Source organism: Kitasatospora sp. NPDC049285, from assembly GCF_040678815.1.
In the GTDB taxonomy this organism is placed as follows: domain Bacteria; phylum Actinomycetota; class Actinomycetes; order Streptomycetales; family Streptomycetaceae; genus Kitasatospora.
Genome location: NZ_JBFAQR010000018.1, coordinates 1 through 114,196 on the forward strand (window position 1 = coordinate 1; position 114,196 = coordinate 114,196).

The 114,196-nt window shown below is 72.9% G+C and carries 95 protein-coding genes and 3 pseudogenes (1 of these 98 cut by a window edge); 55 read left to right on the forward strand and 43 right to left on the reverse strand.

Annotation, left to right across the window (positions count from 1 at the left end):
- Nucleotides 1-126 precede the first annotated feature (126 nt).
- A complete protein-coding gene (locus tag AB0K51_RS14410) occupies nt 127-522 on the forward strand; it encodes an ASCH domain-containing protein (protein WP_363454426.1) in 396 nt (131 codons plus the stop codon).
- A 111-nt stretch (nt 523-633) separates the two neighbouring features.
- On the forward strand, nt 634-1,179 hold the full coding sequence (locus AB0K51_RS14415) for a DUF4383 domain-containing protein (protein ID WP_363454230.1): 546 nt from the start codon (nt 634-636) through the stop codon (nt 1,177-1,179).
- A 70-nt stretch (nt 1,180-1,249) separates the two neighbouring features.
- Here the strand turns inward: AB0K51_RS14415 and AB0K51_RS14420 are convergent, their stop codons facing one another.
- A complete protein-coding gene (locus tag AB0K51_RS14420) occupies nt 1,250-2,494 on the reverse strand; it encodes an FAD-dependent oxidoreductase (RefSeq protein ID WP_363454232.1) in 1,245 nt (414 codons plus the stop codon).
- A gap of 114 nt (nt 2,495-2,608) precedes the next feature.
- A complete protein-coding gene (locus AB0K51_RS14425; RefSeq protein WP_363454234.1) occupies nt 2,609-3,739 on the reverse strand; it encodes a helix-turn-helix transcriptional regulator in 1,131 nt (376 codons plus the stop codon).
- Between the two features lie 249 nt (nt 3,740-3,988).
- On the opposite strand from AB0K51_RS14425, the gene AB0K51_RS14430 reads away from it, so the two are divergent.
- The 8 genes from AB0K51_RS14430 (at nt 3,989) to AB0K51_RS14465 (ending at nt 14,471) form a co-directional block, all read left to right on the forward strand.
- Nucleotides 3,989-4,282, forward strand: coding sequence for a DUF3040 domain-containing protein (locus AB0K51_RS14430; RefSeq protein WP_363454236.1), 294 nt, complete (start codon nt 3,989-3,991; stop codon nt 4,280-4,282).
- Between the two features lie 161 nt (nt 4,283-4,443).
- Entirely contained in the window at nt 4,444-5,385 is a 942-nt protein-coding gene (locus tag AB0K51_RS14435) for a MerR family transcriptional regulator (RefSeq protein WP_363454238.1), read from the forward strand.
- A gap of 83 nt (nt 5,386-5,468) precedes the next feature.
- Entirely contained in the window at nt 5,469-5,912 is a 444-nt protein-coding gene (locus AB0K51_RS14440) for an SRPBCC family protein (protein ID WP_363454240.1), read from the forward strand.
- A 33-nt stretch (nt 5,913-5,945) separates the two neighbouring features.
- Complete coding sequence (locus tag AB0K51_RS14445) at nt 5,946-6,128, forward strand: hypothetical protein (RefSeq protein WP_363454242.1); 183 nt, start codon at nt 5,946-5,948, stop codon at nt 6,126-6,128.
- A gap of 343 nt (nt 6,129-6,471) precedes the next feature.
- Nucleotides 6,472-7,791, forward strand: coding sequence for an alpha/beta hydrolase-fold protein (locus AB0K51_RS14450; protein WP_363454244.1), 1,320 nt, complete (start codon nt 6,472-6,474; stop codon nt 7,789-7,791).
- The gene (locus AB0K51_RS14455) at nt 7,788-10,328 is read left to right on the forward strand and encodes a DUF2156 domain-containing protein (RefSeq protein ID WP_363454246.1); all 2,541 of its coding nucleotides are present in this window, start codon (nt 7,788-7,790) and stop codon (nt 10,326-10,328) included. The genes AB0K51_RS14450 and AB0K51_RS14455 overlap by 4 nt, the downstream gene beginning before the upstream one ends.
- Before the next feature lie 202 nt (nt 10,329-10,530).
- The gene (locus AB0K51_RS14460) at nt 10,531-11,658 is read left to right on the forward strand and encodes a DUF3103 family protein (protein ID WP_363454248.1); all 1,128 of its coding nucleotides are present in this window, start codon (nt 10,531-10,533) and stop codon (nt 11,656-11,658) included.
- A 215-nt stretch (nt 11,659-11,873) separates the two neighbouring features.
- On the forward strand, nt 11,874-14,471 hold the full coding sequence (locus AB0K51_RS14465; RefSeq protein ID WP_363454250.1) for an alpha-N-acetylglucosaminidase TIM-barrel domain-containing protein: 2,598 nt from the start codon (nt 11,874-11,876) through the stop codon (nt 14,469-14,471).
- Nucleotides 14,472-14,512: 41 nt separating this feature from the next.
- On the opposite strand, the gene AB0K51_RS14470 is transcribed toward AB0K51_RS14465, so the two are convergent.
- Together AB0K51_RS14470 and AB0K51_RS14475 are read right to left on the reverse strand one after the other, a co-directional pair.
- A complete protein-coding gene (locus AB0K51_RS14470) occupies nt 14,513-14,839 on the reverse strand; it encodes a hypothetical protein (protein ID WP_363454252.1) in 327 nt (108 codons plus the stop codon).
- Nucleotides 14,840-14,998: 159 nt separating this feature from the next.
- The gene (locus tag AB0K51_RS14475; RefSeq protein ID WP_363454254.1) at nt 14,999-15,847 is read right to left on the reverse strand and encodes an NAD(P)H-binding protein; all 849 of its coding nucleotides are present in this window, start codon (nt 15,845-15,847) and stop codon (nt 14,999-15,001) included.
- 87 nt (nt 15,848-15,934) lie between these two features.
- On the opposite strand from AB0K51_RS14475, the gene AB0K51_RS14480 reads away from it, so the two are divergent.
- Together AB0K51_RS14480 and AB0K51_RS14485 are read left to right on the forward strand one after the other, a co-directional pair.
- Nucleotides 15,935-16,648 carry a TetR/AcrR family transcriptional regulator gene (locus tag AB0K51_RS14480; protein ID WP_363454256.1) on the forward strand — a complete coding sequence of 238 codons (714 nt, stop codon included), beginning with the start codon at nt 15,935-15,937 and terminating at the stop codon, nt 16,646-16,648.
- 134 nt (nt 16,649-16,782) lie between these two features.
- A complete protein-coding gene (locus tag AB0K51_RS14485; protein ID WP_363454258.1) occupies nt 16,783-17,193 on the forward strand; it encodes a hypothetical protein in 411 nt (136 codons plus the stop codon).
- Between the two features lie 21 nt (nt 17,194-17,214).
- On the opposite strand, the gene AB0K51_RS14490 is transcribed toward AB0K51_RS14485, so the two are convergent.
- From AB0K51_RS14490 to AB0K51_RS14510, 5 genes and pseudogenes are all read right to left on the reverse strand, one after another.
- On the reverse strand, nt 17,215-19,050 hold the full coding sequence (locus AB0K51_RS14490) for a glycoside hydrolase family 15 protein (RefSeq protein ID WP_363454260.1): 1,836 nt from the start codon (nt 19,048-19,050) through the stop codon (nt 17,215-17,217).
- A 110-nt stretch (nt 19,051-19,160) separates the two neighbouring features.
- Nucleotides 19,161-19,439, reverse strand: a complete 279-nt coding sequence (locus AB0K51_RS14495; RefSeq protein ID WP_363454262.1) for a zinc-binding dehydrogenase — start codon at nt 19,437-19,439, stop codon at nt 19,161-19,163.
- Nucleotides 19,440-19,515: 76 nt separating this feature from the next.
- A pseudogene (locus AB0K51_RS14500) lies at nt 19,516-19,821 on the reverse strand (alcohol dehydrogenase catalytic domain-containing protein); the annotation flags it as partial.
- A 42-nt stretch (nt 19,822-19,863) separates the two neighbouring features.
- Nucleotides 19,864-20,292 (reverse strand): nitroreductase family deazaflavin-dependent oxidoreductase, encoded by a 429-nt coding sequence (locus AB0K51_RS14505; RefSeq protein WP_363454264.1) that lies wholly within the window; start codon nt 20,290-20,292, stop codon nt 19,864-19,866.
- Nucleotides 20,293-20,330: 38 nt separating this feature from the next.
- Nucleotides 20,331-20,906, reverse strand: a complete 576-nt coding sequence (locus AB0K51_RS14510; protein ID WP_363454266.1) for an NAD(P)H-dependent oxidoreductase — start codon at nt 20,904-20,906, stop codon at nt 20,331-20,333.
- 112 nt (nt 20,907-21,018) lie between these two features.
- Between AB0K51_RS14510 and AB0K51_RS14515 the strand changes: the two genes are divergently transcribed.
- The 7 genes from AB0K51_RS14515 to AB0K51_RS14545 all read left to right on the forward strand — a co-directional run bounded on the left by AB0K51_RS14515 (nt 21,019) and on the right by AB0K51_RS14545 (nt 29,088).
- Nucleotides 21,019-21,561 (forward strand): MarR family transcriptional regulator, encoded by a 543-nt coding sequence (locus tag AB0K51_RS14515; protein WP_363454268.1) that lies wholly within the window; start codon nt 21,019-21,021, stop codon nt 21,559-21,561.
- A 121-nt stretch (nt 21,562-21,682) separates the two neighbouring features.
- Complete coding sequence (locus AB0K51_RS14520; protein WP_363454270.1) at nt 21,683-22,093, forward strand: SseB family protein; 411 nt, start codon at nt 21,683-21,685, stop codon at nt 22,091-22,093.
- Nucleotides 22,083-22,715 (forward strand): hypothetical protein, encoded by a 633-nt coding sequence (locus tag AB0K51_RS14525; RefSeq protein WP_363454272.1) that lies wholly within the window; start codon nt 22,083-22,085, stop codon nt 22,713-22,715. Before AB0K51_RS14520 ends, AB0K51_RS14525 begins: the two co-directional genes overlap by 11 nt.
- Before the next feature lies 1 nt (nt 22,716).
- A complete protein-coding gene (locus AB0K51_RS14530; protein WP_363454274.1) occupies nt 22,717-27,522 on the forward strand; it encodes a putative T7SS-secreted protein in 4,806 nt (1,601 codons plus the stop codon).
- Complete coding sequence (locus tag AB0K51_RS14535) at nt 27,503-28,006, forward strand: Imm50 family immunity protein (RefSeq protein ID WP_363454276.1); 504 nt, start codon at nt 27,503-27,505, stop codon at nt 28,004-28,006. Before AB0K51_RS14530 ends, AB0K51_RS14535 begins: the two co-directional genes overlap by 20 nt.
- The gene (locus tag AB0K51_RS14540) at nt 27,993-28,397 is read left to right on the forward strand and encodes an Imm50 family immunity protein (RefSeq protein WP_363454278.1); all 405 of its coding nucleotides are present in this window, start codon (nt 27,993-27,995) and stop codon (nt 28,395-28,397) included. The genes AB0K51_RS14535 and AB0K51_RS14540 overlap by 14 nt, the downstream gene beginning before the upstream one ends.
- Before the next feature lie 64 nt (nt 28,398-28,461).
- Complete coding sequence (locus AB0K51_RS14545) at nt 28,462-29,088, forward strand: class I SAM-dependent methyltransferase (RefSeq protein ID WP_363454280.1); 627 nt, start codon at nt 28,462-28,464, stop codon at nt 29,086-29,088.
- Between the two features lie 54 nt (nt 29,089-29,142).
- Here AB0K51_RS14545 and AB0K51_RS14550 read toward each other — a convergent pair whose 3' ends face one another.
- The gene (locus AB0K51_RS14550; protein ID WP_363454282.1) at nt 29,143-31,449 is read right to left on the reverse strand and encodes an FUSC family protein; all 2,307 of its coding nucleotides are present in this window, start codon (nt 31,447-31,449) and stop codon (nt 29,143-29,145) included.
- A gap of 238 nt (nt 31,450-31,687) precedes the next feature.
- Between AB0K51_RS14550 and AB0K51_RS14555 the strand changes: the two are divergent.
- Both AB0K51_RS14555 and AB0K51_RS14560 read left to right on the forward strand, forming a co-directional pair.
- Nucleotides 31,688-32,149, forward strand: a pseudogene (locus AB0K51_RS14555) (discoidin domain-containing protein); the annotation flags it as partial.
- A gap of 123 nt (nt 32,150-32,272) precedes the next feature.
- Nucleotides 32,273-32,968 (forward strand): annotated as a pseudogene (locus AB0K51_RS14560) (chitosanase); the annotation flags it as partial.
- 66 nt (nt 32,969-33,034) lie between these two features.
- Here AB0K51_RS14560 and AB0K51_RS14565 read toward each other — a convergent pair.
- Both AB0K51_RS14565 and AB0K51_RS14570 read right to left on the reverse strand, forming a co-directional pair.
- Complete coding sequence (locus AB0K51_RS14565) at nt 33,035-33,712, reverse strand: Type 1 glutamine amidotransferase-like domain-containing protein (protein ID WP_363454284.1); 678 nt, start codon at nt 33,710-33,712, stop codon at nt 33,035-33,037.
- A 98-nt stretch (nt 33,713-33,810) separates the two neighbouring features.
- Nucleotides 33,811-34,377 (reverse strand): helix-turn-helix domain-containing protein, encoded by a 567-nt coding sequence (locus AB0K51_RS14570; RefSeq protein WP_363454286.1) that lies wholly within the window; start codon nt 34,375-34,377, stop codon nt 33,811-33,813.
- 153 nt (nt 34,378-34,530) lie between these two features.
- On the opposite strand from AB0K51_RS14570, the gene AB0K51_RS14575 reads away from it, so the two are divergent.
- Nucleotides 34,531-35,862, forward strand: a complete 1,332-nt coding sequence (locus AB0K51_RS14575; RefSeq protein WP_363454288.1) for an MFS transporter — start codon at nt 34,531-34,533, stop codon at nt 35,860-35,862.
- Nucleotides 35,863-35,901: 39 nt separating this feature from the next.
- On the opposite strand, the gene AB0K51_RS14580 is transcribed toward AB0K51_RS14575, so the two are convergent.
- Nucleotides 35,902-36,606: a TetR/AcrR family transcriptional regulator gene (locus AB0K51_RS14580; RefSeq protein WP_363454290.1), complete on the reverse strand. Its 705-nt coding sequence runs from the start codon at nt 36,604-36,606 to the stop codon at nt 35,902-35,904.
- 149 nt (nt 36,607-36,755) lie between these two features.
- Here AB0K51_RS14580 and AB0K51_RS14585 point away from each other — a divergent pair, with 149 nt between their 5' ends.
- Nucleotides 36,756-37,301: an NADPH-dependent FMN reductase gene (locus AB0K51_RS14585; protein ID WP_363454292.1), complete on the forward strand. Its 546-nt coding sequence runs from the start codon at nt 36,756-36,758 to the stop codon at nt 37,299-37,301.
- 327 nt (nt 37,302-37,628) lie between these two features.
- Here the strand turns inward: AB0K51_RS14585 and AB0K51_RS14590 are convergent, their stop codons facing one another.
- The 3 genes from AB0K51_RS14590 to AB0K51_RS14600 form a co-directional block, all read right to left on the reverse strand.
- On the reverse strand, nt 37,629-38,237 hold the full coding sequence (locus AB0K51_RS14590; RefSeq protein WP_363454294.1) for a hypothetical protein: 609 nt from the start codon (nt 38,235-38,237) through the stop codon (nt 37,629-37,631).
- Between the two features lie 305 nt (nt 38,238-38,542).
- Nucleotides 38,543-39,571, reverse strand: a complete 1,029-nt coding sequence (locus AB0K51_RS14595; protein WP_363454296.1) for a hypothetical protein — start codon at nt 39,569-39,571, stop codon at nt 38,543-38,545.
- A 77-nt stretch (nt 39,572-39,648) separates the two neighbouring features.
- Entirely contained in the window at nt 39,649-41,082 is a 1,434-nt protein-coding gene (locus AB0K51_RS14600) for a glycoside hydrolase family 43 protein (protein ID WP_363454298.1), read from the reverse strand.
- 892 nt (nt 41,083-41,974) lie between these two features.
- Between AB0K51_RS14600 and AB0K51_RS14605 the strand changes: the two genes are divergently transcribed.
- From AB0K51_RS14605 to AB0K51_RS14625, 5 genes are all read left to right on the forward strand, one after another.
- Nucleotides 41,975-42,580, forward strand: coding sequence for a DUF1326 domain-containing protein (locus AB0K51_RS14605; RefSeq protein WP_363454300.1), 606 nt, complete (start codon nt 41,975-41,977; stop codon nt 42,578-42,580).
- Between the two features lie 748 nt (nt 42,581-43,328).
- Nucleotides 43,329-44,678 carry an NAD(P)-binding domain-containing protein gene (locus AB0K51_RS14610; RefSeq protein WP_363454302.1) on the forward strand — a complete coding sequence of 450 codons (1,350 nt, stop codon included), beginning with the start codon at nt 43,329-43,331 and terminating at the stop codon, nt 44,676-44,678.
- Nucleotides 44,675-45,550, forward strand: coding sequence for an SDR family oxidoreductase (locus AB0K51_RS14615; RefSeq protein ID WP_363454304.1), 876 nt, complete (start codon nt 44,675-44,677; stop codon nt 45,548-45,550). The genes AB0K51_RS14610 and AB0K51_RS14615 overlap by 4 nt, the downstream gene beginning before the upstream one ends.
- Nucleotides 45,547-46,974 (forward strand): aldehyde dehydrogenase family protein, encoded by a 1,428-nt coding sequence (locus AB0K51_RS14620; protein ID WP_363454306.1) that lies wholly within the window; start codon nt 45,547-45,549, stop codon nt 46,972-46,974. Before AB0K51_RS14615 ends, AB0K51_RS14620 begins: the two co-directional genes overlap by 4 nt.
- Nucleotides 46,975-46,983: 9 nt before the next feature.
- Nucleotides 46,984-47,658, forward strand: a complete 675-nt coding sequence (locus AB0K51_RS14625; protein ID WP_363454308.1) for a hemolysin III family protein — start codon at nt 46,984-46,986, stop codon at nt 47,656-47,658.
- Here AB0K51_RS14625 and AB0K51_RS14630 read toward each other — a convergent pair.
- Nucleotides 47,645-48,733, reverse strand: coding sequence for an AraC family transcriptional regulator (locus tag AB0K51_RS14630; RefSeq protein ID WP_363454310.1), 1,089 nt, complete (start codon nt 48,731-48,733; stop codon nt 47,645-47,647). The genes AB0K51_RS14625 and AB0K51_RS14630 overlap by 14 nt on opposite strands.
- A gap of 96 nt (nt 48,734-48,829) precedes the next feature.
- Between AB0K51_RS14630 and AB0K51_RS14635 the strand changes: the two genes are divergently transcribed.
- From AB0K51_RS14635 to AB0K51_RS14650, 4 genes are all read left to right on the forward strand, one after another.
- On the forward strand, nt 48,830-50,059 hold the full coding sequence (locus AB0K51_RS14635) for an MFS transporter (RefSeq protein ID WP_363454312.1): 1,230 nt from the start codon (nt 48,830-48,832) through the stop codon (nt 50,057-50,059).
- Between the two features lie 129 nt (nt 50,060-50,188).
- Nucleotides 50,189-50,980 carry a heavy metal-responsive transcriptional regulator gene (locus AB0K51_RS14640; RefSeq protein ID WP_363454314.1) on the forward strand — a complete coding sequence of 264 codons (792 nt, stop codon included), beginning with the start codon at nt 50,189-50,191 and terminating at the stop codon, nt 50,978-50,980.
- Nucleotides 50,977-51,300, forward strand: coding sequence for a hypothetical protein (locus AB0K51_RS14645; protein WP_363454316.1), 324 nt, complete (start codon nt 50,977-50,979; stop codon nt 51,298-51,300). The genes AB0K51_RS14640 and AB0K51_RS14645 overlap by 4 nt, the downstream gene beginning before the upstream one ends.
- Nucleotides 51,301-51,439: 139 nt before the next feature.
- A complete protein-coding gene (locus tag AB0K51_RS14650; protein WP_363454318.1) occupies nt 51,440-51,772 on the forward strand; it encodes a hypothetical protein in 333 nt (110 codons plus the stop codon).
- 643 nt (nt 51,773-52,415) lie between these two features.
- Here AB0K51_RS14650 and AB0K51_RS14655 read toward each other — a convergent pair.
- Both AB0K51_RS14655 and AB0K51_RS14660 read right to left on the reverse strand, forming a co-directional pair.
- The gene (locus AB0K51_RS14655; RefSeq protein ID WP_363454320.1) at nt 52,416-52,982 is read right to left on the reverse strand and encodes a hypothetical protein; all 567 of its coding nucleotides are present in this window, start codon (nt 52,980-52,982) and stop codon (nt 52,416-52,418) included.
- A gap of 19 nt (nt 52,983-53,001) precedes the next feature.
- A complete protein-coding gene (locus AB0K51_RS14660; RefSeq protein ID WP_363454322.1) occupies nt 53,002-53,445 on the reverse strand; it encodes a hypothetical protein in 444 nt (147 codons plus the stop codon).
- Nucleotides 53,446-53,702: 257 nt separating this feature from the next.
- On the opposite strand from AB0K51_RS14660, the gene AB0K51_RS14665 reads away from it, so the two are divergent.
- On the forward strand, nt 53,703-56,018 hold the full coding sequence (locus tag AB0K51_RS14665; protein ID WP_363454324.1) for a tetratricopeptide repeat protein: 2,316 nt from the start codon (nt 53,703-53,705) through the stop codon (nt 56,016-56,018).
- 114 nt (nt 56,019-56,132) lie between these two features.
- Here the strand turns inward: AB0K51_RS14665 and AB0K51_RS14670 are convergent, their stop codons facing one another.
- The gene (locus tag AB0K51_RS14670; RefSeq protein WP_363454326.1) at nt 56,133-56,837 is read right to left on the reverse strand and encodes a TetR/AcrR family transcriptional regulator C-terminal domain-containing protein; all 705 of its coding nucleotides are present in this window, start codon (nt 56,835-56,837) and stop codon (nt 56,133-56,135) included.
- Nucleotides 56,838-56,891: 54 nt separating this feature from the next.
- On the opposite strand from AB0K51_RS14670, the gene AB0K51_RS14675 reads away from it, so the two are divergent.
- Entirely contained in the window at nt 56,892-58,478 is a 1,587-nt protein-coding gene (locus tag AB0K51_RS14675; protein WP_363454328.1) for an FAD-dependent monooxygenase, read from the forward strand.
- Between the two features lie 62 nt (nt 58,479-58,540).
- Here AB0K51_RS14675 and AB0K51_RS14680 read toward each other — a convergent pair whose 3' ends face one another.
- Both AB0K51_RS14680 and AB0K51_RS14685 read right to left on the reverse strand, forming a co-directional pair.
- On the reverse strand, nt 58,541-59,185 hold the full coding sequence (locus AB0K51_RS14680) for a response regulator transcription factor (RefSeq protein ID WP_363454330.1): 645 nt from the start codon (nt 59,183-59,185) through the stop codon (nt 58,541-58,543).
- Nucleotides 59,173-60,327 carry a histidine kinase gene (locus tag AB0K51_RS14685; protein ID WP_363454332.1) on the reverse strand — a complete coding sequence of 385 codons (1,155 nt, stop codon included), beginning with the start codon at nt 60,325-60,327 and terminating at the stop codon, nt 59,173-59,175. The genes AB0K51_RS14680 and AB0K51_RS14685 overlap by 13 nt, the downstream gene beginning before the upstream one ends.
- Before the next feature lie 113 nt (nt 60,328-60,440).
- Here AB0K51_RS14685 and AB0K51_RS14690 point away from each other — a divergent pair, with 113 nt between their 5' ends.
- The gene (locus tag AB0K51_RS14690; protein ID WP_363454334.1) at nt 60,441-61,673 is read left to right on the forward strand and encodes a serine hydrolase domain-containing protein; all 1,233 of its coding nucleotides are present in this window, start codon (nt 60,441-60,443) and stop codon (nt 61,671-61,673) included.
- 389 nt (nt 61,674-62,062) lie between these two features.
- Nucleotides 62,063-62,389, forward strand: coding sequence for a carboxymuconolactone decarboxylase family protein (locus AB0K51_RS14695; RefSeq protein ID WP_363454336.1), 327 nt, complete (start codon nt 62,063-62,065; stop codon nt 62,387-62,389).
- A 117-nt stretch (nt 62,390-62,506) separates the two neighbouring features.
- Here AB0K51_RS14695 and AB0K51_RS14700 read toward each other — a convergent pair whose 3' ends face one another.
- Both AB0K51_RS14700 and AB0K51_RS14705 read right to left on the reverse strand, forming a co-directional pair.
- A complete protein-coding gene (locus AB0K51_RS14700) occupies nt 62,507-64,477 on the reverse strand; it encodes an NPCBM/NEW2 domain-containing protein (RefSeq protein ID WP_363454428.1) in 1,971 nt (656 codons plus the stop codon).
- A gap of 274 nt (nt 64,478-64,751) precedes the next feature.
- Nucleotides 64,752-66,839, reverse strand: a complete 2,088-nt coding sequence (locus tag AB0K51_RS14705) for an alpha-galactosidase (protein ID WP_363454338.1) — start codon at nt 66,837-66,839, stop codon at nt 64,752-64,754.
- Nucleotides 66,840-67,403: 564 nt separating this feature from the next.
- Between AB0K51_RS14705 and AB0K51_RS14710 the strand changes: the two genes are divergently transcribed.
- From AB0K51_RS14710 to AB0K51_RS14730, 5 genes are all read left to right on the forward strand, one after another.
- A complete protein-coding gene (locus AB0K51_RS14710; protein WP_363454340.1) occupies nt 67,404-68,444 on the forward strand; it encodes a substrate-binding domain-containing protein in 1,041 nt (346 codons plus the stop codon).
- A gap of 77 nt (nt 68,445-68,521) precedes the next feature.
- Nucleotides 68,522-70,096: a sugar ABC transporter ATP-binding protein gene (locus AB0K51_RS14715; protein ID WP_363454342.1), complete on the forward strand. Its 1,575-nt coding sequence runs from the start codon at nt 68,522-68,524 to the stop codon at nt 70,094-70,096.
- On the forward strand, nt 70,093-71,127 hold the full coding sequence (locus AB0K51_RS14720) for an ABC transporter permease (RefSeq protein ID WP_363454344.1): 1,035 nt from the start codon (nt 70,093-70,095) through the stop codon (nt 71,125-71,127). Before AB0K51_RS14715 ends, AB0K51_RS14720 begins: the two co-directional genes overlap by 4 nt.
- 232 nt (nt 71,128-71,359) lie before the next feature.
- Nucleotides 71,360-72,094 (forward strand): DUF6333 family protein, encoded by a 735-nt coding sequence (locus AB0K51_RS14725; protein ID WP_363454346.1) that lies wholly within the window; start codon nt 71,360-71,362, stop codon nt 72,092-72,094.
- A 69-nt stretch (nt 72,095-72,163) separates the two neighbouring features.
- Nucleotides 72,164-72,571, forward strand: coding sequence for an NUDIX domain-containing protein (locus tag AB0K51_RS14730; protein ID WP_363454348.1), 408 nt, complete (start codon nt 72,164-72,166; stop codon nt 72,569-72,571).
- A gap of 10 nt (nt 72,572-72,581) precedes the next feature.
- On the opposite strand, the gene AB0K51_RS14735 is transcribed toward AB0K51_RS14730, so the two are convergent.
- From AB0K51_RS14735 to AB0K51_RS14755, 5 genes are read right to left on the reverse strand one after another with little or no spacing between them, the layout of a single operon-like run.
- Nucleotides 72,582-73,616, reverse strand: coding sequence for an ABC transporter ATP-binding protein (locus AB0K51_RS14735; protein WP_363454350.1), 1,035 nt, complete (start codon nt 73,614-73,616; stop codon nt 72,582-72,584).
- Nucleotides 73,613-74,887, reverse strand: coding sequence for a cytochrome d ubiquinol oxidase subunit II (locus AB0K51_RS14740; RefSeq protein WP_363454352.1), 1,275 nt, complete (start codon nt 74,885-74,887; stop codon nt 73,613-73,615). Before AB0K51_RS14740 ends, AB0K51_RS14735 begins: the two co-directional genes overlap by 4 nt.
- Entirely contained in the window at nt 74,880-76,250 is a 1,371-nt protein-coding gene (locus tag AB0K51_RS14745; protein WP_363454354.1) for a cytochrome ubiquinol oxidase subunit I, read from the reverse strand. The genes AB0K51_RS14740 and AB0K51_RS14745 overlap by 8 nt, the downstream gene beginning before the upstream one ends.
- 54 nt (nt 76,251-76,304) lie before the next feature.
- Nucleotides 76,305-77,015, reverse strand: a complete 711-nt coding sequence (locus AB0K51_RS14750; protein WP_363454356.1) for a YoaK family protein — start codon at nt 77,013-77,015, stop codon at nt 76,305-76,307.
- A gap of 28 nt (nt 77,016-77,043) precedes the next feature.
- Nucleotides 77,044-78,918, reverse strand: coding sequence for an amidohydrolase (locus AB0K51_RS14755; RefSeq protein ID WP_363454430.1), 1,875 nt, complete (start codon nt 78,916-78,918; stop codon nt 77,044-77,046).
- Nucleotides 78,919-79,348: 430 nt separating this feature from the next.
- On the opposite strand from AB0K51_RS14755, the gene AB0K51_RS14760 reads away from it, so the two are divergent.
- Nucleotides 79,349-80,011 carry a hydrolase gene (locus tag AB0K51_RS14760; protein ID WP_363454358.1) on the forward strand — a complete coding sequence of 221 codons (663 nt, stop codon included), beginning with the start codon at nt 79,349-79,351 and terminating at the stop codon, nt 80,009-80,011.
- Between the two features lie 29 nt (nt 80,012-80,040).
- On the forward strand, nt 80,041-80,523 hold the full coding sequence (locus AB0K51_RS14765; protein ID WP_363454360.1) for a DoxX family membrane protein: 483 nt from the start codon (nt 80,041-80,043) through the stop codon (nt 80,521-80,523).
- Between the two features lie 56 nt (nt 80,524-80,579).
- Here the strand turns inward: AB0K51_RS14765 and AB0K51_RS14770 are convergent, their stop codons facing one another.
- From AB0K51_RS14770 to AB0K51_RS14795, 6 genes are all read right to left on the reverse strand, one after another.
- Nucleotides 80,580-80,885 carry a GNAT family N-acetyltransferase gene (locus tag AB0K51_RS14770; protein WP_363454362.1) on the reverse strand — a complete coding sequence of 102 codons (306 nt, stop codon included), beginning with the start codon at nt 80,883-80,885 and terminating at the stop codon, nt 80,580-80,582.
- A gap of 114 nt (nt 80,886-80,999) precedes the next feature.
- A complete protein-coding gene (locus AB0K51_RS14775; protein WP_363454364.1) occupies nt 81,000-81,449 on the reverse strand; it encodes an SsgA family sporulation/cell division regulator in 450 nt (149 codons plus the stop codon).
- Nucleotides 81,450-81,483: 34 nt separating this feature from the next.
- Nucleotides 81,484-82,371: an alpha/beta hydrolase gene (locus AB0K51_RS14780; RefSeq protein ID WP_363454366.1), complete on the reverse strand. Its 888-nt coding sequence runs from the start codon at nt 82,369-82,371 to the stop codon at nt 81,484-81,486.
- A 76-nt stretch (nt 82,372-82,447) separates the two neighbouring features.
- A complete protein-coding gene (locus AB0K51_RS14785) occupies nt 82,448-83,002 on the reverse strand; it encodes a DNA starvation/stationary phase protection protein (protein WP_363454368.1) in 555 nt (184 codons plus the stop codon).
- Nucleotides 83,003-83,014: 12 nt separating this feature from the next.
- Nucleotides 83,015-83,734 (reverse strand): alpha/beta hydrolase, encoded by a 720-nt coding sequence (locus tag AB0K51_RS14790; RefSeq protein WP_363454370.1) that lies wholly within the window; start codon nt 83,732-83,734, stop codon nt 83,015-83,017.
- Nucleotides 83,731-84,732 carry an alpha/beta hydrolase gene (locus AB0K51_RS14795; protein WP_363454372.1) on the reverse strand — a complete coding sequence of 334 codons (1,002 nt, stop codon included), beginning with the start codon at nt 84,730-84,732 and terminating at the stop codon, nt 83,731-83,733. Before AB0K51_RS14795 ends, AB0K51_RS14790 begins: the two co-directional genes overlap by 4 nt.
- A 180-nt stretch (nt 84,733-84,912) precedes the next feature.
- Here AB0K51_RS14795 and AB0K51_RS14800 point away from each other — a divergent pair, with 180 nt between their 5' ends.
- A complete protein-coding gene (locus AB0K51_RS14800; protein WP_363454374.1) occupies nt 84,913-87,231 on the forward strand; it encodes a helix-turn-helix domain-containing protein in 2,319 nt (772 codons plus the stop codon).
- 92 nt (nt 87,232-87,323) lie between these two features.
- Here AB0K51_RS14800 and AB0K51_RS14805 read toward each other — a convergent pair whose 3' ends face one another.
- The 4 genes from AB0K51_RS14805 to AB0K51_RS14820 form a co-directional block, all read right to left on the reverse strand.
- Nucleotides 87,324-88,289 carry a helix-turn-helix domain-containing protein gene (locus AB0K51_RS14805; RefSeq protein ID WP_363454376.1) on the reverse strand — a complete coding sequence of 322 codons (966 nt, stop codon included), beginning with the start codon at nt 88,287-88,289 and terminating at the stop codon, nt 87,324-87,326.
- Nucleotides 88,290-88,401: 112 nt separating this feature from the next.
- Nucleotides 88,402-89,361, reverse strand: coding sequence for a helix-turn-helix domain-containing protein (locus AB0K51_RS14810; RefSeq protein ID WP_363454378.1), 960 nt, complete (start codon nt 89,359-89,361; stop codon nt 88,402-88,404).
- A 139-nt stretch (nt 89,362-89,500) separates the two neighbouring features.
- The gene (locus tag AB0K51_RS14815; RefSeq protein ID WP_363454380.1) at nt 89,501-92,284 is read right to left on the reverse strand and encodes a BREX system ATP-binding domain-containing protein; all 2,784 of its coding nucleotides are present in this window, start codon (nt 92,282-92,284) and stop codon (nt 89,501-89,503) included.
- Between the two features lie 147 nt (nt 92,285-92,431).
- Nucleotides 92,432-93,283: a LysR family transcriptional regulator gene (locus tag AB0K51_RS14820; protein WP_363454382.1), complete on the reverse strand. Its 852-nt coding sequence runs from the start codon at nt 93,281-93,283 to the stop codon at nt 92,432-92,434.
- Between the two features lie 95 nt (nt 93,284-93,378).
- Between AB0K51_RS14820 and AB0K51_RS14825 the strand changes: the two genes are divergently transcribed.
- Entirely contained in the window at nt 93,379-94,110 is a 732-nt protein-coding gene (locus AB0K51_RS14825; protein WP_363454384.1) for an SDR family oxidoreductase, read from the forward strand.
- A 235-nt stretch (nt 94,111-94,345) separates the two neighbouring features.
- Here the strand turns inward: AB0K51_RS14825 and AB0K51_RS14830 are convergent, their stop codons facing one another.
- Complete coding sequence (locus tag AB0K51_RS14830; RefSeq protein ID WP_363454386.1) at nt 94,346-94,933, reverse strand: TetR family transcriptional regulator; 588 nt, start codon at nt 94,931-94,933, stop codon at nt 94,346-94,348.
- Nucleotides 94,934-95,095: 162 nt separating this feature from the next.
- Here AB0K51_RS14830 and AB0K51_RS14835 point away from each other — a divergent pair, with 162 nt between their 5' ends.
- The 3 genes from AB0K51_RS14835 to AB0K51_RS14845 all read left to right on the forward strand — a co-directional run bounded on the left by AB0K51_RS14835 (nt 95,096) and on the right by AB0K51_RS14845 (nt 99,055).
- Complete coding sequence (locus AB0K51_RS14835) at nt 95,096-96,238, forward strand: NAD(P)/FAD-dependent oxidoreductase (RefSeq protein WP_363454388.1); 1,143 nt, start codon at nt 95,096-95,098, stop codon at nt 96,236-96,238.
- Between the two features lie 556 nt (nt 96,239-96,794).
- Nucleotides 96,795-97,820 carry an SGNH/GDSL hydrolase family protein gene (locus AB0K51_RS14840; RefSeq protein WP_363454390.1) on the forward strand — a complete coding sequence of 342 codons (1,026 nt, stop codon included), beginning with the start codon at nt 96,795-96,797 and terminating at the stop codon, nt 97,818-97,820.
- 320 nt (nt 97,821-98,140) lie between these two features.
- Nucleotides 98,141-99,055, forward strand: coding sequence for a hypothetical protein (locus AB0K51_RS14845; protein ID WP_363454392.1), 915 nt, complete (start codon nt 98,141-98,143; stop codon nt 99,053-99,055).
- A gap of 66 nt (nt 99,056-99,121) precedes the next feature.
- Here AB0K51_RS14845 and AB0K51_RS14850 read toward each other — a convergent pair whose 3' ends face one another.
- Nucleotides 99,122-99,694 carry a helix-turn-helix domain-containing protein gene (locus tag AB0K51_RS14850; protein ID WP_363454394.1) on the reverse strand — a complete coding sequence of 191 codons (573 nt, stop codon included), beginning with the start codon at nt 99,692-99,694 and terminating at the stop codon, nt 99,122-99,124.
- 126 nt (nt 99,695-99,820) lie between these two features.
- On the opposite strand from AB0K51_RS14850, the gene AB0K51_RS14855 reads away from it, so the two are divergent.
- From AB0K51_RS14855 to AB0K51_RS14870, 4 genes are all read left to right on the forward strand, one after another.
- Complete coding sequence (locus AB0K51_RS14855) at nt 99,821-100,261, forward strand: nuclear transport factor 2 family protein (RefSeq protein WP_363454396.1); 441 nt, start codon at nt 99,821-99,823, stop codon at nt 100,259-100,261.
- A 557-nt stretch (nt 100,262-100,818) separates the two neighbouring features.
- Nucleotides 100,819-103,038, forward strand: a complete 2,220-nt coding sequence (locus AB0K51_RS14860) for a tetratricopeptide repeat protein (protein WP_363454398.1) — start codon at nt 100,819-100,821, stop codon at nt 103,036-103,038.
- Nucleotides 103,039-103,533: 495 nt separating this feature from the next.
- On the forward strand, nt 103,534-104,946 hold the full coding sequence (locus tag AB0K51_RS14865) for an amino acid permease (protein WP_363454400.1): 1,413 nt from the start codon (nt 103,534-103,536) through the stop codon (nt 104,944-104,946).
- A 251-nt stretch (nt 104,947-105,197) separates the two neighbouring features.
- The gene (locus AB0K51_RS14870) at nt 105,198-105,323 is read left to right on the forward strand and encodes a hypothetical protein (protein ID WP_363454402.1); all 126 of its coding nucleotides are present in this window, start codon (nt 105,198-105,200) and stop codon (nt 105,321-105,323) included.
- Between the two features lie 173 nt (nt 105,324-105,496).
- Here AB0K51_RS14870 and AB0K51_RS14875 read toward each other — a convergent pair whose 3' ends face one another.
- A complete protein-coding gene (locus AB0K51_RS14875; RefSeq protein WP_363454404.1) occupies nt 105,497-106,270 on the reverse strand; it encodes a maleylpyruvate isomerase family mycothiol-dependent enzyme in 774 nt (257 codons plus the stop codon).
- A gap of 48 nt (nt 106,271-106,318) precedes the next feature.
- Nucleotides 106,319-107,647 (reverse strand): aldehyde dehydrogenase family protein, encoded by a 1,329-nt coding sequence (locus AB0K51_RS14880; RefSeq protein ID WP_363454406.1) that lies wholly within the window; start codon nt 107,645-107,647, stop codon nt 106,319-106,321.
- Between the two features lie 116 nt (nt 107,648-107,763).
- On the opposite strand from AB0K51_RS14880, the gene AB0K51_RS14885 reads away from it, so the two are divergent.
- The 3 genes from AB0K51_RS14885 to AB0K51_RS14895 all read left to right on the forward strand — a co-directional run.
- Nucleotides 107,764-108,234 (forward strand): MarR family transcriptional regulator, encoded by a 471-nt coding sequence (locus AB0K51_RS14885; RefSeq protein WP_363454408.1) that lies wholly within the window; start codon nt 107,764-107,766, stop codon nt 108,232-108,234.
- 153 nt (nt 108,235-108,387) lie between these two features.
- Nucleotides 108,388-111,036: a LuxR C-terminal-related transcriptional regulator gene (locus AB0K51_RS14890; protein WP_363454410.1), complete on the forward strand. Its 2,649-nt coding sequence runs from the start codon at nt 108,388-108,390 to the stop codon at nt 111,034-111,036.
- A gap of 84 nt (nt 111,037-111,120) precedes the next feature.
- A protein-coding gene (locus tag AB0K51_RS14895) for a hypothetical protein (RefSeq protein WP_363454412.1) crosses the window boundary here: on the forward strand, nt 111,121-114,196 show its 5' portion. The gene runs 101 nt beyond the window's last position; the window shows 3,076 of its 3,177 coding nt (coding positions 1-3,076); it begins with the start codon at nt 111,121-111,123; its stop codon lies off the right edge, out of view.

Below are 114,196 nucleotides of genomic sequence, written 5' to 3' on the forward strand. Positions count from 1 at the left end.
ACCCGCCGCCCCTCCGAGTCGACCACCGCCCACAGGTGGCCCACCTCCGGCAACGACCCCCTTGGTGCGCTGATGGCCAGTCACATCGGTAGTCTGCGAGGCGTGAACCTCGATGATCTTCCCGTGATGGAGTTCGAGTTCCCCGGGCCGTTGCGGGACCAGTTGGTGGCTGCGGTGCTGTCCGGTGCCAAGACCTCCACCTCTGCGCTGGCGGTGGGGTACGAGCGGGAGAACGAGCCGTTGCCCGAGGTGGGCCACCTGTGGGCGGTGGTCGACTCGGAGGGGCGGCGGGTCGCGGTGATCGAGCTGACGGAGGTTCGGACGGTCCGGCTTGCGGACGTGGACCTGCGGCACGTGCTCGACGAGGGCGAGGGCTACGCGTCGTTGGCCGAGTGGCGGGCCGTGCACGAGCGGCTGTGGCACAGCGCGGAGGTGCGGGCGGAGCTGGGCGACCCGGAGTTCACGGTCGAGGACGACACCCGGGTGGTGGCGCAGCGCTTCCGGCTGGTGCAGCGGGTCTGACGGGGCGTGCGTGCGAAGCGGTGCGGGAACGCTGCAACTTTCGCCCCGGGAAGCCGTTGGCGACGGTGGGACGCGGAGGCGTTCGTCTCCGGGAACGGATGGAGGGCAGTCATGGACTTCCGCGACGAGCTTCCCGTCGACCACCGGCTCGCGCAGGTCTACCGGGTCGGGGCCGGTCTGTGCGGGGTGGTCCTGCTGGTGTTCGGGTGCCTGGGCCTGGCCGACGGGTTGTCGTTCTTCAGCACCACCGGTGAGAGCGTGGCGGGGCTGTCGAGCAACGGTCTGCTGAGCCTGGTCTCGATCGCCACGGCCGCGTGCCTGATCGTCGGGGCCGTGATCGGCGGCAACACCGCCTCGACCGTCAACATCGTGGTGGGAGGGCTGTTCGTCCTCAGCGGCTTCGTCAACCTCGCCCTGCTGGACTCGGGAGCCAACGTCCTGGCCTTCCGGATCCCCAACGTCGTCTTCAGCTTCGTGATGGGCCTGGTCATCGCGACGTTCGGGATGTACGGACGGGTCAGTGGCAGGCTGCCGCGGGACAACCCCTACTGGCGCCACCGCCACCCCGAGTCCGCCGCGGAGTCCGCCGCACCGGACAACCGGGGAGCCCTCGCCGGCCCCGCGTCCCGGCCGGGCATCGCCGGTCCGCCGCGATGAGCGCAGCGCGCGTGCTGCGGGCCACCGCGCGGTTGGTGGACCGTCAGCTCCCTGATCCGGGCGCGGGCCGTCAGCGAAGTGACCCGGTCGCGAGGTCGGCCAGGAGTTCGCGGGCGGCCCGGGCTCCCGAGGCGAGTGCGCCCTGGACGGAGCCGGTCGTGCGGTGGTCGCCGCACACGTACCGGCCCGGTGACCAGCGGCTGCCGCGGGTCAGCGGGTGCGGGGCCGGCATGGCGGGCAGGGCGCTCGGGATCCGGTACGTGGCGAGCGGGTGCCAGCCCGAGGTGTCACAGGCGTAGAGCTCCGCGAGCCGGGACCGGACCGCCGCCTCGTCGGCGTCCGTGCCCAGCACCGAGGTCGACACCAGCGAGAGCCCCGGCGGCGCGCAGCCGGGCACCACCTCCGAAAGGACCACCGAGTTGAGCAGCTGGCGGTCGGAGTCGACCAGCAGCATCGGCTCGGGCAGCGGGCTGACCTCGGCCACGTGGTAGAAGGTCGTCACCGCCCGGAGCTCGGGCACCGGCAGGCCCGGGAGCAGCGCCCCTGCCGTGACCGGGTCGGTGGCGACGACCACGCAGCGCGCCGCGGCCTCGCGGCCGTCGTCCAGGAGCGCGCCGTGCTCGCCCAGGCCGACCACGCGGGTCTCCAACTCCAGTGTTCCTGTGGGGAGTTGTGCGGCGAGCGCCGCCGGCACGGCTCCGATCCCGGCCTCGGGCAGCGCGAGCGTCCCGCGCATCATGCTGCGCCAGTAGAGGTGGAACACGCGGCTGGAGGTCGTCAGCGCGTCCTCCAGGAACACCCCGGCGAGGAACGGCCGCAGCATCGTGTCGATCGTCCGCGGCGACACCCCGGCGGCGCGCAGCGCCGCTGCCGTCGACACGTCCCGTCCGCCGCGCAGCGTACGGGCGGGCAGCAGCCGGTCGCGCGCACCGAGCAGGCCGAGCGCCAGCGCGTCCCGGGGCGGCAGCAGCCGGCCGGTCAGCAGGTCCCCGGCCAGGTCGGGCCGGCGCAGCGGATCGGCGAACCGGAACCGCCCGCGCGAACCGGCCAGGACGAATCCCGGGGTGAACCGGTGCAGTTGCAGCGGCCCCAGCTCCACGCGGCGCCTGACCTGGGGGTAGGCGGTGTTGAACACCTGGAAGCCGCGGTCCAGCCGGAACCCGTCCACGCGATCGGTGCGCATCCGCCCGCCCACCCCGTCCGACGCCTCCAGCAGCCGCACCCGCAGTCCGGCCGCCGCCGCGTCCCGCGCACAGGCCAGACCTGCCGAACCGGCCCCGACCACCACGACATCCGCCGCACCGTCCGCGCCCATCACGCCTCCTCGGTCACCGCGTCCCGTCCCGGCCGATGCCGGCGGGTACGACCTGTTCGGAGCCGACCGGCCGAACGGATTCCGGCAGCGCGAAGTGCCGCGGGAGGGGTGGGATCAGAGCGGTACCCCGAGCGTGGCGGCCGCGTCGGCCACCGCGGCGGCGGGCGCGGTGCGCAGCAGCTCGGCGACCAGGGGGTGGGTCCGGACGACCTGGGCGCCCACCCGGTCGGCGGCCAGCAGTTCGCGGGCCGCGCCCGCGGCGTCGCCCACACGGGCCAGGACGCGCGCCCGGTCGATGCCGTGCCGGGCGCGGCGCTCCGCGGGCAGGTCGCCGAGGTCCATCCCGTCGATCCGCTCCAGCGCCCCGAGGTCCTCGCCGAGCTCCAGCGCGGCGTGGACGGTGTGGACGGCCCACTCGCCCTCCCCGAAACCGGTAGCTCCGGCCGTCGACGCGTCGGTGTGCGCGAGGGCCGCCGCGGCCTCCGCCAGGTGCCCGGAGGACTCCGCCTGGCGTCCGCGCTGCCCCTCCAGGACGGCCGAGACCAGGTGCAGGGTGCCCCACACCGCCCAGGCGTGACGGTCCTGGCGGCCGAGCAACCCGCCCGCGGCCGCCAGTCCCGCCTCCAGCAGCGCGGCGGCCTCGTCCGTCGCCCCCGCACTGAGGGCGACCTCCGCCTGCAGCCACACGGTGGACGCCACCAGCGCCGGGTCCCCGCCCGCCGTGGCACTGCGCCGCGCTTCGGCTGCCGCCAACGCCGCCAGGTCGTGCGCGCCGAGCCGCTTCGCCAGCAGGGCGCTCTCGTGCAGGGCCGCCGCGAGCAGGTCCGTCACCTCGGGTGACTCGGCCGCGCGCAGGTCGTCCAGCAGGGCGGGGAGCGTCAGGGCGAGGTCCGTCCACCGCGCCTCCCGCCGCAGGCCGGTCACCGCCGAGAGCCGGCCGCGCAGACCGCCGGCCGACCCGCGCTGCGCCGCCGGCCCGGGCGGCAGTGCCGTCCGCAGCACCGCACGCCGCAGGGCCGGCAGCGCCCGGTGGGTCGCACCCGCCACGGGGTCCTCCCGCCCGCAGGGCACGCCCAGCAGCTCCCCGGTCGACACGCCCAGCGCGTCCGCGAGCGCGACGAGCATCGCCTGTCGGTCGATGCGCTGACGGCCCGCTTCGACGGTTCGCAGCCAGTCGGGGTTGCGTCCCACCGCGTCCGCGACCTCGGCCCGCGACAGGCCGAACGCCTCACGCAGCAGCCCCACCCGACGCCCTACGGACAGCCCCGCCACCACCGACGGCCCCGTACCCATTGCCACCTCGCCTCGTGGACCCGCCTCGGGCAGCGGGCGACACGGCCCACGCTAGGCCCGGCGCCCTGCTCAGCATGGAACGCCTGGCTCCGTGCCGTGTCATGTCGGCGCCGCGGTACCGCTGCACAAGCGAGGCAAGAGGACCAGGACCGGGAAGCCTGGGAGGCTCGGACCGGCACCGTTGACGGAGGTGGGAAGGTCATGGCCGTCCGACTCAGCAGCAGCGAGCGGTACCTCCTCGGTGAGATGGAGGCGGTTCTCAGAACCACCGATCCGGCGCTGGACCGGTTGCTCGGACGCCGTCGGAACGCGGTGATCCGGCTCGCCTGGCGCCCGCTGCCGCTGGTCGTCTGGGTGGCGACGACGGCGGTCGTGACGGCGGGCTGCCTGCTCTGCGCGGGCGCCTACAGCGCGGCGGCGGCCGTCCCGGCGGTGCTGGGCGCCGCCGGGACGGTCTGGGGCTTCCGGCGGCTCGCTCGGCTGGACCGGGGCTGATCTCCGTGGCCCGAGGCGAGCACGCACGGGTCCGTGAGCGCCGACCGCCCGGACCCGGCGTCGTGCCTGACGACGTGTCACGGCTCGCGCCTGACGACGTGTCACGGCCCGTGCGCGGTGAGGGCGATCAGCACCGGGGAGCGCGGGTCACGACGGGGGACGTGGCCCGCCGTTTCGGGGTGTCACCGGCGACGGTCCGCTCCTGGGAGCGTCGGTACGGCGTCGGCCCCACGGATCACGAGACCGGCCGGCACCGCCGGTGGAGCCCGCAGGACGTCGCCGTGCTCGACGTGATGTGCGGTCTGACGGCGCGCGGGGTGGCACCGGGAGAGGCGGCGCGCGTGGCCCTGCGGTCGGCCGCCGATCCGGCCGGCGCCAGCCGAGGTGCCGAGGCCGACGAGGTCCCGTCGCCCGGCGCCGAGCGACCCGCCGCGCCGGGCGGCCGGTCCGCTCTGCCGGTCGGACCCGTCCGGCCCGAGTGCCGCGGGCTGGCGCGGGCCGCGGTCCGGCTCGATGCGGCGAAGGTGTCGCGGATCCTCCGCACGGTGGTCGCCGACCTCGGGACCGTCACCGCGTGGACCGAGGTGATGGCGCCCGCGCTGCGCGCCGCGGGCCGGAAGTGGGCCACCGGTGGGGACCGCTACGTCGAGGTCGAGCACCTGCTCTCCTGGCACGTCTCGACCGCGCTTCGCGTGGTCGCGGACCGCCAGGGCGACGCCCGACCGGGCCCCTGCGCGCTGCTCGCCGGGACGCCGGGCGAACTCCACACCCTGCCGCTGGACGCCCTCGTCGCCGGACTCGCCGAACGCCGTCTGCCCTGCCTGATCCTCGGTCCGGCCGTTCCCGCGCCGGCCCTCCTCGAAGCCGTCCGCCGGACCGGGCCCGCGGCCGTCGCGCTGTGGGCCCAGAGCGCGCACACGGCGGACCACCCGCTCGCCCGGCAGACCGCGGAGGTCGCGTGGGGCGGCCGCGGCAGCCGCTCGCGCCCCACCGTGCTCGTCGCAGGGCCCGGCTGGGCGCCACGGCGGATACCGGATGAGTTGATCCGACCCCACGACCTGCCGAGCGCCCTGGACCACATCGAGCGGCTCCTCACGGTGTGACCCGCGTGAAGGCATCCGATCGCCGGTGCGCGACGAAGACCGGGGTGAGGGCAGGAGCGGGGCCGCGAGAGAGGAACGCGACGATGGTCACCGTCGAACGGAGCATCACGATCGGTCGTCCGGCCGACGAGGTCATCGCGTACCTCGCCGACTTCGGGAACGCCCCCGCGTGGGATCCGGGAACGGAGAGCTGCGACCGGATCGACGGCGGGCCTGTCACGGCCGGCGCGACCTGGCTCAACGTCTCGCGCTTCCGCGGCCGCCGTACCCGGCTCACCTACACCCTGGAACGCTACGACGCGGACCGGCTCGTCTTCGTCGGCCGCAACCGCACCGTCACCGCGACCGACGACATGACGCTGCAGTCGGCGGGCGATCGGACCCTGCTCGTCTACCGGGCCGAGCTGCGCTTCCACGGCGCCGCCCGCCTCGCGGGCCCGTTCCTGCGGCGGGCGTTCGAGCACCTCGCCGACGAGGTCGCCGAGCGGCTTCCACGGGTTCTCGCCGCGCAGGCGCCGGAGCGCTGATCCAGGGCGGCTCACCGTTCGGAGGAGAGAGCAATGGACACCGGAATCGCCGTCCACCGGCAGCGCGAGCTGGTGGACCGGATCGCCCGAGCGGTCGCGGACGACGACCGGATGACGCTGGAGATTCTGCTGATCGCCCTGGAGGCAGTGGCGGACGAGTCGATGCTCCGCCGCCTGGAAGCCGCGATGGGTCGTGCTCCCCGCGCAAAGCGCTGACCGGCGCACGCAACCGCGTCGGCGCGGCGTACGTCGAAGGTCATGGCGGACGCGCGTCGACGTGCTCTCGGTTGCCGGGTGGTGGGGGTGCGGGGGGCCGTGGCCCCGCCGATCGGCGGGTCTCGGTAGGGACGTCGTGCGTACGTGGGCTAGGGTCCCGTTCGTTTGAATTGTTCTCAGGAAACTCCCAGCAAGAGTCGGGGTTCCGCCAGGAGAGGGGGAGCGCCGTGGGCGTCCAGCAGAATCGGAGTCGGGACGGGGTCGGTCCCGACCCCGCCGGGCGCATCGACGGCGCGGTCGACCCCGTCGGCAAGGCCGTCTCCCGTCGGCCGGGTGCGGCCGCATGACGACGCTTCCCCTCGCCACCCGTTGGAACCCGGTCGACTGGCCGCTCACCCACGGACCGGTGCCGCTGGCGGTGCTCGCGGGCGGGTGGGCGGCGCTGGCCATGCTCGCGTTGTCGCGCAACGAGCGCTGGCGGGCGCCGCGGCTGTTCGGGACCCTGCTGCTGGCCGGCGGGCTCACCGCGCTGGTGAAGATCGGCGTCGACGGCTGGTGGCACCCGTTCCCGGAGGGCACGCCGGACTTCGTACTGCGCTGGATCGCCGTCGCACTGTTCGGCATATCCCTGCTCTGCTTCCGCGCGCCGCTGCTCCCCACCCGCGGCGGGCGCCTGCTGGCGGCGGGCGGCGCGGTGCTGGTGCTGGTGATGGCCGCCTCCCAGGTCAACCGGGGCTTCGACCAGTACCCGACCGCCCGGGCCATGCTGGCGCCGCCGAGCGAGGCGCTGACGGTCGGCAAGACGGCCGAGACCGTCGCGGCCGGGCCCGGCAAACCGCTGGAGGAGATCTGGCACGCACCGCCCGACCTGCCCGCCAAGGGCACCCTCTCCACCGTGACCATCCCCGGCCCGAAGTCCGGCTTCAAGGCCCGCCCGGGCTACGTCTATCTGCCGCCCGCCTACCAGGCGACGCCCCGGCCGCTGCTGCCCGTCGTGGTGCTGCTGCCCGGCCAGCCCGGCGCGCCGGAGGACTGGGTCAACTCCGGTGCGATCCGCGAGATCCTGGACACCTTCGCCGCCTCGCACCACGGCCTCGCCCCGATCGTCGTCGTCGCGGACCCCACCGGAAGCCCGTGGGTCAACACGCTCTGCATGGACTCCCGCATCGCCAAGGCGCACACCTACCTGTCCGTCGACGTCCCGAACTGGATCCACCGGAACCTGCAGACCGCCACCGGCCGCACCGCGTTCGCCATCGGCGGGCTGTCGCTCGGCGGCACCTGCTCGCTCCAACTCGCCGTCAACGCCCCCGACGTCTACGGCAGCTTCCTCGACGTCTCCGGCCAGGCCGAGCCGACCCTCGGCGGCCACGGCGAGACCGTCGCCAAGGCCTTCGGCGGGAACGAGGCCGCCTTCGACGCGGTCGACCCGCTGCACGTGATGGCCCGTCAGAAGTTCCCGGACACCGCGGGCCGGTTCGTGGTCGGCGCCAACGACGACGACTTCCGCGGCATGCAGGAGAAGGCCTTCGCCGCGGCGCAGGCGGCCGGGATGAGCGTCGCCTACCAGACCATCCCCGGCTGGCACAGCTGGGAGGTGTTCCGGCAGGCCTTCGACCAGAACCTGACCTGGCTCGCCCAGCGGACGGGGCTGGTCCGGTGACGCCGCTCCTGACGGCCCCCGCGCCGACCGACGACGAGCAGGCCCCCGCCTGTACGCCCGCCGCCGCCCGCACACCCGACCCGCGGGCCCAGCGCCTGCGCCGGGCCGCCGGCGCCCTCGGCGGCCGACTGCGCGCAGCGCCGCTGACGCTCACCCTGCTGGCCGGGCTCTGGACGCTCGGTGCGGCCACCGGCGGCCTGGCGCACGGGCCGTCCGAGGCACTGCTCGCCCACGTCGGGGTCGGCCTGCCCACCCTGGCCGAGGGTCGCTGGTGGACGCCCCTCAGCTCGCTGCTCTGGTGCTCCGGCGCCGGGTCGTACGTGTTCACCAGCCTGCTGCTGCTCCTGGTGGGACCCGCCGCCGAGCGCCGGCTGGGCCGGGTCCGGACGCTCGCCGTGCTGGTGGGCGGGCAACTGGCGGGCACCCTGGCGGGCACCTGCCTGGTCGCGGCCGGATCGCTCGCCGACGAGCCGTGGACCGCCTCGGTGGCCGACCAGACCGCGGTCGGCCCCGGCGTCGGCGTGTTCGCCCTGGCCGCGGTGCTCGGCTACCGGCTCACCGCACTCTGGCGCCGCCGCCTGCACCTGCTGGTCCTGCTCGTCCCGCTGGTCACCACGCTCTACGTCGGCCACCTGCAGAGCGTGCAGCGCTTCGCCGCCGCGCTCATCGGCCTCGCAGCCGGCGCGCTGCTCAGCCGGGACCGGCCGCGGCTGCGCACGCACCGCTCCTCGCACTCCGAGACCCGGGTGCTGGTCGCGCTCTGCCTGGTCGCCGCCGCCCTCGGCCCGCTCGTCGCCGCGCTGTACGACAACGCCAGCGGGCCGCTCAACACCTTCTCCGAGCTGTACTTCTCGCACCGGCTCAGCCCCGAGGAAGTGGCCGACACCTGCCTGATGTCCGTGCACGACTGCGCCCGCGCGCACGCCGTCGAGCGGATCTTCGACACCCCGGGCCGGCTGATGGCCGCCCTCTTCCCGGCGCTGCTGATGGTCCTGGCCGACGGACTGCGCCGCGGGCTCCGGCTGACCTGGCGGATCGCCGTCGCGACCGAGCTGCTCTGGGTGGCCCTGCTGGGCTGGCTCTACCTGGACGCCGGACCGTCCGGCGGTGACGAGGCCCCGTACTTCGCCGAGGCGATGCTGCTGCCGCTGCTCACCCTCGGACTGCTGCTGGCCACCCGGCAGCGGTTCCGGCTGCGCCTGGCCGACCGGGCGGTGCGCCGACTGGGCGTGGCGATCGGCGGCGCCGCGCTGGCCGCCTCCGCCGCCTACGCGGGCGGGGGAGTGATGGTGGCCGACCAGTTCGAGCCGGGGGCGAACCTGCGCCGCCTGCTGCACGGCCTGCCGGCGCAGTTCCTGCCGCCCGCGTACAACGACCTGACGCCGGACTACCCGATCGCCGTCGGCAGGGTGGCGGTCCTGCTGGAGACGTACTGCGGGCTGGCCTTCTGGGTGGTCACGCTGGGCGCGCTGCTGGTCGCCTTCCGCCAGCCGGTGATGCGGAGCGACGCGGCCGCGGCCGCCCGGGCCCGGGCGCTGCTGACCGCGCACGGCGGCGGGACGCTGTCCTTCATCACCACCTGGGACGGCAACCACTACTGGTTCGACGAGGAGGGCCGCGCGGCGGTCGCCTACCGGGTGCACGGCACGGTCGCGCTGACCGCCGGCGACCCGTTCGGTGCGGAGGACGCCAGGGAGCGGGCGGTGGCCGGGTTCGCCCGGTACTGCGACGCGCGCGGCTGGACCCCGTGCTTCTTCAGCGTCTCCCCGCAGACCCGGGCGGCGGCGGCCCGCCTCGGCTGGCGCTCGGTGCAGGTCGCCGAGGACACCCTGGTCGCGCTGCCCGAGCTGGCCTTCACCGGCCGCAAGTGGCAGGACATCCGGACCGCGCTGAACAAGGCGGGCCGGCAGGGCATCACCGCCGAGTGGCTGGTCTACCGGGAGGCGCCGCGCGGGGTGCGGGAGCAGATCCGCGAGATCTCCGAGGAGTGGGTCTCCGCGAAGGGCCTGCCCGAGATGGGCTTCACGCTCGGCGGGCTGGAGGAGCTGGACGACCCGGAGGTGCGGGTGCTGGTCGCGGTGGACGAGCAGGGCGTCGTGCACGGGCTGACCAGCTGGATGCCGGTGCACGAGAACGGCGTGCCGGTCGGCTGGACGCTGGACTTCATGCGCCGCCGCTCCGACGGCTTCCGCGGCGTCAACGAGTTCCTGATCGCCTCGGCCGCGCTGGGCTTCAAGGCGGAGGGCGCACGCTTCCTCTCGCTGTCCGGCTCACCGCTGGCCCGCTCCGGTCCGAGCGAGGGCCCGACCGGGCTGCAGCGCCTGCTCGACTGGGCGAGCCAGCGGCTGGAGCCGGTGTACGGCTTCCGCTCGCTGCTCGCGTTCAAGTCGAAGTTCCAGCCCGAGTACCGGCCGATGTACATGGCGTACCCCGATCCGGCCGCGCTGCCGAGCATCAGCAGGGCGATCGGCAAGGCGTACCTGCCGCACCTGACGCCGGTTCAGGGCGTGCGGCTGATGCGGCGGTTGTCGGGCTGAGCAGGTGCCCGCCCCGGCGCCCCGCCTGGACGCGTGCCGGGGCGGGGTGACGGCGGAGGGCCCACGGGCCGTTCGCTCGGCGGGGGTTGATCCTGCGTCAGGTAACCACTTCACTTGTCATGACACCGACGCCTCCCGGTGGCGGTGTCGTTCCGTGTGCCTGTTGCTCCGACGCTCACCCCGACGAGTCTGGAGATCCCGCATGCCCCAGTTCCGCCTGCGGCGCGCCGTCGCCGCCCTCGTGGCCCTGCCCGTGCTCGCGCTCGGCGCGGGCCAGGCCGCGGCCGCACCCGGCCCCGAGGCCCAGCCGCGCGCTGCCACCAGCCGCGTCCCGGCGATCGAGGACGGCGTCGCCCGCACCCTCGCCACCGCCCTCGCCGACCCCGCCCTGAGCGAGCGGGTGCGGACCGCCACGGCCGCCACCGGAGGGCCGGCCGCGCTCGGCCCGCTGGCCGCCGCCGTCCCCGGCGCCTCCGCGCGGAAGCTCGCCGGCACGACCGCCGAGGCGGACAGCGCAGTGGCGGCGGCCAAGGGACTCGGCACCGACCTCGGCCCCCTGCTGCGCGTGCAGCTGGCCGACCGCACGATGCGCACCGCGCTGGACGCCGGGGCCGCACCGCTGGTGGCGGTGGCCGCCACCGACGACCACGCCCGCACGCTGCGCGCCTACGACACCGCCGGCCGGGCCCATGTCCTGTCGACCGCGGGCCTGCCCGCCCAGCCGGTCTACCTGGTCGACGTCGACACCGCCAAGACCCTCGCCGCCGGAACGGCCCTGCTCCAGCGGGAGTTGGGCACCCGGGGGACCGGCGCGGCTCCCGCGACGGCCACCGCGGCGGGCGGCTGGTGGGCCACCAAGATCACCTCGATCGAGGTCGCGGACGACGAGGAGCCCTGGTTCAAGGGCGCCGCCGAGATGTTCGCCCTGGTGACCGGCTTCGGCCAGGACGGCAAGGTCCGGGTCGACTCGGTCGCGATGCCGTACCTCCAGTACGACGGCACGGTCTACCGGCCGAACCAGATCCTGGTGAACTGGTCGAACTACAAGTACAACCTGGCCGACGTCGTGCTGATGGAGGACGACGGCGACACCAACTACCTCGCCCTCGCCCAGGCCGTCGCCGCGGTCCTGCTCACCATCGCCGACCAGGGGGCCTACATCCCGCTGGTGAACGCCGTCCTGGGCGCGCTGCCCTCCTCGTGGTGGACCGACGACCCGGACTACGTCGACTCCTGGTACACCCTCGCCCGCACCAGCTCCGGCCGCCTCGACGGCGCCCGGGCCAACGGCTGGATGACCGTCGAACCGTACTTCGTCGAGCAGTTCTGACCCCGGTCCCGTGACGCCGTCACCGGCGGTGCGGGTGAGGAACGACCCCGGGGGCAGCCGACGTGCCGGCCGGTCACGACGACGGTCGGCGCGTCGAGGGCTCCACATCCGGGATCGGTCCGGACGGCGTCGAGACACGGCCGCGACGAGCCCTCATGGTGACGAACGCTCAGTTGATAATTGGTGCTCGTCCCGACCGGATGAGGTATCCCCACGTGAGAGCACTCCCTCCCTCGGCCACCGTCCGTGCCGCGCTGGCCGCCGCCCTCCTCGCCGTCCTGCCGACCGCCGCGCCGACGGCTGCAACCGCAGCCCCCACCGCTACCGCCGCCGTCTTCGACACCGCACCGGCCCAGGCGGCGCTGGCCCGCCTCCTGCCGCACCACGCAGGGCAGTTCACGCTGGAGGCGGTCGCCCGCCCTGCCACCGGTGACTGGTTCGGCGTCTCCGGCAGCGCGGGCGCCGTCCGCATCCAGGGCACCAGCCCGGCCGTGCTGCTCAGCGGCGTCAACGAGTACCTGCACTCCAGCGCCCACGTCGACATCGGCTTCCCCGGCGACAGCACCAGCAGTCTCCCCGCCACCCTGCCGGCACCGGTCGCGGTCACCCGCTCCGCGTCGGTGGCCAACCGGTTCGCGCTCAACGACACCGACGACGGCTACGCCGGGGCCCACCGCGACTGGGCCGCCTGGGAGCGGGAGATCGACGTCCTCGCCCTGCACGGCGTCAACGAGGTCTTCCTGCCGATCGGCACCGAGGCCGCCTACGTCGACGCGCTCCAGGAGTTCGGCTACACCAGGGACGACCTGCTCGCCTGGGTCCCCGGCGCCTCGCACCAGCCGTGGTGGCTGCTGCAGAACATGTCCTCCTTCGGCGGACCGCTCACCCCGCAGCAGCTCGCCGACCGGGCCGCGCTCGGCCGCAGACTCGCCGACCGGCTCCGGGAGTTGGGCATGACGCCCGTCCTGCCCGGCTACTTCGGCACCGTCCCCCCGGGCTTCGCCGCCAAGAACCCCGGCGCGGCCGTCGTCCCGCAGGGCAGCTGGGTCGGCTTCCAGCGCCCGGACTGGCTCGACCCGCGGACCACGGCCTACACCGCCCTGGCCGCCTCCTTCTACCGCCACCAGCGCACCCTGCTGGGCGACTCGGCGATGTACAAGATGGACCTCCTGCACGAAGGCGGCAGCCCCGGCACCGTGCCCGTGCCCGACGCGGCCAGGGCGGTCATGAACGCCCTGCAGACCGCCCGCCCCGGTGTGACCTGGGTCCTGCTGGGCTGGCAGGACAACCCCTCCACCCAGATCATCGACGCGGTCGACAAGACCAGGCTGTTCATCGTCGACGGCCTCTCCGACCGCTACGACAACCTCGACCGCGAGACCTCCTGGCACGGCGCCCCGTACGCCTTCGGCACCATCCCCAACTTCGGCGGCCACACCACGATCGGCGCCAACACCGCCGTCTGGACCGCCCGCTTCGAGCAGTGGCGCAGCAAGCCGGGCAGCGCCCTCCAGGGCATCGCCTACCTGCCCGAGGGCACGGGCGGCAACCCGGCCGCCTTCGACCTGTTCACCACCCTCGCCTGGCGCACCGGCCCGACCGACCAGCAGAAGTGGTACGCCGACTACGCCGCCTACCGCTACGGCGGACCCGACACCCACGCCGCCAAGGCGTGGGAGCTGCTGCGCACCGGCCCGTACAGCATGCCCTCCGGCACCTGGAGCGAGGCGCAGGACAGCCTCTTCACCGCCCGACCCTCGCTCACCGTCGCCACCGCCGCCTCGTGGAGCCCGACGGCCATGCGCTACGACCCCGCCACCGTCCAGCGGGCGCTGACCGAACTCCTCCAGGTCGCCCCGGCGTTGCAGACCAGCGACGCCTACCGCTTCGACCTGGTGGACGTGGCCCGGCAGGCGCTGGCCAACCGCAGCCGCACCCTGCTGCCGCAGCTCAAGGCCGCCTACGACGCGAAGAACCTCACCGCCTTTCGCGCCGCCGCCACGGAGTGGAAGAACGACCTCGCCCGGCTGGACACGCTGCTCGCCACCGACACCCGCTTCCTGCTCGGCCCCTGGCTGGACGCCGCCCACAGGTGCAGCACCCTGGACGCCGAACAGGCCGCCTGCGAGTTCGACGCCCGCTCGGTCCTCACCACCTGGGGCGACCGCTCCGGCAGCGAGTCGGGCGGACTGCACGACTACGCCGACCGCGAATGGTCCGGCCTGGTCTCCGACTTCTACACGATGCGCTGGACCAGGTACCTCGACAGCCTGGACGCCGCCCTGACGACCGGTCAGCTCCCCGCCGCCATCGACTGGTTCACGGTGGAGAACGCCTGGAACCACCAGCGGAACACCTACCCGACCACCGCGACGGGCGACCCCGTCGCGCAGGCCGCCGTGGTCCGCGACGCCCTCCCGCCGCTCGCCGCCGGCGGACCGGTCACCGGCATCGCCGGCGCCTGCGTGGACGTCACCGGCGGCAACTCCGCCAACGGCACCGGACTCCAGCTGTACACCTGCAACGGCACCCCGGCCCAGACCTGGACCCTGCCCGGCGACGGCACGCTGCGCGCCTACGGCAAGTGCATGGACGTCCGCAACGGTGCCACCACGGCCGGCACCGCGGTCCAGCTGTACGCCTGCAACGGCACGCCCGCCCAAGCGTGGGTCCACCGCGCCGACCAGACCCTGCAGAACACCAAGTCCGATCTGTGCCTGGACGCGAGCGGCGGCGGCAGCGCCAACGGCACGCCGTTGATCATCTGGACTTGCACCGCCACCGCCAACCAGCGCTGGACCCTACCGGCCTGAGCCCCGCCGCCCGCGCCTCGTCACCGAAGCCGGGTGCGGGCTCAGGGGCGCCGGGCGTTCCGGCGGACCAGCCACACCACCAGGACGATCGCCAGGACCACCAGGATCGCGACCAGCAGGAGGACGATCAGCCAGCCCTTGGACTTCTTCTTGCTCTTGCTCTTGGTCTTGCTCTTCGCCAACCGGGTGGCGGCGGCCTGCTCCCGCTGCCCGGTTGGTGCCAGGGCCGGCGCGCCGACCGCGGGTGCCTGCTGTACGGCTGCGACCGCTGCGGTGCGGGGCGCGGCCGTCGCCGTGCCGGTGGCGAGCGTGGCGCCGCCGCCCACCAGCGCCAGGGCGAGCAGTACCCCTGCCAGACGTGTTCTCATCCGATTGACCTCTTTCCCCCGGCCCGACCTGTGATCGGATCACTGTGGCAGGCGCCGGCCGCACCGCGACAGGGGGAACGCGCGGCCCGTTCCCGGACTGTGACGGTGTCACAGCACTGTGGCAGCGGGTTGCTCCGGCGCGGGGCCCGGCCGCTCTGGTCAGGAGGCGGCGAGCAACTCGCTGACGGTGCGCGGTTCGCGGCCGAGGAGCGTGCCGAGCAGCGGGTCGACACCGGCGAAGTAGCCCTGTGCGGCGGCCTGGTAGATGCCGAGGGTGAAGCGTGCCATGAACTCCTGCGTGCCCCGGGCGGTCTGGGCCGCGACCCACTCCTCGGGGTCGACGGTGACGCACTCCACCGTGCGGCCGCTGAGCTCGGAGGCGAGGGCGGCGACCTGCTGGAACGTCGGCGCCGCGCCTGCGGTGAGGGTCGTCGGGCCGTCGTGCGCGCCGTCGGAGGCGATCACCGCGGCGGCGGCCTCGGCGGCGTCCTCGCGCGCGGTCCACGACACCGGGCCGTCGGCGGGGACGGTGATGATGCCGGTCTCGCGCCATGGGCCGGCCAGCCAGGCGAGGCTGTGCGCGTAGAAGCCGTTGCGCAGGGAGGTCCAGGCGACGCCGGAATCGGCGAGCAGCTGTTCGGTCGCGGCGTGGGTGCGCGCGGGGCCGAAGGCGCTGCCGGGGTGGGCGCCCTGGTGGCTGGTGTAGAGGATGCGGCCGACGCCCGCGGCGGCGGCCGCGTCGATCGCGGTGCGGTGCAGGGCGACGGCGTCGGCGCCGGGGTCGCTGGCGGAGACCAGCAGCAGCTGGTCGGCGCCCTCGAAGGCGCGGGGGAGGGAGGCCGGGTCGGCGTAGTCGCCGTGGCGCACCTGTATGCCGAGGTCGGCGAACCGCCGGGCCTTGGCGGTGTCCCGGACGGCGACGGCGAGGTCGGCGGCGGGGACGCGTTCGAGGAGATGGTCGACGGTGGCGCCGTTGAGCGCGCCGGTGGCACCGGTGATGACGATCATGGTTCGCTCCCAGGTGTTATCGGTGATTCTCTCGTCACGTTAACAGTGAAACTCCATCGATAACAAACATGAGATACCGTTGGAAACGTGAACGATCCCGATCCCCGACCCCCGCAGACCTCGCGTGACGCCGTGCGCTCCCGACTGGTCGAGGTCGCCGCCCACCTACTCGCCACCGAAGGCCCCGACGCGGTCACCACCCGCTCCGTGGCACTCGCCGCAGGCGTCCAGGCGCCCACCATCTACCGCCTGTTCGGCGACAAGGACGGGCTGCTCAACGCCGTGACGGAACACGGCCTCACCAGCTACCTGGCGCAGAAGCACCCGGTCGACGCCGACGACGACCCGGTGCAGGGCCTGCGCACCGGATGGGAGCTGCACATCGGCTTCGGCCTCGCCAACCCGGCGCTGTTCCGGCTGATGAACACCAGGGTGCCGACCGCAGAAGGACGCTCCGCCGCCGAAGCCGGTGAGCAAATCCTGCGCCAGCGGGTGCACCGCGTCGCCCGCGCCGGACGCCTCCGCGTCCCCGAGCACCGCGCCGTCGACCTCGTGCACGCCGCAGGCACCGGCGTCGTCCTCACTCTGATCGACCAGCCCGAGGACCGCCGCGACACCGCCCTCGCGGACCTGGCCTGGGACGCACTCTGCGCCGCCGTCCTCACCGACCCCTGCGCCGCACCCCCCGGTCCGGCCGCCGCCGCCGTGACCCTGCACGCCGCGCTGCCCACCCTCACCATGCTCACCCCGCACGAACGCGCCCTGCTCGGCGACTGGCTGCACCGCATCGCCACCACCTGACACGCCGTCACCGGCCCGGTGCGGCTCGGTGCCGTGCCCATCCGGATCGGCGCGGGCTCCGAAGGAGATGGCGGGACCACACTCGGGGCGCGGTTCGTGGATGACATGATCGCGAGCGGGGAACAGGGAGTCGTGTGGAGATCACCGGGAGTAGCAGCGGGCGGGCGTGGGAGCCGTGGCCGGAACTGATGGCCGGTCACCGTCCCGTTCTCGTGGCCCCGTCGGACCCGGCACGTCCCGCGCACGCCGGGGAGGGATGGGGCGGTGACAACGCGCTGCCCCAGCTGCGGGAGGACTGGTCCGCGGCGTACGACGGCACCCGCTTGACCGTCCACCGGCTCGGCCGCGCCGCCTGGTACGACGGACCGCTCTCGGCCGGCCGCGAATGGGCGCGCGCCCTGCGCTCGCACCGCACCCTGCTGCTGCTCACCGGACCGTTCACCAGCCCGTTCGACTTCCCCGCCGCCGCTGCCGAAGGCCGCCTGCTGCTGCTCGCCGTCCCCGCCCGCGTGGTCGACGCCCACCAGCACCCGCCCGCGGCCTGAGGCGGCCGTGGTGATGCCGCGTCAGCCCAGGGCGCGGTCGAGGTTGAAGGCGGCGCTGATCAGGGAGAGGTGGGTGAAGGCCTGGGGGAAGTTGCCCAGTTGCTCGCCGGTCGGGCCGATCTCCTCCGCGAACAGGCCGAGGTGGTTGGCGTAGGTGAGCATCTTCTCGAAGGCGAGCCTGGCCTCCTCCAACCGGCCCGCCCGGGCCAGCGCCTCCACGTACCAGAAGGAGCAGATCGAGAAGGTGCCCTCGGGGCCGTGCAGGCCGTCCGGGCTGGTGGCGGGGTCGTAGCGGTACACCAGCGAGTCGGAGACCAGGTCGGTGGAGAGCGCGTCCAGGGTGGAGAGCCACTTGGGGTCGGTGGGCGAGATGAACTTGGCCATCGGCATCATCAGCAGCGAGGCGTCCAGCACGTGGCCGTCCAGCCCCTGGACGAACGCGCCCCGCCGGTCCGACCAGCCGCGCCGCATGATCTGCCGGTAGATCGCGTCCCGGGACGCCCGCCAGCGGGGCAGGTCCGCCGGCAGGCCGCGGTGGTTCGCCATGCGTATCGCGCGTTCCAGCGCCACCCAGCACATCAGCCGCGAGTACACGAAGTCCCGGCGGCCCGCCCTGGTCTCCCACACCCCCTCGTCGGGCTGGTCCCAGTGCTCGCAGAGCCAGTCGGCCACCCCGCCGACCTCGTCCCAGCGGTCACTGCTGATCGGCTGCCCCCACTTGTCGTAGAGGTAGACGGAGTCGATCAGCGCACCGTAGATGTCCAGTTGGAGCTGGCCGGTGGCGGCGTTGCCCACCCGGACCGGTGCGGAGCCGAGGTAGCCCTCCAGGTGCGGCAGTTCGCGTTCGGGCAGGTCGGTGCGCCCGTCGATGCCGTACATGATCTGCAGCGGACCGCTCTCCGCCGAGCCCCGCAGGATGCCCCGCTCGTCGAGGAACCCCATGAACGCCTCGGCCTCCGAGGTGAACCCCAGGCGCAGCATGGCGTAGACGCAGAAGGCGGCGTCCCGCACCCAGACGTAGCGGTAGTCCCAGTTGCGCTCGCCGCCGACCTGCTCGGGCAGGCTGGTGGTCGGTGCGGCGATGATCGCGCCGGTCGGCACATAGGTGAGCAGCTTCAGCACCAGCGCGGAGCGGTTCACCATCTCCCGCCACCGCCCGTGGTAGCGCGAGCGGGCCAGCCAGTGGCGCCAGAACCGGACGGTCGCCTCGGCCTGCTCCTGCGCCTCGGCCCGCGGGCAGGACCGGAGCGGGACGTCGTCGCCGATCTGGTCGAGCGCGAACACGTGGGACTCGCCCTCGAGGAGCTTGAAGTGCGACCGGACGTCCGGTCCGTCGCCCTCCAGCGGTGCGGTGGCGGTCAGGGCGAGCGTCAGCGACGGGGAGCGGAACACCGCCCGGTCGCCCTCGAGGTGCATGGTGTGCGTCTCGGCGCCGTACCCGAAGCGCGGGGCGATCCGCGCCCGGAAGGGGAGGGTCCCGCGGACGCAGACCACCCGCCGGATCAGCCGGTGCCGGGCCGCCTCGCGGGACTCGTCGACCACCGGCATGAAGTCCTGGATCTCCGCCACCCCGTCCGCGGCGAAGAACCGCGTGATCAGCACGTTCGTGTCGGGGAAGTAGAACTGCCTGGTGCGGGTCGGGACCTCGGCAGCCAGCTCGAACGACCCGCCCCGGTCTGCGTCCAGGATGGAGCCGAAGACGCTCGGCGCATCGAAGCGCGGGCAGCAGTACCAGTCGATGGTGCCGTTCGTGCCGACCAGGGCGGCGGTCCGAAGATCGCCGATCAGGCCGTGCTCGGCGATGGGCAGGTAGCGGCAGCTGTCCGCCTGCTCGAAACCAGTCAGGTCGAACGCCATGTCGGCTCCCTGCCGCTGCGGTTCGGGTCTGGAGATCAAGCCTTTTTCATGCTAGTACGCCAGTCGTAATCCGCTATGGAGGCTGGTCGGCGGCCTGGCGGCGGGGACTCCTACGGCCTGAGGACGATCTTGCCGTGGGTGTGGCGGCGTTCGAGCTCGGTGTAGGCCTCGCGGACCCGGGCCAGCGGGTAGACGTTCGCGATCGGCAGGTCCAGCCGTCCGTCGGCGATCAGGCCGGCGAGTTCGGTGAGCACCTTGGCGCCCGGCCCGGCCGCGACCCCTCCGTCGGTCTTCACTCCGTGCTTCTCGGCGGCCGTGAAATCGGCGATGGTGTCGATCCGATCGGTCGCGACGCCGAGGGCGAGGGCCAGTTCGACAGGCCGTGACACCGACGACGTACAGGCTGCCCGCCACCTCCCACGAGACCCCGTCCGGCTTGCGCGTCAGGTCCCCGGCCTCGACCAGGACCAACTCGGCCTGGGAGGACCGCCTCTGGGAGAACCCGATCACTCCGTCGCCGGGCGAGAACCCGCCGACCCCGGGGCCGACCTCCTCGACGACCCCGGCGAGGTCGCTGCCCTGACCGGACGGGAACGTCGACGGGAACAGCTGCGCCACCGCCCCCGTGCGGATGGCCGCCTCACTCGGGTTGATGCCGGCCGCCTTCACGCGTACGAGCAGCTGCCCGTCCCCGGGCGCCGGGCGCTCCACCTCGTCGACCCGCAGCACGTCGATCCCGCCGAACCCGTCGTACCTGACGGCCTTGGGCATGATCGCTCTCCTTCGACTCGCTGGAGCCGGCCGGGGCGTGGGCTACGCCCGCCGGAGTTCGAGCACCGGAATGACGCGGATTCCGGCGGTCCGGCGCTCGTAGTCGGCGAAGCCGGGGTAACGCCGCGCCTGCTCGGCGTAGACGCGGTCGCGTTCGGCGCCGACCACTTCGCGGACGGTCACCCGGTAGGTCGCGGTGCCGCGTTCGACGCTGCCCGCGCCGGCGGCGGTCAGGTTGCGGTACCAGTCCGGGTCGGTGGGGGCTCCGCCCTTGCTCGCGAAGACGTAGACGGTGTCCGGCTCGGCGTCGTGCGGGAGGTACATCATCGGGGTGACGCGCTCCTGCCCGCTCTTGCGCCCGCGGTGGTGGACGAGGACCAGCGGGGCGCCCTCGAAGGCCCCGCCGACCCTGCCCTCGTTCGCGCGGAACTCCGCGATGGTCTTCGCGTTCCAGTCGGCTGCGTCGCTCATGTCGGGCTCCTGTCGTTCACGATCGGGACGGGTGGAGGTCAGGCGGCGACGGGCGCGGCCGTGCGCAGCGGTGCGAGCGCGGCGCTCCAGGCGATGACCTGGTCGAGCATCGTGTTCAGGGCGGCCAGGTTGTACTCGCCGGGCTTGAAGACGCGGTAGTTCTCGAACTCGGTGACCATCGACAGTGCGACCTGCTGGCGCACGTCGGCCATCTGCAGTTCGGCGGCGACCATGCGCAGGTGCTCGACGGACCGGACGCCGCCGACCCCGCCGTAGGACACGAAGCCGACCGCCTTGTTGTTCCACTCCGCGTAGAGGAAGTCGAGGGCGTTCTTCAGCACGCCGGGGATGCCGTGGTTGTACTCGGGAGTCACGATGACGAACCCGTCGAACGGGGCGATCGTGGCTGCCCACTGCCTGGTGTGCTCGTGCTGGTACCGGCCGAAGGACGGCGGCAGCGGCTCGTCGAGGAGCGGCAGGGGGTGGTCGCGGAGGTCGACGAGTTCGAACTCGGCGTCGTCGCGGCGCGAGGCGATGTCGAGCACCCACTTCGCCACCTGTTCGCCGTTGCGGTTGGGGCGGGTGCTGCCGAGGATGATGCCGATCTTGACCATGACGTTTGCCTTCTCACCTGCGGCGCTTCGTCTGCGGAAGTGCGCTGTCCGATAGATCACATGCTGGCCAGATGATCTGTCCAACAACGGATCGGCGGGTACAATTCCGGTTATGAGCACGGAGAGTCCGACCACGCCGACCACGCCGACCACGCTGGCCGACGGCGCCGACTTCGCCGGGGACTTCGGTCTCTCCCTCCTCGTCCTGATCCGCGCCTACCGGACCGTCGTCGCGTCGGCCCTCGACGGCATCCCGCAGGGGGCCCGCGGCTACCAGACGCTCGCCGCCGCCGTTCGCGGGGACCAGCACAACCAGCTCGCCCTGGCCGCGTACCTGGGGATCGACCGCACGGTGATGACCTACCTGATCGACGAACTCGTCGCGGCCGGCCTGGTCGAGCGCCGGCTCACCCCCGCCGACCGGCGCCAACGCAAGATCGTCGCCACCGCCCAGGGCGTACGGACCCTGCAGGACCTGCAGCGGCGGGTACGGGAAGCCGAGGACCGGCTCCTGGCCGCGCTCGACGAGAACGAGCGCCAGGCGTTCCGAACCCTGCTGGGCCGAATCGCCTGCGACGTCCGGGACATGGACCTGAGCGATGCCCCGTGCGACGACACGTCCGACTCGTGCGACCTCGCCGAACCGGAGTCCTAGCTCGCCGGGTTGAGGGTGCGTCAGCCCGCACAGGGGCGGGACACCCGAGGTGTTTTCGGTGCCGGCGGCCCCCGGGTCGGCTACCCTCTGGCCGACGGTCGTCGTACCTCCTGGGGATGGCATGGTCGCTGTGGAACTGGCCGCGCGTGCGGCCGAGTTGGGGACGGACCGGTACGACCCGGCCGCGCTGCTGGGGGAGTTCCGGCGCAGTGCCGTGCTGGTGCCGGTGACCGGTGAGGGCGGGTGGTGGGCGGCCGACGCCGGTGGGATCCGGTGGATCCACGCCTTCTCGGGCGAGGAGGCGTTCTCCCGGTTCGCGGTGGAGCGGGACGGCCGCGCCGGGGTGGAGTGGTCGTACGTCTCGGTGTACGGGGCGCGGCTGCTGGACGTGGCGGTGCCCGCCGCGCCGGTACCGACCGGGGTGGTGCTGGACGTCGCCGGGCCCGCACCGGCGTTCTTCCCTCCGGTGCGGGGGATCGTGCCGGACGCGGCGGCGCTGGCCGGTGCGGGGGCGGACGACGGTGACCGATAGCTATGCGGTGGACCCGGCGGCGCTGAAGCTGGCCGCGGACGGCATCAACCAGGCGATCACGGAGCTGAAGACGCTGGGGATCGACGAGTCCGCCGAGGTGGGCCGGGGATTCTCGAACGTCGACCTGACCGCCCTGCAGGTCGGGCACGGCGGTCTGCACGGCGCGTTCTCCGGCTTCGCCGAGCGCTGGGCGTGGGGCGTGCGCTCCCTGGTCCAGGACGGCAACGAGATCGCGGTGCGGCTCGGCCTGTCGGCCGGGCTGTACCACGACCAGGAGCAGTACGTGTCGGGCACGCTCAAGGACGTGGTGAACGCCGCGATGGGCAACCCGGACCTGACGCAGGAACAGGTCGAGGCGCAGTCCTGGGGGAAGACGCTGTCCGACAACCCGTACACGCAGCTCCGGGACGCCGACTACTCGGCCCAGTCCGCGGCCGAGGCCGCCGACCACATGAAGCAGAGCTGGCAGGCGGAGGGCCGCGACCTGATGGACGGTCCGATGGGGATCAACCGGCAGGCGAACGAGGCGCTGGGCCTGGGGGACGCGTACGACCAGGCGCAGACCGACCTGTTCGGCACCCGGCCGGTGCCGCGGCAGCGGAGTGACGGCGGGGAGGGCTGAGGTGGGCTTCGGTGACTTCCTCGACAGCGTCGGCGACAGCCTGGAGAGCGGCTTCGACACGGTCAAGGCCGGCGTGGGCTCGGTCCTCGACGCGGAGGCCCACCTGGTCGGTGACGGCCTGGACCTGGTGGGTCTGCACGGCGCCGCGCACGCGGTCGACTCGTTCGGGGACAGCGTCGCGGACTCGCTGGGCGCGCAGATCGGCGAGGCGCAGCTCGGCGAGTCCGAGGACCCCGAGGACCTGGTGCACGGCGACGTGGGGGCGATCGGCACGTCGGTCGGACACCTGCGGAAGTTCTCGGCGGCGTTCGAGTCGACCGGCGAGGGCCTGACCCGGCTGGACCACGACCACTGGCAGGGGCAGGCGGCCGACGCGTTCCGGGCGAAGTTCGCGCCGCACCCCAAGCTGTGGCTGACGGCGGCGGACGCCTGCCGGACGGCCGCGGACGCGCTGGAGCAGTACGCGCAGACCGTGCAGTGGGCGCAGCAGCAGGCCCAGCAGGCCGTCGACGCGTACCGGGCGGCGAAGCAGGCGTCCGAACAGGCCAGGGACGCGTACAACCAGGACGTCGACCGGTACAACCGTCAGGCGCGGGCCTGGAACGAAGAGGCCGGGGCCGGGAACGACCCGGGTCCCGCGCCGACCAGGCCGGCCGCATTCAGCGACCCGGGCGAGGCCGGGCTGAAGGAGGCTCAGGAACTGCTGCGGACCGCCCGGCAGCAGCGGGACTCCGCGGGCGAGGCCGCGAAGGCCGCGGTGGACGCGGCGACCGCGACCGCGCCGGCCGAGCCGAGCTTCCTCGAACGGATGGGCAAGGACCTGTCGGACGCGTTCCAGGGGTCGATGGTCGGTCAGCTGCACCTGGCCGGCGGCATCGTCAAGGGCGCGGCGGACATCGTGAAGTTCGCCCGCGGGCTGAACTCGATGGACCCGTACAACACGACCCACCCCGCCCAGTACGCCGACCACGTGTCGACCACGGCCGTGGGTCTGCTGCACGCCGCGAACCACCCGACCGAGCTGCTGTCGGCGGTGGTCGGCTCGGGGTGGGGCTCGGACCCGTTCGAGGCGGGCGGCAAGCTGATCACCAACCTGGCGTTCGGCGCGGTGACCGGCGGTGGCGGCGAGGCGGCCGCGGTCGCCGAGCGGGCCGGGCTCACCGTCGCCGAGGACGCCGCGGAGAACGCCGCCCGCAACGTCGCCGAGGACGCCGGGCAGAACGCCGCGCGCAACGCCGCAGAGGAGACCGCGGAGAACGCCGCCCGGCAGGACGCCTCGGTGGCCGCCCGGGACGCGGCGGAGGACGCGCCGAAGGAGGCCCGCGCCCCGGAGGAGGTCAAGACCTGCGGCGACCCGGTCGACGTGGCCACCGGGCAGATGGTCCTCCGGCACACCGACCTCTCGCTGGCCGGCTCGCTCCCGCTGCTGTTCGAGCGCGCCCACACCTCCGCCCACCGCTCCGGCCGCTGGCTCGGACCGAGCTGGGCGAGCAGCCTGGACGAGCGGCTGGTGATCGACGCCGAGGGCGTGCTGCTGCTGCGCGCGGACTGCGGACTGCTGTCCTACCCGCACCCGGTGCCCGGCGTGCCGACCATGCCGGTGGCGGGCACCACACGCTGGCCGCTGGCCCGCGACGCCGAGGGCGCGTACACCGTGGTGGATCCGCGGGCCGGGCTGACCCGGACGTACCTGCCGGAGCCCGAGGACCCCTCGATCGCGCTGCTGACCGAGGTCCGCGACCGCAACGGCCGCTGGATCGCCTACGACTACGACGACGCGGGCGCCCCGGTGGCGATCCGCCACCACGCCGGACACCGGGTCGAGGTCGACGTCGCGGACGGCCGGATCACCGCGCTGCGCCTCGCCGACGCGGGGCCCGACGGCGCCGAGATCGTCCGCTTCGCCTACACCGACGGCCATCTGACGGGCGTTCGGAACTCCTCCGGCCTCGCTCAGCGCTTCGCCTACGACCAGCGGGGCCGGATCACCGCCTGGCTGGACCGCAACGACCGGCGCTACGACTACGCCTACGACCACCTCGACCGCTGCACCGACCAGGGTGCGCCCGGCGGCGAGCTGCGCTACCACTACGACTACGCGCCGCGCGACCCCGCGACCGGCCACCGGACCACGGCCGCCACCGACTCGCTCGGCCACACCACGCGGTACCTGGTGGACGAGCAGAGCCGGGTGGTGGCCGAGACCGACCCGCTGGGCCACACCACCCGGTACGCGTTCGACCGCCACGGCCGCCCGGCGACCGTCACCGACCCGATGGGCCGGGTCACCGCCTACACGTACGACGAACGCGGCAACGTCACCACCGTGATCCGGCCCGACGGGGCGCAGATCCTGGCGGTCCACAACGAGCTGGACCTCCCGACCGTGGTGGTGGACGCCGACGGCTCCACCTGGCGGCACAGCTACGACGAGCGCGGCAACATGACGGTCTCGGTCGACCCGGAGGGCGGGACGACCCGGTACGCGTACGACGGGCTCGGGCACCTGGTGGCAGTGACCGACCCGCTCGGCGCGGTCACCCGGGTGGTGCGCGACGAGGCGGGCCGGCTGCTCCGGGTCACCGATCCGCTCGGCGCGAGCGTCAGTTACACCCGGGACGCCTTCGGCCGCGCGGTCGCCAGCGAGGACCCGGTGGGCGGGGTGACCCGCTACCGGTGGACGGTGGAGGGCCGCCTCGCCGAGCGGGTGACACCGGCCGGGGGCCGCGAGCAGTGGCGCTACGACGGCGAGGGCAACGTCGTCGAGCACGTCGGCGCGGCGGGCGGGGTGACCCGCTTCGCCTACTCCCACTTCGACCAGCTCGCCGCGCGCACCGGCCCGGAGGGCTCCCGGGTGGAGTTCGGGTACGACACCGAGCTGCGGCTGGTCCGGGTGACCAACGCCGAGGGGCTGACCTGGGACTACGTCCGGGACGCGGCGGGCCGGGTGGTCTCCGAGTCGGACTTCAACGGGCGGACGCTCGCCTACCGGCGCGACGCCTGCGGGCGGGTGACGGTCCGCACCGACGGGGCCGGCGGAACCGTTCGCTACGAGCACGACGCACTGTCGCGGGTCGTCCGCAGGCTGGTGGACGGCGCCGCCACCGGCTTCGAGTGGGACCGGGCGGGCCGGATGGTCCGCGCGGTCGGACCCGACGTGGAGCTGACCCGCGAGTACGACCGGCTGGGCCGGATCACCGCCGAGGTCTGCGACGGCCGGCGGATCGAGAGCGCCTACGACGGCGCGGGCCGCCGGGTCCGCCGGGTCACGCCCTCCGGCGTGGCGAGCCACTGGCAGTACGACGCGGCGGGCAACCGCACCGCGCTCAGCTCCCTCGGCGGCCGGATCGACTTCGGCTACGACCGGGCGGGCCGGGAGACCGAACGGACGCCGGGGCCGGACCGGCGGGTGACCGTCGCCAGCCGCTGGGACGCCGACCACCGGCTCGCCTGGCGCGGCCTGCTGCGCGCGCAGGACCCGGCCGAGCCGGTGCCCGCGAAGCCCTTCCACGGGCGGAGCTACACCTACCGCCCGGACGGCCTGCTCACCGCCGTCGACGACCACCTGTCGGGCCGTCAGGACATCGCGCTGGACCTCGACGGCCGGATCACCGCGGTGACCGGCCAGGAGTGGAGCGAGCGGTACGTCTACGACACCGCGGGACCGATCGCCGAGGCCCACTGGCCCGAGTCGGCCGGCACCGAGGGCACCACGGGCACCCGCGCGTACGCGGGCACCCGGGTCGTCCGGGCCGGGCGGGTCCGCTACGAGTACGACGCCCAGGGCCGGATCACCCTGCGGCAGAAGACCCGGCTGTCGAAGAAGCCCGACACCTGGCGGTTCAGCTGGGACGCCGAGGACCGGCTGACCGGCGTGGTCACACCGGACGGCGCGTCCTGGGCGTACCGCTACGACCCGCTGGGCCGCCGGGTGGCCAAACTCCGGCTGGAGGCCGACGGCTCCATCGCGGAGGAGACGCGCTTCACCTGGGACGGGTTCAACCTGGCCGAGCAGCGCAGCCGGGAGGCCGGCTCCCCGGACCTCCACGTGCTCACCTGGCAGCACAAGGGCACCCACCCGGTCGCGCAGATCGAGCAGGTGGTCCGTGGCGGTGGGCCGGCTGCCGTCGACCAGGCCGCCGTCGACCACCGGTTCTTCGCCATCGTCACCGACCTGGTCGGGGCCCCGACCGAGCTGCTGGACGCGTCCGGTGCGATCGCCTGGCGCAGCCGCCGGACGGCCTGGGGGTCGACCACCTGGCCGCGGAAGAGCGCGACCTACACCCCGCTGCGCTTCCCCGGGCAGTACTTCGACCCCGAGACCCGGCTGCACTACAACGTCCACCGCTACTACGACCCGGAGTCCGGGCGGTACGCCTCGGCGGACCCGCTGGGCGCCGCGCCCGGCCCGGACAACTACGCGTACGTCGCCAACCCGACCGGCTGGATCGACCCGCTCGGCCTCACGCCCTGCCGGGAGGCCGCCAAGCAGCAGGCGCTGCGCGACGCCGGGGTCCCCGAGGGTGCGGAGCCGCTGGAGGAACGGCTGGTGCCCGCGACCACGCCGCGCGGCAAGCAGATCCTGGACGCCAACCACCAGCCGGTGTACTTCAAGGAGGAGGTCTACCTCAACGCCGACGACGAGCTCGTGGTGTTCCAGGACCACCACACCGGCCACCTCTACGGTGAGGGCGGCGTGGGCGACCAGCCCCCGCACGTCCACGTCCGCCCGTTCGACGACCCCCGCAACGGACAGATGCCGCCCCCGGCACAGGAGCACTACTACTATGACCCCGACCTGGGTTGACGCCCTGCGCAACCCCGAACAGCTGCTCGCGCTGTTCCGCTACCCGCCCGCCGACGAGCCGCTGCGGCTGCACTCCTGCCACCTCAACCGGCGGGGACCGGCCGTGACCCTGCGGCTGTCCACGCTGCGCTTCGTCGACGTCCCGCCCGCCGAGTGGCGGGCGGAGGAGGGGCTGGACGTCTTCGAGTTCCAGCTCCGCTTCCTCGACGTGGCGCAGGTCGCGATCACCGGCGGGCGGCTGCCGGTGGAGTGCCGGATCTCGCTGGCCGAACGTCCGGAGAACCGCTTCGCCGTGGTGGTGGAAGGGCCGGGCGTCCGGCTGGAGTTCAGCGCCAACCGGGAGCTCGCCATCGGCCACCTGAACGCCCACGCCTCGGCCGCCGGCCCGTACGGCACACCGCGCCGCCACCTCGGCAAGGTCGACGCGATCCGTTATCCGCAGACGCCGGACACCTGGGAGAAGACCTACTTTGAACGGCTCTGACTGGACCTCGCTGCTGCGCAACGGCGACGTGCTCCGCGGGCTGTTCGACCCGGTGCCGGCGCTGGAGTCGCTCGACCTGTTCTCGCTCCTGGTGGACGAGCGCGAGCACGGCCTGACCCTCGGGTTCGAGTCGCCCGGCCTGCCGGCGCAGGCCCCGCGACCCTGGGTCGAGCAGGGGCTGAACACCGTGGAGTTCCACCTGGTGTTCACGGGCCTGCGCCACCTGGACATCACCGGCTGGTCGTCCACCGGGATGACCGGCTACCGGTTCGAGCCGGAGGCCCACGGCGGCCTTCACCTGCTGATGACGGGGCCCGACGCGTTGGTGCGGCTGTCGGCCGACTCCTGCCGCGTCGAGGGCGTGCGCGCCTACCGGGCCGGCGGCGTCTAGCACGTTCACCGACCGAGACTGCCGGTCCCGGTGCCAGACTTGGTGGTGAGGGTTGGAGGCCGTGATGGGGTTCTACGCCGAGCAGGTCGTGCCGCGGATCGTCAACGTCGTCTGCGGGATGAAGGAGGCCGAGGAGCTGAGGCGCCGGGTCTGCGAGGGCCTGGAGGGCGAGGTCCTGGAGCTCGGGTTCGGCTCGGGCCTGAACGTGCCGTTCTATCCGGCGGCCGTCACGAGGGTGGACGCGGTCGAGCCCTCCGACGTGGGCTGGAAGCTGGCGGCGAAGCGGCTGGCGGCGACCTCCGTCCACGTGGAGCGCGGGGGGCTGGACGGCCAGGCGCTGCCGTTCGCGGACCACAGCTACGACGCCGCACTGTCGACCTGGACGCTGTGCACCATCCCCGACGCCGGTGCCGCGCTCCACGAGGTGCGGCGCGTCCTCAAGCCGGGCGGGACGCTGCACTTCCTGGAGCACGGCCTGGCCCCGGTCGAGGACGAGAGCGTGCGGCGCTGGCAGCAGCGGCTCGACCCGCTGGAGCAGCGGCTGTTCGCCGGGTGCCACCTGACCCGCCCGATCGTCGACCTGCTGACCGAGGCGGGCTTCGTCGTCACGGACCTGGACGTGTTCTACGAGAAGGGCGCCCCGAAGCCGATGGGCGCGGACTCGCTCGGGATCGCGATGTCACCCGCGTGAGGTGACCCGGGGCCGCGCGGTGCTCGAAGCCCCCGCGGTGCGGCGGGCGGGGCTTCAGTGGTCCGTGTGCGTTCTCGTCGCGGTGGCGAGGCCGGGTTGGAGGCGGCGGGCCACGTCGACGTGGTCGCCGGTCCAGATCAGCCGGATCGCGGCCGCCGTGGGCCTGCCGGTCCGGCCGGTCAGGTCGGTCCGGACGGATTCGACCAGGCGCGCCTCGGCGGCGGGACGGTACGCGACCGGTTCGGGGATCGGCGAGCGCTGCTCCAGGCCGGCCGCGAGGCCCCGGTACCACCCGGTCACCGCGGCGGTGGCACCGATGACCTCCCGGTGGGCGCCGGTGCGCGGGTCCGCCGCCCGCCCCGTCTCCGCGCGCCGCCACAGCGACACCACCGAGTCGGCGGCCAGCCGCAGTCCGACCACCCCGGTCACCAGCGTGGTCATCGCCGCCAACGGCACCCGCTTCGCGCCCCGCTCGGCGAGGTAGCTGCGGAACGCGTCGTCGAGCCGGCGCGCGGCGGCGGCCGCCGCCCGACTGGCCCGCTCGGGATCGTCGCCAGGCTCGGTGGTTCCGGCCGCGCCGGGGCCGAGGGCGTGCCCGACCGCGGCGGACAGGTACCCGGCGCTGGCCGTGTAGGCGTCCGCCAGGGCCCGGTCGATGGCGGCCGAGGCACCCCGGGGCCAGAAGAACAGCGCGACCAGCACGCTCACCGCGCACCCGAGGCCGATGTCCTGGACCCGCAGCAGGACGATGTGCCAGTCCGGGGCCTGGTTGATGTTGAACAGGATCGCCAGGGTGACCGTGAAGGCGGCCTGGCCAGCGGTGAAGGAGATCGCCGCAGGGGCGATCCCCGCCAGCAGGACGGCGAGCGGCAGCAGGAACCACAGGACCGTGCCGTGATGGCCCAGCAGCTGCAGCAAAGCCGCGCCCAGGACCGAGCCGATGACCGTGCCGAGCACCGCCCGCGCCGCGTTCTGCCCGGTGTTGAGGGCGTTCGAGCGCAGCACCGACAGCGTGCCGAGCAGCACCCAGAACGAGTGCTGGGCGCTGGTCACGTTCGCCAGCAGCACGCCGACGCCGAGGCCGACCGCGCCGCGCAGGCTGTTGTGCAGCCAGACGGAGTGCGGCTGCAGGTGGGCCGCCGCCCGCTGCCGTGCCGAGGCGAGCGGCATCGTCACCGCGCCGGGTTCGCGCCCCAGCAGCCGCTCCGGCCAGCTGCGCCGCTCGGCGGAGCCGGCCCGTTCGACGTTGCCCGCGACCTGCAGAACCGCGAACGCGAGTTCCTGGGCGCGGAACGACGGGTCGAGCGCGGCCAGGTACGCGTGGACCTCGGTGAGCGCCAGGCCGTCGGCACCGGTCGGCGGAGGTCCGGCGGGCAGCCGGGTGGTCGCGCCGGCCTCCAGGTCCGCGAGCGCCGCGCGCAGGTCCGCGGCGGCGGCGTGCAGCGGTCCCTGGTCGCCGCGCAGGTCGTCGAGGAGCTCGGCCGTGCGGTCGAGGACGGCCGCGGCCGAGCGGCGCACCGTGCGGGCGGCGGGATCGCAGGCCGGCGGCGTGTCGGTGTACACGGGGCGGTCGGCCAGGATGTCGCACAGCCAGGTGAGTTCGTCGACCAGCCGGACCAGGGCCCGCGAGGTCGTGGACAGCCCGGTCGGACGGTACGGCGTGGCGCCGAAGGCCCGGCGCAGGTCGGTCGCGGCGCGCGCCGTGCGCTCGGCCGCGGCGAGGCACGCGGACCGGTCCGGGGCGCCGCTCCCACCGGCCAGGAGGGCGGCCTCCGTCCGCAGCCGGTCCGAGGCGGCGCGGCACATCCGGGCGGCGGGTCCGCTGAGCGGGTCCGTGCCGGACAGCGGCCACAGCAGCGCGATCGCGGGGAGGGCCGCAGCCGTCGCCAGGCCCGCGCCCGCCAGCCGTTCCGGCAGCTGCGACACCGCCGCCGGCGCACTGACCGGCAGGACGAACGCCAGCAGCAGCGCGGTCGACGCGCCCGCGAGCACCGAGCTGACCACGCCGGAGAAGAGCACCAGGAAGGCGACCGCCATGGTCCCGACGACCGCGGTCCAGGTGTGCTGGGCCGCCAGCGTGCCGAGACAGATCAGCACCGCCCACGCGAGTCCCAGGCCCGCCTGCGCCCGCAGCCGCTCCACCATCGGCCCGCCGAAGTCGACCAGCAGCAGCATCGAGAACGACCCGAAGGCGGCGTAGCTCGCCATCGCCGGAGAGTGGAACACCTGGTTGCACAGCGCGAACAGCGCCGGCATCACCAGTGCCGTCCGGGCCGCCCGCCTGGTCGCCGCCAGCCGTGGGTCGCGAGCGCGCAGCCAGGCCGACACCCGTCCGGGCAGCAGACGCTCCGGCCATCGCACGGCTCAGCGCACCTCCCCTCGGCGGGCGGACACACCTACGAGTCTGAGCACCGTCCCCGATCCCCGCCCGCCGTACCGGCGGAAGGCGATCGCTCCGGTCTCTTTACCCGATGTTGGACGGGGCATTGCGGAGGCCGACCGGCGGGCCCTAGGCTCACCCCGCCATCAGTTAGGAAAGTTTCCTAATGTGAACAGGCATGTGAACCGGCACCCATCCCGTCCCCACACGAGGAGTGGCATGTCCTTCATCGGAACCGCCCGCGGCACCGCGATCGCCGTCGCCGCCGCGGCCACCGGCGGCCTGCTGGCCGCCGCGATCGGCACCACCACGGCGACCGCCGCCAGCACCAACCTCGCGCTGAACCGTCCCGTCACCGTCTCCTCCACCGAGTCCAGCAGCTACGGCGGTGCCAAGGCCGTCGACGGCTCCGGCACCACCCGCTGGGCCAGCACCGAGGGCGTCGACAACCAGTGGATCCGGATCGACCTCGGCACCGCCACCGGCGTCAACCGCGTGGTGCTGAAGTGGGAGGCCGCCTACGCCAAGGCGTACCGGATCGAGCTGTCCGACGACGGCTCCACCTGGCGGCAGATCTACTCGACCGGCACCGGAGACGGCGGCACCGACGACCTCGCGGTCAGCGGCACCGGCCGCTACCTGCGGGTCTACGGAACCCAGCGCGGCACCGCGTACGGCTACTCGCTCTGGGAGGTCGAGGCGTACGGCTCCGGCACCGCCACCCCCAGCCCGTCGCCGACCCCCACGTCCAGCGCCAGCCCGTCGCCCAGCCCCAGTCCGACGTCCTCGCCCTCCACCGGCGTGAACCTGGACGACCCGGCGAAGAAGGAGATCGCGATGAAGCTGGTCTCCAGCGCCGAGAACTCCTCGCTGGACTGGCGTGCCCAGTTCTCCTACATCGAGGACATCAACGACGGCCGCGGCTACACCGCGGGCATCATCGGGTTCTGCTCGGGCACCGGTGACATGCTCGACCTGGTCGAGGCCTACACGGCCAAGAAGCCGGGCAACGTGCTGGCCCCCTACCTGCCCGCGCTGCGCTCGGTCAACGGCACCAGCTCCCACCAGGGTCTGGACCCGGGCTTCCCCGCCGCCTGGCGGCAGGCCGCCACCGACCCGGTCTTCACCCAGACCCAGGAGTCGGAACGCGACCGCGTCTACTTCAACCCGGCCGTCGCCCAGGCGAAGTCGGACGGCCTGCGGGCGCTCGGCCAGTTCGCCTACTACGACGCCGCCGTGATGCACGGCCCCGACGGCCTGGCCGCCATCCGGAAGGCGGCGCTCGCCAAGGCCAAGCCCCCGGCGCAGGGCGGCAACGAGACCACGTACCTGAACGCGTTCCTCGACGCGCGCGAGACCGAGATGCGCAAGGAGGAGGCGCACAGCGACACCACCCGGGTCAGCACCGAGCAGCGGAAGTTCCTCAACGAGGGCAACTTCGACCTGACCCCGCCGCTGTCCTGGAGCGTCTACGGGGAGCCGTACACCCTCAACTCCTGACCTGACGGCACGCCGCTTCCCCGGTCCGCGCACGCGACCGGGGAAGCGGCATGCCGGCGCCCGATGTCATGACGGCAGGTTGAACGGCCGCCAGTTTCCCTCGGAGACGATCTCGACCTCGCCGTCGACCACCATGACGGCGGTCTGGTCGTCGATGGCGTACGCCGGACCCGTGATCTCGGTGGCGGCCCACCGCTCCGCCTCGGCCGTGGTGTTCTCCGGGCAGGCCGGGTGGTCGAGGTGCGGGAAGAGGGAGAAGTCGACGACTCCCAGGGTGCGGTCGTCGCCGGTGGGCGACCTCCAGCCGACGAAGGCCTCCCCGATGCGGGGCGTCAGGACCATGCTCCCGGCGCTGAGTCCGACGTAGACCGTGTCGTGCAGCGACGGGAGGAGGGCGGCGAGTCCGGACTCCCGCATCCAGTGGCCCAGGTACAGCGCGTCCCCGCCGTTCACCAGCAGGACGTCCGCCTCCCGGACCCAGGAGACCCAGCGCTCCTCCTCGATGCTGGGCAGCGCAGTGAGCTCGAGCAGGCCCACCGACTTCCACCCCAGGTCGGTCATGGGGTGCTGCGTCCGCCCGCTGACGAACCGCCACGGACCGGTCGGACCGCCGTGCGGGCCGCCGTACCCGGCGGTGGGGATGCACAGGGCGGTGGCCTCGGCGACGGGCTTGCCCAGGAGCTCGACCAAGGCCGCCAGGATGCTGGGGTTCGTGACCCCGGAGTCGGTCAGCAGAAGCTTCATCGCACCACCGTAGGGCGGGGGTACGACACCGGCGGCGGCCTGCCTCGGCGGGCGTCCGGATCGCGCAGCCGATGGCGAGAGCGGGTCGTGACGGGCCGTCAGTCCTGCGACGTCCCGGAGCCCGCGCCGCTGTCGGGGCCGGGGGCGGGGTCGGCGAGGCCCTGGCGGGTCCAGCCCGGGGAGTGGATCTCCAGGGTGAGGTCCGGGTTGCGCACCTCCGTCCCGCAGGTGCGGCAGGTCCAGGCCGCGTCCAGCGGGTGGTCCGGGTGGTCGGAGTGGTCGGGGTGGTGGCGCAGCACCACCGGGGGCTCGGGCGACAGCCAGCGGTCGCCCCAGGCGAGCAGGGCCTGGGTGACCGGGGCGAGGTCGCGGCCGGCCTCGGTGAGGTGGTACTCGAATCGCGGCGGGCGCTCGCTGTAGGCGCGGCGTTCGACCACCCCGGCTTCCTCCAGGGCGCGCAGCCGGGCGGTGAGCCGGTCGCGCGGGGCTCCGGTGTTGCGGGCGATCCGGTCGAACCGGTGGTTGCCGTAGAAGAGTTCACGCACGGCGAGCAGCGCCCACTTCTCGCCGAGGACCTGCAGCGCGGCCGCGATGGAGCAGGGACGGCCCGGCAGCGCGGCGGCGGAGCGGGCGGCGGTGGGCTTGGCATCGGTGTGCGGGGTCACCCTGCCAGCCTGCCATGGAGGGTTGCGAATTCAAACTCACTGCCGCTAGCGTTCCCGGCCATGGAGACAGTTGGAATATCAAACCCACTAGTCGCGCCGCCCGGTCGGGCCCAGCCCCACCGCCGCGCCGCGTTCCTGGTGGTCGCCGCCGCGGTGTTCGTCTCGAACCTCGACCTGTTCATCGTCAACGTCGCCCTCCCGGCGATGCAGCAGCACTTCCACGGCAGCAGCCTGGCCACCCTGTCCTGGGTCCTGAACGGCTACGCCATCGTCTTCGCCGCGCTGCTGGTCCCCGCCGGACGGCTCGCGGACCGCATCGGCCACCGGACGGTGTTCCTCGCCGGACTGGCCGTCTTCACCACCGCCTCCGCACTCTGCGCGCTCGCCCCGGCCGTCGGCTGGCTCGACGCCGCCCGGGTGGTCCAGGCGGCGGGCGCCGCCGCGCTGATGCCGACCTCACTGGCGCTGCTGCTGGACGCCACGCCGCCGGCCGAGCGGCCCGGCGCCATCCGGGCCTGGGCCTCGATCGGCGGGATCGCCGCCGGGCTCGGGCCGGTCCTCGGCGGGCTGCTGGTCGAAGCAGACTGGCGCTGGGTGTTCATCGTCAACGTCCCGGTCGGCATCGCCGCCATCGCGGTGGGCGCACGCGTCCTGCCCAGGCTGCGCGGCAAGGAGGACGGACCCCTGCCGGACCTGTTCGGCGCGGTCCTGCTCACCGCCGCCATCGCCGCCCTCACCGTGGCCCTGGTCAAGGGCGACGACTGGGGCTGGGTCTCGCTCCGGGTCCTGGGCAGCCTGCTCGCGGGCGCCCTGCTGACCGCCTGGTTCCTCCGCCGCTCGGCGCGCCACCGCGCCCCCATCGTCGAACTCCCGCTGCTGCGCGTGCCCAGCTTCGCCGCCGCCAACACCGCAGCCCTGCTGTTCACCCTCGCTTTCGCCGGCATGCTGCTGACCTCGGTCCTGTGGTGCCAGCAGATCTGGGGGTACTCGGCGCTGCGCACCGGCCTCGCCATCGCCCCCGGACCGCTGCTGGTACCGCCGGTCGCCCTGGGCAGTGCCGCACTGGTGTGCAGGCTCGGCCCCGGACGACTGGCCGCGCTCGGCACCCTGCTGTTCGCGGCGGGCATCGCCTGGTGGGCCACCGCCATCGACGTCCGCCCCGGCTACGCCACCGAACTCCTGCCCGGGATGCTGCTCACCGGCCTGGGCGTCGGACTGACCCTGCCCACCCTCATCGGATCCGCCGCGGCGGCGCTCCCGCCCACGCGCTTCGCCACCGGTTCCGCGATCACCACGATGGCCCGGCAGATCGGTGCGGTGGTGGGCGTCGCGCTGACGGTCAGTCTGATCGGCAGCCCGCACGGGCCGCAGGCCGCGCTGGACGGCTTCCGCCGCGGCTGGACGGCCGTGATCGTGGCGGCATTGCTGGCTTCCGCGGCCGCCCTGGTGCTCGCTGCCGCCCAACGTCGGGCCGCGGCGAAGTAGCACCGTCCCCCTGGGGCCCGCGGGGCTCGGCTGCCTGTCTCAGGACGCGGAGGCGAGCGGGGCGGCTCCGCAGTGGTGGGTGAGGCGGGCGACCAGGTCGCGCCAGCCGGCGGCGAGGTCGTCGGGGGTGCGGCCGCGGCGGGTCAACAGGTCGTGGACGAGGGCCGGGTCCAGCATGCCGAGCAGCGTGTCGGCGAGGAGTTCCAGGTCGCCGTGGACGCCGGCCTGGCGCAGCAGGACGACGACGTGCCGGGCGCGGACGGCGCGCGGTGCGGCGGTGTAGCGGGTCGCGGTGCGCTGGTCGGACTCGAGGTAGACGTCCATGTGGTCCAGCTGGTGGCGCAGCGCCGTCTCGCCGAAGGCGTTCAGCCGGGCGAGCGGGTCGGCTCCCGGTCCGAGCGGCGGCGGGCCGAACATGAAGGCGGCCTGGAACTCGCGTTCGCTGCTGTCCAGCACGGCGTACAGCAGGCCGATCCGGTCGCCGAAGCGGCGGAAGACCGTCCCCTTTCCGACTCCGGCTGCGGCGGCGACCGCATCCATGGTGAGGTGTTCTGCGCCCCGTTCCTGGATCAGTGCGGCGGCCGCCGCGAGCACCTTGGTGCGGTTCCGTGCGGCATCCGCGCGCTCGAACGACTCCTGGTCGCAGAGCGGCAGGACGAGGCCGGCGGCCGGTCCGGCGGCCGGCGTGGGCGGGACCGGTTGACACGGGCCGCAGGGGTCGGACGGGCCGGGGGAGGAGGTCATGGCGCCAAGCCTAGCCCCCGGAAGACGAAAATGGACTGTGGTCCGCTTTCGTGGCAGACTTCAAGCGGACCGCAGTCCGGTAGTTCCGGTCCGATCCTTCCCCGCGACCCGGCAGGGTCTCGGGCAGATGCCGTCTCTCGGGAGTCTCCATGTCCGTCCGTATCCTCGCCCTCGTCGGCAGCCTCCGCGCCGGCTCGCACAACCGTCAGCTCGCCGAGGCCGCCGTCAAGCTGGCGCCCGAGGGTGCCGAGGTGACCATCGCCGAGGGCCTGGCCGAGATCCCGTTCTACAACGAGGACATCGACGTCGAGGGCAGCGTCCCGGCCGCCGCCGTCGCGCTGCGTGAGGCCGCTGCCGCCGCCGACGCCCTGCTGCTCTTCTCGCCCGAGTACAACGGCACCATCCCGGCCGTCCTCAAGAACGCGATCGACTGGCTGTCCCGCCCCTACGGCGCCGGCGCCCTGACCGACAAGCCGGTCGCCGTGGTCGGCACCGCCTACGGCCAGTTCGGTGGCGTCTGGGCCCAGGACGAGGCCCGCAAGGCCGCCGGCATCGCCGGTGCCAAGGTGCTCCAGGACGTCAAGCTCTCGGTCGCCGGCTCGGTCGTCCGCTTCGCCGAGACCCACCCGGCCGACGACGCCGAGGTCGCCGACCAGCTGACCGCCGTCCTCGGCCAGCTCACCGCGGCTGCCTGACCCACGCGTTCTCGCTGCCCGCGACGGCCGCGCTCCGCTTCCCCGGAGCGCGGCCGCGCGCATTCCGGGAGCAACTTGCCGGTAGCCCGAGCGCCGTTCCGCGTGGCTGCAGAGGCAGGAAACGTCCGGCTCCCGCCATGCCGCAGGGGCACTGGTCGAGACGGACCGCCGGGCGCGGGACGCCGCCGCCGATGCCTCGCCCGTCGGGAGCCCGGGGGAGCCCCCCCGAGGGCTGGCCGGTTCGGGCCTGCCTCGAGGGCGGTCTGCAGCCGGCTCTGCCTACCGTCTAGGTCCCGCCCGTGCTGACGGGCCGTCAGCGGGCTGGTGTCAGTGCCTGCGCGGGCGGTGGCGGTCGGTGGGCCTGCGCCTGCGCCGGATCCTGAGCGCGAGGAGGACCAGTCCGGCCGCGGTCGCCAAGGCAGCGGCGGCGACCGCCGCGAGCGTCCTCCAGGGCGTGCCGCCAGCCCGGGCGGCGGCCGTACTGTCGGCGGACCCTGCGGGGGCCGAAGGTTCGGGCTGGCCGGGGGCCCCGGCCGTGGAACTTGCGGACGGGGAGGCGGATTCGGTGGTCGCCGTGGTGGCCGTCAGCTCGAGGTGATCGGTCGTGCGGGCGAGCGAGAAGGTCGCGCCTGCCACGCTGAGGGTGTCGCCGGAGAGGGCGGCGTCCTGTGAGCCCACGGTGAAGTCCTGGAGCCCGCCGGGCAGAACGATCTTCGCGCCCGGGACGACCTCGAGCCTGCGCAGCGTCGTCGATTTCGCCGCGCCGAGGTCGAGGACCGCGGACGCGCCGGTGAGGGCGACCCCGCTGGACGAGGTGAGCGAGGTGCCGGTCACCGCGAGCGTCCCTTTGGCCACAGTGGTGGCGCCGGTGTAGGAGGCGGCGGTCAGCGTCGTCGTCGCGGTGCCGTTCTGCGTGACCGATCCGGAGCCGGACACCGTCGGGAGGGTGACGGGCGTCCGGACGTTCTGAACGACCAGCGAGCCCTCGTCGCTGATCGCGTCGAGGGCGCCCTTCGTGTAGAGGCTCCCGTCCGCTCCTGCCGTCCCGGATCCGAGGCGCAGCGTCGCACCCCGCTGGATGGTGGTCGAGCCGTCGTAGAACTGCGCGGCGGCGAAGGTGACGTCGTTCCCGGACGTGCCGGCGATGACGATGTCGCCCGCCCCGGGAGCGGCGAGGGTGTCGTGGTACTTCCCGCCGCCGATGGGCAGGCCGAGGGTGACCGGGCCGTTGTAGTCGAAGGTCAGCCGCGAGCGCTGCGAGTTGGCGTGCAGGTTGATGTACGCGGTCTCGGGGTTCCCGGCATGAAGATCTGGTGGGTGCTGCCGTCCCCCCAGTGGACGTCGGCGCCCTCGATGTTGGTGCCGCGCTTGTTCAACTGGTGGGCGACCGGTACCAGGTTGAGGTTGCCGTTGCTCAGCGCCGGCGAGGCCGTGCCGGTGTTGTCGCTGTAGCTGTAGGTGCCCGTCAGGACCACCTTGCTGCCGGGCCGGGAGTGGACGTTGACGTCGTTGCCGTATTCGCGGCTGTAGAAGTTCTGGCGCTGGACGACCGTCTGGTTCAGCGGGGTGTCGATGATCCACGAGCCGCGGTTGATGACGGCCTTGGCGTTCGGCAGGTCGGCGGCGCAGGTGGTGGCGGCGTAGTTGGCGCCGGTGCCGATGTCGAACACCCCGGAGAAGGGACTGCTTCCGCACAGTTGGAGCGTGCCCCACAGGTTGCGGGGCTGGAAGACCGTCCCGGAGCCGCTGATGGTGCCCAGGTTGAACAGCCGCGTGAGCGACAGGTTGAGCGTGCCGTCGACCCGGATGTTGTCCTGGTTCTGTTGGTAGCCGGGCGAGTTGTAGGGGAAGGCACCGATCAGGCCGGTGCTTCCGCCGTTGCCGTACTGCAGGGTGGCGCCGGCGTCGACGGTGATCGCGGGCCGGTCGGGGTTGTCGACCACCACGTAGGGGTGGTTCCCGCCAGGGATGCTGACCGACTGGCCCTGCTGGGAGCCGGGCAGGGTGAAGGTGCTGTCCTTGGTGAGGATCAGGGTGCCCGTGCCGGAGACCCGCAGGGACCCCTGCCCGCTGATCACCCCCGAGTAGGTGTGCGCCCCGGGCGGTACGTTCACGACGGCGTTTCCGCCGAGGACGACGTCGCTGTTGGCGAGGATCGACGAGGTGATGTCACCGTCGGCCGCGACGGCGCCGGTCGGTGCCAGGGCCACGGGCGCGGTCGTCGCCGCCACGATCGCGGACGCCAGCAGTGCATGCCATGAACGTTTCATCGGGGTGCTTCCTGGGTGCGGGCAGGGAAAGTAGGCGGTGCCGGCGCGCTCCTCGGAGGCGCCGGCACCCGGTCGGGTCAGCTGGTCACGCGGAAGGTGGCGTCAGCGCGACCGGTCGCGGTGGTGATCGGGTCGAGCTTCAACTCGTACGCGTAGTGCCGGATGTAGTGGTCGGGGTGGTTGTACGACTGGAACGAGGACCAGGTCGGGTCGGCGAGTCCGGCGACCTGGCGGAAGGTCGCGTCCTCGGCGAACTGGGTGGTGCCGTCGTTGTAGACGAGCTGGAAGTCGTAGTTGAAGTGCCGCAGGAAGTACTCGGGGAAGTTCACCGACTCGAAGGAGACGGTGCCGGTGCCCGCAAGGCCGGGCCGCAGCCGGAACCGGGAGTCGTCGAGGGGGCTGACGTTCGGGTCGATGCGCGCGTCGAAGTCGGTGTGCCGCACGTACCGGTCCGGGAAGTTGAAGGACTGGATCCGCTGGGCGGGGGTGTTGGGCCAGCGGGCGAGCACGCGGCTCTCCTCGGCGGCCGTCAGGTTCAGGATCCAGCCGTGGCGCTTCTTCGTGCCTCCCATGTCGTAGGCGCTCGACGACTGCCGCTGGTAGACCGCCGGGTTGGACGGGTCGGTGGTCAGGACCGGCATGTAGCCGCGGTTGCTGGCGTACTGGTCGAGGTAGAGCCCCCACTTGTCGGTGCCGTTGAACTTCATCCACATCGGGCCCTCGACCTGCGAGCCGGTGAGGCCGATGCCGGAGAGGTCGCCCAGGTTGGTCCACGTCCCGAAGATCGAGCTGCTGCCCTCGAGGGTGATCTGTCCGTCACCGGAGGCCCGCACGTAGCGGAAGTTGCCGACGCCCGGCGGCACTTCGATGATCTGGGTGTCGATGATGCCCTGGGTGCCGGGGCGGTCGATGTAAAGCTGCGGGGTGGTGATGGTGTGGAAGTCCGTGGTGCGGGCGGCGTAGATGCGGTGCTTCAGCACGCCGTTCAGGGTCGCGTTGGTCGCCCAGTACAGGACGTAGCTGTTGCTCTCAGGGTCCCAGATCGCCTCGGGCGCCCAGGCGTTGCGGCCGTCGGGGATCGCGCCGGCGACGTTGAGCAGCCACGGCTGGGACCAGGTGGCCAGGTCGGTGGACTCCCACACCACCAGGTTGCGGCTGGCGTTGTTCACGGCCTGGTCCCAGTTCTGCCCGCAGCCGATGCACAGGTCGGTCGCGATGATCCAGTACCGGCTGCCGTCGGGGGAGCGCACCAGCGCGGGGTCGCGCACGCCGTGCGTGCCGACGGTCGAACGCAGGACCATCCCGCCGCCGTTGAGGTCGGTCCAGTGCACGCCGTCCGTGCTGTGCGAGAGGTACATCTGCTGACCGGTCGATCCGTCGCCGGTGAAGTGCACCATCAGGTAGCCGGGACCGGCGGCCGCGGCCTGCTGGGGGACGGCCGCGGCCAGGCCGGTGAAGAGCAGGCAGGCGGCGAGCAGCATCGCCGACAACCGTGCGCGAAGCGTGGACATGGACATCTCCTGTCGATCTGCGGTGCCACCGGGTGGATGGGTCCGGGCAGCGGTGTGGGCTGAACCGGAGGTGGCTGCACCGTTTCGCTCTCGGGAGAGTGTTAACGCTAACAATTCTGCGGGCAAGACGCCGGGGCGCGCGTTACCCAATCTTGACCGGTCGCGCACAAGTCTGCTGAATCCGGCGGCCCGAGCCCGAGTTGACGGCCAGTCGGCAGACCCGGGCTCAGGTCGCCGGGCCGGCGGTTCGGATGTGCCGGGTCGGGAGGCGGGCCACTGAGGGCGGCGCTGCCGGATCGGCTCTGTCGGTTCACGGGGGCCGTGGGCCTGGGGTGACGAGGCTGTCGCGGATCTGAAGGGCGTCGAGAAAGCTGAGGCGTTGGAAGCCCGTACGCGTGGCCGGGCTGTCCGGCCGCGGATCTTCGACGGCGGCGCGTCGCTTCTCGACGACCCGGACGAGACGGTTCGGGAAGCGCGCTCGGCCGGCGGCCAGGGCGACAGCAGCCTCGACTTTGCCGAACCCCGGAAACGTCAGCTCCAGGCAACCCTCGACGCCAGCGGCACCACCGTCCTGACCTGGGGAAACGCCTGGCCCCGGCCTGTGTGCGTGCCCTGCTCGCCTTCCCGATGGACCCCGCGAGCGACGCCACCCACCTCGTGGACAACACCATGGCGATCAGGACGGCCGGGGAGCAGGCGCAGCAGGACTGACAACCCGTGGTGCGGCGTACGGCGCTGAATTGCATGCACCGTGGACAGGGCGAAACGGGTCAAGCGGGGTGAGTGCGGGCGCAGCCTGTCGCGACCGCAGTCGAGCTGACCGCCCGGGCGTGACGCGTGATCCTCGCGGGCCGAGAATGGAGGTGCCGCGGCCCAGGAAGGGAGCTTCCCCATGGCATGGCGTATCGAGGGGACGTATTTCGAGAACTGCAACTGCAACATGGTGTGTCCCTGCTCCACCTCCGGCCTCTCGGCTCCGGCGGACTACGACCGCTGCCGGGTGGTCCTGGCCTTCCACGTCGACTCCGGACAGGTCGACGAGGTCGACGTGAGCGGTCTGACGGTCGCCGTGGTGGCCGATGCCCCGCCGCTCATGAGCGAGGGCAACTGGCGGCTGGGCATGATCATGGACGAGGCCGCCTCCCCGGAGCAGGCCGAAGCGCTCGGGGCGGTCTTCTCCGGTCAGCGCGGCGGCCCGATGGGGGACCTCGCACCGCTGGTCGGCGACATGCTCGGGCTGGAGGTCGCCCGGATCGACTACGCCGATGACCGCCGGATCCACCGCGTGGCGATCGGCGACGCGGTCGACATCGAAGTCGAGGACTTCGTCTCCCCGCTCGACGCGACCGGAAAGGGCATCAGGGTCAGCGGGGTGGGATTCCCCGCGGACACGCTCGCGGCCGGAGTCGCGACGAGGTCGCGGGTGAACGCGTTCGGCCTCGAGTTCGGCAACGAAGGGAAGAACTCCTTCTCGGCGCCGTTCTCCTGGGCGGCCTGAAATCCGCCGCGGCTTCGTCGACGGGCCGCGGTCCCGGGCGAGCCACCCTCGGGGCGGCGCCGCTTGACACGCGCCCAGGTTCCGGACGGACTGTCAGCCCGGAGCCCGCGGCGTCAGCGCACCCGGATCCGCACCGGGGCCGCCACTCGTCCCGAGGTTGAGCTGCCGCGCGGCGACCTGGGCCGGCGTCCTGTACAAACCCGTGCGGGACAGCGTCGAGTTCCTCTTCTTCGAGTCCACCCCGTGCGGTCTTGGTGCAGTGCAGCGATGGAGTCGTTGAAGAGGAACTTGGTCAGCGTGGTCGACCTTCCGGGTCGCCCTGCTCGGCGCCGCCGTCTCGTGCTCGCAGGAGCGGGTACTGCGCCACGAGGCCCGTGCCGCCCGCCGCCCGCAGACGTTAGCTGTTCGACGGATGCGTCGCGGCGCTCGCGCAGATGCCGTGCGAAGTGTTCTAGACAGGGTGCGCGCCCGCCGTTCCGGGCTCGTCGCCCGGTCCCTGCGTCACTCCCAAGTCATCGAGTGGCGGGCCGCGTGCGATGCTCATCGGCGCTGCAGGCCGGCGGCACATGGCCTTTGACCTCACGCGGAAGCGGCCGGCGGTGCGCGGGCAAGTCGACTCCGGGCAGCTACGGGATGCCAACCGCATGGCCGCTACGGTCCTCCCGGTGGCCGCGCGGGCCAGTCCGCGCTGACCTGCGGGTCCGTAGGTTTCCCTCATCGGCGGATCGCGACAGAGGGAGGCGGACCCGTGGAAGACATCCAGTACGACACGTGTGTGATCGGAGCGGGACCTGCTGGACTGGCGGTCGCGCGGGCGCTGGCGGAGCGGGACATCCCCTACACGCACATCGAGCGGCACACCGGCCCAGGGGGTCTGTGGGACATCGACAACCCCGGTGGTCCGATGTACGAGTCGGCCCACTTCATCTCCAGTAAGACCCTGTCGGGCTTCGGCGGGTGGCCGATGCCGGACCACTTCGCGGACTACCCGTCGCACCGTCAGATCTTCTCCTATCTCACGTCGTTCGCCGACGTGTACGGACTGACGGACCGGATCGAGTTCGGCACCGAGGTCCGCAGCATCGGGAAGAACGCGGACGGCAGTTGGACGGTGACGCAGGCCGACGGGCGGCAGAGCGTCCACGGGCAGGTCGTGGTGTGCACGGGCTCGCAGTGGCATCCCAACGTCCCCGTCCTGCCTGGTCACTTCACCGGTGAGGTACGGCACACGGTCGGTTACCGCAGCGCGGACGAGCTGCGAGGCAAGCGCGTGCTGGTCGTCGGGGCCGGGAACTCGGGCTGCGACATCGCCTGCGACGCGGCCCGGGCCGCCGACCATGCGGTGATCAGCATGCGGCGCGGCTACTGGTTCATCCCCAAGCACCTCTTCGGCCGGCCGGTGGACACGATCGCGCAGAGCGGGCCGAAGCTGCCGATGTGGTTGGAGCAGCGGGTCTTCGGTGCGCTCCTTCGCGTCATCAACGGCGACCCGCGCCGGCTGGGCCTGCAGAAGCCCGACCACAAGCTGTTCGAGACGCACCCCGCGATCAACTCGATGCTGATCCATCACCTCCAGCACGGGGACATCACGGCCAAGCCGGGGATCGCCCGTACCGAGGGCCGGACGGTGCACTTCACGGACGGAACCCGCGACGACTTCGACCTCGTCCTGCTGGCGACCGGATACGTGCACAAGGTGCCGGTCGCACAGCAGTACTTCGGCAGTGAGCAGCACCCCGATCTCTACCTGTCGTCGTTCTCCCGCGAGCACCGAGGGCTGTTCGGCGTCGGCTTTGTGGAGACGAACTCCGGGGCCTACCAACTCTTCGACACCCAGGCGCAGTTGATCGCCGGGTTCATCCAGGACACGCAGCGCGGGCTGCCGAGCGCGCAGCGCTTCGCCGAGCTGATCCGAAGCGACCGTCCGGATCTGTCCGGTGGACTCAAATTCGTCGCCTCGCCCCGGCACACCGGCTACGTGGACGGCGGGGCCATCGTGAAGCACCTGGCCAAGGTGGCCGGTCAGATGGGCTGGCGCACCCAAGGCAACCCGCCCTCGGCCTCGGCCTCGGCCCGCCAGGCGGCGGTGCGGTCATGAGCTACGACTTCAGCGGCAGGGTCATCCTGGTCACGGGCGGTGCGGGCGGGATCGGCAGCGCCCTGTGCCGCCGGTTCGCCGCCGGCGGCGCGCGGTGCATCGTCGTCGACATCGACGCGGCCCGCGCCGAGCAGGTCGCCGGTGACCTGCCCGGGACGGGGCACGCCGGGATGGCATGCGATCTGCTGGACCGCGCTGCGGTGCAGCGGCTGTTCGACCAGGTCGCGGCCACCCACGGACGCCTGGACGTCCTGGTCAACAACGTCGGCATGACCAGCGCCGAACGCTTCGACGTGCGCAGCATCGAGAGCATCGAGCGGGAGATCGACCTGAACCTGCTCTCTCCGCTGGTCACGACAAGGATCGCGATCCCGCTGCTGCGGGCGTCGAGCGACGCCCGGGTGGTCACCACGGTCTCCCTCGGGGGCATCTTCCCGCTGGGCGAGACGCCGATCTACACCGCCTCGAAGTTCGGGCTGCGCGGCGCGATGCTCTCCATCGCTCTCGACCTGCGGGACAAGGGCATCCTGGCCGGGTCGGTGCTGCCGTCGGCCACCGACACCCGGATGCTCCGTCAGGAGGCCGTGGACGGCGGCAACGCCATGCAGTTCCAGGACCCGCCCCAGCAGCCCGCCGACGTCGTGGCCGCAGTGGTGAGTCTGCTGGACAGGCCCCGCCTGGAGGTCTATCCCAAGCCGAGCGAGTCCCTGCTGGTGCGGCTGGCGATGCTGGCCCCGAACCTGCTGCCCAAGGTCTTCCCGCTCTTCCGCGGGCGGGGCGAGCGCGGCATGGCCCGCTACCTGGAGGACCTGCGAAGCCGAGGGCTGGCGCGCCAGGTCGGCGGCCGCTGGGAACTCGTGGAGGAAGCATGACCGTGACGGATGCGACTGAGGAAGCGGTGCTGCGGGTGACCAACCCGGCGACCGGAGAGCTGATCACCGTACTGCCCGCTGTGAGCGCCCGTCAGGTCGCCGAGGCGGCCGAGCGGGCCCAGCGGGTCTTCGAGAGCGGGTCGTGGTCCCGACTGCCGCCCAGGGAACGGGCGTCGGTGCTGCTGCGGCTCGCCGACCTGATGGAACGGGACGCCGAGACGCTGGCCCGTCTGGACAGCGAGGACGCGGGCAAGCCGATCACCGAGTGCCGCACCGGCGACGTGCCCGGTGCGATCGAGTCGATCCGCTGGTTCGCCGAGGCGGCCGACAAGCTCTTCGGGCGTCTCGCCCCCACCGGCCGGGACCACCTCGGGCTGATCAGCCGTGAGCCGGTCGGGGTGGTCGCGGCGATCCTGCCGTGGAACTACCCGCTGGCCATGGCCGCCTGGAAGGTCGGGCCCGCACTCGCCGCCGGCAACTGCCTGCTGCTGAAGCCGGCCGAGGCGACACCGCGCTCGGCGCTGCACCTGGCGCGCCTGGCCACCGAGGCCGGTCTGCCGGACGGGGTGCTCACGGTGCTGCCCGGTCACGGGCCGGTTGCCGGCACGGCACTGGCCCGCGATCCCCTGGTGGGGGCGCTGTCCTTCACGGGCTCCACCGCCACCGGGCGCCGGATCCTGACCGACGCGGCGCAGACCAACTTCAAACGCGTCTCGCTGGAGATGGGCGGCAAGAGCCCCCAGATCCTGATGGCCGACGCGCTCGGCTTCGGCGACGAGCTCATCGACGACATGACCGAGGCCGCCTTCCTGACGATGGGTCAGAACTGTACGGCCGGCTCCCGCGTGCTGGTCCACCAGGACGTCGCCGAGGAGGTGCTGGCCCGGTTCGTGGCCGCGGCCGCGTCGCTGGTCATCGGCGACCCCGCCGAACCGGAGACCCGCGTCGGCCCCCTGATCAGCCACACCGCCCGTGACCGGGTCGCCGCCGCCGTGGATGCCGCCGCCGCGGCCGGCGCGCGCATCCACACCGCGGGCCTTCCCGACGGTCTGCCCGGCGCCGGCGCCTACTACCCGCCCACCGTCGTCACCGGAGCCCCCGCCGGCAGCGACGTGCTGACCAAGGAGCTCTTCGGACCGGTCGTCACCGTCCAGACCTTCACCACCGAGCCCGAGGCGATCCGCCTGGCCAACGCCACCGAGTACGGGCTCGCGGCCTCCGTGTGGACCCGCGACCTCGACACCGCGCTGCGCCTGTCGCGCGAGGTCCAGGCCGGCGTGGTCTCCGTGAACGCCTACAGCGAAGGGGACATCAGCACGCCGTTCGGCGGTTGGAAGCAGTCCGGGTTCGGCGGTGCGGAGAAGTCCACCGCGGCCTTCGCCCAGTGGACCAGGGAGAAGACCGTCTGGATCCGCACCCGCTGAAAGCCGACGATGACCCATCACCTTGCCCACCCCGTACCGCCGCCCGCGCCGGTCGAGGAGCGGCCGAGGCTGCGCGGCGTCCTGCACGCCGCGACGGCCCCGCTCGCCCTGTCCGTCGGCCTCGCTCTCACCGCCACCGCTCCCGACGGCCGGGGCCGCGCGGCCTGCGCGGTCTTCGCCCTCACCGCCACGCTGTTGTTCACCACCAGCGCCGCGTACCACACCGGCCGGTGGACCCGCGGCACGGAAGAGGCGCTGCGCCGCCTCGACCACACCAACATCTTCCTGGTCATCGCCGGGACTTACACCCCGCTGGCGGTCCTGCTGCTGCCAGCACCGGCAGGTCGGGACCTGCTCTGGACGGTCTGGGGCGCGGCGGCGGTCGGCACCGCACTCCAGTGGCTGTGGCCCGCCGCACCTCGGTGGCTCTCCGCCCCCGTCTACCTGGCGGTCGGCTGGATCGTGTTGCTGTTCCTCCCGGACTTCGCCCACAGCGGTCGGCCCGTCGTCCTCGCCCTCGTGCTGGCCGGGGGCCTGCTCTACAGTGCGGGCGGCATCGTCTACGCCCGCAAACGCCCCGACCCGTCACCGGCCTGGTTCGGCTTCCACGAGGTGTTCCACGCCCTGACGACGGCGGCGTTCGCCGCGCACGCCACCGCCATCGGCCTGCTCACCTCCCGGTGACGCCGCCGGGCTCCTCGGACCGCTCGAACCGCCTGCGCAACTCCAGCGGGGCCATGCCGTGCCAGCGGCGCACGGCTCGGCGAAGGGCGCGTTCGTCGGAGAAACCGGCCTGGTGGGCGACCTCGCGCAGGGTCGGTTCCGAACGCCGCAGCAGCTGTTCGACCCGTTCGCGTCGTACCCCGTCGACGATCGCCTCGTAGGTGGTGCCGCAGTCGGCCAGCCGCCGGCGCAGGGTGCGCTCGCTGGCCGCGTGCCGGCGCGCCTGCTCGGCGAAGGACGGCACCGACGGGAGGCCCTGCGCGATCGAGACCTCCAGCACTTCGAGCAACTCCTGCTGGTCGCGCCGGGCCGCCACCTGAGCGTCCAACAGCTCGAGCACCGAGGCGAGGATGACCGGGTCGCGGCCCGGCATCATGGTGCGGGCCCACGCCGGAGGGACGACCAGCCGGTTGTCCTGCGCCCCGAAGCCCACCGGGCAGGCGAACAGGTCGCTGAACGGGGTGAGGTCACGCGGGGCGTGATGGACGAACGCGACCCGGCTCGGCGCGAAAGCCGGGCCGACGATGAGGCGGGTCAGCGTGACGACGCTGGAGAACGCCTCCTCGGTCAGGAAGACACCCACCGCCGGGTCGAGGGCGGGGTCGGGCAGCCTCGCCCGCAGCACGAAGCCGTCCTCCTCCGCCCCCGCCGACCAGACCGTCATCGCTCCGGACAGGTTCTGGTACCTCACTCCGGTCGTGATCGCGTGCTCCAGGGTGTCGCAGGCCATCAGCGCGAAGCCGAGCAGTCCCCACGCGGTCAGGTGCTGCGCCGAGCCCACCCGCAGGCCCAGACGGTCGTCCCCGGTCAGCGCCAGCGCGCGGCGGATGACGGTGCTGCCCTGGCGGTACGAGACCCGCAGGGCGGCGGACCGCATCACGGCCTCCTCCAGGCCGACCCGGGCCAGTTCGGGCCGCAGGTCGACACCGTCCTCGGCGGCCACGACCGAGAGGGAGCGCAGGATGTTCGGCGGAATGGTCGCCGAGGTGCTGCGGCTGGTTCCCGGCGGACTCGCCGGGCCGGGGGTGTCGGGCATCGCGGTCCCTCTCACCAGGGCCTGGACAGGGACGGTAGGACCACTGTAGACGGGCGGACACCTCCGGTCCGCGTGCTGGCCGCCGGAGTCCGGCAGATGGCCTCCGGCGCCCTGAGTCCGGCCCGATCCGCTCCGTACGGTTGCGGCAATCCGATCCTTCGAGATGCGCCGGTGCCCAACGAGCGCCCGGCAGTCAGGCGCGCCATGACCCTCTTCCTGCAGGCCGCGGTACCGGCGGACGATCGACGCACAGGCCCGCTCGCGGGCGCCCGACGAGTCACCGCAACCGCGTTCGCCGCCCAGGGCGCCGCCGTGGCGGCGGTGTTCACCACGGTGCCGGGCATCCAGCAGCATCTCGGGCTGTCGTCGCTGATGACCACCGTGCTGATGGTCACCGTCGCACTCGCCGCGGGCGCCGGCAGCTTCGCCGGGTTGGCCGCGATCCGACGGGTGGGCGCGGTCGCCGCCATGCGCTGGGCCGCTGTGGCGACCGCCGCCGCCCTGCTGCTGATCGGGTGGGCGCCCGGTCAGGCCAGCGTCACCGTCGCCTACCTGCTGTTCGGAACGGCCCTGGGTGGCATCGACGTCTCCGTGAACACCCGGGCCTCGGCGGTCGAGCGAGCGTACGGGCGCAGCATCTTCTCGTCGTTCTACGCCCTCTGGAGCGTGGGAGGCGTCGCCTCGGCCCTCCTGACGGCGGGCATGGCTCGCCTCGGCAGTCCGCCCGAGCAGACCCTGACCGCTCAGGCCGCCCTCGTCCTGGCTCTCGCCCTGACCATCCGCTCCCACCCGATCGCGGACCCGACGGCAGCCGGCACACCGTCCGAGAGCGCCGCGGTGCCGCTCGGCCGGAGGATGTGGGCCAAGCTCGTCCCGTTCGGCCTGGTCCTCCTCGTCGCGTACGTCATCGACTCCACGGTCTCGGCCTGGTCGACCGTCTACCTCCACCAGGTCCTCGCCGCCTCCCTGCCGACGGCTCCGCTGGCCTACGCGGCATACCAGGCGGGCACCATCACCGGACGAGCCTGCGCTGATCACCTGATCCGCAGAGCGGGGCCGGCCGCGGTGGTCCGCGCCGCCGCGCTGGTCGCCGCCACCGCCCTGGCCGCGCTCGCCGCGGCTCCGAGCTGGCCGTACGCGATCGCGGGCGCGCCTGGTGGCTCCCTCGCGGGCTCGACCGCATGCTGCCCAACGTCGACATCGAAGGCAGCCGACTGCCCGCGCGCACACCGACAGGAAACACGCCGGAGACCACTCCGATTCGGCAGCACGAGCCCGAGCCGAGCATCCGCTGATCCACAGGTGTTGCCGACCCACAGCTGTTGACGACCGCTCAGCGGGATCCGGATGCTCCGGATCCCGCAGAGCAGGAGGCCGCGGCCAGAGCGGCGCGTGATGGCCCGGCTCCGTCGGGGCTTGACCTTCGAGTCGGGTCGAAGGTCTACCGTCGGCGGTGTGACGAGCTACCGCATCTCGCAGCTCGCCGAACGCTCCGGTGTTCCGGCGACGACGCTGCGCTTCTACGAGGGCGCCGGGCTGCTGCCGGCCGAGCGGACCCCGGCCGGGTACCGCGTGTACGGGGAGGAGGCGGTGGAGCGGCTGGGGTTCATCTCCTCGGCGAAGCTGCTGGGCCTGCCGTTGGAGGAGATCCGCGAACTCCTCGACGTCCGGGAGCAGGGGGTGTGCGCGCCGGTGCGAGGGCGGATGCGGGCGCTGGTCGCCGACCGGATCGCCGACACCGACGCGCGGATCGCCGAGCTGACCGCGTTCTCCTCCCGCCTGGCCGCTGTCCACGCCGCCCTGGAGGGCCCGGCCCCCGCGGGCGGGTGCGGGCCGGACTGCGGCTGCACCACCACCGCGGCCCCCGCCGGCACCGGGCCGGTGGCCGTGGACCTGTCTCCCACGCGCACCGCATCCGAGTCGGGAGCGGGGGAGGGGGAGGAGTGGCGGCGGGCCCCGGTGGCGTGCACCCTCGGCGGCGACCAGGTAGGCGAGCGCAGCGCCCAGTGGCGCCAGCTGGTCGCCGAGGCCGTACGGCGCGAGAAGATCCCCGACGGACTGCGGCTGACCTTCCCCGCCGACCCGCGCCTGGCAGGCCGACTCGCCGAACTCGCGGCGGCCGAGCAGAGCTGCTGCGGATTCCTCGACTTCGCCCTGCATCTCACCCCCACCGCCGTCCAGTTGGCCGTGCGCGCCCCTGAGGACGGCGCCGGCATGCTGGCCGACCTGTTCGGAGCGACCCCGTGACCCGCACCCCTGCCCGCGCGTCGAAGCCGTGGGGCCTGCTGGGCACCGGCACGGCCGCGGTCGCCGCCTGCGCGGTGTGCTGCGCCGGTCCGCGGCTGGCCGCCCTCGGCGGTGTCGGCGTACTCTCCGCGATCGGCGCCCTGTGGGTGCCCGGCCTCGCCGTCCTGGCCGCGGTCGCTGTCACCGCGCTGGTGGTCGTGCGTCGGCGCCGCCGTGCCGCCGCGTGCTCCACCGGCCCGGCGAAGGCCGACCTCGGGATGCCTTCGCTCGGCCCGCCCGGCGGGAGCGACACCACGGTTCGGCGAGGCTGGAGCCGGTGACGGCTTTCGCCCGTCGGCACGGGCGAGCGATGTCGGGCTCGGCTCGGCAGGTTTCGATCGGCAGGCGGGTGCAATTCAGGTCAACTGCGTGGGAATCGACTCCATGGGGCGGGCTGCTGCGGCACTCTCGATGCTGAGGATGCCGACCGAGGGGGAGAACGTGGCGCCGTACGACCCGATGGAGCCGTTGAGGAGCAGCGCCCGCTCCGTTGCCGGCGTGGCCGACGACATCGCGGTGGGGCGTACCGGGTGGGGGCGGCCGTCGGACGTCGCCAACTCCCTGGACTGGACGCAGCGCCTGGCGGCGGCCCTCGCGGACGTCGTGCGACACCAGGCCGAGGCGCTGCCGGGGCTCACCGGTGATCCGCGGGCGTCGGAGGCGGCGAAGCTCATGTCCGTTGCGGCTGCCACCGCCGCGCAGTTGACCGACGAGCTCAAGCAGGCCCTGGACGCGGCCGGCACCGTTCGCTGAGGGCAGTGCGGCCAGATCCGCGGCGGGGTCCGCCGCGGGCGGCAGCGTCGCGGCATGCCCGCTCAGCAGGACCCGAACGGTGATGCCGACCGCCCCGGCGTGGGCTCTCGGGGCGCGCCGATGGCGGCGGCTGTGGTCGAGGGTCCGGCCGGGCAGGCACTCGACCGAGGTCGTGGAGCGAGGCGGTGCGGCGCTACGGGGTGCCGGGGTGGAAGCGGAAGAGGCGAACGCCGCGTCCCTGGCCACGGCTTCGGCCAGGGACGCGCGGAGCTGATAGCGCGTCAGCGTCGTGGGCGTGGCCAGTCCCGAGGCGGCCTCCCGCTCCAGTCGCGCGACCGCGCCGCCCGCGCCGAGGTACTCCACGACCACGTCCCGCACCCGGCCCGCTGCCGCCCACGCATCCCCTGCGGCCGGGCGCTCTCCGTCCGGGCGCGCGGTGTACGCGGCCCACGCGAACACGCAGTCCACGACGACATCCACCTCGGACACCCGACCCCCACCCGACCCGCACCGTCCCTGCGCCGACCGTACCGACAACACGGCCCGCCCGCTGGCCAGTTGTCCGAGGCGTGTGCGGCAACGGGTGCCGGATTCGAAGGCGGCGCAGGCGGGCGGGGACCGGGAGCCGGGACGAGCGCCTACCTCAGCACTTCTCGGAGGAGTGGTCCGAGCTGTTGTAGCCGTTGTAGAAGTCGTGGTAGTTGCCGTGGTAGTCGTGCTCGCCGATGCAGGTGGGGAACATGTGGCCGCTGACCGGCCCCATGATCACGGTGGTGACCCAGTTGATGGCGATGTGCGGGGTCGAGTAGTAGTAGCCGTTGAAGTCGCCGGTGTACCCGTCGATCGGGATGAACTGGGAGCCGTTGAAGCCGGTGAGGTCCTTGCCGCCGAAGTAGACCTTGCCGGCCTGGTGGCCGTAGGCGTCCTCCAGCCAGATCGAGCCGGAGTTGGCGTGGTAGTCCGAGTTGGTCCAGCGGACCTCGGCGTACTCCTTGCGGCAGGTGCCGCCGATGTAGCCGATGTAGAGGACGCCGAGGTGGTCGCCGTACATGTCGTTGATCTGCGTCGGCACGTTGGACACGATCGGCGCGGGGCACGCGCCCGCGGCGGAGGCCGGGGCGGCGAGGACGGTCACCGTCGTCGCCGCTGCGGCGAGCGCGACCAGTCCGGCGACGGCGGTCCGGACGGGCCGGTTGGACTTCGAAGTCATCTCGGAGTTCTCTCCTGGGCTAGATGCAGATGGGCTTGGACTGGGCGCCGTAGTGCCAGACGCCGGACTCGGTGAAGAACGTGACGGCCGTGTAGCAGTGGCCGGTGTGCCCGATCCCCCCGGTGCCGTTGGACGGGTCGCCGTCGCTGATGGAGCCGTTGTACGAGCCGTTCTGATAGGTCGTCAGGTTGCCCGTCGGCCAGCTCTGCGAGATGTACCAGCCGCTGTAGGGGCTGCTCGGCGGGGCCTCCATGACCGCGAATCCCATGCGGATGTCGGTGCTGCCGCCGCGGTAGGACGCGAAGCGGGTGAACTTGGGCGTTCCCCACTCCAGCCCGGTCATCGTCAGGCAGGCCTGCGCCGTGTAGTTGTAGTTCACCGCATGGGTGGGCCCGCAGAGCCGCACCGGGCTGTCGGCGTGAGCCGTGCCCGTGGCGGCGGTCAGCAGGCCTGCTGTCGACAACAGCGACAGGCCCGTAGCGGCGATCCTTCGAAAACGCATACGTCCCCCTTCTCGTGCGGGTGGTGAAGGGGGCGATCCGCCGGGACGCCGGTGCCTCGACGGCGCCTGCACGGCACCTGCCGATCGGCGTCCCGGCGGCCTCCCCCCGTGACTCAAGAGTCCCGTGGGTGGCGGCTGCGGTCACGGATCCCACACGACCCCACACACGTCCTAGACTCTGGCCGACACGGACGGGGACGGCATCGAGGGGGACGGCTGTGGCGGATGCGATCAACGGTGCTCCTCCGGATCCGCTCCGGGCCGCCGACCTGGCCGAATTCATCGGCCTGTTGGGCGAGTTACGCCGGTGGGCGGGGCAGCCGTCCTACCGCGTCCTGGCCGCCCGGACCGGACCGCTGTTGCGGCCACCCCGCACGGTCTCGGCGTTCACCGTGGTCGACGCCTTCAAGCCCGGTCGGCGGCGGCTCGACCTGGACCTGGTGGTCGGCATCGTCCGAGCCCTCGGGCTGGGCGAATCCGAGGTGGCGCAGTGGCGGGAGGCGTGCCTCGCGGTGCACGCCACAGCCAAGTCCGGAGGGTCTTCCGGGGTGTTCCGGCAGCTGCCGGCCGACCTGGCCACCTTCACCGGTCGCGACCGCGTGGTGCGCGAGGTGATGGCCGCCGCGACCGGTCCCGGCCGCCGCGCGGCCACCGTGGTGATCTCGGCGATCGAGGGGATGGCCGGCGTCGGGAAGACCCGGCTCGCCGTGCACGTGGCACACCGGCTGGTCCGGGACGGACGGTTCACGGACGCGCAGCTCTACGTGGACCTGCACGGGTTCGACCCCGAGCAGGAGCCCGCTGACCCGTCGGAGGTGCTGGCGGCGTTCCTGCGCCAACTCGGCGTACCGCCCGCCCAGGTGCCCACCGGCCGCGCCGAACGCGCGGCGATGTTCCGGGACCGGCTACAGGACCAGGCCGCGCTCGTCCTGCTCGACAACGCGGCCGACGAGGAACAGGTCCGCGACCTCGTACCGGGCGGCCCCGACTGCCTGGTCCTGGTCACCAGCAGGCGCAGCCTCGCCGGCCTCGACGGAGCCGACCTGTACCCGCTGGACGTCTTCACCGAGCAGGAGGCCCTGGCGCTGCTCGCGCGCATCGTCGGACCGCAGCGGACGGAGGCGGAACCGGCCGCCTCCCGGGCGATCGCCAAGGCCTGCGGATACCTGCCGCTGGCCCTCGCCATCGTCGCCGCGCGGCTGCGCGCCCGACCGGCCTGGTCGCTGGACCACTTCGCCGAGCGCCTCGAACGCGGTCTCTCCGAGCTGGAGACCGGCGGCCGCCGGCTGCGGCACGTGTTCGCGCTCTCGCTGCGCAGCCTTCCGAACCCGCTGCGCGCGTTGTTCCACACCCTCGGGCTGCATCCGGGCGCCGACTTGACCCCGGACTCGGTCGCCGCTCTGCACGGAGTCGACCCGGCGCGGGCCGAGGACCTCCTCGAACGGCTCGTCGACGAGCACCTGCTCCAGCAGCCGAGCCCCGGGCGGTACGCCCTGCACGACCTGCTGCGGGTGTACGCGGCCGAACTCGCCGCCGCAGCACCGCCGGAGGCCCGAGCCGCCGCGCAACGGCGGCTCGCCGACTGGTACGTGGACACGGTCCACCGCGCGGCGCTCGCCATCAGGACACCGGAGCTGCCGGAGCCCGGACCGTGCCGGTGGTCGGGAATCGCGACCTCATTCGACTCGTACGACCGGGCCCTCGCATGGTTCGACGCGGAGGCGGCCAACTCCGGTGCGGTGGTGCGATGGCTGGCGGCCTGCGACTTGCCCGACCACGTGTGGCGGATCGCGCTCTACCAGAAGGGCTACTTCATGCTGCGCTGGCGCCTGGAGGAGTACGTCCAGAGCCACGCCCTCGCCCTCGCCGCCGGCCGGGCCCTGGACGACCGGTACGCGCAGGCACGGGCCCTGCACGGGATGGGCGTCGCGCAGAGCCAGCTCGGCCGTCTGGACGAGGCCGAGCCCCAACTACAGGCGGCGGTCGACCTGTTCCGCGCGATCGGCGAGCGCGGTCTTGAGGTGGCGGCCCTCGCGGACATCGGTCTGATCCACGAGGCGCGCAAGGACTACCGTGCTGCACTCACGGCGTACGACGGGGCCCTGGCCGTCATCGGAAGCGCGGACGGCAAGCTGCGCAGCCGCGGCGTGATCCGCTTGAACGCCGGGTGGTTCCGTCACCTGCTGGGCGACCACGCCGGGGCGCGCGCGCAGTACGAGGACGCCATGGCGGACCTCCGCGCCGCGGACGAGATCCGCGGTCAGGTCATCGTCCTGGGCAACCTGGCCCTGCTGCACCGCGACACGGGAGACCACGCCTCCGCCCTGAGCTGCTTCCAACAGCAGTTCGAGACCAGCCGGTCGATCGGCGACGAGTACTTCCAGGCGCACAGCCTGATGGGAAGCACCCTCGTGCTGGAGGCCCTGGGGAGGGACGCCGAGGCGCGGTCCTTCCGCGAGCGGGCGCTCACTTTCGCGCGGAAGGCCGGAATGTCCGAGGAGGAGATCCTGGCCAGGCTGAACTCCACCGGTTGACGCGAGGCCGAGTCCAGGCCCTGGATCGTCTCGGATCCCCGGCACCGGATCCCCGGCACCGGATCCCCGGCATCGGGTTCGCGTGGCACCAGGTCCGGGTGCTCGTGGTGCCGGTCAGCGGCCCGCGCGGGTGGCGAGGCCGTCGAGGACGCAGTCGAGGCCGAATGCGAACTCCGTGTCGGGGTCGGGTTCTTGGGTCTCGTGGACGCGGCGGGCGAGCATCGGGTGTTCGCCCGCCGCGAGGACGGCGCTGATGTAGGGGCCGAGGCTGCGCTGCCACTGTTCCTCGGTCAGGCCGGTGCGTTGTTCGGCGCGCCGGGCGGCCTGCTGGGTGGCGACCGAACCGAGCACGTAGGCGTGCAGGGTGCTGAGGGCCTGCGAGGCCAGGGTGATGTCGGGGGTGAGGGCGACGGCGGCGCGGAGGGCGGATTCGGCCCGGCGCAGCGTATTGGGGCCGAGTGAGGGCCGGCCCGCGAGTTCGGCGGCCAGCCACGGGTGGCGCAGCAGGGTCGCGCGTTGGGCGTGCGCGACCGCGGCGAGGTCGGTGCGCCAGTCGGGGGTGGGCTCGGGGAGCGGGTCCTCGCCCTGGGCCGCGTCGACCATCAGGTCCACCAGCTCGTCGCGGTTGGTGATGTAGCGGTAGAGGGTGGCCGTGCCGGAACCGAGGTCGCCGGCGACCCGGCGCATCGAGACCGCGGCCAGGCCCTCCGCGTCGGCGACGGCCAGCGCGGCGGCCACGTACTGGTCCACGCCCGGGGCGCGGCGGGCCGGTTCGGGGCGGGGCCTGGTCCACACCGACCAGGGAGCGGGTTCGGTCATCGGGGGCTCCCATTCTCGTTGACCGGCATTCTAGCTTCTGGCTACGGTGTATCCATGACGGAAACAGTGTATCCAGAAGTGCCGGTCGTGGTGGTCGGAGGCGGCAGCGTCGGGCTGCTCACCGCTGCGTTGCTCGCCCACCACGGCGTCCCCGCGGTGCTCGTCGAACGCCGCCCGGGGCCGTCCGTCCACCCGCGTGCCACCGGCATCGGGCCCCGGACGGTCGAGATCCTGCGCGAACTCGGGCTGGACGCCGCCGTCGACGCCGTCGCCGTCGACCTGCGCGGTGCCACGGCCAAGGCGGTGGCGCGGACCGTCGTCGAGATGGGCGCGGGTGACGTCGTGGCCGTGCCCATGCCGGTCCCGTCCGCCACCGAGCTGGACACGACGCCGTTCCGGCTGCGCGGCGTCTGCGCACAGGACCGGCTCGACGCCGCGGTGGCGGCCGACCTGGCGCGGCGCGGAGCGGACGTGCGCTGGTCGACCCGCCTGGTCGGCATCGCGCAGGACGCCGACGGGGTCGACGTCGAGCTCGAGGGACCCGACGGTCGCTACCGGCTGCGCGCCGCGTACGTGGTGGCCGCGGACGGTGCGCGCAGCCCCGTGCGGACCGCGCTCGGCGTGGGCACCTCCGGCGCGGGCGACCTCGGCAAGTCGAAGATCAACATTCTGTTCCGCGCCGACCTCCGTCCCCACCTGCGGGGGATGTCCTTCGGCACCTGCACGATCACCACGCCCGCGGCGCCCGGCCTGCTGGTCACCGTGGACGGGGCGACCACCTGGGTCTTCCACGTCACCTGCGACGTGGACGGCGGCGAGCACCCCGAGGACTACACCGACGAACGCTGCGTCGAGGTCGTGCGCGCGGCGGTCGGCGATCCCGACCTGGACGTCGAGGTGCGCAGCGTGTTGCCGTGGCGGCCCCGCAGTGCCCAGGCCGACCGCTTCGCCGTCGGGCGCGTGTTCCTGGTCGGCGACGCCGCGCACACCGTGGCACCCCTGGGCGCGTTCGGCCTCAACACCGGCGTCGCCGACGCCCACAACCTGGCGTGGAAGCTGGCCGCCGTCCACCACGGCGAGGCGGGCGCCGGCCTGCTCGACACCTACGCGCAGGAACGCGAGCCGGTCGCCGCGGCGACGCTGGACCAGGCCATGCGCAGGTACGCCGACCCGGCACTGCACTGGGGACGTGGACCCGAGGCCGACGCCGCCCGGGCAGCGGCGGGGGTCTGGGCGGCGCCGGTCGTCCACCTCGGTCAGCGGTACGACTCAGCCGCCGTCGTCGACCCGCGGCCCGAACTCCCATCCACGGTCGACCTGGTGGCGTCGCTGGACGGGTCGCCCGGTTCCCGGGTGCCGCACGCGTGGGTCGACGACGTCTCCACGCTCGACCTGGTCGCCTCCCGGTGGACTCTGTTGGTGGGCGTCGCGGGGAAGCGCTGGCGCGCGGCCGCGGTGGCCATCGGCCTGCCGGCGCATCAGGTCCGGACACCGTGGCTGCCGGACGACGGGGCGCTGCTCGTGCGACCGGACGCGATCGTCGCGCTGCGGGCCGAGGCGCCGGTCCCGGACCCGGCGCGGCACCTCGCCGACGCCTTGGACCAGGTGCTGGCCCGCCCGGTCGCGGCACCGGCCACCTGACCCGCCGTCACCCGTGCGGCGGCGCCCGACGCACGGTCGTCCACGGGTGCCGGCCGGGCCGGCTAGCGGCGGCTGAGGTAGGTGAGGACCGCGAGGACGCGGCGGTGGCCGCTGTCGTCGGGGGAGAGGCCGAGCTTGGTGAAGACGTTGCCGATGTGTTTGTGGACGGCGTTGTCGGTGATGACGAGGCGGGCCGCGATCGTGGCGTTGTCCATTCCTTCGGCCATCAGGGCGAGGACCTCGCGTTCGCGTCGGGTGAGGGCGGCGATCGGGTCGCGAGCGGGACGGGTGAGGAGCTGCCCGATCACCTCGGGGTCCATGACGGTGCCGCCGGCGGCGACCCGGCGCAGCGCGTCGACGAACTCGCTGACCCGGCCCACCCGGTCCTTGAGGAGGTAGCCGATGCCGCCGAGACCGTCCGAGACCAGCTCGCCCGCGTACTGCTGCTCGACGTACTGCGAGAGGACGAGCACCGGCAGGCCGGGGTGCCGGCGGCGGGCGCGGATGGCGGCGTGGATGCCCTCGTCCCGGAAGGTCGGTGGCAGTCGCACGTCGACGATGGCGACGTCCGGCCGGTGTTCGGCGACGGCGGTGGCGAAGCCGGGAGCGTCCCGGGTGATCGCGGCGACGTGGAAGCCCTTGGCGGTCAGCAGGAGTTCCAGGCCGCTGGACAGCAGGACGTTGTCCTCGGCGATCACGACCCGCACGGCAGGCTCACCTCGATCGTGGTCGGGCCGCCGCGCGGGCTGTGGATCCGGACGGCGCCGTCGAACGCCAGGACCCGGTGGCGGATCCCGGCGAGGCCGGTACCCCGGGTCTCGTCGGCGCCGCCGACGCCGTCGTCGCTGACCTCGATCGACAGGTGGTCGTCGGCGCGTGCGACGCGGACGGCGGTGCGGGTGGCCCGGCTGTGCTTGGCGGCGTTGGTGAGCGCCTCGGCGACGGTGAAGTACGCCACCGCCTCGACCGCGGCGGGGATCGTGCCGAGCTCGCCGACGTCGAGGGCCGTGTCGATCGCCGATCGGGTGCCCAGCGCGGCCAACGCCCCGGCGAGGCCGCGGTCGGCGAGGATCGGCGGATGGATCGACCGGAGCACGGTGCGGAGCTCCACCATGGCCTCCTCGGTGTTCCGGTGCGCCTCCTCCAGCAGCGCGGCCACCATCGCGGGGTCCTCGTGCAGCACCTCGCGGGCCACGCCCAGCCGCAGCGCGATGGCCACCAGCCGGGCCTGGGTGCCGTCGTGCAGGTCGCGTTCGATCCGGCGGAGTTCCGCGCCGTGCGCCTTCATGGCGTTGGCCCGCGTCTCGGTCAGCGCCCCCACCCGCTGCGTCAGGCGGTCGGCGGCCGAGGGGGACAGCAGCACCGTGCAGATCCGGGCGTGCAGGCGCGCCAGCGGGGGAACCAGCCAGCAGGTCAGGGCCGCGAAGGCGACGGCCTGGGCGGTCCCCAGGGTCAACGCCGTTCCCCACCCCGAGAGTTGGAACCCGGCGGCGAAACCGCCCGCGCGGGTGCCGGCGGGCAGCGCCCACCACACGGGCACGGTGACGGCCGCGGTCACCGCGTTGCCCGCGCACAGCACCACGACCGACCCGAACGCCAGACCGGTCACGATCCAGCCGCCCAGCCAGCCGAGGACCCGCCACCCACCCACGACGACGGGACCGGTGGCCGGGATCGCCAACTGCCGTTCGGCGCGGCGCCGTTGCCAGGACGCCCAGGCCCCCGCCGTGGTCGGGACGAGGAGTACGGGCAGCGCGAGGAGGGCGAGCGCGGCGGTGCCGAGGCTGCCCAGCAGGTAGCCCAGAGCGCGCCACGTCGCCGACAGTCGATCGGCCACGGAGTGGTTCATCCGCGCAAGTCTGGGCCATCGCGACCGCGCCCGGCACTACAGCCCGCTCCACCTTTTTCCCACCCGTGGGCTGTACTGCCCGCGCTCCCCGACCCGACCTAGCGTCAACGCCCATGACGAACCCACAGATTCTCCCGGTCCGGCGACGCGGCAGGTCCGCCCGACGGAACCTGGTCCTGGCCGCCGTGGTGGCCGCGACCCTGTCCACCTGCGTGCCCGGCGTGGCGGCCGCCGGGCAGGAGGACGGCCGGCTCCGGCACCGGCTCCAGCTCCAGCGGGACGCCGATGCGATCGCCGCACTCGGTGTGACGGGTGTCCAGGCCCGCCTGGTCAGCGCCGACGGGCGGGACCTGACCGCCACGAGCGGCGTCGCCGACCTGACGAGCGGTCAGCCGGTTTCGGCGGACGGATACTTCCGGGTGGCCAGCGTCACCAAGGCGTTCGTGGCCACCGTGGTCCTGCAACTGACCGGTGAGGGCAAGCTCTCGCTGGACGACCCGGTGGAGCGGTGGTTGCCGGGCGTGGTGTCCGGGAACGGCAACGACGGACGCAAGATCACCGTCCGCCACCTGCTCCAGCACACCAGCGGCATCCACGACGACTACCCCGACTACACCTCGGCGGACGACTTCCAGGAGCACCGGTACGACACCTCCACGCCCGAGCAGACCGTCGCCCGGGCGATGCGCCACCACCCGGACTTCCGGCCCGGCAAGCACTGGCGGTACTCCAACACCGGCTACGTCCTGCTCGGCATGATCATCGAGAAGGTCACCGGAAGCCCCTGGCACCAGGATGTGGCGGACCGGATCGTCCGCCCGCTCGGCCTCGACCACACCTTCCGGCCGGGCACCTCGCCGACGCTGCCCCAGCCGCACGCCGAGACCTACCAGCGGTTCGCGCCCGACGGTCCGTTGGTGGACGTCACCGAGCAGGTCGGCTTCGGCACCAACGGAGAGGCGGGGCTGGTCTCCACCACCGCCGATCTCGACCTGTTCTTCCGCGCCCTGCTCGGCGGCCGGCTCCTGCCCCCGGCGCAACTCCGGCAGATGACGCGGACCGTCCCCGTCGGCGAGGAGTTCGAGCCGCTGATGCCGGGCGCCCGCGACGGACTGGGGCTCTTCTCCCGCCCGCTGTCCTGCGGCGGGGTGTACTGGGGCCACGAGGGCGGCGACGCGGGTTGGATCACCGCGACCGGCGTCACAGCTGACGGCCGACGGGGCGTCACCGTCTCGCTGTCGGGCGTCCTCGCCGCATCGACCGAGGACGTCCTGGGGGTGACGCAGGCGGAGAGCAGGCTGGTCGACGACGCGCTGTGCGGCGCGACGGACACCGACCGGCGCTAGCCGGGCCCCGTTCCGTACGAGGCTGCGGAACCGGGCGATCGGCGGCACGGGGAACGCGTCTTCGGTACGACGGATGAGATCCGGATCCTCCTGTCGGAGGCACGTGGCCTGCGGGCGAACGCCGTGGCGACGCGTTCCGGACGCTGACGGGAGTCGGCCTGATGACCAGCCAGAACCCGGCGCCGCCGCGGCCCGTGCCACCGGACGGGTCCCGAACCGGCCGAGCCGAGTGGTGGCGGGAGTTCACCTGGACGGCTTGCTCGTCCTGCGCCCGCTCCTACGGGTTCCTAGAGTCTGGGCGTGGGGGGCGATGCCCTCCGGCATCGCACGGGCGCTTCCGCGTCGTCTCGGGAGTCGTGCCGGTGCACTCCAGCTCTGAGGAGAGTCACGTGACCACTGCATCCGACACGCCCGTCCTCGACACGCTTGCGGCCATGACGATGGATTCGATCGAGCGCTGCGGTCTGCCGCAGGACATGCTCATTCTCACCCGCATCGCGGCCCTCGCCGCGATGGACGCCCCGCCGCTGTCCTACCTCGCACACATCGAGCCCGCGATGAAGGCCAACCTCACCGCCGCCCAACTGCAGGACGTCCTGGTCGCCATCGCCCCGATCGTCGGGACCGCCCGCGTCATGTCCGCCGCCGGACACATCGCCGAGGCGCTCGGCATCGCGATCGCCGTCGCCGACGAGGAAGTCTCGAAGGGGGCCTAGGCCCCGGCAGCCGCTCGACGGCTGCGCCGCCTGTCGGAGCTGTCGCTGCCGACGTCGAAGGCTCCGCCGGGTGGAACCGGCGGAGCCTTCGACGTCGCGGCGGAAACCGAGCGGGTGTCAGCAGGTCAGGACGGGACCGGCCCAGTCGGCGTGGTCGCTGTTGCTGCCGTCTCCGCCGTCGGTGACCACGAGGTGGAGCTCGTTGGCGCCGGTGAGGTCGGCGGTGAGGTGCTTGACGCCGGTCGAGGCGGTGACCAGGCCGCTGTCGGCGGCCTTGGCGCCGTCCTTGTAGATCTGGAAGGCGACGGTGCCACGGCCCATGGCTTCGGTGTCGACGCCGACGTCAGTGGTCAGCGTGGTGCAGGAACCGCCGAGGTAGTAGACGATCTCGCTGGACGCGTTGACGCCGAGGCCCTTGGCGTAGGTGGTGGTGCCGATGGTGAGGGTGTGGCCGTCGCCGGACTGGTTGTCGCCGTTGCTCATGTCCTTCTCGACCTGGCCCCAGCCGTTGCTCGCGGAGGACCAGGTGAGGTCGGAGAGCTGGTGCGCGCCGGCAGCGGGGCCGTTGCCGCAGGCGATCTCGGCGTCGGCCCAGTCTGCGTGGTCCCAACTGGTGCCGTCGCCGGCGTCGGTGACCACCAGGCGCAGGGTGGTGGCGCCGGTGAGGTCGGCGGTCAGCTTCTTGGCGGGGTCCTTGCCGGTGAGCTTCCCGCTGTCGGCGGCCTTGGTGCCGTCCTTGAATATCTGGAAGACCGCCGAACCGTTGCCGTAGGCCTCGTCGTCGATGCCGACGCTGGTCACCAGGTTCTTGCAGGCGCCGCCGAGGTGGAAGGTGATGTCGCTGGACGCGTTGACGCCCAGGCCCTTGGCGTAGGTGGTGCCGCGGATGGCGAGGGTGTGGCCGTCGCCCGCTGCCCAGTCGCCGTTGCTGTGGTCGCGCTCGACCGGGCCCCAGCCGCTGGACTGGCTGAGGAACGGCAGGTCGCTCAGGTAGCTCATGCCGGTGGCCGGCGGGACGGGCGCGCTCGGGGTGACCCGGAACATGGCCGTGCCGTGGCCGGGAACCGTGGCGCTGATGCTGCCGGTGCTGGTGGTGGTCTTCTTCGACCACAGGTCCTTGACCGTGTACGAGGGCGCACCGGCGATACCGACGGTCTGGACCGTGGTGGTGATGGTGGCGTCGTAGGAGCCCTCGTTGGTGAGGGTGACCGCGCGGCTGCCGTCCGCCAGCGGCTTGCTCATCACGACCAGGCCGTTGTCGCCTGAGACGACGGAGCCCTGCTTGCCGAGCGGGTCCTGGTCGACGGCGATGACGTCGGTGTTGGTGAGGATGTCGAGGGTCTCCTGCTGGGCGGTGCGCAGGTCGGCGCCGATCAGCAGCGGGGCGTTCATCTCGGCCCACAGGCTGAAGTGGGTGCGGTACTCGGTGCCGGTCATGCCGCCGTTGCCGACCTCCAGCATGTCGGGGTCGTTGTACGCGCCGGGCTTGGCGTAGGCGGACAGGCCCTGGTTGGCGTGCGCGATGGCGATCATGCTCTGCCAGGTGTCGCTGATGTCGCCGGTGGTGCGCCAGGAGTTGCCGACCGGCGGTGCCCAGTTCCACGGGCCGGTGGAGCCCCACTCGCAGATGCTGTACAGGATCGGGCGGCCGGTCTTCTTCAGCGCGTCGCCCATCGCCTGGTAGCGGGTCTGCGCGTCGACGCCCTGGTTGTTGCAGTTGTCGTACTTCAGGTAGTCGACACCCCAGGACGCCCACAGGTCGGCGTCCTGCTGCTCGTGGCCGAGGCCGCCCGGAAAGCCCCGGACGTCACAGGTCCTGGTGCCGGCACTGGAGTAGATGCCGAACTTCAAGCCCTTGCCGTGCACGTAGTCGGCGAGCGCCTTGATGCCGTGCGGAAAGCGCACCGGGTCGGGGACCAGGTTGCCGGCGGCGTCGCGTTGCGGCAGCGCCCAGCAGTCGTCGAGGTTGACGTACCGGTAGCCGGCCGCCTTGAGGCCCTTGCTGACGAACAGGTCGGCCATGCCCTTGACCAGGTCCTCGTTGAACTCGGACCCGCACCCGGTGGTGTTCCAGTTGTTGAACCCCATCTGCGGGGTCAGGTTGATCCCGTTGTCCAGCGCCGACGCGGCCGGTGCGGTGGCGAGTTGGAATCCGACGGCGAGGGCGCCGCCTCCGGTGAGCAGACTGAGCGCGGTCAACGCCGAGGCGAACCGACGGCGCGGCGTGCTGCGTGATGAGCGCAAGGCTCTTCCTCCTGTGGTGCAGGGATGCGGAACGGGACAGGTGGTGCTGGTACGGGTCGCGCCGGCCGCGGCGCGCGGCTCCGGCAGGCGCGACCCGGGCTCACGGGGTGACGGGCCGTCAGGACAGCAGCGTCCAGCTCTGGCCGGGGGTGTTGCCGTTGGGGGTGTTGGTGACGACGCCGGAGGTGGGCGTGGTGGAGGTGGTGTCGAGAATCAGGCCGGTGGCGACGTTGGTGATGGTCAGTGCGCCGGTGGCGGTGTTCTGCACGACCTTCCACTCCTGCCAGGGGTTGCCGGCGGAGTAGTTGAGCAGGTAAGCGCTGTTGCCGGGCTGGGTGCCGGCAGCGAGCACGGTGTGCTGGTGGGTGGGGGTGTAGCAGTTGTCGCTGATCCGGACGGTGCCGTCCGGGTTGGTGGTGAAGGTCCACTGCTCGGAGGTGTGGTCGGTCCACCAGGTGTTGATGTCGGCCGAGGAGCCGAGCGGGGAGCTGCAGGTGCCGGAGACCTCGAGGGCCTGGCCGCCGGTGCCGCCGGCGGTGAGGGAGTGGTAGCGGCCGTCGCCGACGATGGTGGCGGGGATGGTGGTGGGCAGCGGCTTGAGCCGGTACATGGCGACGCCGTGCGCGGGGATCGAGGCATTGATCGGCCCGGTGATGTTGCCGGTGGCACCGGTCCACAGCTCCTTGGAGGAGTAGCCGGGGCCGGTCAGGCCGAGCGCGCTCAGGCTGGTCGAGACGGTCTGGGCGTTGGTCGGGTCCTGATTGAGCAGGAGGACCGCGGTGTCCCCGCCGGAGAGTTGGCGCTTGAGGACGATCGGGGCGGTGCTGCTGTTCGGCGGGTTGCCGACCAGGGTGGCGGGCTTGGCGAGGGCGTCCTGGTCGACCTTGATGACGTCGGCGTTCTTGTAGATCGCCAGTGCGGAGGCGCCGATGCCGGTGGACCAGGTGAGGCCGTTGTCGGTGTGCTGGGAGTCGGCGGTGCTGCGCAGGTCCGCGCCGGAGATGAGCGGGGAGGCCATCATCGCCAGGACCGACATCTCGCTGCGCGACTCGGTGTCGCTCATCGGCTTGTGGCAGGTGCACGTGTCGGTGACGCCGTAGACCCCGTACGGGTTCAGCCAGCCCGCGAACATCATGTCCATGTCGTTCCAGCTGCCGGCCCGGACGTTGCCCGGGTACTGCAGGGCGGTCCGCAACTGGCCGTTGTACAGCACGCCCTCCAGGTCGGGGCCGCGGTCGCCGCCGATCCGGCAGAGGTTCGCCACCTGGCCGCACCAGACGCCGGTCGGCGCGTAGCCCGGGGCCTGACGGGCGGGGGTGCCGGTCGCACGGATGACCGGGTCGGTCCGGGCCGGGTCGTCCCCGGCCAGCAGGTACGGGACACCCGAGTGCACGGGCTGGGCGGAGACGCTGAGCGCGACCCGCGGCTTCCCCTGGGCGGCGGAGGCGGAGTCCAGGGCGCGCTGGAAGTCCTGGGTGCGGGCGTAGATGGAGCGGGTCAACTCCCGTCCCTCGCCCTGGGTGTAGTAGTCGTACCCGTCCGGGCCGATGATCTGCGGACCGTAGGGGCAGTCGTCGTACTTGACGAAGTCCACGCCCCAGGCGACGAAGTCGGTCGCGTCCGTGGACTCGTGCCCGAGGCTGCCCGGGTGGCCCTGGCAGGTGGTGTACGTGTCGGTGGCGTAGAGGCCGAACTTCATGCCCTTGCTGTGGGCGTACCAGGACAGGTACTGGATCCCGTTCAGGGTCTGACCGTTGACGACGTGTGAGGGGAAGTGGTTCGGGTCCGGGATCAGGTGGCCCGTCGTCGGATCGAAGCCGCTGCCGTCGGTGCCGCTCGTCGGGTTGCGGTTGGAGTCGTACAACTGCATCGCACCGTAGGAGTTCTTCACCAGATCGGTGCTCTGGCCGTCGCGGTGGGACAGCGACCAGCCGTCGTCGATCGTCACGGTGTTGTAGCCGGCCTGGACCATGCCGTTGGCGGACATGAAGTCGATCGTCTGGACGACCTGTTCCTGGGTCACCGCGGTGCCCAGGGTGTTCCAGGAGTTCCACCCCATGGGAGGGGTGAGGGCGAGTCCGTTGTCGAGCGCCGCCGCAGGGGTGGAGGTGGCGACGACGGCGGTGAGTCCGGATGCCGCGAGCGACAGCGCGGCGAGGGCGTGCAGCACGGCGCGGGGCATGGGTGGGCGCAGGGGTGGGCGCATGGGGGTGCTCCAGGTGAGCGGGTGGGGGTGTGGGGTATCTCGGCTGTTTCTGTTGAATCCATCTCCAGAGGTCGACGGCTGGAGGAATCTTCAAACAGAAAGCAACGCATGCTAGCCACGTGGGGGGCAACTACTCAAGACCCTGCACGCATCGGCCTCGCGAACCCGCTTGCCGGACCACCTCCTTGACGCGCCGTCATGGAGCGCAGGGGGCGGTGCACGGGTCGGGCGAGGCCGGAAGGAGCCGCTCGGACGACCCGGTGTCGGCGCACAACCGGGCAGAATGTCCGGAAAACAGGCAACTTGCCTGTAGCGGTCGCTAGTTGCCTACCTCTCCGCACGCGAGCATCACGGGGCGACATCGCCCGGCGATCCTCTTGACTTCGTAGTGCAATGGCACTGTGATATGTCACGTAACGTTTGAGCCTGTTGGTTTCTGGTGGTTTGACGGGCCGCCGGAGCCTGCATGTCAGCCCCATGGCCGCCCGACCGGTCACCACTCACCTCGAACCCCCACCCGCGCCTGGGCCGCCCTGCGGCGAAGGCGCAAAGGAGCGTCCCCTCATGTTCCGAACCACCAACCGCCGTGCCGCCGCCGGTCTGCTGATCGCCCTCGGTCTGACCACCACGGCCTGTTCCACCGGCCAGGAGTCCGCCTCCGGTGCCGCCTCGGTCGCCCCGGTGAACGGGAAGGTCTCGATCACGTACCTGCAGAAGCAGGGCGACCAGGAGTACTTCATCGGCGAGGCGGCCGGCGCCAAGGCGAAGGCGGCCGAACTCGGCATCGACCTCAAGGTGGTGAACCTGGGCAACGACGCGAACAAGACGGTCAGCGAGGTGCAGGCGGCGATCGCGCAGAAGACCAACGGCGTGATCATCGTCGTCCCGGACCCGGCGGTGGGCCCGCAGGTGGTGCAGACCGCCAAGGACGCCAAGATCGCCCTTCTCACGTCGGACGACCAGGTCTGCGCCACCGGGCCGGACCCGGCCGCCTGCGCGAAGTCCGACCTGGTGCCGCGGATCGGCTTCTCCGGCGCCCAGATGGGCGGCGAGGTCGGCAAGCGCGCCGCCGAGGAGTTCAAGAAGTCCGGCTGGAATCCGGCCGACACGCGGATCATCTCGGCCTGGAAGCAGGACGTCACGGTCTGCGGCGACCGGGTCAAGGCCGCCAAGGAGGCCTTCACCTCCGCCGTGTCCGGCGTGCAGAACGTCGACGTCGCCACCGACAACACCCCCACCGGCGCGCAGGACAAGGTCGCCGCCACGGTCACGGCCAACGCGGGCGTCAAGCACTGGGTGGTGTGGGGCTGCAACGACGAGAACGTCCAGGGCGGCGTCACCGCCCTGCAGAACGCCGGGGTCAGCCCCGCCGACATCGACGGCGTCGGCCTCGGCGCCTACCTGGCCTGCAAGGACTGGAGCGGCGGCAAGCCGTCCGGCATGAAGGCCGCGCTGTTCATCAACGGCAAGGACGTCGGCGCGCTCGCCGTCCAGACCATGTACGACCGGCTCAAGAACGGCAAGGACATGCCGGCCGAGGCGTTCGCCCCCACCACCATGGTCGACGCCGCCAGCTGGAAGAGCGCCGGCGTCGGCTGCAACTGACCACTTCGCCCGGCAGCCGCCCGGTGGGGCGGGCGGCTGCCTCCACTCCTTCGTTCCGCACATGAGGTGACCCAGCAGTGAGCAGAGCACGCCGCTCGACCCCGGACCGCCGCCCTCCCGAGCCTCGGCCTGCCGCCACCGGAGCACGGGTCGAGCGCATCACCAAGCGATTCGGGGAGATCCAGGCCCTGAGCGACGTGACCCTGGACTTCCCCAGCGGAAGGGTCACCGCCCTCATGGGCGAGAACGGGGCGGGCAAGTCCACCCTGCTGAAGATCCTCACCGGAGACCATCGGCCCACCGAGGGCCGGGTCCTGCTCGACGGGCAACCGGTCGACCCGCGTTCCCCGGCGGAGGCACGGGCCGCGGGCATCCGGATCATCCCGCAGGAACCCGAGATCATTCCGCACGTCTCGGTCGCCGAGAACGTCTACGCCGGTTCCCTTCCCCGGGCATTCGGCCGCCGCCTGGACCGGGCCGAACTGCGTCGTCGCATCACCGCAGACCTCGATCGTCTCGGCTTCGCCGACGTCCTCGACCCGGACCTGCTCGGCTCCCAGCTGACCCCCGCCCAGCGCCAACTGGTGGAGATCATGCGGGCGTTGACCGGTACGGCACGGGTGATCGCGTTCGACGAGCCGACCTCCTCGCTCTCCGAGCACGAGGTCGACGCGCTGTTCGCGCTCATCAACCGCCTGCGCGACCAGGACATCGCCGTCGTCTACGTCTCCCACCGGATGCAGGAGATCTTCCAACTCGCCGACCGCATAGCCGTCCTGCGCGACGGCGCCCTGGTCGGCGTCCAGGACGCCCGGACCACCACCGAGGACGACCTGGTACGCCTGATGGTCGGTCGCGACCTGTCCACGATGTTCGTCCGGCGGCCCGTCGCCACCGACCGGGTCGTCCTGGACGTCCGCGACCTGACCACCGACCAGGTCCACGGCATCGACCTGCGCGTCCACGCCGGTGAAGTCGTCGGCCTGGCCGGCCTGATCGGCGCCGGACGCTCCGAACTCGCCCTCGCGCTCGCCGGCGACCTGCCCGTCCACAGCGGCAGCATCACCCTGGACGGTCGTCCGCTGCCGTCCGGCGACCCCGGCGCGGTGATCCGCGCGGGACTCGGCCTGGCCCCGGAGGAGCGCAAGGCGCAGGCCCTGTTCCTGCACCGCACGATCCGCGACAACACCTCGATCGCCGTACTGGAGCGGCTGCGGCGTTTCCGCTTCGTGCGGCGCGGCGCCGAGCGCGAGCTGGCGCAGGAGTACACCGACCGGCTGCGGGTGCGCACCCCCTCGATCGAGCACGAGGTCCGCAAGCTCTCCGGCGGCAACCAGCAGAAGGTCGTCCTCGCCCGCTGGCTCGCCCGCAAACCGAAACTGCTGATCCTCGACGAGCCCACCCGGGGCATCGACGTCGGCGCCAAGGCCGAGATCTACCAGATCATCGCCGACCTCGCCGAACAGGGCACCGCACTGCTCGTCATCTCCTCCGAACTGCCCGAACTGCTCGGTCTCGCCGACCGGATCGTCGTCATGCAGAACGGCCGGGTCACCGGCGAGCTGAGCCGGCAGGCAGCCACCGAGGAGGCCGTCCTGCAACTCGCCATGGCCGACGACATCAGCGCAACCGCATCAGGAGCACTCTCATGACCACCGCCACCACCCCGCCGACCGTCGCGGACACCAAGAACCGCAGCCTGCCCGGCAAGCGGCTTCCCCTGCTCGGCACCGTCGGCGGGCAGAACCTCAGCCTGATCGGTGCCCTCGTCGCGGTGCTGGCCGTCTTCGGGGTGCTCAACGACAACTACCTCAGCCTGAACAACATGCAGGTCATCGCCGAGGCCGCCACCATCACCGGGCTCCTCGCCGTCGTCCAGACCGTCGTCATCATCTGCGGCGGCCTCGACATCTCGGTCGGCTCCCAGGCCGGCGTCGCCTCGGTCGTGAGCGCCATGGTCTTCACCTCCACCGGCTCCGACGCCCTCATCGGCATCGCCGCAGCGGCAGCCGTCGGCCTGCTCATCGGCGCCCTCAACGGCGCGGTCATCGTCTACGGTCGGGTCAACCCCACCATCGCCACCCTGGCCGGGCTCGCCGCCTACAAGGGCCTCGCCCAACTGCTCTCCGACGGCCGGGCCCAGGGCTACGTCCTCAACAACCCCGTCTTCGTCTTCCTCGGCCGAGGGAAGATCGCCGGACTCCCGATCATGGTCTGGATGCTCATCGCGGTCGCCGGCGCCGTCCATGTCCTGCTCAGGTACACCGACATCGGCCGCAACCTCTACGCGATCGGCGGCAACGACACCGCCGCCCGGCTGGCCGGCATCAACATCAACAAGTACCTGATCGCCGTCTACGGCCTGATCGGCGTGGTCGCCGCCCTCGCCGGCGTGCTGCTCACCGCCCGCACCGGCAGCGGCCAGCCCACCTCGGGCAGCGAGGGCCTCGAGCTGAAGGCGATCACCGCGGCCGCGCTCGGCGGGTGCGCACTCAAGGGCGGCAAGGGCGGCGTCGGCGGCACCCTGCTCGCCGTCGCCCTGCTCGGCGCGCTGGAGAACGGCCTCACCGTCCAGGGCATCAACTCCTTCTGGCAGAACGTCGCCCAGGGCGCCCTCCTCGTCATCGCCGTCGTCATCCAGCAGCGCCGCACCAAGGAACGCGCCATCGGACTCCCGGCCTGACGGCGCCAGGCCACCGCTCATCCTGCTCGCACGGCAGGCAAGGCGGTGGCCTCCGGCCCGTCATGACCGCTCGGTCACGGACGGCCGGACGATTTGGAGAAGCGGCAGGGAGCGACGCATCCATCGGGCTGGCCATGACCAGCCGTCAGAGGCCGTAAAAGCAGCCGGTGTTGGCCGTGCCGTAGACGATGACCGTCGATCAGCGTCGGTGGCAGCCGTTACGGTGACGGCCGTGACCGACACCAACTACTGGCGGCTCCCGCCCGGGCGGGAGCTCAAGGGATACGGCGAGTGCGCCATCACCGTGGTCCTGCCGCCGTTCCGGCCGTACTCGCCTGCCACTCCCGATGTCGTGGCGAGGTTCGGCCCGCACGACCCGGTACGGGCTCGGGCCTTCGTCGAGTCCTTCCCCACGATCGAGGCCGTTCTCGAGGAACTTCCCCTCACCGACGCCGGGCCCGAGTCCCCGCGGACGGTGGCCGACCTGGACCTGGTCCGGGTCGGATGCTGGGGCAACGTCATCGCGATCTCGGACTGCGCCCTCTCGGGTCGCGGCCTCCACGACTCGCTGCTGGAGCAGACCGATGCCCTGGCCGACCGATTTCCCGACGCCCGGATCGTCGGGTCGGCGAGCGTGGACTGCGGGGAGAACCACACGGAGACCAGTGTCCACCTGCCCGGCGGGCTCAGGCTGCACACCGAAGGGTGGACGGCCACGGACCAGTGCCACGTCGACGGCGACCCGCACGCGGTCGTGCGCGCGCTCGGGATCAGTGCCGACGTCCTCACGGGGGAGTGGGTCGACCTGGACGGTGACCTGACGTCCGTGCCCTGGGAGCACTTCGGCCACATCCTGCTGACGCCGTACAGCCCTTGGGGCTATGACGCCCTCGCGATGTCCCAGTTCCGGGTACGCCACACCGAGGACGCCACGATCCGCATGGAAGAGGCGTGGCTGCTGGAGTGACTGCCGGTCAGGACGAGCGCGCATCCACCATGAGTACTTCGCTTCGCCCTGGATGGGTACGGTCCCGGCATGGAGAAGGTCGAGGCGGTACCCGAGAAGGTGGCCTGGGTTCTGGTGCGCGGCGGCCGGGTGCTGGTGACGCGTGTCCGCGGTGTGGACGTCTTCTACTTCCCCGGTGGGAAGAGGGAACCGGGTGAGTCCGATGCGGAGACCCTGGCGCGCGAGATCGACGAGGAACTCCGGTCCCGAGTCGACACGGCCACGATGGTGCACGTCGGCACGTTCGAGACGCGGAGGGAATCCGACGGACGCATCGAGTTCCGGATGATCTGCTACACCGCCGAGCACACTGGTCCGCTGGTTGCCTCGAGCGAGATCGAGGAGTTGGACTGGTTCGGATACGGCGATCGCGCACGGGTCTCGGCAGTGGACCAGATGGTGTTCGACATGCTGCATTCGGCCGGCCGGCTGCCCTGAGGAGGCACGGTCAGGAGATCGTTGCGGTGCCGGAGGCTCTGGCAGAACGCGTCCGACCGGTTCGGCGGGCCGGCTGAGCCGGTGTCAGGTCGACGATGACGTCCGGGTGCCAGGGGAGGAGGGTGAGATCCTGTCCCTGCAGGGCGAGGACGAGGGCGGTCTCCGGCAGGGTACGGCGTAGTGCGTGGAGGAGTGCGACGGCGGTCGGTCGGTCCAGGCCGGCGGTGGGTTCGTCGAGGAGGAGGATGTGCGGTCGGCGCAGGACGGCGCGGGCGATGGCGAGGCGGCGTCGCTGGCCCTGGGAGAGGGCGCGGCCGGCCGGGCCGACCGGGGTGTCCGGGGGGAGGGTGTCGAGGCCGACCCCTGCCAGGGCTGCTTGCATCTGCGCCGTGGTGGCGAGCGGGGCGGCCAGGCACAGGTTGGCGGCGACGGTCGTGTCGGCGAGCCAGTCGTCGGCCTCGACCAAGGTGAGCACCTCGGCGACGGCCTCGGCCGGCAGGTCCTCGACGGGGGCGCCGCCCAGCCGGATGTGGCCGGAGGTGGTCGGCACGCGTCCGGCGAGCAGCACGGTGGCACGGGCCGGGGCGTACTCGGTGAGCCACTCGGTCAGCCGTGCGACCTCTCCGGTCAACGACTCGGCCAGGTCGGCGTCCCCCGGCCCGCTCCGGTCGGGGCCGGTAGCGGGCAGCGCTGCGGCGAGCAGGCGTCCGCGCAGGGCCGTGCGCACCCGGCGGGCGCCACGCGCGGCAGCCGCGTCGGCGGCGGAGAGCAGCACGGACCGGACGGCGATCCCCGCCAGGACGAGCCCCGCGCCGGGCAGGACCTGCCCGGGCCGGCCGTAGAGCCCGCGCTGCGCGGCCCAGGCCAGACCGGCCGCCCACAGGACGGTGCCCAGCGGCGCCAGCCCGCGCAGCACGCCCGCCCACCGCAACTCCGCACGACCGGGCGCGGCCCACCCGTCCAGCCAGGCGGACACCTCGTCGTCCCGGCCCGCGGCCGGCGGCTGCCCGCCGAGTTCGGCCAGCAGCGCGGTCGGCGCGCTCACGCCCCGCCCCGGGCGGGGTCCGCCTCGGCGCGGTCGAGGTCGAAGACCCCGGCCCGGTGGTCGCGGCGGTCGCCGGCGATCCACGCGGCCAGCGCCGTCCCCGAGAGGAGCGCGATGCCCACGGGGTCGATCCAGGTGGCGACGCCGCCGAAGACGTCCTGGGACACGGCTGCCAGCCCGACGCCCAGGACGGTGAGCAGCGCACGCCGGACGAGGACCACGAGACCGCCGCGCTCGGGCCGTGCCCGGACGGGCCCGGCCGCTCGTACCCGCAGCGGCCCGAGCGGCGCCTCGGGCAGCGGCGTGAACTTGCCCCGGAACGCCCACCACGCGTACGCGTTGTAGGCGAACACCACCGGCATGCACAGCCCCACGACGACCACCAGGAAGGCCTGCGAACCGGGCGGGCTGGACGCCTGATGGAGCGTCAGCCCCGGTGGCACGACCACCGGAGCGGTCGCGGCCACCAGCGCCAGCAGCCCGCAGACCTGGGCCGCGACCACGCCCGCGAAGGGCCGCCAGTCCGGCCGCCGTCCGAAGCCGTGCCAAGCCACCGCACCCGCGATCACCGCTCCGGCCACCGCGCTCCAGTACAGCGCCGCCCGCACCGGCTCGCCGAAGCCGAACCGCTGCGGATCGGCGTCCTCCAGGTCGGACGCGAGGACCAGCGCGGCCACGGCCGTGCCCGCCAGCAGCGGACGCCCGGCCCGCACCGCCCGCTCGCGGGCGGTGCCCTCGGTCTTGTCCTGCAGCCAGGCGGCACCGGCCAGCAGGTAGAGCACCACCAGGCCGAGCGCGCACAGCACGCTGTACGGGGTGAGCCAGTCGAAGGCGCCGCCGCCGAACGAGCCGCCCTGCTGCCGCAGGCCGGAGAGCACGCCGCCGAGCACCAGTCCCTGACAGAGGGTCACGGCGAGCGAGGCGGCGCCGAACAGCAGTGCCCAGCCCCGCCGGTACCCGGCGGCGGCACTCTGGAACTCCAGCCCCATGCCGCGCAGGATGACCGCGAGCAGCAGCCCGATCACCGGCAGGTAGACCCCCGGCAGCACGGTCGCGTAGACGCCGGGCAGCCCGGCCCACAGGGCGACGCCGGCCAGCACCAGCCAGCTCTCGTTGGCGTCCCAGGCGGTGGCGATCAGCTCGCCGTACTCGCGGCGCCGCTCGCCCCTGGCGAACAGGCTGAGCATGCCGACACCCAGGTCGTAGCCGTCCAGGACGACGTACATGCCGAGCGCGAGCAGGACGAGCGCGTAGGTCGCGTACTCAAGCAACGGGGGCCTCCGTTCCGGGAGCGGGCTGCGCGGCGGTGTCCGACGGCGCTTCGGGGCCGGCCTTGACGGTGCGGACGATGTAGCGGACCCAGACCGCGAGCAGGGCCGAGTAGAGGAGCACGAAGGCGGCCAGCGAGGCGGCGGCCTCGGCGGTGGTCAGGTGCGAGAGCGCGTCCGTGGTGCGCAGCTTGCCGTAGACCACCCAGGGCTGCCGCCCGGTCTCGGCGGTGATCCAGCCGCCGGTGATGGCGAGGACGCCGGCCGGGGTCATCCACACCAGCCAGCGCAGGAAGCGGCGGGAGTCGAACAGCCGCCCGCGCAGGCGCAGCACCAGCCCGGTGAAGGCGGTGGCGAACATCGCCAGCGCGGTGACGTACATGGCGCGGAAGCCGTAGAAGGCGCTCCACATGTTCGGCCGCTGGTCGGGCGGGGTCTGCAGCAGGCCGGGCACCTCGGCCCGGCCGGTGAGGTCGTGGCCGATCACCGCGCCCAGGTGCGGCACCGTGACGCGCAGGTCGTTCTCGCCGCGGTCGGTGTCGGGGACGACGAGCAGGTTGTACCCGTTGTTGTCGGTGCGCCAGTTCCCCTCGAAGGCCTGCAGTTTGGCGGGCTGGTGCTCGGCCATGAAGACGGCGGTGGCGTCGCCCAGGTACAGCTGGACGGGCATCAGGACGGCGAGCACGCCGAGGGCGATGGACAGGCAGCGCCGGGCGAGCGGCAGGGCGGCCCGGCGCTGTTTGACCAGGTACCAGGCGGAGATGCCGCCGACGAACCAGCTCGCGCTGATCAGCACGGCCAGCAGCATGTGCGGGAACCGGTAGGTGAAGGCCGGGTTGAGCAGGACCTCGGTCCAGTCGCTCGGGTGGAACTGGCCGGCCGTCTCGGTGTAGCCGGCCGGGTCCTGCATCCAGCTGTTGGCGGACAGGATCCAGGTGGTGGACAGCAGGGTGCCGATGGCCACCATCCAGGAGGCGAGGGCCATGGTGCGGGGCTTGACCCGGCCTTCGCCGTAGAGCATGACGCCGATGAAACCGGCCTCCAGGAAGAACGCCGTGATGACCTCCATCCCGATGGTCACCCCGATGACGGGCCCGACCGCGTGGGCGAAGACGCCCCAGTTGAGGCCGAACTCGAAGGTCATCACGGTGCCCGCGACGACGCCGAGGCCGAAGCCGACCGCGAAGATCTTCTTCCAGAACCGGAAGATCTGCTGGTAGAGCGGGTTGCCGGTGCGCACGTACACGGTCTGCACGACGGCGAGCAGCACGGAGAGGCCGACCGTGAGGGCCGGGAAGGACATGTGGAAGATCGCCGTGACGGCGAACTGCCACCGGGACAGTTCCAGGGCAGCCGGTGAGGCCATGAGGTCTCCGGGAGGGACGCGGGACGGGCGGGAGAAGGGGACTGCTGTACCGGGCTACTCCCGGTACAGCAGGACGGTGGCGCCGGCCAGCACCGCGCTGGCCACCAGCGCCCACGCGGTCTGCCCGTGCAGCACCAGGACGGCGCCCGGCGCGGCCCCGGCGAGCATGGTGACGACCGCGAGGATCCGGCGGCGCTGGCGCGGCGCCGTGCCGCCGGCCGGGCGGGAGTCGGCCGCCAGGCCGGTCAGCGTGAGGGTGAGCACGGTGGTCGTGAGGTCCGGCACCCCGAGGCCGCGCACGGTGCCGTTGCGGATGCCCATCGCCAGCGCGAGCAGCGCGATGACGACGTACTGCGCGGTCCCGGCCACGCCCCAGGCGAAGACGGCCGCGGCCGCCACGCCGTGCAGCGCCACCTCCAGGGCCAGCGCGGAGCGCAGCCGCCGCCCCCGGCCGGAGTCGGGCTGCGGACCGGCCAGCCGGCCGGCCAGTCCCGCGCCGAGCAGGAAGGCGGCGAGCGACGTCACCGAGCCGAGGACGGAGAACCCGGGGGCTCCGGCCAGGGCGAAGCCGATGACGACGACGTTGCCGGTCATGTTCGCCGTGAAGACGTGGCCGAGGCCGAGGTAGCTCACGGCGTCGATCAGCCCGCTGACGGCGGTGAGGGCGAACAGGGCCAGGGCCAGCGGATGGCGGTCGTGGACCTGCGGGCCGGGAAGCGGCTTCGGCCGGTCGACGGCGCCGGAGTCGGCTGCGGGCGTGCTCATGCGGGTTCCTCTCGGAAGTGACGGGTCGTCAGAAGAAACACGGGTCCAGCGGCGCCGCACCCTGCGCGGGCAGGGCGAGGCCGCGTGCTTCGCGCCAGCCGCGCTGCTCGTCGGAGGCCGCGGCGGCCTCCGCCACCAGCTCGGCCTGCCGGAGGCCCGGGCCGGGCGCGGGGGTGGCGTGGTAGCCGCCGAAGCGGGCGACCGGGCTCCAGGGCGGTGTGATCGCGGGCAGGTCGGGGGCGAGGCCCTGGTGCTCGTGGGTGCCGTGGACGATCCGTCCGCCGACCACGGTGAGGACGGCCTCGATGTGCGGGATGTCGGGCTCGGGCACGGCGAAGTAGTCGGCACTGAGCACGGCGACGTCCGCGTAACTGCCCACGGTCAGGCGGCCCTTGACGTCCTGTTCGCCGGTCAGCCGGGCGCCGCCCAGGGTGTACAGCTCCAGGGCCTGTTCGCGGCTGAGCCGGTTGTGCGCGGCGGCGAGGCGGCGTCCGGCGACGTTGCGGCCGGAGACCAGCCAGTGCAGGGCGACCCAGGGGTTGTAGGAGGAGACCCGGGTGGCGTCGGTGCCCGCCGCGACGGTGAGGCCGCGGTCCAGCATGGCCCGCAGCGGGGGCGCCTCGGCGGCGACCGGTGCGCCGTAGCGGGAGAGGAAGGCCTCGCCCTGGAAGGAGAGGCGGTTCTGCACGGAGACGGCACCGCCGAGCGCCGCGATCCGGTCGAGGCTGTCGGGGCTGACGGTCTCGGCGTGGTCGAAGAGCCAGCGGTTGCCCTGCGGGAAGAGGCCCTCGGCGGCGAGCCGCTCGAAGACAGCGAGGTCGCGGCGGATCGTCTCGTCGTAGCTGGCGTGCAGCCGGAAGCCCCAGCCGTGCTCCGTGAGCAGGCGGACAGCCTTCTCGAACTGCGCCTCGTACGGGCCGAGTTGCGGGCGGGGTTCGGTGAAGTTCTCGAAGTCGGCGGCGGCCCAGGTGAGGTTCTCGCCGGCGCCGTTGAGGCGCAGCCAGGCGTCGCCGTCGCCCGGGCGGACGGTGCTGACCCAGCAGGTGAGGTCGTCCAGTTCCTGTCCGGCGGTCTGCGGGAAGAGGTGGTAGGCGATCCGCAGCGTCAGTTCGCCGCGGGCGGCGAGTTCCATGACGGTGCCGTAGTTCTCGGGGAAGGACTGGAAGCCGCCGGCGGCGTCGATCGCCGAGGTGAGGCCGAAACGGTTCAGCTCGCGCAGGAAGTGCCGGGTGGAGGCGGCCCGGTCGGCCTCGTCCAGGGTCGGCGCCTTGGCGAGGGTGGAGTAGAGCAGCAGCGCGCCCGGCGCGGCGACCAGCAGACCGGTCGGGGTGCCGTCGTGGCCGCGGACGATCTGGCCGCCGACCGGGTCCGGGGTGGTGCGGGTGAAGCCTGCGGCGCGCAGTGCGGCCCGGTTGAGCAGCGCCGACTGGTAGAGGTGCAGGACGAAGACGGGGGTGTCGGGCGCCGCGGCGTTGAGCTCGTCCAGGGTGGGCAGCCGCCGCTCGGCGAACTGGTCGGCGGACCAGCCGCCGACCACCCGCACCCACTGGCCGGGCGGGGTGCGCTCCGCCTGGACCCGGAGCATGGCCAGGGCCTGACGCAGCGTCGGCACCCCGTCCCAGCGCAGCTCCAGCACGTAGTTGAGACCGCCGCGGATGACGTGCACGTGTGCGTCGTTGAGTCCGGGGACGGCCCGGCGACCGAGCGCGTCGACGACCCGGGTGTCGGGGCCGACCAGCGGGACGACGTCCGCGTCGTCACCGACCGCGGCGATCAGTCCGTCCCGGACGGCCAGCGCGCTCGCCCGGGGGCGACGCGGGTCGTTGGTGTGCACCTTGGCATTGCGGAGGACGAGGTCGGCGGGCCGGTCGGGCGCGCCGGGGCGGATGCCGGTGACGGGCATGCTGGACAACGGGGGTTTCCCTTCGGGCGGTGGCGGTCGATGGCTCGGCGTGCGGGAGGTCAGTGCGGACTGAGCGCGGCGGGCGGCCGCACGGGGTTTCAGGCGGCCGGCCGTGGCGCTGCCGCGAGGGTTAGCGCGGCGAGTTCGCCTTTCCGCTGACAGGCCGGCCCGGTGGGACCGCCCCGGCGAACCTAGGCGGGCGACTGTGTCCGGAGTGCCTTCGCAGTGCACTGCCGATGGCCTCGCAGTGCACGGTGCGGGGCGGCTGAGCTGCGGTTCGCCGGCGGTGCAGTGTCGGAACAGCCCCGGGCACGGAGCGAGCAGCCGGGGCGGGCAACGCGCACTAGCGTCGCCGGACGTGACGCCCCGTCGACCCGGCGGGAGCGTCCTGACGATCCGTCAACTCCCTCACGTGCCAAGGAGAAGAACCATGGCTGACATCGCCGCCGTCCAGGCCGGCCCGAGCCCCGATCTGCTCACCCCGGACAACGCGATGATGCTGTTCGTGGACCACCAGCCGCAGATGTTCTTCGGCACCGGCAGCGGCGACCGCACCTCCATCATCAACTCGACCGTCGGCCTGGCGAAGGCTGCGAAGGTCTTCGACGTACCGGTGGTGCTCTCCACCGTGGCGGCGGAGTCCTTCTCCGGTCCGATCCTCCCGCAACTGCGGGAGGTCTTCCCCGACCAGGAGGTCATCGACCGGACCAGCATGAACGCCTGGGAGAATGCGGCCCTGGTCGAGGCGGTCAAGGCGACCGGCCGCAGCAAGATCATCCTGTCGGGCCTGTGGACCGAGGTCTGCCTGGTCCTGCCTGCGCTGTCGGCGCTGGAGCAGGGCTACGAGGTGTACGTGGTCGCGGACGCCTCCGGCGGCGTGAGCCCGCAGGCGCACGAGCACGCCCTCCAGCGGATGACCGCCGCCGGGGCCGTGCCGGTCACCTGGGTGCAGGTGCTGCTGGAGCTCCAGCGCGACTGGGCCCGGGCCGAGACCTACGTGGCCGTGACGGACCTGGTGAAGGAGCACGGCGGCGCCTACGGCATGGGCATCGTCTACGCCCAGTCGATGATCAACCCGCACGCCGCCGGCTGACGGCCGGCACCGAACCACCGGAGTCCGACATGAACACGGGCCTTCTCCTGCTGCGACTGGTCGCCGGCCTGCTCGTCGCGGGTCACGGCGTCCAGAAGATCAGCTTCCACCTCGGCGGCAGCGGACTGGCCGGCGGCACCGCGGAGTTCCGCGGCGACGGCTTCCGCGGCGGGCGGCTCACCGCGCTCGCCGCGGGCGGCACTCAGCTCGGCGCCGGGCTGCTGCTCGCGCTCGGCCTGCTCACCCCGCTGGCCGCCGCGGGAGTGATGGGCGTGATGACCGTCGCCCTCACCGTCAAGTGGCCGCACGGGCTGTGGGTGCAGCACGACGGGTTCGAGTACCCGCTCGTCCTGATCGTCATCGGCGCGGTGCTGGCCGCCACCGGCCCCGGCCAGTGGTCGCTCGACGGCGCCCTCGGCCTGGCCCACTGGCCGCTGTGGTGGCTGCCGCTGGCCGTTGCCCTCGGCGTCGGCGGCGGTCTGGCCACCAGGCTCGCCCTGCACCGGAACTGACCGTTTGTGGCGTGGGCCCCGAGGCTGCTTGCGCCTCGGGGCCAACTTAGGTCGGCTCAGAGGCCGAACCTGGCGCGGTGGGAGGCGGGAACCAGGTCGGCGTACTCCGGGTGCTTGGTGATCCACCCCCGGATGAAGGGGCAGTAGGGCAGCACGGCGAGCTTCTGCTCGCGGGCCGCGTCCAGCGCTGCGCGCGCCAGCTTGCCGGCCAGGCCCTGGCCTTCGAAGCGCGAGTCGACCTCGGTGTGAATGAACGCGATCTCGTCGCCCGAGCGGTGGTACTCCGCGAAGCCGGCGCGCTCGCCGTCCACGTGGATCTCGAACCGCGACTTCTCGGCGTTGTCGACGACGATCTGCTCCATGACTCCTCCTTCTCGCGGCGGCCCGGGCGGGCCGACGCTCACACTGTAGTTGAATCCTCAACATCTGTCTCCCCGGAGCGAGTCAGTGACCGCTCGGTGATCCGGTGACCAGGCTCAGTGGTCGTCGGTGAGGTGGCTCAGTTCGGCTTCCCAGTCGATGAGTTCGGCTTCGGTGCCGCGTGGGACCAGGGCGTAGCTCTCGTTGCGGAGCCAGCTGCGCAGTGGCCTGGCGGGGAGGCCGAGCAGGGCTGTGCCGTCGGGGCCGATGAGCATGATCCGCAGTTGTCCGCGGCCGCGGCAGACGCACGGTGGCCAGATCCGTACGTCGCCGAGGCCGGCGGGCTTGTGCAGGCCCTCCCAGAGCAGGTCGCGGGAGAAGCTCCACGCCTCGCTGCGAGCCGCGGAGTCGGGGAACTCCAGGACCACGGCGAAGGGTGCGTCGCGGGAGTACCGGAAGCACACCGACAGGTCGAGGAACTGGCCTTCCCCGAGGAGAAGTCGGGCCTCCAGCGGGAGCGCCGTGGGAGCGGGACCCTGGTCGTGCAGCGGGTGGCGTCCGGGCACGGTACCTCCTGGGTGGTGAGGGTGGTGCGGCCGGTCAGCCGGTGGCCTGCGCGGCTTCGGTGATCGTGCGGGCGACCGTGTCGGGGGCGGTCAGCAGGGAGAGGTGTCCGGCGGGGACCTGCACGATGTGCGAGCCCGCCCGGCGTGCCATGGCCAGCTGTTCGGTCGGCGGGATCACCTGGTCCTCGGTCCCGACGACCGCCCAGGACGGGAGGGTCTTCCAGGCCGGCGGCCCGGAGGGCTCCGAGCCCGCGCTGACGGCGAACGGCCGCTGCCCCGCGGCCAGCAGCCGGGCCTGCGCCGCCGGGACACCGTTCGCGAAACACTGGCCGAAGCCCCGATAGGCGCCGTTGGGGGCGTACTTGAGGTACGCGTCGACATCGCCGGCCGGTCCGCCGGGGTACGGCACCAGGTCGAGGAAGGTCGTCGGATCGGCCGTGACGCAGGAGCCGGGCTGCGCCGCGTTGAGCGCGAACACGGTGTCGCCCTGGTCCGGGACGTACGCGTCGACGTAGACGAGGGCCCGTACGTTGGTGGTCTGGGTGGCGGTGTTGGTGATGACCATGCCGCCGTACGAGTGGCCGACCAGGACCACCGGGCCGGGGACGGTCGCGACGAAGTCGGCGACGGTCTCGGCGTCGGTCCGGACGCCGCGCAGCGGGTTCGGCGGCGCGACGACCGGGTAGCCGGCCTTCACCAACCGGCTGATCACGGGGTTCCAGCTGGACGCGTCGGCCCAGGCCCCGTGGACCAGCACGATGGTGGGCTTGTCGTGCTCCGGCTGCCGGTCGACGGCCATGACCGCGGGCTGATCGGCGGCCACGACGGCCTGTGCCGGGGCCAGCGTGGCGGCGGCGGCACCGAGCAGCGACGCCAGTGCGAGGACGCGGCCCGCACGGCGACGGGTCGGGATGGTGGGCAACGGGGTCTCCTTCGAACGGAGTTGACGGGAGGTCAGGGCGGGCGGGGCCCGTCGGTGGGCGGGCCCCGCCCACCGGTCACGCCCCGGGTCGGGGGGTGACCACGAGGTGTTCGGCGAGGAACCAGACCTGGGCCTCACCGGTGCGGATGACCTGGGAGACCAGGAGGTCCTGGGTGCCGTCGTCGCCGAGCTGCGCGGTGCGGCCGGCCGCGTCGCGGGCCTCGGCCAGGATCGTCTCGTGGGCGTCGAGGAGCCGCGAGAGCATCGCGGGCACGTCCTCGACCCCGTCCGGCGGACGCGGCACGCCGGTGATCTCGGCGGCGTGGCGGGGATCGCCCACGGCGACGCCGCCCAGGCTCTGCACCCGCTCGGCGAGCACGTCGACCAGGTTCAGCTGCTCCTGGGCGTGCTTGTCGAACAGCAGGTGCAGCTGGTACGAGGTCGGGCCGTGCGCGCCCCAGTGGTGCTTCTTGTACAGGGCGTACAGGAACTGGGTGTCCGCGAGGATGCGGTTGAGCCGCTGGCAGGAGTACTGCCGGGCGTCGTGGGCCAGCGCGATCGGCAACTGCGTGACGGTGCCGAACGCGTGGACCTCGGGGCCGTGCTGGTGGAGTCGGGGCTGGCTGGTCATGGGTTCTCCCGGTCAGGCGGTGACGGAGCGGACGGCGGTGCGGATCAGGTCGGCGACCTGCTCGGGCCGGGAGAGCATCACCAGGTGCGAGGAGTCGGCCTCGACGGTGGTCATCCCGGCCCGCCGGTAGCCGAACCGTTCGACCTCGGGGTTGATGGTCCGGTCGGCGGTGCAGACCAGCCCCCAGGACGGCTTGGTCCGCCACGCGGCGACCGGCGCGGCCTCGGCGAAGGCCGCGGCGGCGAGCGGGCGCTGCGAGACCGCGAGGACCCGGGCCAGCGCCGGGTCCACGTCGGCGGCGAAGATCGCCGGGAAGCGGTCGGTCTCGACCGAGACGTCGGTGCCCTCGCCGCCGCCCTCCAGCGGGAACGGCCGGTACACCAGCGCGTCCGCGAGCTCCGAGGCGGGGAAGCGGCCCTGCAGCGCGCCCAGGCTCTCCCCTTCCTCCAGCGCGTAACCCGCCAGGTACACCAGCGCCTTGACGTTCTCCTCGGCGCCGGCGACGGTGATCACGGCGCCGCCGTAGGAGTGGCCGACCAGCACGACCGGGCCGGGGATCTGCCGGACCACCGAGGCGAGGTACGCGGCGTCGCCGGTCAGACTGCGGTTGGGCACGGCCGGTGCCACCACCTGCAGGCCGTCGGCCAGCAGCGCGGGGATGACCCGCGCGAAGCTGGAGGCGTCGGCGAACGCGCCGTGCACCAGCACCACGGTGGGAGTGTCGTTCGTCATTCCGACTCCTTCAGGGTGCCGGGGGTGTCCTGGTGGAGCGCCTCGCGGAGCGTCTGGACCGCGAGCGTGATGGCGCCCTGCGCGGACCTCGACGGCCGCAGCGCGTTGAGCATCACGAAGTCGTGGATGGTGCCGAGGAACCGGACGGCGGTGACCGGCACGCCGGCCTGCCGCAGCTTCACCGCGTACGCCTCGCCCTCGTCGCGCAGCACGTCGGCCTCGCCGGTGATGACCAGCGCCGGCGGCAGTCCGGTGAGCTGCTCGACGGTCGCGCGCAGCGGGGAGGCGGTGATCTCGGCGCGCTGGGCGGGGTCGGTGGTGTACTGGTCCCAGAACCACTGCATGCCGTCGCGGCGCAGGAAGTAGCCGGTCGCGAACCGGTGGTAGGAGTCGGTGTCGAAGGCGGCGTCGGTGACCGGGTAGAACAGCACCTGCAGCACCAGCGGGACGCCGCCGCGCTCCTTGGCCATCAGGGTGAGCGCCGCGCTCATGTTGCCGCCCACGGAGTCACCGGCCACGGCGAAGCGGGTGGCGTCCAGCCCCTTGGTGGCCCCGTCGGTCACCACCCAGCGGGCCACCGCGAAGTTCTGCTCGATCGCGACCGGGTAGCGGGCCTCGGGTGACAGGTCGTACTCCGGGAAGACGACCGCGGCGTGCGCGCCGACGGCCAGCTCGCGCACCAGGCGGTCGTGGGTGTGGGCGTTGCCGAACACCCAGCCCGCGCCGTGGATGTAGAGGACGACGGGGAGCGGACCGGTGGCACCGGCCGGGCGCACGATCCGGGCGCGGACCGAGCCGGTCGGGCCGCCCGCCACCTCGACCCACTCCTCGTCGGTCTCCGGCGCGGCGACCTCGCCGGACTGCACCTGGTCGACCGCCTCGCGGCCCTTGGCCGGGGCCAGTTCGAAGAGGTACGGCGGGTTCGCGGTGGCCTCGGCGAAGGCCTGGGCTTCGGGCTCCAGGGTCGGGCCGGCGCCGACGCCCTGCTGCTCGGACATGGTGATCACCTTCGGATCTCGTCGTTCTGACTGGTGCTCACCAGGCTAGGAACGTGCAGGTGGGGGACTGTCCCGACGGCGCACACCTTCCAGCCGCTCCGCGCACTCGATCGTTTCGTCCATCTCCTCCGGGACGGTAAGAATGGTCCGGAAGACCACGGCGGAACGGGCTGGAGTGCGATGAGTGACGAGGGCGGGACGCGGTTCGGCCGGCTGCTGCGGGAGCTCCGGCAGGCCCGCGGTCTGACGATCGAGGAGCTGGCGGAGGCCTCCGGCGTCTCGGGGCGCGCGATCGGCGACATGGAACGCGGCCGGAGCCTGCGTCCGCAGCGCGGCACCGTCACCGCGATCGCCCAGGGCCTCGCGCTGGACGAGGCCGCGCACGCCGAACTCCTGGCCGTCGCCCGCACCGGCCGCACCGGCCACCGGCCCGCGGCCGCCGTCACCGCCCCGCCCTGCGCGCTGCCCCGCGGCGTCCGCGACTTCGTCGGTCGGCGGGCGGAGCTCACCGCGCTGCGCGAACTCGCCCACCGGAGCGCGGCGGACGAGGGGAGCGCGGCACCGCCGGTGGCGGTGGTGTTCGGCGCGCCGGGCAGCGGCAAGACCTCGCTGGCCGTCCGGCTGGCCGAACAGCTCGCGCCGGAACTCGCCGACGGGGCCTTCCTGCTGGACCTGCAGGGGCTGGACGCGCAGCCGCTGTCGCCGCAGGAGGCGGTGCTGCGCCTGCTGGCGGCCTGGGGCGCGGGTGACCAGGACCTGGTCCAGCTGAGCCCCGAGGAACGCCTCGCGCGCTACCAGGCAGCCGCGGGCAAGGTCCACGGGGTCCTGGTCCTGGACAACGCCGGCCACGAGTCCCAGGTCCGCCCCCTGCTGCCGCGCGAAGGGCGGCTGCTGGTGGTGGTGACCAGCCGTCACACCATGGCCGGCCTGGAGGGGGTGCGGCGGGTGGAACTGCCCGCACTCGATCCGCAGGAGTCCGGCTCCCTGCTGCGTGCGGTGGTCGGCGCCGCCCGGGTGGACGCGGAACCCGACGCGGCCCGGACGATCGCCGAGCTGTGCGGCCAACTGCCGCTCGCCGTGCGCGTCGCCGCCAACTGGGCCGCCACCCGCACGAACTGGAGCCTGCAGCGGCTGGCCACCCGGCTCACCGACGAGGACCGCCGGCTGGACTCGCTCAGCGCGGGCGACCTGCGCGTCAACTCCGCCTTCTCGCTGTCCTACTCACGCCTCGCTCCGGCGGCCGCCCGGATGTTCCGGCTGCTGTCGCTGATCCCCGGGCCGGACTTCAGCATCCCGTTGGCAGCCGTCCTCGCACAGGTCTCCCCGTTCGACGCCGAGGACCTGCTGGAGGAACTGCTCGAGGCGGGCCTGCTGATGACCCATCGGGAAGACCGGTACCGCCTGCACGACCTGCTGCGCCTGTACGCCAGGGCGCAGCTGCGCCAGGAGGACGGCGAGGCGCGGTCGGCCGCCTCCGGCAGCCGGCTGCGCAGCTGGCTGCTCGACACCGCCGCCACCGCCGGACGGTGGCACGAACCGGGCCACGGCGCGCCGGCCCCGGACCGCGGGCAACCGGCCGCCCTGGCGAGCCCCGAGCAGGCCATGGGCTGGCTCAAGGCGGAGCGCGCCAACTGGCTGGCCGCCTTCCGGGAGGCCGCCGAACTCGGCGAGCACGCCGCGGTCGACGAGATCGGTGCGGCCATGTGCCTGGTCTCCGACAACTGGGTGTCCGCGGACCACTGGATCGAGGTCTTCGACGCCGCGGCCCGGGCGGCCGCCGCCCTGGGCGAACCCGCGCACCAGGCCGGCCACCTGAACGACCTCGCCTGGGCGTACTGGGTGTGCGAGGGCCGGTACGAGGACGCGGTCGCCGCCGCGACGCAGGCGCTCGACCTGGCCCGGGCCTGCGGCGACCTGACCCAGCAAGCCCGGGCGCACAACCGGTTCTGCGTGCTGGACGCCGCCGTCGGCGCGACCTCCTCCGCTGCCGACCACTGCCGGCTGGCCATGGACCTCTTCATGGCGGTGGACGACGTCAACGGCTACCTCCCGGCCTGCAACCTGAGCCTGCGGCTGCTGGAGATGGCCGGCCGCTTCGAGGAGGCGATCGAGACCCACCGGGAGGTCCTGACGGTCCTCGCCGATCCGCACTACGCCGACCGCATACCCGAGAGCGTGCGGGGTCTCACCCGGCTGATCGCCACCTACTACGTGTCCCTCGTGCACCTGAACCGCGGCCACTGGGCCGAGGCGGTCGACACCCTGCGCCCGACCCGCGGGCAGCTCGAGCTGCGCGGCTACCACCGGGTGGCGGCCAAGGCCCACCTCCACCTGGCCCACGCCCTCGTCCACCTCGGGGAGCACGACGAGGCCGGGGCCGAGTACCGCACCGTCCTCACCTTCGAGGACCGCGTCCCCGCCGACCTGGTCGAGCTGGCCCGGACCGCGCTCGCAGCCCTCGCCGTAGGGACACCCGCCCCGCCCACCCACTTCGACTGAGGCTCCGGCGATCCGACAGACCGTCGGTCATACCCCGCCCGCGATCTGACAGACCATCGGTCGTGCGCAGCCGTGATCCGACAGGCCGTCGGTCAGGCGGCGACGCCGTACCTGACGCCCTCGCGCCACTCGCTCGGGGAGACGCCGTAGGCGGACCGGAAGGCCCGGCTGAAGTGACTGGCGCTCACGAACCCCCACCGGCCCGCGACCGCCGCCACCGTCAGCTGACCCGCCGTCGGGCGGGCCAGGTCCCGCCGGGCCATGTCCAGCCGCTGCCGCTGGATCCAGCGGGCCACCGTCAGGCTCTCGAAGTGGAAGAGCTTGTGCAGGTACCGCACCGACAGGTGGTTGGCCGCGGCGATCCGCTCCGGCGACAGGTCGGGGTCACCGAGGTGGCGCAGGATGTGGTCCTTCACCCGCGCCAGCGCGACACCGGCCGCCTCCGGCGCGTCCGGCACCGACCGGCCGCGGCGCTCGTCGGCGAGCACCGCGAGCAGGTCCAGGGCCGTGGTGGCGAGTCGGCCCGCGACGGCCGGTTCGAGCGAGTCGGCCGAGCGAGCCAGGTTCTGCAGGTAGGCGGACACCAACGCCGCGGTGCCGCTGCCGGTGTCGAAGGCCGTCGCCGTGAGCACCCGCAGGTCCTCGTCGGACACGCCCACGGCGGCGCGCGGCCAGTGGAAGGCCGTGAAGTCGAACGGCTCCGACAACTCCTTGGTGAACGGCCGCCCCGCGTCGGAGATCGCGAAACCGCCCGGCCGGAGCAGCACCTGGTGGCCGTCCTGCGCGAGCCGGGCGGTCCCGCGGTGCTGGAGCGCCAGCGTGAGGTGGTCCTCGCCGCCGCCGGCGATCAGGCCGGCGCTGCGCACCACCTGCTGCGGACCGGCCTGCACCCGGGAGACCTGCAGGGCGCCCACGCGCCGGCTGGTGATGGTCGCGGCGGCGGGCGCGCTCTCCAGCAGCGACACGTCCAGCGGGATGAAGGTGTGGGAGACCGCCTCGTGCCAGTACTCGGCTCGTTCGGCGGTCGGAACCGGGGCGGTGTCGAGAACGACGGGCATCGGCACTCCTCGGGCGGGTTCTCGGACGGACCGGACCATCCCATCGCCGTGCACCGCCCCGGACCAGGAAGAACCGCAGGAGGAAATCGCCCCGGCCGCAGCGCCCGGACCGTCAGCCGGCCTCCGCGGCCCTGAGCTCGCGCCACTCGCGCGGCGAGACGCCGTACGCGGCCCGGAAGACCCGGCTGAAATGGGTCGGGTTGACGAAGCCCCACCGCTGGGCGATCGCCGACACGGTCGGGGCGGTCCGGCTGCGGCGTCCCAACTCCCGGGCGCAGGCGTCCAGTCGACGCCGCTGGACGAGCCGGCTCACCGTCACCCCTTCGTCCTCGAAGAGCCGGTGCAGGTACCGCACGGAGACGTGGTGGGCCCGGGCGATCGACTCGGGCGACAGCTCCGGGTCGCACAGGTGGTGGTCGATGTGCTCCCGCACCCGGCGGACCAGGTGGCCGTTCCGGGCGCCGGGCTGCTCGGCCGCCCGCACGGCGGCCAGTTGGGCCACGAGCGTGCTCACCACGTCGGCGACGCTTCCGGCCAGCCGGTCACCGACCGGGGCCGGGTAGGCGTGCGCGGACGTGGCGAGGGTGCCGAGGAACGGCAGCAGCACCGGCCCGCACCCCTCCGCCGGGCCGACGGCCGTACCCGCCACCTGCCGCAGCTCGCGCTCGGGCACGCCCAGCAGCCGGCGCGGCAGGTGGAACAGGTGGGTACGGAAACGCTCCGGGTAGTCGACCGCGTACGGCCGCGCCGTGTCGTACAGGACCAGCCCGCCCTCCGGCACCTCCGCCCGGCGCCCGTCCTGCTCCAGCACGGCCCGGCCCGCGACCTGGACCCCGACCCCCACCTGCGGCTCGGCCCGCGGGGAACCGGCGATCAACGCCGCCGTACGGGAGACCCGCACCGAGTCCGCCTCCAGCGTCGAGATCCGGACGTACCCGAGCCGGTGCGCCGTCAGCCGCCCGTCGAACGGCCGCCCGGCGCGCGGGACGACCTCCACCGGCACCAGCGTCCGCGACACCGCGCCGCCCCAGAACTCCGCCTTCTCCGCGTCCGGAACCGACCCCGTCGTCACCTGCACATCCATCGGGCCGCCCTTCCGTTGCACTCCCAGGACGCCAGCCTGATCCGGGGGCCGGCGGGCGGCTTAGGTCATCTGACTGCCCGGCTGCCGCGGTGCACCCCGGGACCGGCCGGGTGCACGGAGAGCACGGTCAGTCGTCGCCGAGGGCGAGCGCGAGGGCGGCCCGCGAGGTGATGCCGAGCTTGGGGAAGACCTTGTACAGGTGCGCGCCGACCGTCCGGGGCGACAGCCGGAGCAGCAGGCCGATCTCCTTGTTGCTCAGGCCGGTGGCGGCCAGCCGGGCGATCCGCAGCTCCTGCGCGGTCAACCCCGCCGTCTCCGGTGCCACCGCGCCCGGCGACGGCGCCAGTTGCTCGCCGGCGGCCCGCAACTCCTCCTCGCACCGCTGCACCCAGGGACCGGCCTCCAGCCGGAGGAACACGTGGCGCGCCGCCCGCAGCGCCTCCCGGGCCCCGGGCCGGTTGCGGCGGCGCAGCCACGAGCCGTGGGCGAGCCGCAGCCGGGCCAGCTCGAAGACCCAACTCTCCGCGCCCGGCACGGCGTACGCGGCCCGGTAGGCGGCCTCGGCGTCCTCGTCGTCGGCGGCCAGGGCGGTGGCGGCCGCCAGCAGGAAGGCGTGCCGGCCGGAGATCTCCGCGGAGCCCGCGGCCCGCCCCGCCGCGGCCTGCGCCCGGGCCTCCGCGCGCCGTCCCGTGTACACGGCGGCCGTCACCAGGTCGAGGACCAGCGCGTGGCGCCAGGGCGGGCCGTCCAGCGGACGGCCGGGCGGGGTGAGCTCCCCGAAGTGCGCGTACGCCTCCTCGTACCGCCCGTGGGCGAGCGCGGCCAGACCGCGTAGGTGGGCCAGCCGGTCGAGCACGAACCGCATCCGGGCGCGGGTCGCGGCCGGCCTGATGATCCGTTCGACCTCGTGCAGCCCGGCCTCGTCGCCCCGCGCGGCCAGGAAGTGCGCGTAGTACTGACGGAACATCAAGGCGTTGCAGTGGTAGCCGAGTTCGTCCGCGCTCTCGGCCTCGCGGCGGCACACCTCGGCCTGGTCCCAGCGCCCGAGCAGGTAGTCCTGGTGGCACCTGGCCTTGGCCACCGAGCCCTGGGTGGCGTAGCCGTGCAGCCCGGTGGAGCGCCGCCACAGGTCGCTCTCCGGGCTGTCGAGCGCCGAGGCGGTCCACAGCAGGAGCCAGGCCGCGCCCGCCTCCTGCTCCTGCGTCATGCCCACGGTCACCGCCCGCAGCGCCTCGAAGACCCCCGGGCCCGGGTCGGTCCAGGCCCGCAGGCAGAGCCGGCCCGCCTCGGAGACGTTCTCCCGGTGCCGCTCCAGCGCCCGCCACGCCCAGGGGTCGTCGGTGTACGTGGCGGCCAGCAGCAGCTTGAAGTAGGCCTGTTCGACCAGCCCGAAGGTGTCGGCGCCGGGCGCCGTCAGCGCGTCGAGGACCCCGGGCAGCAGAGCGGTGGACGACGCGAAGTCGATGTGGTGGCTCTGGTCGGCGTAGACCACCGCGTACGCGAACAGCGGCGCGACGTCCTCCGGCACCGGGCCGGCCTTCAACTCCTCGACCAGGGCGGCGCTGTGCCGCAGCTGACCGCCCCGGGCCGCCATCACCGCGGCCCAGGCGAGCCGGCGAGCGCGGTCGGCCGGATCGGGGCTGAGCGCGGCGGCGCGTTCGAGCAGGAGCGCCCCCTCCGCGTCACCGCCGCGGCGGGCCAGCCCGCGGCCGACCTCCTGGAGCCGCTGCGCGAGGCCCTCCTCCGGCACCTGCGCGGCCGAGGCCTCGTGGACCAGCCGCCGGGGGTCCTCCGGCGCGAGGGAGTCGGCCAGCGCCCGGTGGGCCTCCCGCCGTTGGGCGTCCGAGGCCGCCGCGATCACGGCGGTGCGGACCAGCGGGTGCCGGAACACCAGCCGCCCACCGGCGTCGAGCCGGGCCAGGCCATCCGCCTCGATCCGCTCCAGGGCGTCCCGAAGACCCTCGCCCTCACCCACCCTCGGCAGCACCCGGCTGCTGAAGTCCGCACCGGTCGCCAGCGCGCCCATCAGCAGGAGCCGCGCGGCTTCCGGCGTCGCCGCGCCCAGCCGCTCGGCGAACAGCCGCTCCAGATCACGCCCCAGCGGGAGGCGGTCCGGCAGCGGGACGAGACCCCGCCGCTGGGCCTGGGCCAGTTGCCGGGGCAATTCCACCAGCGCCAGCGGGTTCCCGGCCGCCTCTGCCAGGACCCGGTCCGTGGTCGCCGCCGCCAGCTCGGGGTAACAGACCCTCAGCAGCAGGGTCGCATCCGCCGGGGACAGGGCCGCCACCTCGACCGGTTCGGCCGACCACGTCTGCGCCGCCGGGCCGCCGGGGCGGCTGGCCCCGACGATCACCAGGGGCAGCTCGGCGCAGCGCCGACCCAGGAAGGCGAAGACCGCTGCGCTCGACGAGTCGACCCAGTGCAGGTCGTCGAGGGCCAGCAACACCGGGGCGGCCTGCGCCGCCCCGTCCAGCAGCGCCAGCGTGGCGGCCCCCACGGCGAAGCCGCTCGGCGTCCCGGCCCGCGCGCCGAGCGCGCTCTCCAGGGCGCCGCGCTGGTGGTCGGACAGGGCGAGGGCTGCGCGCTGGGGGTCGGACAGGGCGAGGGCTGCGTGCTGGGGGTCGGACGGGGTGCCGGAGCGCTGGAGCAGAGACCAGAGCGCTTGGTGCAGCGCCCCGAACGCGAAGTCGGTCTCCGCGTCGTTGCCGACCGCCCGCAGCACGGTGAATCCCCGCTCGCGGGCCGCGCGCTCCACCCAGGCCAGCAGCGTGCTCTTGCCGACGCCGGCGTCACCCCGCAACAGCACCGCGGAGCCACCCCCGGCACCCTCGGCCCGGGCCAGCGCCGCGGTCAGCAGCTCCGTCTCGCGCAACCGCCCGACCAGGTCCTGACCCTGCCCGTCCTCCGCCACTCTCGTTCTCCCCGGGGTAGGCCGGCTTGCTCACTTCCCCGGCCGACCAAGGCTATCGTCCGTCCGTGCCTCCCGGGAGACCGATGGGTACCGGTATCGCCCGATCCGTCCACCGCTGGAACAGGTGTGGGCGAACGCCGTTCGGGGCTACCGGAGTTGCGTCGCGGTGCGGACGAGTCCGGCGACGGCTCGGGAGCGGCTGTGCGGTGGCCAGGCGATCACGGTGGTGACCGACGGGGCGTCCAGGACGGGGACGGCGGCGAGGTCGGCGTGGAGTTGGGTCCGGCAGGACTCCGGTGAGACCGCGCAGGCCCGGCCGAGTGCGACGAGTTGCAACAGCTGGGCGTGGTCGCGGACCTGGGGGCCGGGGCCGGGCGGGTAGCTGCCGTCGGGGTCGGGCCAGCGCGGCAGGGGCAGGCCCGGCAGGTCGGTGATGTCGGCCAGGTGCACGTGAGCCCGGGCGGTGAGCGGATGCCCGGCCGGCAGGACCACGACCTGGCCCTCGGTGCTGAGTTCCTCGGTGTGCAGCCCGGCCGTCGAGTCGAACGGACGGTGCAGCAGCGCCACGTCGGCGCGGCCCTCGCGCAGGAGCCGTCCCTGCTCGGCCGGGCCGCACAGGATGACGTCGACGGGGACCGCGCCGGGTTCGGCGGCGTACGCGGCCAGCAGTCTCGCCAGCAGCTCGCTGGACGCGCTGGCCTTCGTGACCAGGACCAGGCCGGGCCGGCCGGTCGCCGAGAGGGCGGCACGGCGGGTACGGCGCTCGGCCGCATCGACCGCGTCGAGGGCCGCCCGGCCCTCGGCCAGCAGCACCGAGCCCGCCTCGGTCAACGCGACACTGCGCCTGCTGCGGTCCAACAGGACGGCCCCGAGCCGACGTTCGAGCTGCTGGATGGCCCGCGACAGCGGCGGCTGCGCGATCCCGAGCCGCTGCGCGGCCCGTCCGAAGTGCAACTCCTCAGCGACAGCGACGAAGTAGCGCAGTTCCCGGGTCTCCATCCGGCCACGCTACCCCCGATCAATACCCTGACGGTATCTCAGCCCACCCGATCGGTCTTGGACCCCCGCCGGGCCGCGAGGGCAGCATGGTCCCCATGAGCGAACGAACGATTGCGCTGGTCACCGGCGCGAACAAGGGCATCGGCTACGAGATCGCCGCGGGCCTCGGTGCCCTCGGCTGGAGCGTCGGCGTCGGCGCCCGCGACGACCTGCGCCGCAAGACCGCGGTGGAGAAGCTCCGCGCGGCCGGCATCGACGCGTTCGGCGTACCCCTGGACGTCACCGACGACGCCAGCGTGACCGCCGCCGCCCGACTGATCGAGGAACAGGCCGGGCGCCTCGACGTCCTCGTCAACAACGCCGCCATCACCGGCGGCATGCCCCAGGAACCCACCCGGGTCGATGCCGCCACCATCCGGACGGTCGTCGAGACCAACGTGATCGGCGTCATCCGCGTCACCAACGCGATGCTGCCGTTGCTGCGACGCTCCGCCTCCCCGCGGATCGTGAACATGTCCAGCAGCGTCGGCTCCCTCACCCGGCAGGCAGCGGGCGCCGGTGAGCAGACGGTCGGTCCGGTCGCCGCGGCGTACTCGCCGTCCAAGACGTTCCTGAACGCCGTCACCCTCCAGTACGTCCGGGAGTTGAGCGGCACGAACATCCTGATCAACGCCGCCTGCCCCGGCTACGTCGCGACCGACCTCAACGGCTTCCGCGGCATCCGCACCCCCGAACAGGGCGCCGCCATCGCCATCACCCTCGCGACCCTGCCCGACGACGGCCCGACCGGCCAGTTCTTCGAGGACGCAGGCCCCGTGCCCTGGTGACGCCCACGGCGGGCGATCGCCCACGGGGGCCCGGTGGGCTACGGCTGGCAGGATGACGGGCCTTTGCCATCCCGTGAGCGGCCTACCGCCGGACCGGGCCCCGCCTCGCCGTCCGTCACCCGCGGAGCGATCGACCTGCTGGGACCGGGGCTGTCGAGAGGGAACAGGTGCCGGAGGACCGTTCCGGCCTGCGGCTGGTTGGCTTGCCGGTCGGGGGTGCCGTTTCGCTGCTGGGTCAGGGGCGGGTGGTGGGGTGGTGCCAGCCGTTTTCGAGGAGGTCGAAGGCGGTGTCCACGGCCTGGTCGGGATCGGCGGCGCGCTGGGCGAGGGCGGAGGTCTCCAGCGCGAAGTGGGCGAGGGCGGCGCTGCGCGGGTCGCCGGGCGGGGCGCCGGTGTCGGTGGCGATCGCGTGGGCGAGGGCGTCCTCGTGGCGCATCCACATGCGGTGGGCGTAGGCGCTGAGCGCGGGGGTCTCGCGGACCAGGTCGAGGAACCGGGTGAACCGGGCGTCGGAGCCCGCGGCGTGGATGCGGACGCGTTTGACGTGTTCGCGCAGGGCCTGGGGGATGGTGGTGCCGGGCGCGCGGTCCCGGACGGCGGCGATGAGCGCGGCCTCCTGGTCGGCCTCCTCGTCGAAGACCAGGGCCTCCTTGCTCGGGAAGTGCTTGAGGAGCGTGGTGGTGGACACGTCGGCGGCCTCGGCGACGGCGTGGAGGGTCACCGCGTCGTAGCCGTGCGCGAGGAAGAGGTCGAGGGCGGCGTCGGCGAGTGCCTGCCGGGTGGCGGCCTTCTTCCGCTCGCGGCGGCCCGGGGGAGTCGTCATGCCGCCATCATACAGAAAGCTGTTCCACTCAAAAAGTTGCATCGTTGCACTTTCTTGATGGGTGTGCTTTCGTGGCAGCGGAGGGACGCCGGGTCGTCCCGGCCGCCCTTCGCTGCCGCCCGCGGCGCGGGCCCGAAGCATCGCGAACCGAGGAGCCTCACCATGAACCCCGCCACCGCCCGTATCGCGGTCATCGGCGCCGGACCGGCCGGCCTGGCGACGGCCCGGATCCTGCAGCGGCACGGCATCGGCGTCACCGTCTACGACCTCGACGCCTCGCCCACGGCCCGCAGCCAGGGCGGCACCCTCGACATGCACCCCGACAGCGGCCAGCACGCCCTGCGCGCCGCCGGCCTGTGGGACGCCTTCACCGCCCTCGCCCGCCCCGAAGGCGAGCAGATGCGCCTGGTGAACCGGGACGGCGCCGTCGTCCTGGACACCGCACCGCCCGGCGGCGGACCCGGGAACCCCGAGATCGACCGCGGCCAGCTCCGCGACCTCCTGCTCGACTCCCTCGCCCCGGGCACGGTGCAGTGGGGCCGCAAGCTGGAGCGCGCCGAGCCCCTCGGCGAGGGTCGCCACCGCCTCCACTTCGCGGGCGGCGACACCGTCGAGTCCGACCTGCTGGTGGGCGGCGACGGCGCCTGGTCTCGGGTGCGGCGCCTGCTCAGCGACGCCGAACCCGTCTACACCGGGGTCACCTTCGTCGAGACCGGCCTCAACGACGCCGACACCCGCCACCCCGACCTGGCCGCCCTGACCGGCGACGGCACCATGATGGCCCTCGACGACAACCTCGGCTTCGTCGCCCAGCGCAACAGCGGCGGCCACATCCGCACCTACGTCGGCATGCGCACCCCCGAGGACTGGCACCGCCGGGCCGGCATCGACCTCGCCGACCCCGCCGCCGTCCGGGCCGCACTCCTCCACCGCTTCGCAGGATGGGCGCCGTCGCTGCTCGGCTACATCACCGACACCGACACCGGGTACGTCAACCGCCCCCTGTACGCGTTGCCCGTTCCCCACGCCTGGACCCACACCCGAGGCGTCACCCTCCTCGGCGACGCCGCCCACCTGATGTCGCCGTTCTCCGGCATGGGCGCCAACCTCGCCATGCGCGACGGCGCCGACCTCGCCCGGGCCCTGATCGACCACGACGACCTCGACGCCGCCGTCACCGCCTACGAGAACATCCTCCTGCCACGCTCCGTCGCAGCCGCCGAGGGCGCCGCCGAAGGCATCGACGGAGCCTTCGCCCCCGACAGCGCCGAACAGACCCTCGCCCACATGACCGCCCACCACTGACACCCCGGACCCTGCTACGGCCGGTCGCCGCCCGGAGCACGCCACGGACCCGGGGTCAGCGTCGCGCGCCGGCTCTTGGTGCTGGCGAGCCGTGAGCCGAGTCCGACGCCGACGAGGTTCTCGCCGCCGGGCCGGTGGTGACCGGCTCCAACTGCTCGCGGTGGGGCCTCACTTGAGCCTTGCGTTGCCTACCGGTCGGCGCACTGGGGGAGCGTGCGGCGATGCTTTGGGTGAGCCGGTCGGCCTGCGGCTGCGCGCGGCGGCCGACTGTGCCGAAGCGCGCTGCGTGACGCGTCCGCCCGCAGGCCCGCGCCGGGACCGTCCGACCGGTGCTTTCCCCTGAATACCTGTCAGAGCACCCTGCGGGGTGGTCCTGGCGCATCGTGAGCTGGGGCGGTGCTGTCGTCGACGGGGGCTCGGCTGGGTCCCGGGATTCCACTCGGTCGGGTGAACAGTCGCAGGGATCGTATACAGACAGCATGGATCTGAATACGCTGCGCAACGACGCCGGGGCCGCTCGTGGTACCCGGTGTGCCTGCGTGAAGGGATCCTCAGCGTGTTCCGCACCCGTCTGCCCGCCACCGTCCGTACGGCCGTGGCCGCCGCGACCGCCCTCACTGCCACCCTGTCGGTGTTCGTCCCGAGCGCCGCGGCGCGGCCGGGCGTCCGCGCCGTGCCGAGCTATGTCGCGCTCGGTGACTCGTACAGCGCCAACGTGTTCGTCCGCCCCTGGGACGCGAGCGACGGCTGCGGCCGCTCCTACCGGAACTACCCGCACCAGGTCGCCGCCGAGTTGGGGCTGGACCTCACGGACGTGACGTGCGGCGCGGCCGAGGTGCACGACGGGATCCTGGCCCCGCAGCCCTCCCACAAGCTGCTCGGCCCGCCGACCACCCCGCCGCCCGGCGGCTGGCCGGCCAAGCCCGCGCAACTCGACGCGCTCAGCCCGACCACGGACGTCGTGAGCGTCGGCATCGGCGGGAACACCCTCGGCTTCGGCGAGATCGTGACCCAGTGCCTGGAGCGCGGACTGACCACGCTGGGCTTCGGCACCCCGTGCACGAAGCACTACACCCAGGGCGAGGGCAAGGCCTGGCTGGACGCCAAGTTCGCCCAACTCGACCACGAGTACGGCGAGATGATGAACGCGATCCACGACCGGGCACCCAACGCGCGGGTCCTCGCCGTCGGCTACCCGGCGATCGTCCCCACCAGCTCCGGCTGCACGTGGGGCGTGTGGCGGCAGCTGGGCACCGTCGCCAAGGGCGACATGCCCTGGCTCGACGGCCTGGAGCGGCGACTCAACCAGCTGATCGCCGACCACGCCGCCGACGCCGGCGCGACGTACGTCGACACCTACTCCTCCAGCGTCGACCACGGGGTCTGCGCGGGCGAGCAGAAGTGGATGTACGGCGTGAAGGACGACCTCACCGGCGACGGTGACCAGACCGATCCGCCGGCCGGCTTCTGCCGCGACATCCCAGGCAACGGCGAGACGTGCACCTTCGTCCACCCCAACGCCCTGGGCGCGGACAACCAGGCCCGCCAGGTCGCCGCCGCCCTCTCGGGCCAGGGCCGCTGAACACCCGCCCGGTTCCGGGGAGTGTCCGGCCTGTGCGCTCCCCGGAACCGGGCGACCCGCCTCGTCACCTCGGCTGGGTGGATGTACGGCCTGGACGCACACAGCCGGGGCGGGGCGTTGGGGGACGTCTCGATCTCTGCCAGCTCGGTGTCCGTTCGGCACCGGGCTGTCTTGCCCACCGCTGAACGCCTCCTCCGCAGGTGCGCGCAAACTCGGTGCCGGGCCGGCGCAGTGATCGGTTAGAGTCCGCACGGAGTTGGACCCGGCACCACCGGGCGGGGAGAAGCCGCACCCGGGTCGTATCCAGGGGGAGAGACCAGATGATCAGGACCGGACGTACGTTCCTCGCTGCCACGGCTGCCGTGGTCGCACTGACCGCCACCGCCACCGGCTGCGGCACCAAGGTCACCGGCGACAACGGGGCGGCCCCGAGCGCCGCGGGCAGCGGCTCGGCGGCCACCGGGCAGGCTGCCGAGCTGACGCCCGCCGCTCTGCTCAAGCTGGCGGGGGAGAAGACCAGCGCGGCCAAGTCCGCCAAGGTCGACGCGGTCACCGAGGTCGGTGCCGCGAAGACCAGCATGAAGGGCGCCATCTCCTGGGACCACGGCTTGCAAGGCGAGTTGACCGGGACCGCCGACGCGATGGCCAAGGCCGCCGCCAAGTTCGGCGGGGACGGCACCTTCACCGCCCGCTACCTCAGCGACGCGATGTACATCAACATGGGCGACGGGTTCGCCAATCAGCTCGGCGGCGCACACTGGATCAAGTACGACTACGCGAACCTCGCCAAGACCATGGGCGCCGCGGGCGAAGGCCTCAAGAACCAGCTGCAGAACGCCGACCCGGTCGCCTCGATGCAGGCGCTGATCGCCTCCGGCAAGGTCAGCAAGGCCGGGACCGAGCGCGTGAACGGCGTCCAGACCACCAAGTACGCCGGCGACCTCGCGGCGGCCGACCTCACCCAGGCTGCCGCCCAGGGGCTGACCAAGGAGCAGGTCGACGGCCTCCAGCGGCAGTTCACGACCGCCGGCATCACCACCGAGCACATCGAGATCTGGGTCACCGCCGACCTGCTGCTGGTCAAGCAGGTCCAGCAGTTCGCGACCAAGGCCGGCCAGTGCACCGCGACGGCGTCCTACTCCGACTACGGGACCCCGGTCGCGACCACCCCTCCGAGCGCGAGTGACACGATGGACTTCGCCCAGCTCCTGCAGAGCTCGATGGCCGGCAGCTGACCCCGCGAACCCGGCGGCCCGTCCACGCCTTTGCGCGGCGGGCCCCGCCGCGGCTGACCACGTCGGTCAGCGAGGCCGCAGCCCGGCGAAGACGACGTCGAAGATCCGCTGCTGGGCCGCGGGGTCGGCTCCGAGGTGCTCCATCGTCGTACTGGTGCCGGCCAGCAGGGCGATGAGTTCCGGTAGTTCGAAATCTGGGCGGACCGCGCCGGCCTGCTGCGCCCTGTCCAGTAGCCCGGCCAGCTGCGCCCGGATCTGGTCGCTGGACTCCCGCAGCGGCGCGTGCGCGTCCACGCCCGCTGCCGCTAGCGCTTGGGTGAACTCGTTCTTGCCCGCGGACTGCTCGATCACCAGGCGGAAGCAGGCGAAGAAGGCGTCGGCGGGCTCGGAGTCGGCGGCCAGCTGCGCGGCCCGGGTGGCGATCGCCTCCAGCCTGCGCACCATGACGGCCTCCAACAGCGCTTCCTTGGTGGGGAAGTGCCGGAAGAGGGTGCCGACGCCGACGCCGGCGGCGCGGGCGATCTCTTCGGTCGGCACGCCGACGCCACGGGTGGTGAACACCTCCGTGGCGACGTCCAGCAGCTTGGCCCGGTTGCGGGCCGCGTCCGCCCGCAGCGGGCGCTCGTTGGTGCCGCTCATCGCTCCTGCCCTTTCCCATCGACATCGACCGCAGAGCGGTAGCTGGACAACCGGAGTGGCCAGTCCGTATCGTTGAAAGCGGACTAGCTAGTCCTATTCTAGTGGCGGATCCGCTGGGGGTTGATCATGTCCGAAACGCTGTCACCGCGCGAGGTCTTCCAGAAGCTGCTCGACGGCATCGGCGGAGGGCGGTTCTCGGAGCTGGCCGGGCTCTACGCCGAGGACGCCGTGGTGGAGACCGTCTTCCAGCCGATCGGACCGCGCCGGTTCGAGGGGCGGTCCGTGCTCGAGGAACGGTTCGCGGAAGTCGCCGCGCACAGTCCCCTCGCGCTGACCCCGAAGAACGTGGTGATCCGGGAGACCGACGACCCCGAGGTGATCGTCGCCGAGTGGGACTACCAGGTGCACCACCGGGTGACCGGGCGGACCTTCGAGTCCGCCAACATCCAAGTGCTGCGGGTCCGCGACGGCGTGATCGTCCACAGCCGTGACTTCCACGACCACCTGGCCTTCATCGTGGCGGGCGGTGCCTTGCCGCAGCTGGTGGCGGCACTGGAGGGCGAGTGAGGTCTCGTTGCTCGACTCGATGGCCTGGCGCAACTCCCTGACTGGCTGCTGTGACCCGGCCCGCTCGGCCCTGCCCTTGCGAGCCGGGTGCAGCATGGTTAGCCGTGGCCTGCGGACGTTCGGCTCGTTGGACCATCCGTGGTGGGGACTGCGGCCTCCCGGGCGGCGTTCGCTTCGGCGAGGCTCTGTCCTCGGTGATGCCGAGCGCCACCAGCAGTTCCTGCTGCTCCTCGGCTCAGCTACCGCGGGCGGGCGGGCGGTGTATGCGCTGGCAGGTGGCAGGTGGCAGGTGGCAGGTGGCAGGTGGGCCGAGCACCAGTGCGGGGGTCGGTCTCCGCCAGCACGCGCCGCCGCTCTGGCGCGGGTACGCCCGGGTGCGTGGCTTCAGGACTTCGTCCTGTGCTCGCGGTGCGGCGGTACTACGCTGCCGAGTGGGGCGGATGATTGACGGTTCGTCAGGGGCGGTGGGGCTGCGGGTGGACGCTGGAGACACGGAAGCGCAGGGTGGGCCCGGTCCGGCGGATGCCGCAGGCTCGGGTGCGTACGTCGCGCGGGACGTGTCGGTCTCCGCGGACAACGGTTCGGTCGCGGCGGGCCGCATCGACGGGTCGGTGACGATCAACAACAACTACCCGCCGGCACCGGCGTCGGTGTGGCGGCCGGTGCGGGTGGGGATGGTGCCTGCGCTGGCATCGGCGTTCCAACCCCGCCACGGATTGCGGGAGTTGGTCGACCGTGCGCGGGAGCGCAACGGCACCGTGGGGTTGACGCAGGTGCTGTCCGGCGGCGGAGGTGTCGGCAAGTCGCAGCTCGCCGCCTCGTACGCGCAGCAGGCCCACGCGGAGGGTGTGGACGTGCTGGTGTGGGTGGACGCGGCGGAGACCTCTCGGATCGTCGCCGCGTACGCCGAGGCCGCCGGGAAGGTCAAGGCGCTCGGTGCCGCAGGCGTGGACGCGGAGGGCGACGCGGCCCGGTTCCTGGAGTGGCTGACCGTCACCGACCGTTCGTGGCTGGTGGTTCTGGACGACCTGACCGATGTCGAGGGTGCGGGGCCGTGGTGGCCACGCCCGCCCGCTGCGGGTGGGAGCGGTCGGGTGCTCGCGACCACGCGGCGGCGCGGGGCGTTGCTGTCGGGTGCGGGCCGCGCCCTCGTCGACGTCGGCCTCTACTCGAAGGGTGAGGCCCTCGACTACCTGCGCGACCGTCTCGGTGCCGCCGATGCCGTCCACCTCCTGGACCGAGACGCAGGCGACCTGACCGAGGCGCTCGGCCTGCTGCCGCTGGCGCTCTCCCACGCCGCCGCCTACGTGATCAACGAGGCCGTCACCAGCACCGACTACCTCCGTCTGTTCACCGACCGGGACTCCCGCCTGGACGTCCTGCTGCCGACCGGCGCGGACACCGACGCCTACGGCCGCCAGGTCACGACCTCCCTGCTCCTTGCGCTCGACGCCGCGCAGCGGCGCGAACCCGTAGGCCTGGCGGTTCCCGCGGTCCGGTTCGCCGCGCGCCTCGACCCCGCGGGCCACCCCCTCCAGCTGTGGACCACCGCAGCCGTCACCGACTACCTCACCGCCCAGCGCACCCCGCACCCCGACGCCCCCGCACTCGGCCCGGTCACCCCTGACCAGGCCCGCGCCGCCCTGCGCCTGCTCCACCACTACGCCCTGCTCACCAGCGACTCCCGCGACGGCCACCGCGCGGTGCGCATGCACGCCCTGACCGCGCGCGCCGCCCGGGAGACCGCCCCCGATGCCGATGCCCCCACGACCTATCAGGCGGTCGCCAACGCCCTTGCGGAGATCTGGCCCAGGCACACGCACACCACACCCGACCTGACCGCCGTCCTGCACGCCAACACCGACGTCCTCGCCGCCGGCGCCGGAGCAGTGCTTCAACAGCCCGACGGCGAGCTCGCCGTGCTGCGCGAGGCAGGCCGCACGCTGATCGACGCGGGCCTGTACGCCGCCGCCGTCACCTACTGGCTGCGCCTGGCCGCCGACACCGAGCGGCTGCTGGGCGGCCAGCACCCGGCCACCCTCACCGCCCGTGGGAACCTCGCCGCCTCCTACACGCAGGCGGGCCGCACTCGTGAGGCGATCGTGTTGCAGGAGCGGGTGCTTGCCGATCGTGAGGGGTTGCTGGGCGACAGGCACCTCCACACCGTCACCGCCCGCGGCGACCTCGCTCTCGCCTATGCGCAGGCGGGCCGTACCGCTGAGGCGATCGCGTTGCAGGAGCGGGTGCTCGCCGATCGTGAGGGGTTGCTGGGCGATGGGCATCTCGACACTCTCACCGCCCGCGGCGACCTCGCCGCCTGCTACTGGGAAGCGGGCCGTACCGCTGAGGCGATCGTGTTGCAGGAGCGGGTGCTGGCCGATCGTGAGCGGTTGCTGGGCGACCAACACCCCCACACCCTCACCGCCCGCGGCGACCTTGCCCTCTCCTACTGGCAGGCGGGTCGTACCGGCGAGGCGACCGACCTGATCGAGCCGGTGCTCGCCGACCGCGAGAGGCTGCTCGGCGACCAACACCCGCACACCCTCACCGCCCGCCGCATCCTCGCGGCCTGTCTCTGGCAAACGGGCCGCCGCAGCGAGGCGGTCGACCTCATGGAGCGGGTCTTCGCGGACCGCGAGCGGGCGCTGGGCGCCCTGCACCCCGACACCCTCGCCGCCCTCAAGACCCTCTCCTTCGCCTACTGGCAGACCGGGAACTACAGCAAGGCGGTCGACACACAGGAGTGGTTGAACGCCCGAGGCGCCGGCACCGCCTGAACGGCGCGCCCCACGACGTCGACGGCGCCTGCCGAGCCGCAGTTCGTCGCCGCGTCAACGGCAGCAGCCCGTCGAGGCTCGTAGAAGATGATGCCTGGTCAGGGACATCAACACCGCGGCTCGGCAGGCAAGGCGAACGAGGCGCCCAGGAGGCTGCGCGGGACGTCCTGGCCGCGTTCGGCGTGCTGCAGGTCGCCACGGTCGGCCACATGCGGCCCGCCAGGGAAGTGCGGCTTCACGCCGGCTCAGTGATCAGTCGCCACCTTGTCGGCGACGAATCCCGGGGGAGCTGACGATCAGGCCCACGGCCGAACCTGCTTGCGGAGCGGCACGTCACCCCCCGACGGCACGACGGAATGCCCGAAGGCTCAAATGATCCTCAATTTTTAGAGGTTAATTCGGTTTTTGGGTTACGAATCCAAGGCGTTACGTATTAGCTTCCCTCGCATTGCGCGCTATCACCCCCGCGTCGCGCAGAGAGGCAGCAGAAGACGGATGACCACCCACACCCCCCTTTCCCCGCCGGCGACCCCGCCCGGGACGCCGGATCCGAACCACCTCAAGGCCGGGCTGAAGAACCGCCACCTGTCCATGATCGCGATCGGCGGCGTGATCGGCGCCGGCCTGTTCGTCGGCTCCGGCGCCGGCATCGCCGCGACCGGCCCGGGCATCCTGCTCTCCTACACGCTGGCCGGTGCGCTGGTGGTGCTGGTGATGCGGATGCTCGGCGAGATGGCCGCGGCCGACCCGCAGTCCGGCTCGTTCTCGGCGTACGCCGACCGCGCGCTGGGCCGATGGGCGGGCTTCACGATCGGCTGGCTGTACTGGTTCTTCTGGGTCGTGGTGCTCGCCGTCGAGGCGACCGCGGGTGCGAAGATCCTGCACAACTGGATGCCGGGCGTCCCGCAGTGGGGCTTCGCGCTGATCGTGATGGCGGCGCTGACCGCGACCAACCTGTTCTCGGTCGCCTCGTACGGCGAGTTCGAGTTCTGGTTCGCCGGGATCAAGGTGGTCGCGATCGGCGCCTTCCTGGTGGTCGGCGCGCTCGCCGTGTTCGGCGTGCTGCCGGGGACCCACGCGGTCGGCACGGACAACCTGCTGCACCACGGCGGCTTCCTGCCGCACGGCGTCGGCGCGGTCTTCACCGGCATGCTGACCGTGGTCTTCGCCTTCATGGGCAGTGAGATCGTCACCCTGGCCGCCGGCGAGTCGCCCGACCCGGGCCGCGCGGTCAGCAAGGCCACCAACAGCGTGATCTGGCGGATCGGCGTCTTCTACCTGGGCTCCATCCTGATCGTGGTCACCCTGCTGCCGTGGGACTCCGCCGACGTCTCGTCCAGCCCGTACGTCGCCGTGCTGAAGCACGCCGGCCTGCCCGGCGCCGCGCCGCTGATGGACTTCATCGTGCTCACCGCGGTGCTCTCCTGCCTCAACTCCGGGATGTACACCGCCTCCCGGATGGCCTTCTCGCTGGGCAAGCGCGGCGACGCGCCCAAGGCGTTCGCCCGGGTCACCGGCCGCGGCGTGCCGCGGACCGCGATCCTCGCCTCGGTGGTGTTCGGCTTCGTCGCGGTGTTCTTCAACTACACCTCCCCGAAGACGGTGTTCAGCTTCCTGCTGAACTCCTCCGGCGCGGTGGCGCTCTTCGTCTGGCTGGTGATCTGCGTGTCGCAGCTTCGGATGCGCCGGATCCTCGAGCGCGAGTCGCCGGAGAAGCTGACCGTGCGGATGTGGCTGTACCCGTATCTGACGTGGGTCGCCATCGGCCTGGTCGTCTTCGTGCTCGGCTACATGTTCACCACCGCCGACGGCCGCGAGCAGATGATCCTCTCGCTCGTCGCCGCTGCCGTGGTGCTCGTCGCCGCTCGGATCGTCGGCGCCCGCCGCCGGGCCGCCGCCCGCGACTGACCTCGCGCCGCACCCGCGACGGCACCCGCCGGAAGGCGGGTGCCGTCCGCGTCATCGGCCCAATGCCGAGCGCGTCGTCCGTCGCGCCGACGACGGTCGCCGGACCCGTCCGTCAGCGCAGGAGCTCCACCGTCGGGAACGCCGCGCTCGGGCGGGGGACCCGTGACGCTCCGTCCCTCGATGCGCAGCAAGCGGCCCCACCACCTGCCCGGTGCCGCTCGCACCGCCCGGCGCTGCGGGAGGTCGCAGCCATGACGAGCCAGTTCCGGCAGCTCGCCGCCCCGCCGGAGGCGCCGTTCGCCGCAGGCCCCCGACGCCCGCACACCTGGTCGGCCGACGCCCTGTGCAACCCGCCGTCAGCGCCGCGCCGTGCCTGAGCACCTCGTACCGCCGATGGGCCTCAACCGGCCCGCGTGCGCCGCCGTCCTGCACCGATGCGCAGTGCCCTGCGCCACCGCGGGTTCGGTGGCCGGGTCGCGTCGGTCCATGGGGCGCGCGGTCCGTCCTGTCGTGGGGCTGGAAGCCCCGGGTCGGCAGTCCCGCCGTCCGCTCAGAAGGCGGAGTGGGCGGTCCAGTGGGCCAGCAGCTCGTCGTCCCCCTGCACCTCGAAGCGGTCGGCCGACCGGTCCAGCCGGCCGTAGAGGAGGAGCAGCAGGTCCGCAGCGGTGCCCCGGACCGTCGCGTCGGCACGCCCACCGGCGTCGGCGTCCCCGACCTGCGGATCGAGCCCGAAGCCGTCGGGGCGCAGCCGGACCAGCCAGTCCCCGTCGCCGTCGGTGCGGGTGAAGCGGATGGTCCGGTCCGCGCCCCGCAGGGCGGCCGTTCCGGGGGCGAACCCGGCGGCGAAGGGCAGGTTGATCAGGAACTCGGAGACGCCGTCGGCGGCCAGCACCGGGTCGATGTCGGGGTCCAGGCCCAGTGCGAGGTCGGCGTCGACGCGGTGCACCAGGGTCTCGAACAGCATCCGGCGCACCCAGAACCGGGCGTGCTGGTCGGCGCCCCAGGCCCACATCGGCGCGTCGAGGTCGGCCGAGGCGAACTCCGCGCCGGCCTGCGCCGCGGCCTCGGCCAGCCAGTCGGGGTAGCCGTCCGGCGTGGGCGGCAGGTGCAGGTCGACGTCCCTGCTGCGCGGCGCCTCCTGGATTCTCTGCCGCAGCAGGACGGTGAACCAGCGCTGCACGCTGCCGGTGTGGCGCACCAGGTCGGTCAGCGTCCAACCGGGGCAGGTGGGCACCGAGGTGTTCCGGTCGGCGGTCCGGACGGTGGCGACGAAACGCGCGGTCTCGGCCGCGATGCCGGCGGCGTGGTCGGCGGGGGTGGTCACGGGATCGTTCTCCGGGGTGGTCGGTCGGCTCGGACGGGGGTTGCCGGCTCAGGCGAGGGGCTTGTCGACGACGGCCTTGGCGTGGCTGAACGTGTCGATGGAGTACTCGCCGTGGTAGCGGCCCATGCCGCTCTCGCCGACGCCGCCGAAGGGCAGGTCGGGCATGGCCAGGTGGGAGACGGGCAGGCCGAAGGAGAGCGCGCCGGAGGACGTCTCCTCGACCAGCCTCCGCTTGGTCCGCTCGGACTCGGTGAAGGCGTAGAGGGCGAGCGGCTTGTCGCGCTCGTTGATGAAGGCGATCGCCGCGTCGAGGTCGGGCACGGCGACGATCGGCAGGATCGGGCCGAAGATCTCCGCACGCATCACCGGCGCATCCGGGGAGACGTCCGCGAGGACGGTCGGGGCGAGGTAGCGCTCGCCCCGGTCGTGGCCGCCGCCGGTGACGACTCGCCCGTTGTCCAACAGCGCGGCCAAGCGGTCGAAGTGGCGGTCGTTGACGATCCGCCCGTACTCGGGATCGGCGGCGGGGTCGTCGCCGTGCAGTTCGCGCACCGCGTCGGCCAGGTGCTTCTCCAGCGCGACGGCGCTCTCGCCGATGGCGAGGACGTAGTCGGGGGCCACACAGGTCTGGCCGGCGTTGAGGAACTTGCCCCGGGCGATCCGCTGAGCGGTGGCCGCCAGGTCGGCCCCGGGCTCGACCACGACGGGGCTCTTGCCCCCGAGCTCCAGGGTGACCGGGGTGAGGTGGCGGGCGGCGGCCGCCATCACGATCCGGCCGACCGCACCGTTGCCGGTGTAGAAGATGTGGTCGAACCGCTGCTCCAGCAGAGCGGTGGTCTCGGGGACGGCGCCCTCCACCACGGCCACCGTGTCCGAGCCGAGGTAGCGCGGCAGCAGCCGGGCCATGGCGGCGGACGTGGCGGGGGCGAGCTCGCTGGGCTTGAGGACCACCGTGTTGCCGGCCGCCAAGGCTCCGACCAGCGGGGCCAGCGCGAGCTGCAGCGGGTAGTTCCACGGCGCGATGACCAGGACCACGCCCAGCGGGTCGCGGACCACGCGGGCTTCGGCGGGCTGGAAGAACCCGGGGACCTCGGCGGGCTTCGGCCGGAGCCACTCCTCCAGGTGCGCGACGGTGTGGTCGAGCTCGTTCAGCGTGAATCCGATCTCGGTGCGGTACGCCTCCGCCGCGCTCTTGCCGAGGTCGGCGGCCAGCGCCTGCTGGAACGCCTCGGCCTGCTCGGTGAGCAAGGACCGTAGGGCCGCGAGCCGGTCCAGGCGCTGGGCGAGGGGTTTCGTCCGGCCGCTGTCGAAGGTGGCGCGCAGGCGGGCGATCAGGGCGGGGATGTCTGCCGCGGCGGGGGTCGGGGTGTGCGTCATGAGGGTCTCGCGGTCCTTCCAGGGGCTTGAAGGCCTAGATGGTTGATGCCTTCAAGTAATTTCGACGGTAGACCTCGATGGTTGATGATGTCAACTAATCTCCCTATGCTGGACCCATGCGCCAGACGCCCCGGCCCGCACCAGCGCCCTCCTCCGAAGAGCTGATGGAACGGCTCGCGCGGGTGGCGGCGGCCTACTACCGCCACTTCGCCGCGGTGGCCGCCGGGCGCGGGCTCACCCTGATGCAGGGCAAGACGCTCAGCCTGCTGGTCCGCCCCCGGCCCATGCGCGCCCTCGCCGACCTGCTGGCTTGCGACGCCTCCAACGTCACCGGCATCGTCGACCGGCTCGCGGCCCAGGACCTCGTCCGCCGTGAGGCCGACCCGGCCGACCGTCGGATCAAGAACATCGTGCTGACCGAGCAGGGCGAGCGCACCGTCCGCCACATCCGAGCCGAGCTGATGTCCGGGCTCACCGCCCTGGAACGCCTCACGCCCGACGAGCGAGACACCTTGCACACCTTGCTGGGGCGCGCCTTCCCCGAGACCGCCGCCCCTCAGGGCGGGACGCTCTCCGGCGGATCGTGACGGCACGGTGCGTCGTAGCGGGCCGCCGGTGACCTCGGTCTGGCTGAGTGATCGACAGCTCCACCATCGCGCTTGGGAGTTCAGTAGTGTGCGGGGCGTCGAGTGTGCGGCAGGGTCCGCAGGTGGCGCGAGCGCCGTTCGGAGGAGCTGGCTATGGACGCGCAGACCGGAACGTCCCGCTGGCCTCTCGTCGGACGGGACGGAGAGCTGGCGCTCTTCCAGCGGGAGTGGGCGGATCGGCGGTGCCAGGGGGTGGTGGTGTGCGGGCCGGCGGGTGTGGGGAAGTCGCGGGTGGCCGATGGCTGCCTGGACCGTGCCTCGGCTCTCGGCTACCGGACCGTACGTGCGACTGCCACGGCGGCCGCCGCCGCGGTGCCCCTCGGGGCGATTGCGCACCTGGTACCGGCCGAGGTCGACCTGTCGGACCCGGTCCGGGGATTCGGCCAGGTCGCTGCCGCGCTGGCCGGACCGCAGCGGCGCCGATGGGCGGTACTGATCGATGACCTGCACCTGTTGGACGCGACCTCGGCGGTGCTGCTCCGGCAACTCCTGGACGCCGGCGTGGTGCGGCTGATCGGTACGGTGCGCACCGGGGAACCGGTCAGCGAAGCGGTCGATGCCCTGACCGGCTCGGACGCGGTGTCCCGGATCGACCTCGCCGAACTGGACGAGCAGCAGAGTCACCACCTGCTGCGGGAAGTGCTCGGCGGGCCGGTCGGGCACCGCACCCTGCATCACCTGTACGCCGTTTCGAAGGGCAACGTGCTCTACCTGCGCGAGTTGGTGCTCGGTGCCCTGCAGGCCGGGACCCTGGCCGGCCGCGGCAGGATCTGGGAACTGACCATGGACCCGCCCGCGGCCACGCCCAGGCTGACCGAGCTGATCAGAGCCCGTCTCCTGGGGACGGATGCGGCCGCACTCCCGGTGCTGGAACTGCTGGCGCTGTGCGAACCGGTACCGCTGGCCGACGCCCAGGCGATCGCCTCACTGGACGTGCTGACCGGCCTGGAAACGGCGGGCCTGATCCAGGTGACCGCATCGCGGCGCCGCACGGTCGTGCAGCTGGCTCACCCGCTCTACGGAGAGGTGCTCCGCACCGGCATACCCACCCTGCGCCGTCGCACCCTGCTGCTCGGTCAGGCCGAACGCACCCAGGCCCACGGTGCCCGCCGCCGCGACGACGCACTGCACCTGGCCACCTGGCAGCTGACCGCCACCGGGACGGCCGCACCCGAACTCCTGGGCCAGGCAGCCAAGTTGGCCCGCCACGCGCACGACTACCGGCACGTGGTCACCCTGCTGCGGGCCCTGCCCGAGGAACACCACACGATCACCACCCGGCTGCTCCTCGGCGAGGCCTACTCGAGCCTGCACATGTTCGAGGAGGCGGAGGCGGTCCTGTCCCGCGCGAGCGACACCGCGGAAGGCGAGGCGGAGCGGATCGTCACCATCCGCACCCGCGCCCTGACCCTGCTGCTGAGCGGACGCACGAGCGACGCGCTGGAGGTGAACCGGTGGGGCAGCGAAGGCAGCAGCAGCGAGGTGGGGAAGAAGGCCTTCCGGGCCAACGAGGGCTACATCCGGTGCCTGACCGGAGAACCGGTTCCAGGACTGAGCCTGCTGGAATCACTGACCGATCTCGAGAGCGAGATCGACTCCGCCCACATCCTCGACGTGTGGCTGGTCGGCGCACTCTGCAAGACCCTCGCCCTGGCCTGGGTCGGTCGGACCTCCGACGCGGTGCACTCCGCCGACCGGGCCTACGCGACCCACCTCCGGATGGACGAGAAGGCGCTCTTCCAGCACCCGTCCGTCCAACTCCACGGACTCACCGTGGCGTTGACCGAGGCCGGGGAGCTGTCCCGCGCACGCACCATCGGCCGGGAGGCGATCTCCCAGGCGGTTGCCGCCGAATCGCCCGTCAACTACCTGTGGGCGAGCTTCTTCACCAGCCGCACCGAGCTGGCCGCCGGCCACCTGGGCGAGGCGCGCGACCTGTTCGCGGCGGCGGCCGCGGAGGCGCACGCGCAGGACGTCGGGCTCGGTACCCGGCTGATGGACTCCCTGCTCGCCGCCGTCCACGTCCAGCTCGGCGAAGTCCCCGCCGCCGAAGCGATCATCGCGGAGAGCCTCGACCATCCGATGATGGGAATGCTCCCGGGTGAGGAACGCCTGGGCGAGGCGTGGGTGCAGGCCGGCCGCGGCGACCTCGGACAGGCCCGGGCGATCCTGGCCCGGGCCGCCGCGTCGGCGAGGGAGGCCGGTCACACGGCGTCGGAAGCGCTGCTCCTGACGGACATCGCCCGGCTCGGCGGTGCGCGGGAGGTCGCCGACCGCCTGGCCGAGCTCGCGGAGCGGTGCGACGGAGTGCTCACCCCGGCCAGGGCGCGCCTGGCCCGTGCGCTGGCCGCCGAGGACCCCGACCTGCTCCTCGCCTCGGCGGAAGAACTCGAAGCCGTGGGAGCGGACCTGCTGGCCGCCGAGGCCGCTACCGCCGCAGCCACGCAGTGGACCCGGGCGGGGGAGTCCCGCCGCGCCGCCCACGCCACCACCCGGGCCACCGCCTGTGCGGCCCGGTGCCGGGGCGCGAGCACGCCACTGCTCGCGGCGGCCCCGGCCACCGCCGCGCTCACCGCCCGGGAAAGGGAGATCGCCCTGCTGGCCGCGGCCGGCACGTCGAGCAAGGACATCGCCGCCGCCCTCCAGCTGTCGGTACGCACCGTCGACAACCACCTCCAGCGCAGCTACGCGAAGCTCGGCGTCACCACCCGCCGTGAGCTCGCCGTCATCCTCGGCGACTGACGCCGAAGTTGAGTAGTCGTTACTCACGCGCCGCGGTCTGACGCGCCGTTAGCTTCCAGTCGAGAAGTCGACAAGGAGCGTGTGATGAGTCAGATCAGTGCCGCCGGCGCGAGACGCCGCCGCGGCAGGGGGGTACGACGTCTGCTCGCGGCAGCCACCAGTACCGCGGTGCTCGCGGTCGGGTCGGTCACCGTCACCGTCCACCCGGCGGCCGCGGCCGCCCCGGTCACGGTGGACATGGTCAAGCTGCAGCACGAACTGTTCGCGGCGCACCTGCGCCAGCACAGCGGCAACGACAGCCTGAAGAACCTGGTGCTGAGCGCCTACATGGTGGGGAAGGCCCAGCACAGCCCGAACCTGACGTCCGATCAGTTGATCAGCGCGACCGGCCTGTTCTCCAACTGGTGGGACAAGAGCCTCGCCCCGTCCAGCGCCGAGGCGACCCTGGACAACTTCAACACGGCCCTCGACCTGGTGGCCGTCGCGGCGCCCGAGGGGAAGATCGCCATCGAGATCCTGAAACCCATGTACGACAGCCTCACCAGGGGCGACTTCAAGGAGTACGACACCTGGCAGAACCAGGTGGCCGGGGCGAAGTTCCAGTACCAGTTCATGTCGAAGTTCTACGGCGCGGCCGGGGACATCGTGGCCGGCAAGGTCCTCGATCTGGGGCAGAACCCGAACGCGGAGTTCTCCAAGGCCTGGGACTCCTACTTCGGTTCCAAGCTCCAGGTCCGCACCAGCTCGACGGTCGACGAACTCATGGCCGACCCCACGCTGACGGCCATGGTGAACACGAAGTTCATCCTCGAGCAGCAGGCGGGCAGCGACGGCTACCTCCACGAGATCATGAACCAGCTCGCCACCGCGGAGGACAGCCTGCACGACCAGATCGCGGAGGTGATCAAGAAGCAGGACGCCGCCGCGGGCGAGGACATCCACGTCACCGTCGTCACCTACCCGGTCGGCACCACCGCGGCCACCCCGCCGCCGTCCGTGGAGGAGAGGGCGAAGGCGAAGGCCAAGGAGCGCCAGGCCACCATCGACTCGATCGCGGCGGGCATCGACGTGCTCGCGGAGCTCGCCGGATTCGCCGATCCGGATGCCGGCAGGATCGTCGCGGGGGTGGGCCACGCGGGAATCCAGATAGCCACGGCGATCAACAACTACCTGCCCGAGATCGCCGGAAAGGGCCTGGCGGACGCGCTGCTGTCCACCAGCACGCTCGCGCTCACCGGGAACATCGCCGGCGCGATCGGCTCGCTGCTCCCGCTCTTCCGGGCCGGTGCCCCCACCCCCGAGCAGCAGATCCTCGCCGAGGTCGGAAAGCTGCGCCAGGACGTGTCCGACCTGCGCACGGAGATGAACCAGCAGTTCGGCCAGGTCAACAGGTCGCTGAGCATCATCTACTCCGACATGCTCACCCAGTTCGACCAGGTCCTCGCCCTCCAGCAGGCGACCGAGAGCAGGCTCATCTCGATCCAGGGCAGCCTGGACGGCATCAAACAGAGCATCGACGCCTGGGGCGGCGAGATCGTCAAGTCGTTGGGCCAGATCGACCTCAACGACGCCCACCAGGCCATGGACACCTACCTGGACTACTACCAGAAGTACGGCCAGCCCATCCCCAGCTACGACCAGTACGTGCACGCGGAGAGCACGCTCCACGAGGCCGCCACCGACAAGGTCCTCAACGCGCCGCTGGTTCTCTCGGCTTCCTCCTACCCCAATCTCGAAAGCGACCCGGGCGCGGTCCTCGACGCCTACGACCGGGGCGGTGCCGCCGGATTCCTGGCCTGGTACGGCAAGCGCCACTACGGGTGGCCCCTCGTGGCCGCGGACCCCGCGCACCCGGAGCTCACGCCTGCGGTCGCCGCCACGGCCGACTGGCTCTCCATCGCCAACGGGTACCAGCAGCTGATGGCGCAGAACAGCGGCTACGCCAAGCAGGTCAACACCGCCCAGGCCAGCCAGATCGTGAGCGTCGGCGACACCATCAACAAGTCGGCCCAGGCCCTGAGCGCCCCGCGGAGCCCGGCGAGCGCGGACGGCACCGTGACCAACCCGCTCTACACCGGTCTGGTCAGCGACTACAGGAACGCCGCGGACGCCTTCCAGGCCCAGCTCAAGCCGCTGCAGAAAGCGCAGACCGGCGACAAGGACTACCAGCTGTTCGGCACCGCGGACCAGGCGCTCCCGGCGGGCCAGAGCCCGACCGACCCGGGGAAGGTCCCGGCGTGCAACTCCTGGCCGTCGCAGCCGTCGCTGACCCGCCCCGGCAACGTCACCATCAGCAACGCGCCGAGCGCCCTGGCGTTCGCGCAGTACGCCCACCCCGACGGCCCCAAGCTGCGGCTGTGCCACACCTCCGGGCTCGCCGACGCGGAGACCTCCAGCACCGGAACCTGGGACATCACCACGGCCAACCTCCAGGTGACCATGCAGGTCGAACTCGACTGGGGCAACGACCACCAGGTCTACACCTCCTGGACCCGCAGCTGGCCGCTCGGCGTGGTGTGCCGGCAGAGCAACATCGGTGCCCCCGGTGGCTACTGCCACGACGAGAACTACTACCTCAACAAGTGGGACGCCACCTACGCGCCGTCCTTCACCGCCACCGGCACCGACTTCGTCCAGAACGACCAGGTGGCAGCGAACGCCCGGACCAGGATGACCCAGCTCCTCGCCGGGAAGCAGAAGGCCTACTACGACGCCGTGGTGCACGACCTGCAGACCGCGGGCACCCCGCTGTTCGGCGCCAACGCCGCGCTGACCAAGGCCCTTCGGCTGATCCAGGGCTACACCCAGGCGGGCTGGGCGACCGCGCTGCGGCAGGACGTCCAGCTGCAGCTGGTCGTCAACGGCGCGGAACGGCTGCCCGGTGACACCGGGGACGACACCGTCATCACCAACATCTTCCGCAGGGCGCAGGCGAACTACAGCGGATGCAACCCCCAGGGCGGCGCAGGCTCCCCGTGCAGCTCGACCACCGGGTACAGCCCGATGGCCGGACAGACGTACGGCTGGCTGGCCGGCTGCTCCGCCTGGGCGAGCAAGGCACCCCTGCCGGCCGACAAGCTCGCCGCGGACCCGGTGGGCAACACCGTCGAGGCGTACGCGCAGTGGGACGCCGGCTTCCTGGGCGGGTTGTACGAGCAGC

Coding starts and splice junctions, on each gene's coding strand:
- AB0K51_RS14410 (WP_363454426.1), top strand. CDS start 127: ATGGAGTTCGAGTTCCCCGGGCCGTTGCGGGACCAGTTGGTGGCTGCG.
- AB0K51_RS14415 (WP_363454230.1), top strand. CDS start 634: ATGGACTTCCGCGACGAGCTTCCCGTCGACCACCGGCTCGCGCAGGTC.
- AB0K51_RS14420 (WP_363454232.1), bottom strand. CDS start 2,494: ATGGGCGCGGACGGTGCGGCGGATGTCGTGGTGGTCGGGGCCGGTTCG.
- AB0K51_RS14430 (WP_363454236.1), top strand. CDS start 3,989: ATGGCCGTCCGACTCAGCAGCAGCGAGCGGTACCTCCTCGGTGAGATG.
- AB0K51_RS14440 (WP_363454240.1), top strand. CDS start 5,469: ATGGTCACCGTCGAACGGAGCATCACGATCGGTCGTCCGGCCGACGAG.
- AB0K51_RS14445 (WP_363454242.1), top strand. CDS start 5,946: ATGGACACCGGAATCGCCGTCCACCGGCAGCGCGAGCTGGTGGACCGG.
- AB0K51_RS14450 (WP_363454244.1), top strand. CDS start 6,472: ATGACGACGCTTCCCCTCGCCACCCGTTGGAACCCGGTCGACTGGCCG.
- AB0K51_RS14460 (WP_363454248.1), top strand. CDS start 10,531: ATGCCCCAGTTCCGCCTGCGGCGCGCCGTCGCCGCCCTCGTGGCCCTG.
- AB0K51_RS14470 (WP_363454252.1), bottom strand. CDS start 14,839: ATGAGAACACGTCTGGCAGGGGTACTGCTCGCCCTGGCGCTGGTGGGC.
- AB0K51_RS14475 (WP_363454254.1), bottom strand. CDS start 15,847: ATGATCGTCATCACCGGTGCCACCGGCGCGCTCAACGGCGCCACCGTC.
- AB0K51_RS14490 (WP_363454260.1), bottom strand. CDS start 19,050: ATGGCGTTCGACCTGACTGGTTTCGAGCAGGCGGACAGCTGCCGCTAC.
- AB0K51_RS14505 (WP_363454264.1), bottom strand. CDS start 20,292: ATGAGCGACGCAGCCGACTGGAACGCGAAGACCATCGCGGAGTTCCGC.
- AB0K51_RS14510 (WP_363454266.1), bottom strand. CDS start 20,906: ATGGTCAAGATCGGCATCATCCTCGGCAGCACCCGCCCCAACCGCAAC.
- AB0K51_RS14515 (WP_363454268.1), top strand. CDS start 21,019: ATGAGCACGGAGAGTCCGACCACGCCGACCACGCCGACCACGCTGGCC.
- AB0K51_RS14520 (WP_363454270.1), top strand. CDS start 21,683: ATGGTCGCTGTGGAACTGGCCGCGCGTGCGGCCGAGTTGGGGACGGAC.
- AB0K51_RS14535 (WP_363454276.1), top strand. CDS start 27,503: ATGACCCCGACCTGGGTTGACGCCCTGCGCAACCCCGAACAGCTGCTC.
- AB0K51_RS14545 (WP_363454280.1), top strand. CDS start 28,462: ATGGGGTTCTACGCCGAGCAGGTCGTGCCGCGGATCGTCAACGTCGTC.
- AB0K51_RS14565 (WP_363454284.1), bottom strand. CDS start 33,712: ATGAAGCTTCTGCTGACCGACTCCGGGGTCACGAACCCCAGCATCCTG.
- AB0K51_RS14580 (WP_363454290.1), bottom strand. CDS start 36,606: ATGACCTCCTCCCCCGGCCCGTCCGACCCCTGCGGCCCGTGTCAACCG.
- AB0K51_RS14585 (WP_363454292.1), top strand. CDS start 36,756: ATGTCCGTCCGTATCCTCGCCCTCGTCGGCAGCCTCCGCGCCGGCTCG.
- AB0K51_RS14595 (WP_363454296.1), bottom strand. CDS start 39,571: ATGAAACGTTCATGGCATGCACTGCTGGCGTCCGCGATCGTGGCGGCG.
- AB0K51_RS14600 (WP_363454298.1), bottom strand. CDS start 41,082: ATGTCCACGCTTCGCGCACGGTTGTCGGCGATGCTGCTCGCCGCCTGC.
- AB0K51_RS14605 (WP_363454300.1), top strand. CDS start 41,975: ATGGCATGGCGTATCGAGGGGACGTATTTCGAGAACTGCAACTGCAAC.
- AB0K51_RS14615 (WP_363454304.1), top strand. CDS start 44,675: ATGAGCTACGACTTCAGCGGCAGGGTCATCCTGGTCACGGGCGGTGCG.
- AB0K51_RS14620 (WP_363454306.1), top strand. CDS start 45,547: ATGACCGTGACGGATGCGACTGAGGAAGCGGTGCTGCGGGTGACCAAC.
- AB0K51_RS14625 (WP_363454308.1), top strand. CDS start 46,984: ATGACCCATCACCTTGCCCACCCCGTACCGCCGCCCGCGCCGGTCGAG.
- AB0K51_RS14630 (WP_363454310.1), bottom strand. CDS start 48,733: ATGCCCGACACCCCCGGCCCGGCGAGTCCGCCGGGAACCAGCCGCAGC.
- AB0K51_RS14635 (WP_363454312.1), top strand. CDS start 48,830: ATGGCCTCCGGCGCCCTGAGTCCGGCCCGATCCGCTCCGTACGGTTGC.
- AB0K51_RS14650 (WP_363454318.1), top strand. CDS start 51,440: ATGCCGACCGAGGGGGAGAACGTGGCGCCGTACGACCCGATGGAGCCG.
- AB0K51_RS14655 (WP_363454320.1), bottom strand. CDS start 52,982: ATGACTTCGAAGTCCAACCGGCCCGTCCGGACCGCCGTCGCCGGACTG.
- AB0K51_RS14670 (WP_363454326.1), bottom strand. CDS start 56,837: ATGACCGAACCCGCTCCCTGGTCGGTGTGGACCAGGCCCCGCCCCGAA.
- AB0K51_RS14675 (WP_363454328.1), top strand. CDS start 56,892: ATGACGGAAACAGTGTATCCAGAAGTGCCGGTCGTGGTGGTCGGAGGC.
- AB0K51_RS14685 (WP_363454332.1), bottom strand. CDS start 60,327: ATGAACCACTCCGTGGCCGATCGACTGTCGGCGACGTGGCGCGCTCTG.
- AB0K51_RS14690 (WP_363454334.1), top strand. CDS start 60,441: ATGACGAACCCACAGATTCTCCCGGTCCGGCGACGCGGCAGGTCCGCC.
- AB0K51_RS14700 (WP_363454428.1), bottom strand. CDS start 64,477: ATGGGGTTCAACAACTGGAACACCACCGGGTGCGGGTCCGAGTTCAAC.
- AB0K51_RS14705 (WP_363454338.1), bottom strand. CDS start 66,839: ATGCGCCCACCCCTGCGCCCACCCATGCCCCGCGCCGTGCTGCACGCC.
- AB0K51_RS14710 (WP_363454340.1), top strand. CDS start 67,404: ATGTTCCGAACCACCAACCGCCGTGCCGCCGCCGGTCTGCTGATCGCC.
- AB0K51_RS14720 (WP_363454344.1), top strand. CDS start 70,093: ATGACCACCGCCACCACCCCGCCGACCGTCGCGGACACCAAGAACCGC.
- AB0K51_RS14730 (WP_363454348.1), top strand. CDS start 72,164: ATGGAGAAGGTCGAGGCGGTACCCGAGAAGGTGGCCTGGGTTCTGGTG.
- AB0K51_RS14745 (WP_363454354.1), bottom strand. CDS start 76,250: ATGGCCTCACCGGCTGCCCTGGAACTGTCCCGGTGGCAGTTCGCCGTC.
- AB0K51_RS14750 (WP_363454356.1), bottom strand. CDS start 77,015: ATGAGCACGCCCGCAGCCGACTCCGGCGCCGTCGACCGGCCGAAGCCG.
- AB0K51_RS14755 (WP_363454430.1), bottom strand. CDS start 78,918: ATGCCCGTCACCGGCATCCGCCCCGGCGCGCCCGACCGGCCCGCCGAC.
- AB0K51_RS14760 (WP_363454358.1), top strand. CDS start 79,349: ATGGCTGACATCGCCGCCGTCCAGGCCGGCCCGAGCCCCGATCTGCTC.
- AB0K51_RS14765 (WP_363454360.1), top strand. CDS start 80,041: ATGAACACGGGCCTTCTCCTGCTGCGACTGGTCGCCGGCCTGCTCGTC.
- AB0K51_RS14770 (WP_363454362.1), bottom strand. CDS start 80,885: ATGGAGCAGATCGTCGTCGACAACGCCGAGAAGTCGCGGTTCGAGATC.
- AB0K51_RS14785 (WP_363454368.1), bottom strand. CDS start 83,002: ATGACCAGCCAGCCCCGACTCCACCAGCACGGCCCCGAGGTCCACGCG.
- AB0K51_RS14790 (WP_363454370.1), bottom strand. CDS start 83,734: ATGACGAACGACACTCCCACCGTGGTGCTGGTGCACGGCGCGTTCGCC.
- AB0K51_RS14795 (WP_363454372.1), bottom strand. CDS start 84,732: ATGTCCGAGCAGCAGGGCGTCGGCGCCGGCCCGACCCTGGAGCCCGAA.
- AB0K51_RS14800 (WP_363454374.1), top strand. CDS start 84,913: ATGAGTGACGAGGGCGGGACGCGGTTCGGCCGGCTGCTGCGGGAGCTC.
- AB0K51_RS14805 (WP_363454376.1), bottom strand. CDS start 88,289: ATGCCCGTCGTTCTCGACACCGCCCCGGTTCCGACCGCCGAACGAGCC.
- AB0K51_RS14820 (WP_363454382.1), bottom strand. CDS start 93,283: ATGGAGACCCGGGAACTGCGCTACTTCGTCGCTGTCGCTGAGGAGTTG.
- AB0K51_RS14825 (WP_363454384.1), top strand. CDS start 93,379: ATGAGCGAACGAACGATTGCGCTGGTCACCGGCGCGAACAAGGGCATC.
- AB0K51_RS14830 (WP_363454386.1), bottom strand. CDS start 94,933: ATGACGACTCCCCCGGGCCGCCGCGAGCGGAAGAAGGCCGCCACCCGG.
- AB0K51_RS14835 (WP_363454388.1), top strand. CDS start 95,096: ATGAACCCCGCCACCGCCCGTATCGCGGTCATCGGCGCCGGACCGGCC.
- AB0K51_RS14845 (WP_363454392.1), top strand. CDS start 98,141: ATGATCAGGACCGGACGTACGTTCCTCGCTGCCACGGCTGCCGTGGTC.
- AB0K51_RS14850 (WP_363454394.1), bottom strand. CDS start 99,694: ATGAGCGGCACCAACGAGCGCCCGCTGCGGGCGGACGCGGCCCGCAAC.
- AB0K51_RS14855 (WP_363454396.1), top strand. CDS start 99,821: ATGTCCGAAACGCTGTCACCGCGCGAGGTCTTCCAGAAGCTGCTCGAC.
- AB0K51_RS14865 (WP_363454400.1), top strand. CDS start 103,534: ATGACCACCCACACCCCCCTTTCCCCGCCGGCGACCCCGCCCGGGACG.
- AB0K51_RS14870 (WP_363454402.1), top strand. CDS start 105,198: ATGACGAGCCAGTTCCGGCAGCTCGCCGCCCCGCCGGAGGCGCCGTTC.
- AB0K51_RS14880 (WP_363454406.1), bottom strand. CDS start 107,647: ATGACGCACACCCCGACCCCCGCCGCGGCAGACATCCCCGCCCTGATC.
- AB0K51_RS14885 (WP_363454408.1), top strand. CDS start 107,764: ATGCGCCAGACGCCCCGGCCCGCACCAGCGCCCTCCTCCGAAGAGCTG.
- AB0K51_RS14890 (WP_363454410.1), top strand. CDS start 108,388: ATGGACGCGCAGACCGGAACGTCCCGCTGGCCTCTCGTCGGACGGGAC.